The organism is Crossiella sp. NPDC003009, from assembly GCF_053591555.1.
In genome coordinates this window covers 169,643-282,682 of the sequence record NZ_JBSFUA010000005.1, presented here as the reverse complement: position 1 = coordinate 282,682, position 113,040 = coordinate 169,643, and the positions used below count along the sequence as shown (strand labels likewise).

At 71.6% G+C, this 113,040-nt stretch carries 104 protein-coding genes and 2 pseudogenes (2 of these 106 only partly in view); 60 read left to right on the top strand and 46 right to left on the bottom strand.

The features are described 5' to 3' along the window. From ACWDY5_RS08925 to ACWDY5_RS08900, 6 genes are all read left to right on the top strand, one after another. Window positions 1–1,385, top strand: partial view of a nitrate- and nitrite sensing domain-containing protein gene (locus ACWDY5_RS08925; RefSeq protein ID WP_449721688.1) — the 3' portion only. It extends 1,318 nt beyond the left edge of the window; the window shows 1,385 of its 2,703 coding nt (coding positions 1,319–2,703); the start codon falls outside the window, past its left edge; it ends in the stop codon at window positions 1,383–1,385. Between the two features lie 53 nt (window positions 1,386–1,438). After that, window positions 1,439–1,864: a roadblock/LC7 domain-containing protein gene (locus ACWDY5_RS08920; protein WP_252483899.1), complete on the top strand. Its 426-nt coding sequence runs from the start codon at window positions 1,439–1,441 to the stop codon at window positions 1,862–1,864. Between the two features lie 4 nt (window positions 1,865–1,868). Then, window positions 1,869–2,240, top strand: a complete 372-nt coding sequence (locus ACWDY5_RS08915; protein ID WP_449721687.1) for a DUF742 domain-containing protein — start codon at window positions 1,869–1,871, stop codon at window positions 2,238–2,240. After that, window positions 2,221–2,850 (top strand): GTP-binding protein, encoded by a 630-nt coding sequence (locus tag ACWDY5_RS08910; RefSeq protein WP_252483897.1) that lies wholly within the window; start codon window positions 2,221–2,223, stop codon window positions 2,848–2,850. Before ACWDY5_RS08915 ends, ACWDY5_RS08910 begins: the two co-directional genes overlap by 20 nt. A gap of 302 nt (window positions 2,851–3,152) precedes the next feature. Beyond that, complete coding sequence (locus ACWDY5_RS08905; protein WP_449721686.1) at window positions 3,153–4,142, top strand: tryptophan dimethylallyltransferase family protein; 990 nt, start codon at window positions 3,153–3,155, stop codon at window positions 4,140–4,142. A 21-nt stretch (window positions 4,143–4,163) separates the two neighbouring features. Continuing rightward, window positions 4,164–5,531: a tryptophanase gene (locus tag ACWDY5_RS08900; RefSeq protein ID WP_449721685.1), complete on the top strand. Its 1,368-nt coding sequence runs from the start codon at window positions 4,164–4,166 to the stop codon at window positions 5,529–5,531. On the opposite strand, the gene ACWDY5_RS08895 is transcribed toward ACWDY5_RS08900, so the two are convergent. Then, window positions 5,503–7,152 (bottom strand): DUF885 domain-containing protein, encoded by a 1,650-nt coding sequence (locus tag ACWDY5_RS08895; protein WP_449721684.1) that lies wholly within the window; start codon window positions 7,150–7,152, stop codon window positions 5,503–5,505. The genes ACWDY5_RS08900 and ACWDY5_RS08895 overlap by 29 nt on opposite strands. A 308-nt stretch (window positions 7,153–7,460) precedes the next feature. Here ACWDY5_RS08895 and ACWDY5_RS08890 point away from each other — a divergent pair, with 308 nt between their 5' ends. Together ACWDY5_RS08890 and ACWDY5_RS08885 are read left to right on the top strand one after the other, a co-directional pair. Continuing rightward, window positions 7,461–7,691, top strand: coding sequence for a hypothetical protein (locus ACWDY5_RS08890; RefSeq protein WP_449721683.1), 231 nt, complete (start codon window positions 7,461–7,463; stop codon window positions 7,689–7,691). Between the two features lie 110 nt (window positions 7,692–7,801). Next, a complete protein-coding gene (locus ACWDY5_RS08885; RefSeq protein ID WP_449721682.1) occupies window positions 7,802–8,716 on the top strand; it encodes a hypothetical protein in 915 nt (304 codons plus the stop codon). A 16-nt stretch (window positions 8,717–8,732) separates the two neighbouring features. On the opposite strand, the gene ACWDY5_RS08880 is transcribed toward ACWDY5_RS08885, so the two are convergent. Both ACWDY5_RS08880 and ACWDY5_RS08875 read right to left on the bottom strand, forming a co-directional pair. Then, complete coding sequence (locus ACWDY5_RS08880) at window positions 8,733–10,199, bottom strand: SDR family NAD(P)-dependent oxidoreductase (protein ID WP_449721681.1); 1,467 nt, start codon at window positions 10,197–10,199, stop codon at window positions 8,733–8,735. 68 nt (window positions 10,200–10,267) lie between these two features. Further along, a complete protein-coding gene (locus ACWDY5_RS08875) occupies window positions 10,268–11,215 on the bottom strand; it encodes a M28 family metallopeptidase (RefSeq protein WP_449721680.1) in 948 nt (315 codons plus the stop codon). A 148-nt stretch (window positions 11,216–11,363) separates the two neighbouring features. Between ACWDY5_RS08875 and ACWDY5_RS08870 the strand changes: the two genes are divergently transcribed. The 3 genes from ACWDY5_RS08870 (at window position 11,364) to ACWDY5_RS08860 (ending at window position 14,253) form a co-directional block, all read left to right on the top strand. Continuing rightward, a complete protein-coding gene (locus ACWDY5_RS08870) occupies window positions 11,364–12,320 on the top strand; it encodes a M28 family peptidase (protein ID WP_449721679.1) in 957 nt (318 codons plus the stop codon). Between the two features lie 83 nt (window positions 12,321–12,403). Further along, window positions 12,404–13,423, top strand: coding sequence for a helix-turn-helix transcriptional regulator (locus ACWDY5_RS08865; protein WP_252483889.1), 1,020 nt, complete (start codon window positions 12,404–12,406; stop codon window positions 13,421–13,423). Further along, entirely contained in the window at window positions 13,420–14,253 is an 834-nt protein-coding gene (locus tag ACWDY5_RS08860; RefSeq protein WP_449721678.1) for a hypothetical protein, read from the top strand. Before ACWDY5_RS08865 ends, ACWDY5_RS08860 begins: the two co-directional genes overlap by 4 nt. On the opposite strand, the gene ACWDY5_RS08855 is transcribed toward ACWDY5_RS08860, so the two are convergent. Both ACWDY5_RS08855 and ACWDY5_RS08850 read right to left on the bottom strand, forming a co-directional pair. Then, the gene (locus ACWDY5_RS08855; RefSeq protein ID WP_449721677.1) at window positions 14,250–14,567 is read right to left on the bottom strand and encodes a hypothetical protein; all 318 of its coding nucleotides are present in this window, start codon (window positions 14,565–14,567) and stop codon (window positions 14,250–14,252) included. The genes ACWDY5_RS08860 and ACWDY5_RS08855 overlap by 4 nt on opposite strands. Window positions 14,568–14,600: 33 nt before the next feature. After that, on the bottom strand, window positions 14,601–15,464 hold the full coding sequence (locus ACWDY5_RS08850; RefSeq protein WP_449721676.1) for a GNAT family N-acetyltransferase: 864 nt from the start codon (window positions 15,462–15,464) through the stop codon (window positions 14,601–14,603). A 42-nt stretch (window positions 15,465–15,506) separates the two neighbouring features. Here ACWDY5_RS08850 and ACWDY5_RS08845 point away from each other — a divergent pair, with 42 nt between their 5' ends. From ACWDY5_RS08845 to ACWDY5_RS08835, 3 genes are read left to right on the top strand one after another with little or no spacing between them, the layout of a single operon-like run. Continuing rightward, window positions 15,507–17,279 carry an HSP90 family protein gene (locus ACWDY5_RS08845; protein WP_449721675.1) on the top strand — a complete coding sequence of 591 codons (1,773 nt, stop codon included), beginning with the start codon at window positions 15,507–15,509 and terminating at the stop codon, window positions 17,277–17,279. Further along, complete coding sequence (locus ACWDY5_RS08840; protein ID WP_449721674.1) at window positions 17,276–20,035, top strand: hypothetical protein; 2,760 nt, start codon at window positions 17,276–17,278, stop codon at window positions 20,033–20,035. Before ACWDY5_RS08845 ends, ACWDY5_RS08840 begins: the two co-directional genes overlap by 4 nt. Beyond that, the gene (locus ACWDY5_RS08835) at window positions 20,032–21,126 is read left to right on the top strand and encodes a hypothetical protein (protein ID WP_449721673.1); all 1,095 of its coding nucleotides are present in this window, start codon (window positions 20,032–20,034) and stop codon (window positions 21,124–21,126) included. Before ACWDY5_RS08840 ends, ACWDY5_RS08835 begins: the two co-directional genes overlap by 4 nt. On the opposite strand, the gene ACWDY5_RS08830 is transcribed toward ACWDY5_RS08835, so the two are convergent. Further along, window positions 21,116–21,961, bottom strand: coding sequence for an AraC family transcriptional regulator (locus ACWDY5_RS08830; RefSeq protein WP_449721672.1), 846 nt, complete (start codon window positions 21,959–21,961; stop codon window positions 21,116–21,118). The two genes, ACWDY5_RS08835 and ACWDY5_RS08830, sit on opposite strands and share 11 nt — an antisense overlap. Before the next feature lie 19 nt (window positions 21,962–21,980). Between ACWDY5_RS08830 and ACWDY5_RS08825 the strand changes: the two genes are divergently transcribed. Continuing rightward, on the top strand, window positions 21,981–22,454 hold the full coding sequence (locus tag ACWDY5_RS08825) for a VOC family protein (protein WP_449721671.1): 474 nt from the start codon (window positions 21,981–21,983) through the stop codon (window positions 22,452–22,454). A 55-nt stretch (window positions 22,455–22,509) separates the two neighbouring features. Here the strand turns inward: ACWDY5_RS08825 and ACWDY5_RS08820 are convergent, their stop codons facing one another. The 4 genes from ACWDY5_RS08820 to ACWDY5_RS08805 are packed head-to-tail and all read right to left on the bottom strand — an operon-like array spanning window position 22,510 to window position 29,319. Next, complete coding sequence (locus ACWDY5_RS08820) at window positions 22,510–23,670, bottom strand: hypothetical protein (protein WP_449721670.1); 1,161 nt, start codon at window positions 23,668–23,670, stop codon at window positions 22,510–22,512. A 34-nt stretch (window positions 23,671–23,704) separates the two neighbouring features. After that, the gene (locus tag ACWDY5_RS08815; protein WP_449721669.1) at window positions 23,705–26,614 is read right to left on the bottom strand and encodes a DEAD/DEAH box helicase; all 2,910 of its coding nucleotides are present in this window, start codon (window positions 26,612–26,614) and stop codon (window positions 23,705–23,707) included. Window positions 26,615–26,670: 56 nt separating this feature from the next. After that, on the bottom strand, window positions 26,671–28,032 hold the full coding sequence (locus tag ACWDY5_RS08810) for a TIR domain-containing protein (protein WP_449721668.1): 1,362 nt from the start codon (window positions 28,030–28,032) through the stop codon (window positions 26,671–26,673). A gap of 42 nt (window positions 28,033–28,074) precedes the next feature. Further along, window positions 28,075–29,319: a helix-turn-helix domain-containing protein gene (locus ACWDY5_RS08805; RefSeq protein WP_449721667.1), complete on the bottom strand. Its 1,245-nt coding sequence runs from the start codon at window positions 29,317–29,319 to the stop codon at window positions 28,075–28,077. Window positions 29,320–29,512: 193 nt separating this feature from the next. Here ACWDY5_RS08805 and ACWDY5_RS08800 point away from each other — a divergent pair, with 193 nt between their 5' ends. Then, window positions 29,513–29,755 carry a hypothetical protein gene (locus ACWDY5_RS08800; protein ID WP_449721666.1) on the top strand — a complete coding sequence of 81 codons (243 nt, stop codon included), beginning with the start codon at window positions 29,513–29,515 and terminating at the stop codon, window positions 29,753–29,755. Here the strand turns inward: ACWDY5_RS08800 and ACWDY5_RS08795 are convergent. Next, window positions 29,734–30,420: a hypothetical protein gene (locus ACWDY5_RS08795; protein ID WP_449721665.1), complete on the bottom strand. Its 687-nt coding sequence runs from the start codon at window positions 30,418–30,420 to the stop codon at window positions 29,734–29,736. The two genes, ACWDY5_RS08800 and ACWDY5_RS08795, sit on opposite strands and share 22 nt — an antisense overlap. A 1,259-nt stretch (window positions 30,421–31,679) precedes the next feature. On the opposite strand from ACWDY5_RS08795, the gene ACWDY5_RS08790 reads away from it, so the two are divergent. Next, window positions 31,680–33,710 (top strand): glycoside hydrolase family 2 TIM barrel-domain containing protein, encoded by a 2,031-nt coding sequence (locus ACWDY5_RS08790; protein ID WP_449721718.1) that lies wholly within the window; start codon window positions 31,680–31,682, stop codon window positions 33,708–33,710. A 172-nt stretch (window positions 33,711–33,882) separates the two neighbouring features. Continuing rightward, window positions 33,883–37,704: an nSTAND1 domain-containing NTPase gene (locus tag ACWDY5_RS08785; RefSeq protein ID WP_449721664.1), complete on the top strand. Its 3,822-nt coding sequence runs from the start codon at window positions 33,883–33,885 to the stop codon at window positions 37,702–37,704. 53 nt (window positions 37,705–37,757) lie between these two features. Here ACWDY5_RS08785 and ACWDY5_RS08780 read toward each other — a convergent pair whose 3' ends face one another. The 3 genes from ACWDY5_RS08780 to ACWDY5_RS08770 all read right to left on the bottom strand — a co-directional run bounded on the left by ACWDY5_RS08780 (window position 37,758) and on the right by ACWDY5_RS08770 (window position 40,663). Further along, window positions 37,758–38,585 carry an aldo/keto reductase gene (locus tag ACWDY5_RS08780; RefSeq protein ID WP_449721663.1) on the bottom strand — a complete coding sequence of 276 codons (828 nt, stop codon included), beginning with the start codon at window positions 38,583–38,585 and terminating at the stop codon, window positions 37,758–37,760. A 29-nt stretch (window positions 38,586–38,614) separates the two neighbouring features. Then, entirely contained in the window at window positions 38,615–39,400 is a 786-nt protein-coding gene (locus ACWDY5_RS08775) for an SDR family NAD(P)-dependent oxidoreductase (protein WP_449721662.1), read from the bottom strand. Between the two features lie 66 nt (window positions 39,401–39,466). Then, complete coding sequence (locus ACWDY5_RS08770; protein WP_449721661.1) at window positions 39,467–40,663, bottom strand: MFS transporter; 1,197 nt, start codon at window positions 40,661–40,663, stop codon at window positions 39,467–39,469. A 149-nt stretch (window positions 40,664–40,812) separates the two neighbouring features. On the opposite strand from ACWDY5_RS08770, the gene ACWDY5_RS08765 reads away from it, so the two are divergent. The 6 genes from ACWDY5_RS08765 (at window position 40,813) to ACWDY5_RS08740 (ending at window position 46,399) form a co-directional block, all read left to right on the top strand. After that, complete coding sequence (locus ACWDY5_RS08765; RefSeq protein WP_449721717.1) at window positions 40,813–41,259, top strand: MarR family winged helix-turn-helix transcriptional regulator; 447 nt, start codon at window positions 40,813–40,815, stop codon at window positions 41,257–41,259. 125 nt (window positions 41,260–41,384) lie between these two features. Beyond that, window positions 41,385–43,043, top strand: a complete 1,659-nt coding sequence (locus tag ACWDY5_RS08760; protein WP_449721660.1) for an FAD-binding dehydrogenase — start codon at window positions 41,385–41,387, stop codon at window positions 43,041–43,043. Between the two features lie 377 nt (window positions 43,044–43,420). Further along, window positions 43,421–44,119, top strand: coding sequence for a DUF998 domain-containing protein (locus tag ACWDY5_RS08755; protein ID WP_449721659.1), 699 nt, complete (start codon window positions 43,421–43,423; stop codon window positions 44,117–44,119). 117 nt (window positions 44,120–44,236) lie between these two features. Beyond that, window positions 44,237–44,566 (top strand): hypothetical protein, encoded by a 330-nt coding sequence (locus tag ACWDY5_RS08750; protein WP_449721658.1) that lies wholly within the window; start codon window positions 44,237–44,239, stop codon window positions 44,564–44,566. A 23-nt stretch (window positions 44,567–44,589) separates the two neighbouring features. Beyond that, complete coding sequence (locus ACWDY5_RS08745) at window positions 44,590–45,147, top strand: DUF3558 domain-containing protein (RefSeq protein ID WP_449721657.1); 558 nt, start codon at window positions 44,590–44,592, stop codon at window positions 45,145–45,147. A gap of 13 nt (window positions 45,148–45,160) precedes the next feature. Then, window positions 45,161–46,399, top strand: coding sequence for a hypothetical protein (locus tag ACWDY5_RS08740; RefSeq protein WP_449721656.1), 1,239 nt, complete (start codon window positions 45,161–45,163; stop codon window positions 46,397–46,399). Here ACWDY5_RS08740 and ACWDY5_RS08735 read toward each other — a convergent pair. From ACWDY5_RS08735 to ACWDY5_RS08685, 11 genes are all read right to left on the bottom strand, one after another. Continuing rightward, window positions 46,339–47,118, bottom strand: a complete 780-nt coding sequence (locus ACWDY5_RS08735) for a hypothetical protein (protein WP_449721655.1) — start codon at window positions 47,116–47,118, stop codon at window positions 46,339–46,341. The genes ACWDY5_RS08740 and ACWDY5_RS08735 overlap by 61 nt on opposite strands. Before the next feature lie 117 nt (window positions 47,119–47,235). Next, window positions 47,236–48,069 (bottom strand): hypothetical protein, encoded by an 834-nt coding sequence (locus ACWDY5_RS08730; protein ID WP_449721654.1) that lies wholly within the window; start codon window positions 48,067–48,069, stop codon window positions 47,236–47,238. Beyond that, window positions 48,062–50,107, bottom strand: coding sequence for a hypothetical protein (locus tag ACWDY5_RS08725; protein WP_449721653.1), 2,046 nt, complete (start codon window positions 50,105–50,107; stop codon window positions 48,062–48,064). Before ACWDY5_RS08725 ends, ACWDY5_RS08730 begins: the two co-directional genes overlap by 8 nt. Then, window positions 50,104–50,916: a hypothetical protein gene (locus ACWDY5_RS08720; RefSeq protein WP_449721652.1), complete on the bottom strand. Its 813-nt coding sequence runs from the start codon at window positions 50,914–50,916 to the stop codon at window positions 50,104–50,106. Before ACWDY5_RS08720 ends, ACWDY5_RS08725 begins: the two co-directional genes overlap by 4 nt. A gap of 119 nt (window positions 50,917–51,035) precedes the next feature. Further along, window positions 51,036–51,197, bottom strand: a complete 162-nt coding sequence (locus ACWDY5_RS08715; RefSeq protein ID WP_449721716.1) for a hypothetical protein — start codon at window positions 51,195–51,197, stop codon at window positions 51,036–51,038. Next, window positions 51,152–51,451, bottom strand: a complete 300-nt coding sequence (locus tag ACWDY5_RS08710) for a hypothetical protein (RefSeq protein ID WP_449721719.1) — start codon at window positions 51,449–51,451, stop codon at window positions 51,152–51,154. The genes ACWDY5_RS08715 and ACWDY5_RS08710 overlap by 46 nt, the downstream gene beginning before the upstream one ends. Then, window positions 51,448–52,035 carry a hypothetical protein gene (locus ACWDY5_RS08705; protein ID WP_449721651.1) on the bottom strand — a complete coding sequence of 196 codons (588 nt, stop codon included), beginning with the start codon at window positions 52,033–52,035 and terminating at the stop codon, window positions 51,448–51,450. The genes ACWDY5_RS08710 and ACWDY5_RS08705 overlap by 4 nt, the downstream gene beginning before the upstream one ends. A gap of 132 nt (window positions 52,036–52,167) precedes the next feature. Then, on the bottom strand, window positions 52,168–53,328 hold the full coding sequence (locus ACWDY5_RS08700; protein ID WP_449721650.1) for an MAB_1171c family putative transporter: 1,161 nt from the start codon (window positions 53,326–53,328) through the stop codon (window positions 52,168–52,170). 43 nt (window positions 53,329–53,371) lie between these two features. After that, a complete protein-coding gene (locus ACWDY5_RS08695) occupies window positions 53,372–53,941 on the bottom strand; it encodes an ImmA/IrrE family metallo-endopeptidase (protein ID WP_449721649.1) in 570 nt (189 codons plus the stop codon). Further along, window positions 53,938–54,411 carry a helix-turn-helix domain-containing protein gene (locus ACWDY5_RS08690; protein ID WP_252483866.1) on the bottom strand — a complete coding sequence of 158 codons (474 nt, stop codon included), beginning with the start codon at window positions 54,409–54,411 and terminating at the stop codon, window positions 53,938–53,940. Before ACWDY5_RS08690 ends, ACWDY5_RS08695 begins: the two co-directional genes overlap by 4 nt. A 692-nt stretch (window positions 54,412–55,103) precedes the next feature. After that, on the bottom strand, window positions 55,104–56,138 hold the full coding sequence (locus ACWDY5_RS08685) for an LLM class F420-dependent oxidoreductase (protein WP_449721648.1): 1,035 nt from the start codon (window positions 56,136–56,138) through the stop codon (window positions 55,104–55,106). A gap of 36 nt (window positions 56,139–56,174) precedes the next feature. On the opposite strand from ACWDY5_RS08685, the gene ACWDY5_RS08680 reads away from it, so the two are divergent. The 5 genes from ACWDY5_RS08680 to ACWDY5_RS08660 all read left to right on the top strand — a co-directional run bounded on the left by ACWDY5_RS08680 (window position 56,175) and on the right by ACWDY5_RS08660 (window position 60,772). Next, entirely contained in the window at window positions 56,175–56,993 is an 819-nt protein-coding gene (locus ACWDY5_RS08680; RefSeq protein WP_449721647.1) for a helix-turn-helix domain-containing protein, read from the top strand. Window positions 56,994–56,997: 4 nt separating this feature from the next. Further along, window positions 56,998–57,384: a VOC family protein gene (locus ACWDY5_RS08675; protein ID WP_449721646.1), complete on the top strand. Its 387-nt coding sequence runs from the start codon at window positions 56,998–57,000 to the stop codon at window positions 57,382–57,384. 13 nt (window positions 57,385–57,397) lie between these two features. Next, a complete protein-coding gene (locus ACWDY5_RS08670; RefSeq protein WP_449721645.1) occupies window positions 57,398–58,738 on the top strand; it encodes an MFS transporter in 1,341 nt (446 codons plus the stop codon). Between the two features lie 119 nt (window positions 58,739–58,857). Continuing rightward, entirely contained in the window at window positions 58,858–59,649 is a 792-nt protein-coding gene (locus tag ACWDY5_RS08665) for an ion transporter (protein WP_449721644.1), read from the top strand. Then, window positions 59,642–60,772, top strand: a complete 1,131-nt coding sequence (locus tag ACWDY5_RS08660; RefSeq protein WP_449721643.1) for an ABC transporter substrate-binding protein — start codon at window positions 59,642–59,644, stop codon at window positions 60,770–60,772. The genes ACWDY5_RS08665 and ACWDY5_RS08660 overlap by 8 nt, the downstream gene beginning before the upstream one ends. On the opposite strand, the gene ACWDY5_RS08655 is transcribed toward ACWDY5_RS08660, so the two are convergent. The 5 genes from ACWDY5_RS08655 to ACWDY5_RS08635 form a co-directional block, all read right to left on the bottom strand. Continuing rightward, entirely contained in the window at window positions 60,762–61,277 is a 516-nt protein-coding gene (locus ACWDY5_RS08655) for an allene oxide cyclase barrel-like domain-containing protein (RefSeq protein ID WP_449721642.1), read from the bottom strand. The genes ACWDY5_RS08660 and ACWDY5_RS08655 overlap by 11 nt on opposite strands. A 17-nt stretch (window positions 61,278–61,294) precedes the next feature. After that, on the bottom strand, window positions 61,295–62,056 hold the full coding sequence (locus ACWDY5_RS08650; protein ID WP_449721641.1) for a bestrophin-like domain: 762 nt from the start codon (window positions 62,054–62,056) through the stop codon (window positions 61,295–61,297). A gap of 123 nt (window positions 62,057–62,179) precedes the next feature. Continuing rightward, the gene (locus ACWDY5_RS08645; protein ID WP_449721640.1) at window positions 62,180–62,593 is read right to left on the bottom strand and encodes an SsgA family sporulation/cell division regulator; all 414 of its coding nucleotides are present in this window, start codon (window positions 62,591–62,593) and stop codon (window positions 62,180–62,182) included. Window positions 62,594–62,713: 120 nt separating this feature from the next. Beyond that, the gene (locus ACWDY5_RS08640) at window positions 62,714–63,964 is read right to left on the bottom strand and encodes a glycoside hydrolase family 28 protein (RefSeq protein WP_449721639.1); all 1,251 of its coding nucleotides are present in this window, start codon (window positions 63,962–63,964) and stop codon (window positions 62,714–62,716) included. A 567-nt stretch (window positions 63,965–64,531) separates the two neighbouring features. Then, complete coding sequence (locus ACWDY5_RS08635; RefSeq protein WP_449721638.1) at window positions 64,532–65,188, bottom strand: TetR/AcrR family transcriptional regulator; 657 nt, start codon at window positions 65,186–65,188, stop codon at window positions 64,532–64,534. Between the two features lie 102 nt (window positions 65,189–65,290). On the opposite strand from ACWDY5_RS08635, the pseudogene ACWDY5_RS08630 reads away from it, so the two are divergent. From ACWDY5_RS08630 to ACWDY5_RS08620, 3 genes and pseudogenes are all read left to right on the top strand, one after another. Further along, window positions 65,291–65,722, top strand: a pseudogene (locus ACWDY5_RS08630) (hypothetical protein); the annotation flags it as partial. A gap of 67 nt (window positions 65,723–65,789) precedes the next feature. Continuing rightward, a complete protein-coding gene (locus ACWDY5_RS08625; RefSeq protein ID WP_449721637.1) occupies window positions 65,790–66,341 on the top strand; it encodes a hypothetical protein in 552 nt (183 codons plus the stop codon). A 567-nt stretch (window positions 66,342–66,908) separates the two neighbouring features. Further along, window positions 66,909–67,490, top strand: coding sequence for a dihydrofolate reductase family protein (locus ACWDY5_RS08620; protein ID WP_449721636.1), 582 nt, complete (start codon window positions 66,909–66,911; stop codon window positions 67,488–67,490). Between the two features lie 67 nt (window positions 67,491–67,557). Here the strand turns inward: ACWDY5_RS08620 and kstR are convergent, their stop codons facing one another. Continuing rightward, window positions 67,558–68,184, bottom strand: a complete 627-nt coding sequence (gene kstR / locus ACWDY5_RS08615) for a cholesterol catabolism transcriptional regulator KstR (RefSeq protein ID WP_449721635.1) — start codon at window positions 68,182–68,184, stop codon at window positions 67,558–67,560. Between the two features lie 200 nt (window positions 68,185–68,384). Between kstR and ACWDY5_RS08610 the strand changes: the two genes are divergently transcribed. From ACWDY5_RS08610 to ACWDY5_RS08580, 7 genes and pseudogenes are all read left to right on the top strand, one after another. Further along, the gene (locus ACWDY5_RS08610; protein ID WP_449721634.1) at window positions 68,385–70,850 is read left to right on the top strand and encodes an acyl-CoA dehydrogenase family protein; all 2,466 of its coding nucleotides are present in this window, start codon (window positions 68,385–68,387) and stop codon (window positions 70,848–70,850) included. Continuing rightward, a pseudogene (locus ACWDY5_RS08605) lies at window positions 70,751–71,458 on the top strand (acyl-CoA dehydrogenase family protein); the annotation flags it as partial. The gene ACWDY5_RS08610 and the pseudogene ACWDY5_RS08605, both read left to right, overlap by 100 nt. 291 nt (window positions 71,459–71,749) lie before the next feature. Continuing rightward, on the top strand, window positions 71,750–72,160 hold the full coding sequence (locus ACWDY5_RS08600) for an acyl-CoA dehydrogenase family protein (protein ID WP_449721715.1): 411 nt from the start codon (window positions 71,750–71,752) through the stop codon (window positions 72,158–72,160). Then, complete coding sequence (locus tag ACWDY5_RS08595) at window positions 72,150–73,298, top strand: acyl-CoA dehydrogenase family protein (RefSeq protein ID WP_449721633.1); 1,149 nt, start codon at window positions 72,150–72,152, stop codon at window positions 73,296–73,298. Before ACWDY5_RS08600 ends, ACWDY5_RS08595 begins: the two co-directional genes overlap by 11 nt. Window positions 73,299–73,308: 10 nt before the next feature. Beyond that, on the top strand, window positions 73,309–74,202 hold the full coding sequence (locus ACWDY5_RS08590) for a bifunctional MaoC family dehydratase N-terminal/OB-fold nucleic acid binding domain-containing protein (protein ID WP_449721632.1): 894 nt from the start codon (window positions 73,309–73,311) through the stop codon (window positions 74,200–74,202). Further along, a complete protein-coding gene (locus ACWDY5_RS08585; RefSeq protein ID WP_449721631.1) occupies window positions 74,199–74,594 on the top strand; it encodes a MaoC family dehydratase in 396 nt (131 codons plus the stop codon). Before ACWDY5_RS08590 ends, ACWDY5_RS08585 begins: the two co-directional genes overlap by 4 nt. Further along, on the top strand, window positions 74,591–75,760 hold the full coding sequence (locus ACWDY5_RS08580; protein WP_449721630.1) for a lipid-transfer protein: 1,170 nt from the start codon (window positions 74,591–74,593) through the stop codon (window positions 75,758–75,760). The genes ACWDY5_RS08585 and ACWDY5_RS08580 overlap by 4 nt, the downstream gene beginning before the upstream one ends. On the opposite strand, the gene ACWDY5_RS08575 is transcribed toward ACWDY5_RS08580, so the two are convergent. Genes ACWDY5_RS08575 through kstD form a run of 6 tightly spaced genes read right to left on the bottom strand, consistent with a single transcriptional unit; the run spans window position 75,750 to window position 81,458 of the window. After that, window positions 75,750–76,550, bottom strand: coding sequence for a nucleoside-diphosphate sugar epimerase (locus ACWDY5_RS08575; protein ID WP_449721629.1), 801 nt, complete (start codon window positions 76,548–76,550; stop codon window positions 75,750–75,752). The two genes, ACWDY5_RS08580 and ACWDY5_RS08575, sit on opposite strands and share 11 nt — an antisense overlap. 34 nt (window positions 76,551–76,584) lie before the next feature. Then, on the bottom strand, window positions 76,585–77,424 hold the full coding sequence (locus ACWDY5_RS08570; RefSeq protein WP_449721628.1) for a MaoC/PaaZ C-terminal domain-containing protein: 840 nt from the start codon (window positions 77,422–77,424) through the stop codon (window positions 76,585–76,587). A gap of 10 nt (window positions 77,425–77,434) precedes the next feature. Beyond that, window positions 77,435–78,445 carry a 2Fe-2S iron-sulfur cluster-binding protein gene (locus ACWDY5_RS08565; protein ID WP_449721627.1) on the bottom strand — a complete coding sequence of 337 codons (1,011 nt, stop codon included), beginning with the start codon at window positions 78,443–78,445 and terminating at the stop codon, window positions 77,435–77,437. Next, window positions 78,438–78,689 carry a hypothetical protein gene (locus ACWDY5_RS08560; protein WP_449721626.1) on the bottom strand — a complete coding sequence of 84 codons (252 nt, stop codon included), beginning with the start codon at window positions 78,687–78,689 and terminating at the stop codon, window positions 78,438–78,440. The genes ACWDY5_RS08565 and ACWDY5_RS08560 overlap by 8 nt, the downstream gene beginning before the upstream one ends. After that, window positions 78,679–79,815, bottom strand: a complete 1,137-nt coding sequence (locus tag ACWDY5_RS08555; protein ID WP_449721625.1) for a Rieske 2Fe-2S domain-containing protein — start codon at window positions 79,813–79,815, stop codon at window positions 78,679–78,681. The genes ACWDY5_RS08560 and ACWDY5_RS08555 overlap by 11 nt, the downstream gene beginning before the upstream one ends. Continuing rightward, window positions 79,815–81,458 carry a 3-oxosteroid 1-dehydrogenase gene (kstD, locus tag ACWDY5_RS08550; protein WP_449721624.1) on the bottom strand — a complete coding sequence of 548 codons (1,644 nt, stop codon included), beginning with the start codon at window positions 81,456–81,458 and terminating at the stop codon, window positions 79,815–79,817. The genes ACWDY5_RS08555 and kstD overlap by 1 nt, the downstream gene beginning before the upstream one ends. 125 nt (window positions 81,459–81,583) lie before the next feature. On the opposite strand from kstD, the gene ACWDY5_RS08545 reads away from it, so the two are divergent. Genes ACWDY5_RS08545 through hsaB form a run of 8 tightly spaced genes read left to right on the top strand, consistent with a single transcriptional unit; the run spans window position 81,584 to window position 89,345 of the window. Beyond that, complete coding sequence (locus tag ACWDY5_RS08545; RefSeq protein ID WP_449721623.1) at window positions 81,584–83,185, top strand: FAD-binding protein; 1,602 nt, start codon at window positions 81,584–81,586, stop codon at window positions 83,183–83,185. Then, window positions 83,172–83,966, top strand: a complete 795-nt coding sequence (locus ACWDY5_RS08540) for a 2-keto-4-pentenoate hydratase (protein ID WP_449721622.1) — start codon at window positions 83,172–83,174, stop codon at window positions 83,964–83,966. The genes ACWDY5_RS08545 and ACWDY5_RS08540 overlap by 14 nt, the downstream gene beginning before the upstream one ends. After that, on the top strand, window positions 83,963–84,853 hold the full coding sequence (locus ACWDY5_RS08535) for an acetaldehyde dehydrogenase (acetylating) (RefSeq protein WP_449721621.1): 891 nt from the start codon (window positions 83,963–83,965) through the stop codon (window positions 84,851–84,853). The genes ACWDY5_RS08540 and ACWDY5_RS08535 overlap by 4 nt, the downstream gene beginning before the upstream one ends. Then, complete coding sequence (gene dmpG / locus ACWDY5_RS08530) at window positions 84,850–85,869, top strand: 4-hydroxy-2-oxovalerate aldolase (RefSeq protein ID WP_449721620.1); 1,020 nt, start codon at window positions 84,850–84,852, stop codon at window positions 85,867–85,869. Before ACWDY5_RS08535 ends, dmpG begins: the two co-directional genes overlap by 4 nt. After that, the gene (gene hsaA / locus ACWDY5_RS08525; RefSeq protein WP_449721619.1) at window positions 85,866–87,032 is read left to right on the top strand and encodes a 3-hydroxy-9,10-secoandrosta-1,3,5(10)-triene-9,17-dione monooxygenase oxygenase subunit; all 1,167 of its coding nucleotides are present in this window, start codon (window positions 85,866–85,868) and stop codon (window positions 87,030–87,032) included. Before dmpG ends, hsaA begins: the two co-directional genes overlap by 4 nt. Beyond that, window positions 87,032–87,901, top strand: coding sequence for a 4,5:9,10-diseco-3-hydroxy-5,9,17-trioxoandrosta-1(10),2-diene-4-oate hydrolase (gene hsaD, locus ACWDY5_RS08520; RefSeq protein ID WP_449721618.1), 870 nt, complete (start codon window positions 87,032–87,034; stop codon window positions 87,899–87,901). Before hsaA ends, hsaD begins: the two co-directional genes overlap by 1 nt. After that, on the top strand, window positions 87,901–88,806 hold the full coding sequence (hsaC, locus tag ACWDY5_RS08515) for an iron-dependent extradiol dioxygenase HsaC (RefSeq protein ID WP_449721617.1): 906 nt from the start codon (window positions 87,901–87,903) through the stop codon (window positions 88,804–88,806). The genes hsaD and hsaC overlap by 1 nt, the downstream gene beginning before the upstream one ends. After that, entirely contained in the window at window positions 88,803–89,345 is a 543-nt protein-coding gene (gene hsaB, locus ACWDY5_RS08510; protein ID WP_449721616.1) for a 3-hydroxy-9,10-secoandrosta-1,3,5(10)-triene-9,17-dione monooxygenase reductase subunit, read from the top strand. The genes hsaC and hsaB overlap by 4 nt, the downstream gene beginning before the upstream one ends. Here hsaB and ACWDY5_RS08505 read toward each other — a convergent pair. The 5 genes from ACWDY5_RS08505 to ACWDY5_RS08485 are packed head-to-tail and all read right to left on the bottom strand — an operon-like array spanning window position 89,314 to window position 94,651. Beyond that, a complete protein-coding gene (locus ACWDY5_RS08505; protein ID WP_449721615.1) occupies window positions 89,314–90,294 on the bottom strand; it encodes an acyl-CoA dehydrogenase family protein in 981 nt (326 codons plus the stop codon). The two genes, hsaB and ACWDY5_RS08505, sit on opposite strands and share 32 nt — an antisense overlap. Further along, window positions 90,279–91,193, bottom strand: coding sequence for an acyl-CoA dehydrogenase family protein (locus ACWDY5_RS08500; protein ID WP_449721614.1), 915 nt, complete (start codon window positions 91,191–91,193; stop codon window positions 90,279–90,281). The genes ACWDY5_RS08505 and ACWDY5_RS08500 overlap by 16 nt, the downstream gene beginning before the upstream one ends. Beyond that, window positions 91,190–92,317 carry an acyl-CoA dehydrogenase family protein gene (locus tag ACWDY5_RS08495; protein WP_449721613.1) on the bottom strand — a complete coding sequence of 376 codons (1,128 nt, stop codon included), beginning with the start codon at window positions 92,315–92,317 and terminating at the stop codon, window positions 91,190–91,192. Before ACWDY5_RS08495 ends, ACWDY5_RS08500 begins: the two co-directional genes overlap by 4 nt. A 1-nt stretch (window position 92,318) precedes the next feature. After that, window positions 92,319–93,146 (bottom strand): enoyl-CoA hydratase, encoded by an 828-nt coding sequence (locus ACWDY5_RS08490; protein WP_449721612.1) that lies wholly within the window; start codon window positions 93,144–93,146, stop codon window positions 92,319–92,321. After that, on the bottom strand, window positions 93,146–94,651 hold the full coding sequence (locus ACWDY5_RS08485; protein ID WP_449721611.1) for a FadD3 family acyl-CoA ligase: 1,506 nt from the start codon (window positions 94,649–94,651) through the stop codon (window positions 93,146–93,148). The genes ACWDY5_RS08490 and ACWDY5_RS08485 overlap by 1 nt, the downstream gene beginning before the upstream one ends. 74 nt (window positions 94,652–94,725) lie before the next feature. Here ACWDY5_RS08485 and ACWDY5_RS08480 point away from each other — a divergent pair, with 74 nt between their 5' ends. Genes ACWDY5_RS08480 through ACWDY5_RS08465 form a run of 4 tightly spaced genes read left to right on the top strand, consistent with a single transcriptional unit; the run spans window position 94,726 to window position 98,442 of the window. Next, on the top strand, window positions 94,726–95,865 hold the full coding sequence (locus tag ACWDY5_RS08480; RefSeq protein WP_449721610.1) for an acyl-CoA dehydrogenase family protein: 1,140 nt from the start codon (window positions 94,726–94,728) through the stop codon (window positions 95,863–95,865). After that, window positions 95,862–96,632 (top strand): SDR family oxidoreductase, encoded by a 771-nt coding sequence (locus ACWDY5_RS08475; protein ID WP_449721609.1) that lies wholly within the window; start codon window positions 95,862–95,864, stop codon window positions 96,630–96,632. The genes ACWDY5_RS08480 and ACWDY5_RS08475 overlap by 4 nt, the downstream gene beginning before the upstream one ends. A gap of 11 nt (window positions 96,633–96,643) precedes the next feature. Then, window positions 96,644–97,267 (top strand): TetR/AcrR family transcriptional regulator, encoded by a 624-nt coding sequence (locus ACWDY5_RS08470; protein WP_449721608.1) that lies wholly within the window; start codon window positions 96,644–96,646, stop codon window positions 97,265–97,267. 17 nt (window positions 97,268–97,284) lie between these two features. Beyond that, on the top strand, window positions 97,285–98,442 hold the full coding sequence (locus ACWDY5_RS08465) for an acetyl-CoA C-acetyltransferase (protein ID WP_449721607.1): 1,158 nt from the start codon (window positions 97,285–97,287) through the stop codon (window positions 98,440–98,442). A gap of 637 nt (window positions 98,443–99,079) precedes the next feature. On the opposite strand, the gene ACWDY5_RS08460 is transcribed toward ACWDY5_RS08465, so the two are convergent. After that, window positions 99,080–100,048 (bottom strand): phosphotriesterase family protein, encoded by a 969-nt coding sequence (locus tag ACWDY5_RS08460; RefSeq protein WP_449721606.1) that lies wholly within the window; start codon window positions 100,046–100,048, stop codon window positions 99,080–99,082. 62 nt (window positions 100,049–100,110) lie between these two features. On the opposite strand from ACWDY5_RS08460, the gene ACWDY5_RS08455 reads away from it, so the two are divergent. The 8 genes from ACWDY5_RS08455 to ACWDY5_RS08420 all read left to right on the top strand — a co-directional run bounded on the left by ACWDY5_RS08455 (window position 100,111) and on the right by ACWDY5_RS08420 (window position 108,266). Then, the gene (locus tag ACWDY5_RS08455; protein WP_449721605.1) at window positions 100,111–100,665 is read left to right on the top strand and encodes a helix-turn-helix domain-containing protein; all 555 of its coding nucleotides are present in this window, start codon (window positions 100,111–100,113) and stop codon (window positions 100,663–100,665) included. A 72-nt stretch (window positions 100,666–100,737) separates the two neighbouring features. Beyond that, the gene (locus tag ACWDY5_RS08450) at window positions 100,738–101,943 is read left to right on the top strand and encodes an NAD(P)/FAD-dependent oxidoreductase (RefSeq protein WP_449721604.1); all 1,206 of its coding nucleotides are present in this window, start codon (window positions 100,738–100,740) and stop codon (window positions 101,941–101,943) included. Then, window positions 101,940–102,221 carry a (2Fe-2S)-binding protein gene (locus ACWDY5_RS08445; protein WP_449721603.1) on the top strand — a complete coding sequence of 94 codons (282 nt, stop codon included), beginning with the start codon at window positions 101,940–101,942 and terminating at the stop codon, window positions 102,219–102,221. The genes ACWDY5_RS08450 and ACWDY5_RS08445 overlap by 4 nt, the downstream gene beginning before the upstream one ends. Continuing rightward, window positions 102,221–103,540 (top strand): FAD-dependent oxidoreductase, encoded by a 1,320-nt coding sequence (locus ACWDY5_RS08440; protein ID WP_449721602.1) that lies wholly within the window; start codon window positions 102,221–102,223, stop codon window positions 103,538–103,540. The genes ACWDY5_RS08445 and ACWDY5_RS08440 overlap by 1 nt, the downstream gene beginning before the upstream one ends. Further along, window positions 103,537–104,448 (top strand): dihydrodipicolinate synthase family protein, encoded by a 912-nt coding sequence (locus ACWDY5_RS08435; RefSeq protein ID WP_449721601.1) that lies wholly within the window; start codon window positions 103,537–103,539, stop codon window positions 104,446–104,448. Before ACWDY5_RS08440 ends, ACWDY5_RS08435 begins: the two co-directional genes overlap by 4 nt. 1 nt (window position 104,449) lies before the next feature. Continuing rightward, window positions 104,450–105,451, top strand: a complete 1,002-nt coding sequence (locus tag ACWDY5_RS08430) for a proline racemase family protein (protein ID WP_449721600.1) — start codon at window positions 104,450–104,452, stop codon at window positions 105,449–105,451. Beyond that, window positions 105,448–106,809, top strand: coding sequence for an aldehyde dehydrogenase family protein (locus ACWDY5_RS08425; protein WP_449721599.1), 1,362 nt, complete (start codon window positions 105,448–105,450; stop codon window positions 106,807–106,809). Before ACWDY5_RS08430 ends, ACWDY5_RS08425 begins: the two co-directional genes overlap by 4 nt. Window positions 106,810–106,823: 14 nt before the next feature. Further along, entirely contained in the window at window positions 106,824–108,266 is a 1,443-nt protein-coding gene (locus ACWDY5_RS08420; RefSeq protein ID WP_449721598.1) for an aminopeptidase P family protein, read from the top strand. Between the two features lie 36 nt (window positions 108,267–108,302). Here ACWDY5_RS08420 and ACWDY5_RS08415 read toward each other — a convergent pair whose 3' ends face one another. Further along, a complete protein-coding gene (locus ACWDY5_RS08415) occupies window positions 108,303–109,940 on the bottom strand; it encodes an ABC-F family ATP-binding cassette domain-containing protein (RefSeq protein ID WP_449721597.1) in 1,638 nt (545 codons plus the stop codon). A gap of 86 nt (window positions 109,941–110,026) precedes the next feature. Here ACWDY5_RS08415 and ACWDY5_RS08410 point away from each other — a divergent pair, with 86 nt between their 5' ends. Beyond that, a complete protein-coding gene (locus ACWDY5_RS08410) occupies window positions 110,027–110,860 on the top strand; it encodes an NmrA family NAD(P)-binding protein (protein ID WP_449721596.1) in 834 nt (277 codons plus the stop codon). A gap of 77 nt (window positions 110,861–110,937) precedes the next feature. On the opposite strand, the gene ACWDY5_RS08405 is transcribed toward ACWDY5_RS08410, so the two are convergent. Both ACWDY5_RS08405 and ACWDY5_RS08400 read right to left on the bottom strand, forming a co-directional pair. Further along, window positions 110,938–112,647: an acyl-CoA dehydrogenase gene (locus tag ACWDY5_RS08405; RefSeq protein WP_449721714.1), complete on the bottom strand. Its 1,710-nt coding sequence runs from the start codon at window positions 112,645–112,647 to the stop codon at window positions 110,938–110,940. Between the two features lie 66 nt (window positions 112,648–112,713). Then, window positions 112,714–113,040: the end of a HelD family protein gene (locus tag ACWDY5_RS08400; RefSeq protein ID WP_449721713.1), read on the bottom strand. Its footprint extends 1,914 nt past the window's final position; the window shows 327 of its 2,241 coding nt (coding positions 1,915–2,241); its start codon lies beyond the right edge, outside the window — the gene reads right to left on this strand; its stop codon occupies window positions 112,714–112,716.

The following is a 113,040-nucleotide window of genomic DNA, read 5'->3' as shown; positions in this document are numbered from 1 at the left end:
CCCACCGCAACCAGGCCCTGGTGCACCGGCAGCTGAAGATCCTGGACCGGATGGAGCGGCACGAGGAGGACCCCGAGCAGATCGAGGGCCTCTTCCAGCTCGACCACCTGGCCACCCGGGCCCGCCGCAACGCGGAGAACCTGATCATCCTCGGCGGCGAGCAGCCCGGCCGCCGCTGGCGCAAGCCGATCCGGCTGGTCGACGTGCTGCGCGCGGCCATCTCCGAGACCGAGCACTACGCCCGCGTCCGCCTGCAGCGGATCCCGGACGCCGCGGTCATCGGCTCCGCGGTGGCCGACACCATCCACCTGGTCGCCGAGCTGGTGGACAACGCCACCTCCTTCTCCCCGCCGCGCTCCCAGGTGCAGGTGCACGGCTCGATCGCGGCCAAGGGCGTCGTGGTCGAGGTCGAGGACCACGGCCTGGGCATGAGCGAGGAGGACCGGGACCGGGCCAACGCGATGCTGGCCGACCCGCCCGAGTTCGACGCGATGGCGCTCAAGGGCGACTCCCGGCTCGGCCTGTTCGTGGTCGCCCGGCTCGCGCTGCGCCTGGGCGTGCGGGTCGAGCTGCGCGACTCGCCCTACGGCGGCACCAGGGCGGTCATCCTGGTGCCCAACGAGATCCTCGCCTCCGACGTGCGCACCCAGCTCTCCGAGGACACCCTGCGCGAACTGACCAAGCGGGAGCGGGCGACCAGCTCGGGAAAACCCGTTCGCACGCCGCTCGGACCGGTCCACCAGCAGCGCGCGGCAGAAGAAGACCAGGTGGACGACGACGAGCTGGCCGAGGGTGAGCACGACCGCCCCGGCCGGGACCTGCACAGCTTCTGGGCCGACCCGCTCAGCAGCGGCGAGGACACCCCCGGCCGCTCGATCAACCTGCTCGGCGGGGCGACCTTCGCCAGCATCCAGGAGGAGAAGCCCTCGACCCCGGAGGACCGCTACGAGCACGAGGAACTGGCCCCGCCGGAACAACCGGCCGAGCGCACCGGCGGGCTCCCGCTGGAGCAGACCGGGCCGGGCGCGCTGCTCACCCACGCGCCACTGCTCACGCACAACACGCCGACCGGGGAGCAGCCCCAGGTCCGGGGCGGGGTCGACCGCAACGCCACCACGGGGGAGATCCCGGTGGTCAACGCCCGCGCCGCCACCGCCGCGGCGGCCCGCACCGGTGCGCCGGCGGGAGAACGGCCCGCGCTGCCGGTCCGCCGGCCGCAGCAAAACCTGGCGCCGCAGCTGCTCGCCGACTCCGGCGCCACCGACACCGGCGAGAACGAGGTCCCGGCCACCGCGGGACGCTCGCCGGAGCAGGTTCGCGACACCATGGCCGCCTTCCAGCGCGGGACCCGCGAGGGACGCGACGCAGACCCATTCCCAGGATGATCAATGGCCGCCGCCCGCCCGACGTCGGCCTCGACGAAGAAGGTCAGCCCAGCATGAGCGACAAGGCTTCTCGGAACACCGATCTGAACTGGCTGCTGGACGAGCTGGTGCAGCGGACCGTCGGGGTCCGGCACGCGGTCGTGCTCTCCTCCGACGGCCTGCTGATCGGCCGTTCGCAGGACCTGTCCAAGGATGACTCCGAGCACCTCTCCGCGATGGCCTCGGCCTTCCAGAGCCTGGCCCGCGGCACCGGCAGGCACTTCGGCGGTGGCGCCGTGCGCCAGACCATCGTGGAGATGGAGCACGCCTACCTCTTCGTCACCGCGGCCGGACGGGGCGCCTGCCTCGCGCTGCTGGCCGAGGAGACCGCCGACGTCGGCATGATCGCCTACGAGATGAACCTGCTGGTCAAGCAGGTGGGCGTCTACCTCAGCTCAGCCCCACGGGAAACCGCCGCCGCCAACCCCCCGAGGAGCTGAGCGCATGCCCGCAGACGAGGAAGCGCACTGGTTCGACGAGGCGGCCGGTCCGCTGGTGCGGCCGTACGCGATGACCAGGGGCCGGACCAGGCCGGGCAACACCGAACTGGACCTGGCCACCCAGATCGTCAGCGTGCTGACCGACAACGACCTGCAGACCCTGACCCCGGAGCAGTTCTCCATCATCGACCTGTGCCGGCACCCCCTGTCGGTCGCCGAGGTCGCCGCCTATATCGATGTGCCGCTCATCGTGGTCAAGGTCCTGGTCAGCGACCTGATCGAACGCGGCGACGTGGTCACCCGGTACGCCGGGGCCTTGGAACGACCGAGTAGGAACCTATTGGAGGCGGTGCTCGATGGTGTCCGCAGGATCTGACCCGCAAGCCGAGCTGGTGATCCCCACCTCGGTGAAGGTGCTGGTCGCCGGCGGTTTCGGGGCGGGGAAGACCACGCTGGTCAGCTCGGTCAGCGAGATCCCCCCGCTGAGCACCGAGGAGCTGCTGACCGAGGCGGGCGAGGACGTCGACGACCTGGCCGGGGTCGAGGGCAAGACCACCACCACGGTCGCGCTGGACTTCGGCCGGATCAGCATCAACACCGAGATCGTGCTCTACCTCTTCGGCACGCCCGGCCAGAACCGGTTCTGGTTCATGTGGGACGAACTCGCCAATGGCGCGATTGGCGCGATTGTCCTTGTGGACACCCGCCGACTGGACAGCTCGTTTCCCTCGGTCGATTTCTTCGAGCGCCGGAAAATCCCGTTCGTGGTCGCGGTCAACTGTTTCGAGGGCGCGCACAGCTACGAGCCGGAGGAGATCCGCAAGGCGCTGGTGCTCAACCCCGACGTGCCGGTGCTCATGGTCGACGCGCGTCAGCGCGAGTCCAGCAAGGACGCGCTGGTGACCCTGGTCGAGCACGTGCTCGCCCGGTTGGCCGAGTCGGCGGGCGACGACGCGGAGCTGGTCAGTCCGGGCAACGGTGGGTAGTCGTGTGATCTCTGACCTGTGCACGAACGGCGGGCGCGCGGCGTCCGCCGGTCATGCCCGGTCGCACTGAGATGTGCGTTCCGTAACTTGCAGCTGGTTGTCATGGTCACCGGGAGAGCGGTGTCGTCGTGATCTCCGCTCGGCTAAGTTGATCAGCCGTCGGTGTCGTAACGACGATACGGAGTCAGATGGGCAAGGCAACGCTCTCGCTGGCTGACGACATTTCCGGACTAACCAGCGAGCTCTGCCGGGCGGTTGGTCTTTCCCATTCCACAAATGCGGCCGAAGAATATGCCGACCTCGTGCGGGAAATGCTCGGACCCGGTGGCGACCGGTCCATCGGGCAACCGCCCGCCTGGCCCTCCGACGTCGCCGACGACCACACCCCGGTCGAGTTCTCCCTCGCCGTCGACCGGGCCGGCCGCCCCGCGGTGCGCCTGCTGCTGGAAACCCTCGGCGAGGGCACGTCCATCGAAGCAAACGTTTGTGCAGCTCAGGAGCTGTTGCCCCGGCTGGCCCGGCGCTACGGCTTCTCCCTCGCCGCCTTCGAGGCGGTGGCCGAGCTGTTCCTGCCCGAGCACCCGCAGGGCCGCTTCGCCTGGTGGTGGTCGGTGGTGCTGCGCCCCGGCCTGCCGCCGGCGTTCAAGATCTACTTCAACCCGGAGGTCCGCGGCCGTGCCGTCGCGGGCGAACTGGTCGAGGCCGGGCTGGACCGGCTCGGCTTCGGCGGCGCCTACGCCAACCTCCGGCGGCGGCTGCGTCCCGGCGATGAGCTGGACCGCTACTCCTTCTTCTCCATCGACCTGCACACCCAGCCCGACCCCAGGGTCAAGGTCTACCTCTCCCACCACGACGGCGACCTGGCCCAGCTGCTGCGCGCGGCGGGCGCGGCCCGGCAGGTGGAGGAGGAGCAGATCCGCGAGTTCACCGCGATCGCCGGCGGCCACCGGGGCCGCTTCACCGGGCGGCCGCTGATCTCCAGCCTGAGCTTCCTGGCCGGGGACACCGACCGGGCCAGCGGGTTCTCCGTCTACCTCCCGGTGCGCGACTACGCCGCCGACGACGAGGTCGCGCTGGCCAGGGCGCACGCGCTGCTGGCCAAGCACGGCCTGGACCAGGCGCTGCTGGACCGGGCGCTGACCGTGCTGGCCCGCCGCCCGCTCAACGAGGGCGTCGGCCTCATCCCGCACCTGTCCCTGCGCACGGGCCGCCCGCACACCGGGCTCACCGTGTACCTCTCGGCCGAAAGCTACGCGGTCACCCCGCCGCGCCCGGAGTCCCTCGCATCCTGAGAAAGAGCGGAGCCACCCCGTATGCCGCTGATGGAGCCCTACCGGATCAAGGTCGTGGAGCCGATCCCGATCACCACGCCGGAGCAGCGCGAGGCCGCGCTGGTCGAGGCCGGGTACAACCAGTTCAACCTGCCCGCCGACGTGGTCACCATCGACCTGCTCAGCGACTCCGGCACCGGCGCGCTGTCCGCGGCCCAGCAGGCCGCCTCGGCGCTGGGCGATGAGTCCTATGCCGGGGCGCGCTCCTTCTTCCGGTTCAAGGAGGTGGTCGAGGAGCTGACCGGCTACCCGCACCTGTGGCCGGTGCACCAGGGCCGCGCCGCCGAGCGGATCCTGTTCACCGCGCTGCTCAAGCCGGGCCAGGTCAGCGTCAGCAACACGCACTTCGACACCACCAGGGCCAACGTGGAGCTGCTCGGCTGCACCGCGCTGGACCTGCCCGGCCCGGCGGCCAAGGACCTGGACGAGCCTGCCCCGTTCAAGGGCGACATCGACCTGGCAGCCCTGGAGCGGGTGCTCACCGACGGCACCCCGGTCGGCCTGGTGATCATGACCATCACCAACAACGGCGGCGGCGGGCAGCCGGTGTCTATGGCCAACCTCAAGGCCGCCGCGGCGCTGTGCCGCGCGCACGGGGTGCCCTACTTCCTGGACGCGGCCCGCTTCGCCGAGAACGCCTGGCTGGTCACCCAGCGGGAACCCGGCTACCAGCACCGCAGCCCGCGCGAGGTGGCGCGGGAGGCCTTCGCGCTGGCCGACGGGTGCGTGGCCAGCCTGAAGAAGGACGGCATCGTGCACATGGGCGGGCTGCTCGCGGTGCGTGACCCCGAGCTGGCCGGGCGCTGTGAGCTGCTGCTGATCGCCACCGAGGGCTTCCGCACCTACGGCGGCCTGGCCGGGCGGGACCTGGACATGCTGGCCCAGGGTCTGCGCGAGGTGACCGAACCGGACTACCTGCGCGCCCGCGCCGAGCAGTCCCGCCACCTCGGCGAGCTGGCGGTGGCCGGTGGGGTGTCCATCGTGCAGCCGGCCGGGATCCACGCCATCTACCTCAACGCCGGCCGCCTGCTCACCCACCTGCCCCCCAGCTCCTTCCCGGGGCACGCGCTGGCCCTGGAGCTGTACCGGCGCGGCGGCATCCGGGCCGCCGAGCTGGGCTCGCTCTACCTGGGCGAGTTCGACGAGCAGGACGAGCTGACCAAGGCCGCCCCGTATGAGCTGGTGCGGCTGGCCATCCCGCGCCGGGTCTACACCCAGAGCCACCTGGAGTACGTGGGCGAGATCCTGGCCGAGATCGCCAAGGACCCCGAGCGGGTGCCCGGCTACCGGCTCACGCACAACCCGCCGCTGCTGCGGCACTTCAACTGCCGGCTGGCCCCCCGGCCCTGAGCCAGTCGTCCACCACCCGGTCCAGCACGGTCAGCGGCAGCGGGCCGCCGCCGAGCACCAGGTCGTGGAAGCCGCGGATGTCGAAGCCCGCGCCCAGCTCCCGCTCGGCGCGGGCCCGCAGCCGCTGGAACTCCATCCGGCCGACCAGGTAGGACAGGGCCTGGCCAGGGGTCTCGATGTAGCGGTCGGTCTCGGAGGCGATCTCCACCTCGGTCATCGCGGTGTGCTCGCGCAGGAAGGCCACCACCCGGGCGCGCGGCCAGCCGAAGGCGTGCAGCCCGGTGTCCACCACCAGCCGCGCCGCGCGCATGGCCGTGTTGGCCAGCGCGCCCAGCCGCATCAGGTCGCCGGAGTACAGGCCCATCTCCTCGGCCAGGTGCTCGCAGTAGAGCGCCCAGCCCTCCATGTAGGCGTTCACCCAGGCCACCCGGCGCAGCGTGGGCAGGCCGGTCAGCTCGGCGGCCAGGCCCAGCTGGAAGTGGTGGCCGGGCACCGCCTCGTGGAAGGCGTTGGCCTCGGTCACGCAGCGGTCCCGCTCGGTGACCCGGTAGGTGTTGGCGTAGTAGATGCCCGGCCGGGAGCCGTCCAGCGGCGGCGGCAGGTAGGCGGCGGTGGAGGCGGTGGGCGCCTTGTCCGGCGGCGTCTCGCGCAGCTCGCAGCGGTGACCCGGCATCCGGCCGAACCAGCGCGGCGCGGCCGCCTCGGCCCGGTCCATGGCCGCCCGGGACAGCGTGAGCAGCTCGGCCCCGTCCCGCAGCTTCAGCGCCGGGTCGGTGCGCAGCCGCGCCCGCACCTCGGCCCCGGTGCGCACCCCGAACAGCGGCCCGCCCAGCCGCGCGAACTCCGCTTCCAGGTCCGCGAGCAGGCTCAGGCCCTCGGCGTGCAGCTCGGCCGGGGTGCGCTCGGTGGTGGTGTGCATGCGGGCCAGCGCGGTGTAGCTCGCCTCGCCGTCGGGCAGCCAGCACAGGCCCGGCTGTTCGTCGGGGCGGCCGGTGATCTCCTGGAGAATGGCCCGGTAGGCGGCGACCGCGGGGCGGACCTCGTCGGCCAGCAGTCGTTCTCGCCGGGCGGTGCGGTCGCCGGTCAGCGGCGCTTGGGCCAGCGGATCTTGGTCAGGGCGGGCGAGGTAGTTCTCGAGCAGCCCGGTGAGCGTGTGCAGGGAACGGGCCACCGGAGTACGGCCGGAGGCCACGCCCTCGTGGTGCCGGTCGGCGGCCTGGGCGAGGTAGGCCGGGAGTCCGGCGATCCGGGTCAGGAAGAACTCTTCTTGCTCGGCGGTCGCGGGCCGGGCCGAGGGCAGCCGGTTGAGCGCGACCACCGCGGGGGCGTGCATCAGGTCCAGCAGGGTGTGCTCGGCCAGCCGGGTGGCGGACCGGGTCCGGACCGCCTCGGCCTGCTGCACCAGGACGTCCCTGGTGACCGCGTCCGGCCCGGATACCGCCAGTTCCGTTGCGGCGGCGGCAAGATCGGCCGCCGCGGCCGCGGTCCGCGCCTGACCGGCGGCGGAGATCTGCGGGAGCAGTCCCTGGAAACCGGGCTGCCCGTCGAGTAGGTCGTTGAGCGGATCCTCTGTCGCCAGCACCTCGACCAACCGGTCGGCCAGCGCCCCCACCTCTGTCATTCCCCCAGTGTGCCCGTCTGTGGCCGGAGGACGGCGGCCCCTGGCCGTCCCCTGCGGGCCTCGGCGCCGCACTCGCGCCGAGACTGGTGTCAGTGCGTGCCTGAGTTGCCGGTGTCCAGGATCTCGTGCTTCTTCGGGTTCACTGAGTGACCTCCCCACTCTCTCCTCGTACCTCATTCGTGGGATCGGACTCACTCCCACGGGTGTTAGCCATACCCCATCACTGTCCCCCCGTGTCCGGCAAACCGGCGACTCTGTCACGCAGTCGGAACCTGCCTTGCCCGAAAGTCACCGGCCAGGTTTGGGGCATGGGGAGAAACCCGAACCAGACGCCGATCCCAGTCCAGCGCCGGCGCCCCGACACCGAACCCGGCGACGTCCGGCTGGTGATGGAGTGCCCGTACCGCTGCGGGGTCACGGTGCGCAGCCATGTGGCCGAGATCGTGGCGGACGTGATGGGGGTGCACGTGTACCTGTGGCACGAGTGGCAGTTCGCCGACCGCCATCACCGCCTGCCCACGGTCACCCCATTCACCTAGTGAACCCCGCCGCCGACCGGGTTGCGTTCACCGCCCCACCGGGTGGTTCCGCAGGTCAGCGGGCCGGGTCTGCCAGTACCTTCGCGCCAGGCACGGCGAACGGGGAAAGCATGAGCACCGGGACCACTGACGCCACCGCGCTCACCGTCGAGCTCCGGCGGGACGAGCACATCGACCTCAAGCTGGTTCGCGAGATGTTCACCGAGCTCGGTGAGCCGGAGCCGGAGCTCGAAGAGGAGGACCGCGGCCTGCTGGGCGCGGTGGTGGCCCGGCGGGGCGAGACCCTGCTGGGCTGGGCCGAGCTGTTCTGGCCGGAGCTGCCGGAGACCGACGCCGGGTTGCAGTGGGTGCTCCTCGAGCGCGAGGCCCGGCGGGTCGCCGGCGCGGTCGGCGAGGGCTCGGCGGCCGAGGTCGAGGTGCTGGCGGTGCTGGTGCGGGCGGCGGTGGAGCTGGCGCGTGAGGCCGGGTGCACCGGGGTGCGCTGGTGTGACACCGAGGGGCGGCTGGACCGGCTGGCCGCGGCGGCGGTGGACGCGGTGACCGCGGCTGAGCTGGGGCGGGTGTGGCGGCTGGAGCTCGCCGGGTGGCAGCCGCCCGGCGGGCTGCCGGAGGTCGTGGTGCGGGAGCTGCCCGTGGAGCCGACCGAGGCCGAGCTGACCGAGTACGTGCCGCTGTGCGCGGGCGTGCTGGGCGGGGAGTGGACCGTCGACGACGTGGCCGACGCGGTCGGCGCCGACCTGGCCGGATACCTGACCGTGGACCTGCGGGACGTCGACGGCAAGCCCAAGGCCTTCGCCACCGCGGTGCTGGTGGACGACGAGACGGCCGAGGTCGAGCTGGTCGTGCACCGGGACACCACCTCGGCCGAGCTGCTGGTGCTGCTGGTCGCGGTGATCGAGCAGGCGCGGCTGGAGGTCGCCACGCTGGTGGTGCGCGAGCTGGAGGACCCGGTGCTGGCCGAGGCGCTGGCCGGGGCCGGGCTGGTGGTGGCCGACGAGTGGCTCGCTTACCGGCTGCCCTGCTGACACATCGGGCGCGCGGTTACCAGGCCGCTGGCGCGTAGTCCTTCAGGAAGCAGCCGTACAGGTCCTCGCCCGCCTCGCCGCGCACGATCGGGTCGTACACCCTGGCCGCGCCGTCGACCAGGTCGAGCGGGGCGTGGAAGCCCTCCTCGGCCAGGCGCATCTTGGTCGGGTGCGGGCGCTCGTCGGTGATCCAGCCGGTGTCCACCGCGGTCATCAGGATGCCGTCGGTGGTCAGCATCTCCTCCGCGCTGGTGCGGGTGAGCATGTTCAGCGCGGCCTTGGCCATGTTCGTGTGCGGGTGGCCGGGGCCCTTGTACTTGCGGCTGAACTGGCCCTCCATCGCGGAGACGTTCACCACGTACTTGCGCCGCGCCGTCGCCGAGGCCATCGCCGGGCGCAGCCTGCTGATCAGGATGAACGGCGCGGTCTGGTTGCACAGCTGGACTTCCAGCATCTCCAGCGCGTCCACCTCGTGCACCCGCTGGGTCCAGCTGTTCACGTCCTGGAGGTCGGGTACCAGGCCACCGGCGTCGATGGCGATGTCCGCGGCCACCCGGTCCATCGAGGCCGAACCGGCGGTCAGCGCCAGCGCGGTCAGGTTGTGCGCCTGCACGCTGGCCTCGGCCAGTGACCCGGCCAGCGCCTTGGGGTGGGCGTCGCTGGTGTGGCCGAAGGTGATCAGCTCGGGCAGCGGGCCGGGGGGCAGCGGCGCGGACTCGGCGGACTCCAGCAGCGCGTAGGAGCCAGGGGAGCGGCGCACGGTCTGCGCGGCGTTGTTGATCAGGATGTCGAGCGGGCCCTGCTCGGCGACCGAGTCGGCCAGCGCGACCACCTGGGCCGGGTCGCGCAGGTCGATGCCGACCACGCGCAGCCGGTGCAGCCAGTCGCCGCTGTCCTCCATCGCGGCGAAGCGGCGCACCGCGTCGTTGGGGAAGCGGGTGGTGATGGTGGTGTGCGCGCCGTCGCGGAGCAGCCGCAGCGCGATGTACATGCCGATCTTGGCGCGGCCGCCGGTGAGCAGCGCGCGCCGCCCGGTCAGGTCGGTGCGCGCGTCCCGGCGGGAGCGGTTCAGCGCCGCGCACGGCGGGCACAGCTGGTGGTAGAAGGCGTCCACCACGTGGTAGCGCTGTTTGCAGTGGTAGCAGGCCCGGGAGCGGATCAGCGTGCCCGCGGTGGCGCCGGCGGCGTTGGACACCAGCGGGATGCCGCGGGTCTCGTCGTCGATCCGCTCCGGCGAGCCGGTGGCGGTGGCTGCGGTCACCGCGCGGTCGGCCTCGGCCACCGCCTGCCGCTTGGCCTGGCGACGGCGCTTGCGCACGTCCTTGAAGATCGCGGCGGTGGCCCTGCGCACGGCCACCGCGTCCGGGTGCTCGGTCGGCAGCTGTTCGACCTCGGCCAGCACCTGGAGGCAGATCGCCATCCGGTCCGGGTCGATCCCCGGGCCGCCGGTCTGCTCGATCTCCTCGTCGACACTCGCCGTCATCGCCGCTCAATCCGTTCCGCTGCTGGTCTGCCGGTTGACCACTGTACGTGGCAGCGGCGGCGGGCGGGTCAGGTGGCGAGGGTCCACACCGCGTGCGCGACCGCGTCGGTGTTGCGGTCCAGCGCGGTGGCGTCGATGTTGCGGGCGGTGTCGCAGGCCCGGTGGTAGCAGGGGTCGTACGGCGCGCCCGCGGTGCCGCCCCACTTGCGGGCCTGGGCGGCGGTCTTGCGGCCCTCGGCGCCGGTGAACGGGCCGCCGACCGGGATCTGGTATCGGGTGAAGGAGGCGTGGTCGCCGCGCCCGCCCATGTCCAGGTCCTCCACCGGCACGCCGATGCGGGCGTAGTACTCCTTGAGCGCGCGTTCCAGCGCCACCGAGCCCGCCGGGTAGCGGTCGCCGTCGAGCACGAAGTAGGCGGTGTTCACCGAGCCGATCATGTCCACGTTGAGGTAGGCCTTGATCTTGGCCCGTTCGGCGGCTGGCAGGGTGTTCACGTAGTGCGCGGAGCCGATCATCCACAGCTCCTCCGCGCCCCACCAGGCGAACCGCAGGTGCCGCTTGGTGGCCGGCTTCTCCCTGGCCACGGCCAGCGCGACCTCCAGGATGGCGGCCGAGCCGGAGCCGTTGTCGTTGACGCCGGGGGCGGTGGTGACGCTGTCCAGGTGCGCGCCGGTGAGCAGCACGTCGTTCTCGTCGCCGCCCGGCCAGTCCGCGATGAGGTTCCAGCCGGTGGCACCGCGGTAGCTGAAGGGTTGCAGGGTGGTGCGGAAGCCTGCACTGTCCACAATGGACTTCACGTGGTCGATGGAGGCGCGGTAGCCGGGGCGGCCGTGCGCGCGGTTGCCGCCGTTGGCCGCGGCGATGGCGTCGAAGCGGGCGAGGTGGCGCTGCACGGCGGCGACCGGGATGTCGGGGGCCGCGGCGGCGGGGGCTGGGTTGGCGGGGGCCGGGTCGGCGGTGGCGGTGGCGGGGGTCAGCAGTGCGGTGGCCAGCACTGCGGCGAGAAGCGTTCGCATAGCGGGAAGTCTGTTGCGGCGCAACGCCTCGGGGTCCGCCGCGACGTAATTGCGCCAGTGCCGCACCGCATCTGCGCCAGCCCGCCCGTGCGCCGCATCCGGCGACCTAGCGTGCGGCGGTAGATTCCCGGACCCAAGGAGCGTGCTCATGCCCGTGACAAGGACGGCCTCGCGAGCCCTCACCGCGCTGACAACCGTTGCCCTGCTGGGACTTCCGCTGGCCCCCTCGGCGAGCGCGGAGTCCAGTCTCGGCCATATCCGCACCACCAGCATAGTCAACTCGCCGATATATGCCGCGCCGCCGGATATTCCGGCCGAGAATGTGATGGCGCACATGCGGGAGTTCCAGGCGATCGCCGATCGCAACGGCGGCACCAGGGCGCACGGCAGGCCCGGCTACAAGGCCTCGGTGGACTTCGTCAAGGCCAAGCTGGACGCCGCCGGGTTCCGCACCACCCTGCAGTCCTTCACCCACAACGGCGCCACCGGCTGGAACCTCACCGCCGACTGGACCAGCGGCGACGCCAACCAGGTGGTGTTCCTGGGCGCGCACCTGGACTCGGTGACCGCGGGGCCGGGCATGAACGACAACGCCTCCGGCTCGGCCGCGGCGCTGGAGACCGCGCTGGCGGTGTCCAGGGCGAAGCTGGTCACCCAGAAGAAGCTGCGGTTCGGCTGGTGGGGCGCGGAGGAGCTGGGCCTGATCGGCTCCCGCTACTACGTCAACTCACTGCCGGCCGCCGAGCGCACGAAGATCAAGAGCTACCTCAACTTCGACATGGTCGGCGCCCGCAACACCACCACCTGGGGCGTCTACAACGACAACGCGGCCATCGCGCAGATGTTCCAGGCCTACTTCCGCGGCAAGGGCATCCCGACCCGCTCGATGAACATCGGCGGCCGCTCCGACCACGCCAGCTTCTCCCGCGTCGGCATCCCGGTCGGCGGCATCGGCAGCGGCAGCGATCCCTGCTACCACCAGCGCTGCGACACCATCACCAACGTCGCCGCCAACGTCATGGGCGTGGCCACCAACGCCGCCGCCCACGGCGCGTGGACGCTGGCCGGGGCGACCTTCGCCGCTGGGGAACCCGCCGCCGCGTAGGTGGGTGACCCTCCGGGCGGCGGGTAGTGGCCCGCCGCCCGGGGCGGTAGATGTCGAGGTACCCCTGCCTCGGAGTGTGTGGCATGTTGGAGGTGCTCGGCCTCACCGCCGACCAACAGCGCGTCTACGAGATCGTGCTGACCCGCCCGTCCTGGACCACCGGCGAGCTGGCCGCCGCGGCCCGCCTCGACCCCGACCGCACCGCCGCCCTGCTCGGCCTGCTCGACCAGGCCGGGCTGGTGGTCGGCGCGGACGGGCGGTGGGCCCGGGTGCCGCCGGACTCGGCGATCGAGTCCTACATCGTCTCCCACCACCAGCGTCTGCACCGGGTGCGCGCGCTCATCCCGGCGCTGATGACCCTCTACGACCGGGCCAGTGGCGACTCGGAGAGCCACGGGCCGGTGGAGCTGCTGCGCGGGCACGCCGCGATCGGGCGGCGCTGGGCCGGGTTGCAGCGCGCGGCCCGGTTCGAGGTGTGCCAGTTCGAGCGGCCGCCCTACGTGGCGGGCGCGGCCAACGAGGAGGCGCGCAGCGCGCTGGCCGCGGGCGTGGTCTACCGGACCGTCTACGACGCGTCCTATGTGGACTGTGCGCATGTGCTGGACGCCTTGCACCGCAGGCGGTCCCGGGGTGAGCGGATCCGGGTGCTGCCGGGGCTGCCGACGAAGCTGGGGCTGGTGGACCGGCGGTGGGCGATCCTGCCGGTGGCCATCGGGCAGGAGACCGACAGCGCGCTGCTGGTCTCGGCCTCGGCGCTGCTGACCGGGTTGCGCTCGCTGTTCGAGCACAGCTGGCAGCGCGCGGCCCCGCTGCCCGGCCAGCACGCCACCCCCGGCATCGACTGGCGGGTGCTGGAACTGCTCGCCGCCGGGCTCACCGACAAGACCATCGCGCTGCGCCTGGGCGTCAGCCTGCGCACCGCGCAGCGACACGTCCGGGCGCTGATGGACACCCTCGGCGCCACCAGCCGGTTCCAGGCCGGGCTGCGCGCGGCCGCTTTGGGACTGCTGGACCGCGGCATGCTCGACCGCGGGCAACGGAACCGGGTAGTCTCCGATCCGGTTCCGCCGCGCCACCCCTCCGTCCCCCAGGAGCGAGCATGACCCGCGGGAACGTCCTGCGCAGCGCCACCACCACCCTGTTCGTCCTGACCGCCATGGTACTGGGCGCCCTGCCCGCCTCCGCCGACGTCGGCCCGTGGAAGACCCTGGGCTCCGACCACGCCCGGCCGCTGGACGAGAGCCAGGGCCTGGCCACGATCATCCGCAACGGCAACGGATCCATCCGCTACACCGGCATCGGCACCATCCCCCTGGACGTGCGCACCAGGGGCTGGGACCACATCGGCGACCCCGGCTCCCGGCAGGGCGTCTACGTGGAGCCGTACCAGAGCAGCACCTTGCGCGCCAAGATGTTCCGGGTGGAGACCGCCGACGGCAGGCGCGCGGAGTACGTGCACCAGCTGGAGTCCTGGGAAGCCGTCAACAACTCCTTCGCCGCCGTCTCCCCCGACGCCAGGTGGCTGGTGTCGGGGGAGTGGGGGGACATGAACCGCTTCCTGGTCTTCCCCAACCCCGGGGTGGCCGTGACGGATCCGGGGAAGAACCTGCCGTACGCCTTCGCGATCCGGCTGGACCGCACGGTGACCAACATCCAGGGCTGCGAGTTCACCTCGGCCACCCAGCTGCTCTGCGCCTCCGACGGACCGGGCAAGCAGCTGCTCCAGGTCGACCTGGACGCCGCGCTGGGCGGTGCGGACGTCCGGGGGGTGGTCCGGGAGCTGGGCCGGCTGCCGTTGCAGAGCGGGTGTTCCGGGAACTTCGAGGTCGAGGGCGTGGACTACGACTTCCGGGACGGCACGCTGCGGGTGGTCGTGCTCTCGCCGAGCATCTGCATCGCCTTCGACAGCAAGACCTGGCGCTTCCGGCGCTAGTCCCGGCGCAGTCTCGGGTAATAGGACAGGTGGTCCGCGTCCTCCCTGGCGCGGAGCTCGGCCACCGAAGGCATGGTCGGCATCGGCGCGTACCGCGGCACCCGGCTGCGGTGCGCGCCGATCCGGGGGCCGATCGGCGCGCGGCGCTGCGGGGTGAACCGCTCCGCGGCCTGTCTGGCCTTGGCGAGCAGGTCTCTGGGCTGGGGCAGGGGTTTGGGCTCGGCCAGGCCGGGCGCGCTCCACCGCCACAGGATGGCGATCCCGACCAGCGCGGGCAGCATGACGAGGATTCCGGCGATCGACGCGGTGCTCATGTTCCGGCCAACGGCCGCCAGTCGGGGAATGGTTCAGCGCGCCCGGGTGAAGACCACCGTTCGGCCGATCGGCGTCATCCCCAGCCCGGCGTAGAGCCGCGCCGGCATCGGGTAGGCCGCGTCACCGCGGGGCAGCACGGTGACGGTGTCCGCGCCCAGCCCTCGCATCCGCGCCAGCACCGCCAGGCACACCGCCCTGCCCAGCCCGCGCCCCCGGAACTCCGGCGCGGTGCCCACCGGCTCGAACACCCCGGCCCGGCCGCGCGAGTCCAGCCAGCCCAGGCAGTAGGCGGCGGGTGTGCCGTCCGGGGCGTGCGCCACCAGGTCCAGCTCCCGCCGGTACAGCCAGGCCTTGGTCACGTTGGTGTAGCCGGCCAGGGTCACCCGCGAGGGGTGCCAGGCGGCCCGGTGCAGCTCCGTCCTGGCCGCCAGGTCGGTGGCCTCCCGGATGGTGAAACCCCGCGGCAGCACCACTTCGGGTGCCTCGGCCAGTCCGCCGACCATCCGCCGGAAGAACGGACCGTCCGAAGTGGACTCGACATAGCCGTTGGCGCGCAAGCCTTCCACCAGGTGGCGTTCCCGGTCCAGCACCAGCACCGAGAGCGCCTCGGTGGCCACCGGCTCCGCCCAGGCCAGCACCTCGCCGACCAGCTCCGCCCAGTCTGGCCGCACCTGGAGGTAGAGCGTGCCCGGCAGGTCCACCCAGCCCCAGGCCAGCACCGTGGATCCTTGCCGCCACAACCGGGTCGGCCAGTCCGGCTCGCGGCCCAGGTGCTGCAACCGCGCCCAGGCCAGCTCGCCGGGATGCCAGCGGCTGCCCGGCGTCCACACCGCGTCGGCCAGCTCCTGCATGCCGCGCAGCCCGTGCTCGTATTTCCCGGACCTGGTGGCGCTCACCGCTTTAGGATGGCCCCACCGCACTTGGGGGGACGAACTATTTTGGACCGCACCTTCCAGGTCGACCTGCGTGGCGTGGTCGACCTGCTCAGCCATCACCTCTACGCCAGCCCACGGGTCTACCTGCGCGAGCTGCTGCAGAACGCGGTGGACGCGGTGACCGCCCGCCGCGCCACCGATCCGGACGCGCCTGCCGGGATCACCATCGACAGCACCGGCAGCACGCTCACCGTCACCGACACCGGCATCGGGCTCACCGAGGAGCAGGTGCACGAGCTGCTGGCCACCATCGGCCGCAGCTCCAAGCGGGACGAGCTGGGCTTCGCCAGGCACGAGTTCCTCGGCCAGTTCGGCATCGGCCTGCTCTCGGCGTTCCTGGTCGCCGACGAGGTCACCGTGACCACCCGCTCGGCCACCGGCGCGCCCGCGGTGGAGTGGGTCGGCCGCGCCGACGGCACCTACCGGTTCGGCCCCGCCGAGCGCGCCGAACCCGGCACCACGGTCACCCTGTCCGCCCGGCCCGGCGCGGAGTCCTGGCTGGCCGGGCCCACCGTGGTCGAGCTGGCCGCCCGCTACGGCTCGATGCTGCCCTTCCCGGTCACCGCGCTCGGGCAGCGGGTCGCCGGTGACGGACCGCCGTGGCGGCAGGACCGGCGGCCGGCGGGGGAGCGGCTGGCCGACCTGGTCGGCTACGCCCAGGACACCCTCGGCTTCACCCCGTTCGACGTGGTCGAGCTGGACGTGCCGCAGGCCGGGCTCACCGGCGTGGCCTACGTGCTGCCGTTCCAGGCCAACCCGGCCGAACGCGCCGGGCACCGGGTCTACCTCAAGCGGATGCTGCTCACCGAGAGCGCTGACGGCCTGCTGCCCGGCTGGGCCTTCTTCGCCCGCTGCGTCATCGACGCCGCCGAGCTGCGGCCCACCGCCAGCCGCGAGGCCCTCTACGACGACAGCCTCCTGGAAGAGACCCGCGAGGCGCTCGGCGCGCAGCTGCGCGGCTGGCTGGTCGGCCTGGCCGCCACCGACCCGGCCCGGCTGGCCCGCTTCCTCGGCATCCACCACCTCGGCGTGAAAGCCCTCGCCCTGCACGACGACGACATGCTCGCCCTGGTCGACGAGTGGCTGCCCCTGGAGACCAACATGGGGCGGATGACCCTGGGCGAGTTCCGCGCCCGGCACGGCCGCATCCGCTACACCACCACCGCCGAGGACTTCCGCCAGCTCGCCGCGGTCGCCTCCGCCCAGGGCCTGGCCGTGGTCAACGGCGGCTACACCTACGACACCGAGATCATCGGCAGGCTGCCCGCGCTGGAGGCTGACCTGGTGGTGCAGCGCCTGGAACCCAGTGACGTGATGACCCGGCTGTCCCCGGTCGACCCGGCCGAGGAGCTGGCGCTGCGCCCGTTCCTGACCACCGCGCAACGGGCGCTGGACCGGCTCGGCTGCGAGGTGGTGCTGCGCGCCTTCGACCCACCGACGCTGTCCGTGCTCTACCTGCTCGACCGGGACGCCGCCTTCCAGAGCGAGCTGAAGGCCACCAGGGCCAAGGCCGACCAGCTGTGGGCCGGGGTGCTCGCCGCGTTCGAGAAACCCGCCGAGGACCGGCCGCAGCTGGTGCTCAACCACCGCAACCCGCTGGTGCGCCGGGTCTGCGCGCTCACCGACCCGGCCATGGTCGCCCTCGCCGTCGAAGCGCTCTACGGCCAGGCCCTGCTGCTGGGCTACCACCCCATCCGGCCCGCCGACGCGGCACTGCTCAACCGCTCGTTCCTCGGCCTGCTCGACTCGGCCGTGCCCAAGGAGGACACCCCGTGAGCCCCGAGGAGCTGGAAGCCAAGCTGTTCGCCAGCCGGGACCTGCCCTACGGACCGGCCCGCACCGCCGCGGTGGAGGACGTCATCCGGCACGCCGACGCGCTCGGCCTGGCCGACCTCCAGTACACCGCGCGGATCTTCAGCCTGGAGGCCTACCGCTACGGCGCGGAACCGGCGAAGACCTTCGTGCCCTTCGCCTGGTGCCTGGCCGCCTACGACCGCGGCGAGGGTGACCGGCGGCTGGACCACCACCTGTTCTGGAACTTCAAGGGCATCGTCAGCAGCCTCGCCGACTTCCCCGAGGTCCCCCTCGACCAGACCACCGCGGTGCTCGACGACATGGAGCGCCGCTACCGGCAGGCCGGGCACGGAATGAACCCGGTGCACCAGTACCGCGAGTTCCTGGCCAGGCACGTCGGCGACCGGGGCACCGCGGCCGAGCAGTTCCGGCTGTGGCAGGCCAGTCCGCGCGGGGAGCTCTCCGACTGCGCGGGCTGCGAACCCAACGCCAAGATCAACCACCTGGTGTGGCTGGGCCAGGACGAGGAAGCGGTCGCGCTCGCGCTGCCGGTGCTCAGCGGCCAGCTCAGCTGCCGCGAGCAGCCGCACGGCATCCGCACCGACCTGCTGCTGCCGTACCTGCGCACCGGCAGGCTCACCGAGGCCGCCGAGGCGCACCGCAGCGCCTACCGGGCGGTGCGGCACGACCGCGCCGAGCTGGTCCTCATCGCCGAGCACCTCATCTTCTGCGCCCGCACCGGCAACCACCCGCGCGGCCTGGAACTCCTCGAACGCCACCTCGGCTGGCTGGACGAGCCCAGCACCCCGGCCGCCGCGATGCACTTCGCCGCGGCCGCCGCGCTGGTGCTCACCAGGGTCATCGAGGCCGGTCACCCGGACACCCCGGTCCGCCGCCCGGCCCACCGCGACCGGGCCGCCGTGGACTGGCCGGCCGCCGCCCTGCGCGACGAGCTCGCCGATCAGGCCCTGGAGCTGGCCGCCCGGTTCGACGCCCGCAACGGCACTTCCGAGCAGGGCGACCAGATCCGCGCCGTCCTGGTCGCCGAACCGCTGGTGGAGCACCTGCCGCTGTCCGGACCGGCCCGCGCCGCCGCCCGGCTCGCGGTCGCCGCACCGCCACCGGTCACCTTCCCGGAGACGCCGGAAGAGCTGGCCGACGCCGCTGAGAAGGCCGCCGAGCTCCGCGACCACGACCGCCTGGCCGCGCTGTGGGCCCGCTTCGACGAGGTCTGCCCGCAACCGCCGCCGGTGCTGCGCGCCAAGCGGCTCGGCGCGAGGGCCGGGGACCTGTTCGAGGACGATCCGGCCGCCGCCGAACGCGCGCTGCGTGAGGCCGCGGCGATCTTCGCCGAGCACGGCGAGCCGGTGCTGGCCGCCACCGCCCGCAGCCGGGCCGCCCTGGCCTGCTGCTACGACCACCGGGCCGAGCAGGGCCTGCCCGAACTGAACGCCGTGGCCGGGGAACTGGCCGCGCTCGGGGCCGAAGGCCCGCTGCTGCGCGCCCGCTGCCGGATCGTGGACGCGCTCCGGCGCACCGGCGACATCGAGGGCGCGGCCCGGCTCGGGCGGGAGCTGGCCGAAGCCACCGACGGCCACCCGGACCGGCGACTGGCCGCAGACTGCTGGATGGCCCTGATCCAGGTGTGGCTCGACCAGGAGGAGCCGGACCACGAGGCCGCTGTCAGGCCCCTGCTGCGCGCGGCGGAGATCCTGGCCGAGCTACCGCCGACCTCGCTGCTGCACCACACCCAGCTGGTCGCCGCGCACGCCTGCTCCGTGCTCGACGACATCGACACCGCCTACCCGCTCTACGCCGCGGCCGCCGCCGCCGAGGACCCGCAGATCCGGGTGCTCGCCCAGCACCACGCCGGCCGATCCGCACACCACCTGGACCGAGCCGAGGAGGCGTTCGGGCACCTCACCGCCGCGCTCACCGACGCACTGCGGTTCGAGACGGAGCTGGACCTGCTGGAGATCAAGCTCGACCTGGCCGCCGCCGCACTGGCCACCGACCGCCCCGACCAGGCCGCCGACCTCGCCGAGGAGGTGCTCGCCGAGGCCGCCGAGCCCGACCAGCTCGGCCGCGGGCGGTTCCTGCTCAGCCACGCCCACCGCGCGCTCGGTCAGCCCGACGCCGCGCTGACCGTGCTGGACGAGCTCGCCGCCCAGTGCGCCGAGCAGGACAACCGGTACGGCCTGGCCCAGATGCACGGCATCGCCGCCGGCATCCTGGACGAGCTCGACCGCGACGCCGAGGCCGCCCGCCGCCACCAGGCCGCCGCCGAGGCCCTGGCAGGACTCGGGGAACCGTTGCGGGAGCTGGAACACCGTCGCCTGGCCGCGCTGTCCTGGCACTGGGCCAGGGAGAACGTCCACGCCCGCACCGCCCTCGCCGAGGCCGACACCCTCGCCGCCGCCCTGGGCGAGGAACCGCACGAGGTCTTCCAGCGCGCGCTGCTGGACCACGACGCGGCCCGCATCCTCACCCTCGCGCAGGACAAGAATCCCGCGCTGGCCAGGGCGAGCGCCGCCGCCGAGGGCTTCCACCGGCTGCCAGGGGCCGAAGGACCGGCGCTGACCGCGGACGTCTTCCGCGGCCGGCTGCTGGTGGAGCTGGGCCGCGGCGCGGAAGCCGAACCGCTGCTCACCGCCGCACTGGACCGCCTCGAACCGGACGCGCCGCAACGGGAACACGTCGAGGAACTGCTGGCCCAGATCAGGGAAGGTGGCCGATGAGCCCCGAGCAGCTGGAAGCCGAGCTGCGCGCCGCCGACGAGCTGCCCTTCGGCCCGGCCCGCATCGCCGCGGTGGAACAGGTGGTGCGGCAGGCCGACGCGCTCGGCCGGGACGACCTGCGCTACGCCGCCCGGATCCTGAGCCTGGAGACCTACCGCTACGGCGGCGAACCCGCGAAGTCCTTCGTGCCCTTCGCCTGGTGCCTGGCCGCCTACGACCGCGGCGAGGGCGACCCGGACCTGGATCTCGACCTGCTCTGGGACTTCAAGGGGATCGTGGCCAGCCTCGCCGACTTCCCCGAGGTCCCGCTCGGCCAGACCAGGGCCGTGCTCGACGACATGGAGCGCCGCTACCGGCAGGCCGGGCACGGCATGAACCCGGTGCACCAGTACCGGGAACTGCTCGCCCGCCACCTCGGCGACCGGGACACCGCGGCCGAGCAGTTCCGGCTCTGGCAGGCCAGCCCGCGCGGCGAGCTCTCCGACTGCGACGGCTGCGAACCCAACGGCAAGATCAACCACCTGGTCTGGCTCGGCCGCGACGAACAGGCCCTGGCCACCGCGCGGCCCGTGCTCAGCGGGCAGCTCAACTGCTACGAGCAGCCGCAGAGCATCCGCACCAACCTGCTGCTGCCCTACCTGCGCACCGGCAGGCTCACCGAGGCCGCCGACGCGCACCGCGGCGCCTACCCGGCCCTGCGCCACGACCGCGCCAAACTCGGCCTGGTCGCCGAGCACCTGGTCTTCTGCGCGGTCACCGGCAACCATCAGCGCGGCCTGGAGATCCTGACCAGGCACCTCGGCTGGCTGGACGAACCCTGCACCCCGGCCGCGGCCATGCGCTTCGTGGCGGCCGGCGCGCTGGTGCTCACCAGAGCGCCGGAGACCGCCGTCCGCCGCCCCGCCTACCGCGACCGGGACGCCGTGGACTGGCCCTCGGCCGCGCTCCGCGACGAACTGACCGAGCAGGCACTGGAACTGGCCGCCCGCTTCGACGCCCGCAACGGCACCTCGGAGCAGGGCGACCAGATCCGCGCCACCCTGACCGCCGAACCGCTGGTGGACGAGCTGCCGCTGCGGCTCACGCGCTGACCGGGGCCTGCCGCGCCTGGCAGGCCGCCGCGTAGGCGAGGGGGGTCAGCCCGATCGCCTGGGTGAAGTCGCGGATGAAATGCGACTGGTCGAAGTAGCCCAGCTCCACGGCGACCTCGGTCCAGGTGCCCGAGGTGCCCTCGGCCAGCCGCGCCGCCGCCTCGTGCAGCCGGTAGCGGCGCAGCACCCACTTCGGGCTCACCCCGACATGCCGGTGGAACAGCCGTTGCAGCGAGCGCGGGTTGATGCCGAAGCGCTCGCACACGTCCGCGACCCTGGTGATCTCCCGGTCGTGCAGCAGCGCCCGCACGATCCGCCCCACCCGCGCCGTCTCCGGATCCGGCCCCGGCCAGTGCGCGCGCAGATACCGCTCGGCCACCGCCACCAGCGCGTCCAGGTCGGGGGCCGCGCCCAGCTCGGCGGCCATCGCCGCCGCGTCCGCGCCCCACAGCGCCGACAGCGGTCGCACCTGATCGGTCAGCTCCGCCACCGGCGCGCCCAGGAACGGCAGGAACCCGCCCGGCCGGAACTTCACCCCGAACACCTGGCCCGCACCCTCGTAGGTGTAGCTGAACCGCGCGCTGCCCACCCCGCTCACCGCCAGCTGCCCCCGGTCGAAGACCAGGTTCACGCACGGGTGCGGCAGCAACGTCACCGAGGCCCTGCGTCCCGGCGGCAACGCCCACGACACCAGCCAATGCCGCTCCACCAACGGCGACAAATCAGGCGAGACCGGCACCCGCTCCAGCGTGAAGTCGATGTCGCGCACCCCCAGCACGCCGTACTCGCTGGTGGTGGCGAGCTGTCGCGTTTGTCCAAGCCGGTCGGTGGGCACGGTCGCCAGGATGCCTCACATGACCGACAACACCACCGCCACCGGCCCCGCCCCGGCCGGCTACCACCGCCTCAACGTCTTCTTCGCCGCCCCCGACTGCGCCAAGGCCATCGACTTCTACCAGCAGGCCCTGGGCGCGGAGGTGGTCAAGCGGATGGACACCCCCGACGGCCAGGTCATGCACGCCGAGCTCCGCCTGGGCGAGAGCATGTTCCAGCTCAGCGAACCCATGCCGGAGTACGGCATCCTGCCCAGCCCGGCCGAGGGCAACGCGTTCACCATGACTTTCTGGACCGCTGATGTGGACGAGGTTTTCGCGAAAGCCGTAGAATTGGGGGCCACCCCGATCAACCCGGTCGCGGATTCCTTCTCCGGGGACCGCATGGGTGTTTTCCGCTGCCCGGCCGGAGTTCGCTGGTGCATCGCCCGGCACGACCGGGACGTGCCCGATGAGGAGATCGCCGCCGCCGCGCTGGAATGGACGAAGGGCTGATCGACCCGGGGGTGGTGCCGCGAGCGTCACCACCCACGGGAGATCCTGGCCCGGGTCAGCGCAGCGCGTCGATCCGCATGGTCGCCGCGACCAGATCATTGGCCAGTGCGTGTTCCTTCAAGTCGGACACGGTCAGCTGGTCGATCTCCAGTTGCCTGGCCAATCCGTCCAGCCCTCGTTGGAGCTCCTCGAGCTGGTCCAGTCGCGTTTGGAGCAGCCACAGCCCGCGCTCCAGCCCAGCCAGCCTGCGTACGGCTAGTTTGTCGCACCACAGCTGCATGAAGCGGCCCTTGGTGTGCTGGAACCGTCCGATGCGGGTCGGCGAGAGTGGACCCGGATCGAACACGTCCTCCGGCAGGGTGGCTCGCCACACGCCGTTGGGGAGCTGTGACAACACGTCGACCGGCAGTCCTTGCCGGTCCAGCCAGGACGCCAGAACATCCTCCGGATCCCGCGCTGGTTCGCTGTCGAACAGGTTGCGCACCTCGGGCAGCGAGTCGCACAGCCGGGTCAGCAGTTCATCCGGCCCACCGGAGAGCTGGCTGAACGCCAGCAGCGAGGTGCCGCCCCGTTGACTGACGGTCTCAATCAGGTGCACCGGCAGGTAGGTCTGCCACGCCCGTTGCAGTCGCAGGTTCCGCAGTGTCCGCGGCATGTTGTGCAGGTCCCGGTCCGGACGGTTCTCCAGGACCTGCAACGCGGTCGCGTTGAAGGTCGTAGGCCCGCTGAGCACTCCCGTCAGCACCCGGAAGTACTTGACCTCCTTATGGTCCGCGAATATCTCGGGCGGAGACAGGGTGCGGATCTCTTTGGCGTGGTGTGCACGGGTGAGTGGGGAGAGGGTCAAGCCGTCGAAGAGGAGGTTCTGCCGGGTCTCCTTCACCACGTAACGGATCGCGGCCCGTTGAGATCGGCTGCCGAGTTCGGTGAGCCGGTAATGCCCACCTGTCTCCTCGACGTGCCCGATGGTCCGCAGGAACTGCAGCACCCGCCGCACCAGCGGCGGCTCGATGCGGAAGAAGGCAGACAGTCCGTCAACCGTGGTGATCCCCGCCTCGCTGATCGCACGTTCCAAATACTGGTCGAAGACCTGGTACTGCTCGCATTCCTCGACATCAGCGAGGATCTCCGCTTCCCACAGCGGGAAGAACATCGACAGGCACCGGATGGGCTGGATGCCCGGTATCGCCAGGCACTGCTCCAATGCTCGTCCCATCGAGTGCAGTTTCCGTGTCGGGATCCCCTTGTCGTCACTCGTCATCGTGCTCATCCCGTTCGTGGTCCAGCATCCGGAGCAGCGTCGTGGACGACAGGATCTGACCGTGCTGCTGAACATGCGCGGCCATCCGCTTCACCAGGAACTGGAACTCTTCGTCCTTGGCGAGCAGCAGGCCCCGAAGGTCACCGACGACCACCAGTTGCTCCTTGGCTCGGGTGATCGCCACGTTGAACCGGCGCAACTCGCTCAGAAAGCCGATCGCGCCGTGCGGATTACTCCGCGTGCAGCCGTAGACCACCAGGTCGCGCTCCCCGCCCTGGAACGAGTCGACGGTGCCGACATGGTCGTGCACGGCCCGCTGGCTGCCCAGTTCGTCCACCAGCAGGTCGCGGATGAGGCGGACCTGGCCGTTGTAAGGCACGATGACCGCCCATTCGACGCCGCGCCGGGCTGCGTGCGCGATGAGCCGGGTGATGATCGTGGCTTCCAGCCGGTTCACGTAGCCGACCTGCCTGCTGCCCTCGACCTGGGCGAGATCGGTCTCCGCGCGGTCCCGTTGGGGTTGCTCGCTGGTGTCCACGATGGCGAAGGGGTGGGTGAACAGCGGGTAGTGGTGCATCCTGCGCACCGCGGTGCGCAGGATGCCGTGGTAGAACTGGGCGGAGACGAACTCGGCGATGCTCTCTGGCATCCGTCGCTGCTCCCGCAGCATGACGCGGTTCTCCAGCGGCGTGGTGTCGAACATCGCCTCGAACGCGCTGGCCAGCAAGATGCGCAATTCCGGTTTGTCCAGCGTGGGCTCGACGTCCGGAGCGCTCAACAGTTCCACCAGCTCCGGCTCCACCAACGGAGGCAGCTGTTTGTGGTCGCCGACGAGCACCGCGCGCCGGGATCGGACCAGGGGCACCAGGATCGTGGGCAAGGAAATCTGTCCCGCCTCGTCGATGATCGCCACGTCGATGTCCAGCTCGGCCAGCAGCGGTGCGTTGGCGCCAAGACAGGTCGCGGCGACCACATCGGCATAGCGGATCAGCTCGGGGTGCAGGCGCTCGGCTGGCTCGTGCAGTTCGGCGCGCCATTCGTTGAGCAGGGCGGACCTTGTGCGCAGCACCTCCAGTTCACGCCCCCACCAGGCCAGGTTCCGCTCCCAGGAACCCGGATCGTGCCAACTCAGGGCAGGCGGCTGAGACAGCGACGCGGCGGCTCTGCGCAGGCGGGCCAGCGCGCTGTCCGCCTCGGTGAGCGCGTTGCCGTGCGCCGCGTTGGCCGCGGCCAGATCGGCTGCGATCTGCCGCGCCACCGGGTCGGTCGTGCTGACGTCGGCCAGGTGCGCACGAAGGTCGACGAGCTCGGTCTCACTCGCGGACAACTGCCGCGCCGCCTCCTGGAACCGGTGCTCGATGGCGGCCAGCCGCGCTTCCCGACGGCGTAGCAACCAGCGGCGCAACGGCGGCAGCAGGCTGCGCGCGAGCCGTTCGGCAGCGTGGTCCCGGCGGGCGATCGCCTGGTCCCTCAGTGGTCGCAGCTCGTCCAGTTCCGTGGCACAGTTGGCGGCCACCTGGGTGAGTTCACGTTCCCGCGCCCGGAGCGGAGCGTGCAGCCGCTCCATGTGCTGCTGGGCCGCCATCGACAGGTCGTGCGCCTGCCGGGCCGTGGTTTCCGCCTCGCCGACCTGCTCGGCGGCATGCCGCAGCCAGCCCCGGAGCATGGGGATCTCCTCGCCAATGGCCAGCAACCGGCCGGAGTCCCGGTCGATGCGTTCGACCATCGAAGTCTGTAGTGCGGCGGCTTGGGCCTCGACAAGGCGACTGCGGGCGAACGTGGTCAGCTTGTCCTCATCGCCCACCCGCAGCGAGCGCACCTGCTCCGGCAGGGCGGCCAACACGTTGTCCACCGCCTTGTTGGTGAATGAGGTGACCAGCACCCGCTCGCCCCTGGCCGCGCAGGCGCGCACGATCTCTGTGATCGTGCGGGTCTTGCCGGTACCCGGGGGGCCTTGGATGAGTAGCAGGTCCGGCACTGCGCAGGCCCGCGTGAACGCGTCTCGCTGGGCGTCGTCGAGCGGGATCATCGGACGTAGCTCCGGATCGGGCCGATACGGTGCGAACCGGTGCTCCACCAGCAGGGACAACAGGTTCGGGTTGGCGGTCTGCCCATCCCCCAGCGCCGCGAGCGCCCGCTTCTGGGTGTAGTACGTGTTCTCCACTGGCGCGGCTTCCAGCCGTCCGGTCGGTGGGATCAGCCGGTGGTCGACCACACTGTCGAACCGCAGAGTCAGCCGATGCGCTTCGAGGCGGATGATCCGGCCACGAAGCCGCTCGCGGTCCTGGATCCGCAACTGCTGCCCAGGAGGCACCGGGCAGGGGCGTAGCAGGATGAACTCGTACACGCTGTTGGCGGAATGGCGTTCCTCGGTGGTCGTACGGAAAGCTTTGTACGGAATAGGATCGACCCGCTGCGCCTTGTTGATCTCCACTAGTCGCCCGGCCTCCACCAGTCTGTCTACTGAGGACAGATAGCGGTCCTTCCCGTGCGTGATCGGATTCTCGACATGACGGGTTGGGTCCATCTGGGACGGGAGCCGTTCCCACGCGGCGTCCAGTTCTTCCCAGTAGGTGCGGAAATGGCCGGGCGGCAAGCCTCGCCCGCTATCGCTGAGGTGCCAGTCCGGTGCGTGCAGCAGCAAAGCCCCGCAGGCGACCTTCCGGTGTTCCTGGCCGGTCAGTCTGCCGACGTGACCGACCTGGTAAAAGCCGCTGGGCTTGGGGTACAGGCTGAGCGTGTAGTCAGGGCCGTAGAGCAGCAACCTGTGCTCCTTGCCGCGTTCCAGTCGGGCCGGCACCCCGCCATGCCCGCTGCGTGCTCGGAGGTCGGCCTGGATCGCGGAAAGCTGACGCAGACCGGGATGGCTCAGCCGCTCCTGCTCGGCCTTCAGCTGCACCCTGGGGGAGACCACCAGGGCTACCGCTCCCGGGAGTACCACCCGTTCCAACGCGGTCATGACCGCTGGCCGATCCGACGGAACCGCTCAGCGGCCGTGGCGAGCTGGTCGGCGAGTTCGCGCACGGAGCCTTGGCGCTGAGCCGGATCCTTGCGCAGCGCGTACCACAGCGGGCGATCGACGAAGTCGCTCAGCCCAGTGGTCACGTGGCTCACCAGTGGGGGATCCGCATGGATGGGTGGTGGGTGGCCGGTCAGCACGTGGAAAGCGAGCGCACCCAGCTGGTAGACATCGACCCGTCGTTGATCCGCGTCGCCAGAGGGCAGGTAGTACTGCTCGGGTGCTCGGTAGTGCGGGCTCCCCTCCTCAGGGGACCAGGGCAAAGTCGCCCGGCCGACATCACGCAGCAGCACTTGCCGCCCGTCGGGCGGCAGCAAGAACGTCGCCAGGGACAGTGCCCGATGCGCGCAACCGCGGGAGTGCAGCCAACGTAGCGCTTGGGCGCACAGCGCCAGGTGTGTGAGAAATCCAGCCGCCCGCCACGGATCCAACGGTCTGCTCACCGGGTACAAGTCGGCCAGTGTCTGCGAGTGCGGGCGCGCCAGCACGACCGTGACGGTCTCTGGCTCGTGCGTTACGTCGAGCAGCCGCGGCGCCGGACAATGCGGGTCACCGAGCAGGTCTGCCTCCCGGCCGAGGCCGTCTTGCCACCGCCGCGCGTCGGTGCTGCCGCGCCGGACCCGCAGTTGCCGGAGCACGACCGCGGTCAGTTCGGGTTCGACCTGGTCGGCGTCGGCGTCGCGCCATACCCACGATTCGTCTCGGCCGGTCACCTTCCAGAACACCCTGTGCAGGAGGAAGGCGCGCTGGCCGGAAGCGATCTCGGTGCCTGTGGCCCAGGGTTCCTCCGGCGCCGGGCGGCTCGGGAGCGGCTGCGGCGGCACCGAAGCTCTGCCGAGGCTGGGGGCGGCCCGTTCGATGGCGTCGAACAGGGCACGTTTGTCGATGTCCCAAGACGTCGAGCGGATCCGCACCGACTGGAGCCCGGCCAGCCAGTGGAGCTCCGCTGGAAGCTCTGCGGTGTGCAGCCGGTTGTCGCGGTCCAGTACCGGGATGACCGGTATCCGGTGTTCCTGGGCTGTCAGCAGTTCCCGCCGTACCCAGTCCGCCGGATCCTCGAGTCTGCGCCTGCCGAGGCTGTCCGTGGTGGCGGTCCAATTCGGGCCGATCATCGCGAGTACGACCTTCGCCTGGCACAGGTTCTTGATGATGACGGGGTCGAACTCGTCGCCGGGGACGATTGAGCGGGTGGCACGGAAGATCTTCGTCCGGCCGAATCGCTCGGACAGCACCTCGTCGAGGAGCTTGTCCGCCCAAGGCATGTCGGCCTTGCGGTAGTTGATGAAGATGGCGCTCACGTGCTCACCGGTCCGGGTTCGTGCTGTGGGCTGGGCGGCTGATCAGTGTGGTGCGGCGTGGATGACGTGGTTGATGTCCGCGGCCAGTTGCTGTCCGCGCGGGTGGCCTGGCTGCCGGTGCAGCGCTTGCCGGAGGTTGCACAGGTCAACCGTGACTGTGGCCGACGCCAGAGAATCCGCCTCACCCAGTAACCGCTCGGTCAACTCGCAAGCGTGGTCCAGTTCTCCGGCCCTGGCGTGCGCCAGCGCTCGCCGCACGCCGAACCGAACTCGGGAACGCATCGCGCCCGGGGTGATGCGCTCCACCTCACGGTCCAGGATCTCGGCCGCCTCAGCGTGCTTGCCCAGGTCGGTCAGACACCAGCCGGTGACCATCCGGACCGGGCTCGCCAGATTCCGGGGGCCGAGCACCGGGCCGGACGACGGTCGGGTGGCATCGACGGCGAAGAACTGTTCAGCTCGGTCCAGCGCGCGGCGGCAGCTGCCGTAATCCCCGGCCAGGGCGTGCCCCTGGGCTTCCCGTTGCGCGGCGAGCGCGAGGATACGCGGGGGCGTCTCCGGCCGCCGCTGCGCCCGGCGGGCCAGTGTGATGGTCTGCTGACCGCGGCCCGCGTAAAGCTCCACCAGTGCCTGTCGCACGAGCGCGTAGTCGGCCAGATCGTGGTCGCCCGCGGTGGCCGCGGTCTGCACGGCTTCCGCTGTCCATTGCCGGGCCAGGTGGTCAGCCCCGGCCTCCTGGGCCATCCAGCCCGCGTACTCGGTGTAGCGCGCGTCGAGCAGGGCCAGCTCCCGCGGCACTGTCCGTAGCGAATTGGTCAGCTCACGCAGCATCCTGACGTGGGTGCCGACTCGCTCCAGCACCTCTGGGGCGCTGGCCAGCTGACCGTACGTCCGGTCGTGGTCGAACAACCCGGTGAAGTAGCTCAGCGCTGCCTCAGGAGGGCCCGCCGTCCGTCGAGAATCACCGAGCAACGGACTGATCGCGAACAGTTTCAACACCTTCCGACGGTTCACGCTGGGGCCATGACCCTCGTTCTCAATGCAGTTCATGTCACTGGAGTGCTCGTTGTTCGAACTTGTGTTCGTCCGCGGGGTGTTGTTCGTCGAGGCCAGCCGAGTCAGTACACCGCCGGAGTTGAGAATCCCGTCGCAAGATCTGGCCAGCTCGACTCTCAGCTGCTTCTTCCCGTTCTCGATCTTGCTGAGATGGCCTTTTGAGAAGTGCGTCAGCGCGGCGAGCTGTGCCAATGACAGGTTCGCCGCCTTGCGCAGCCGTCGGAGTTCCACACCGACCGCTCCGTCCCCCTGTGTCATCACATCCCCCGGTTTCCGGTTGTCCGCTCGAAGCGACCACGGGAAACCCCTCCCCAGGGGGCCGGCGGTCAAGCACGCTGGTGTTCGGCAACGAAAGGCAGACACGAGATTTCCCATCCTAACCAGACCGGTTCGAAGTGCACGAAAATTCATAAGGACGGACGACATGAGCACCCAGGACAACATGGCCAAGCATGAGAATCGGCAGATGTCTGTGCGGAACCGCACACATCGAGTGCCGACGATCGTTTTCATCACGTTGCAGCTGGTCGCGGTCCTTCAGGTGCTGACCGCCCCGTCGGCGTCGCTCGCCGGACGCCTGGCCCTTGCGATAGTGCTGGCCGGCGCGCTGATGGCCGCGTACGACGCCTGGCAGACGCAGCGGGCTCAGGGCTGGAGCCGGAGGTAGTCCGCGATCCGCTGCTCCGCAGCCCGCCGCCGGTACGCGCACTCCGCCAATGGCAACCGCAGCTGTTCAGCCAGTACCGACAGCCCTTGGCCCTCGATCCGGCTGCGTGCGACCAGTTCCCCCTCCAGCGGTGTGATCACCTCGTCGTTCACCGCCCGGGCCAGTACCAGGTCGGCGTGGCCGGGTATGGAGTGCAAGGGGAGGAGCCGGCTGTGTCGGACACCGAGACCGTCCGGAACCAGCCCGCCGATCGTGGACTCACCGCGCTGGCTGGCCAGCCGCAGTAGATGACCCGCCAATCCGCGCATGGTGGGATCGGCTGCTTGCATCCCCTCGAGAAAGCCCAGCACCAGCTCCGACTCGACCTCGGCTCGCTCCAGTCGTCGGTGATTCATGATCCGGGAGGCTGCCCGGGACAGGCCGGGGAGCATCATGCCCAAGGCGCCCAGCGTCCAGCGCGACCTGTCCTGGCGCGCGCGGGTGACCAACAGAGACCACACGCTGTCTGACAGCTGGCGGTCCGCCCGGCGTTTCAGTAGCAAGAGGCGCAGCTCGTCCAGCGGGACCATTCTTTCCGGGAGGTCATGACCGAGTTCCCAGCCGTCCACTTCCAATGGATCACGTCCGCAGCATGACCTGCGGAACTGTTTCTCCAGTACGACCAAGGGTAGAGACTCTCCGGCGCATGACATGGCTGCCTCCGTGATTCCGTTGATCCGTCGCAACGAGTTTCCAGCAGGCGGAAACCGGTAGGAAGGGGTTTCCTGTTGCCGAAGTCGTCGCACCAGATTGGAAACGGGAAACCCCTGGTGGGCTTCGGGTCGCTGGGGCAGCCTGCACCCCAGGGGCAGGCAGAACGGTGGAACTCTGCGTCCGTTGCTACGCGGTTCCACCGTTGATGCAAGGGAGTCGCGTGCCTGGAACTTTTCTCAACTGCCGCCAGGCGTGACGGAGACCTGTTCTTCGACAGGTTTTCTGCGCCTCTCGGCAATTGAGTCGGGCGACCATTCCGGCAAACGGCTGCTGTCGGCGCCTACCGCGGATGCGGCACGCTGGCTCGAACAGCCGGACGACTGGATGCGCCAGGAGATGGTCACCGCCTCGCGCAGGGTGTCCGGGGAGTTGCCGAGCTGCTCGGCGGGGTGCCTGTCTGTGGTCCCGGCCATAGACAGGTGGGCGGCGGCACGGGCTGCATCGGCCCTCGCACCGGAATTGCGGGATCACAGCCCTGGCCGGGGCGGCCAGTCCGCCGCAGTCGCCTGAAAACTGACGCGATCGCCGGTTCATCTGAATGACCAGATGCTGGAGAGTATTGAGGTGAATAGCATGAAAACGGCCACAATGTCAGACTGAATGGAATAGCTGGCCAGGAAGGAACGGGTCGGTGGCGTCGTCCTGCTGGTCACTCAATTGAAGCAGAGCAGCGACGGCTAGTCGTGACGTTGCCGCGAATCAGGAACTGGGTGCCGGGCTGGCTGTCGCCGGATACGCGGCAGGGCCGTCGTGGGACGGAACGGCCCTGCCGCGCGCGGTCGAGGGAGACCGCTGGCGTTGCACCGTCGCGACCCCCAGTCGCGACGGTGTCCCTGCCGAGTCCAGTTCTATCGCCTTCGGCGTTGTACGGCTTCGGAGCCGACGACGTACAACCAACGACCGCACAACTACAGCGCGCTGAACTGCATCTTTACCACCTCGTGATGATCTCTGAAGGGGCTGTGAACTGCTCCGGACCGGACAGGCGATCCGTCGTTGTTTAGTCGGTCGTGACGACTAATGGCCCTTGCTCCCCGTGACGGGCCGTCGCTAGCTTTCTGGACCGTTCAGCTAGCAGAACGCCGTTCACGCACATGAACAACGAGGTGGTGTTGTGTCCCGGTTCCGCCTGTTCGCTCTGGTCTGCTCATTAGCCTTGGCCGCATCCGGAATGGTGGCGACCGCCCCGGTCGCGGTGGCCTACGAAACTCCGAAAGCACGCCACAATGCCAGCCCGGATTCCGGCTGGCGTTTTCATCGCGCCGATGTGCCCGGCGCGCAGTCGCCTGGATTCGACGATTCCGGCTGGACGGCGGTGTCGGTTCCGCACACCTGGAACGCCCAGGACGGACAGGACGGCGGCAACGACTACCACCGGGGAGTCGGCTGGTACCGCACACACCTGAGCCCCGCCGCCGCACTCGCCGGGAAACGACTCTGGCTCCAGTTCGACGGGGTCAACTCCATTGCCGAGGTCTGGGTCAACGGCACCCGGCTCGGCGAGCACCGCGGTGGCTACGCCGCCTTCCGGTTCGACGCCACCGCCGCGCTGAAACCGGGGCAGGACAACGTGCTCGCGGTGCGGGTGAACAACGCCGCCCACCCCGACGTCGCGCCGCTGACCGCCGACTACACCTTCTTCGGCGGCATCTACCGCTCGGTCGGCCTGATCGCCGTCGACCCCCTCGCGCTGCGCCTGGGCGACTACGGCGGCCCCGGCGTCTACCTGCGCCAGCGCGTCGTCACCGCGACCGCGGCCACCGTCGAGGTGACCAGCAAGGGCTGGAACAACCACACCGGGCCGCGCCGGGTGCGGGTGCGCACCGTGATCACCGACGCGGGCGGCGGCATCGTCGCGGACACCACCTCCGCCCCTCGCGCCGTGGCCGCGGCCGGCGAGTTCAGCACCGTGCAGACCCTGACCGTGCGCAACCCGCGCCGCTGGCAGGGCAAGGCCGACCCCTACCTCTACCGCGCGCACGTGGAGATCCTCGACGCCGCCACCGGCCGGGTCACCGACGCGCTCAGCCAGCCACTGGGCCTGCGCTCGGCCACCGTCGATGCGAACACCGGCTTCTCCCTCAACGGCCAGCGGCTCCAGCTGCGCGGGGTCAACGCGCACCAGGACCGGCTCGGCCACGGCTGGGCGGTCACCCCGGCCCAGCAGAGGCAGGACTTCGACCTGATGGACGAGATGGGCGTCAACGCCTACCGCACCGCGCACTACCAGCAGTCCCAGCACGTGCTGGACCTGGCCGACCGGCGCGGCTACGTGGTGTGGACGGAGATCCCGCTGGTCAACCAGGTCACCGACGCAGCGGGCTTCCGGGCCAACGTGGCGCAGCAGCTGTACGAGCTGATCCGGCAGAACTTCAACCACCCCTCGGTGTTCTTCTGGGGCATCGGCAACGAGCAGGCCGGCGACAACGCGGTCACCAACGGCATCCTGGACGCCCTGGCCAAGCAGGTCGACGCCGAGGACTCCGGGCGGTTGTCCACCTACGCCACACACAAGGGCGACACCGATGGTTTGGCCAGTCACACCAGCGTGATCGGCTACAACAAGTACTACGGCTGGTACGGCCTCAGCGACACCGGCCCCGGCAGGTGGGCCGACCAGCTGCACGCCAAGGACCCGGCCCGGCGGATCAGCATCAGCGAGTACGGCGCGGGCGCCAGCGTGCACCAGCACGAGGAGAACCCGAAACCCCCGGTCACCACCGGCAAATGGCATCCGGAGGAGTACCAGAACCTGTTGCACGAGAACCACTGGAAGCAGCTGGACACCCGCCGCTACCTGTGGGGCAGCTTCATCTGGAACATGTTCGACTTCGCCGTGGACAGCCGCGCCGAGGGCGATACCGACGGCCGCAACGACAAGGGCCTGGTCAGCTACGACCGGCAGGTCCGCAAGGACGCCTTCTACTACTACAAGGCCAACTGGTCGCCGGAGCCCACGGTGTACCTGGCCAGCCGCCGCTGGACCCAGCGCACCGCCGCGGCCACCACGGTCAAGGTCTACGCCAACCTGGACTCGGTCACCCTCACCGTCAACGGCGTCGCCCAAGGCGCGAAGACCTCACCTGACCGCATCCACACCTGGCCGGTCACGCTGCGGCCCGGCGCGAACGTGGTCTCGGTGACCGGGGAGAAGAACGGCCGCCCGCACACCGACACGGTGACCTGGACCCTCGCCGGCTGAGTCGAACGGGAAGGGCCCGTCGCTCCGGTGCCGGAGCGACGGGCCTTCGCCACGCGGCGGCCCCCAGTACCGCGCAGATCCCTCCCCACGAACAGTTTTAGCTGTTCCGTTGTTGTGTGGCTTCGCCACGCGGGCTACACAATCAACGCGCACACAATCCGGGTGGGGGAAGATGCCACGTCCAGAACGTCCACTGGATCCGGACGGGGGACCGGTCCAGCGCTTCGCCGGCGAGCTGCGCGCGCTGCGGCAGCAGGCGGGCAACCCGAGCTACCGGGAGCTCGCCCGGCAGGCGCACTTCTCCATGGCCACCCTCGCCCAGGCCGCGCGCGGCGACCGGCTGCCCAGCCTGGCGGTCACCCTCGCCTACGCCAAGGCCTGCGGCGGCGAGGAAGCGGAGTGGGAGAAGCGGTGGCGGGACGCGGCCGCCGAGCTCGACCCGGTCCAGCCGCGGGAGGCCGACGGCGAACGCCCGCCCTATCCCGGCTTGGCCGCCTTCCAGGCCGAGGACGCCGACCGGTTCTTCGGCCGGGCCGACCTGGTGGACAAGCTCATCGGCCTGCTGACCCGGCGGCGGTTCGTCGCGGTGGTCGGCGCCTCCGGCTCCGGCAAGTCCTCGGTGCTGCGCGCCGGAGTGCTGCCCAAGGCCGGGCCCGCACTCGTGGTCACCCCCGGCGCCCGCCCGCTGGAGGAGTGCGCGGTGGCGCTGGCCGCCCGCCTGCGCACCCCGGCCGGCCGGCTCGCCGCCGACCTCCGGGAACAGCCGCGCAACCTCGGGCTCGCGCTGCGCCAGCTGCTCGACGGCGAGCCCGCGGGCGCGGAGTTCCTGCTTGTGGTGGACCAGTTCGAGGAGCTGTTCACCCTGTGCGCCGACCCGGCTGAGCGCTCGGCGTTCCTGTCCGCGTTGCGCGCGGCCACCGACGACGAGCTGACCAGGGCCAGGGTGGTCATCGGCGTCCGCTCGGACTTCTACACCCACTGCCTGCAACGCCCCGAGCTGGCCGGCATCCTGCAGGACGCGCAGATCGTGGTCGGCCAGCTCGGCACCGACGAGCTGCGCGCCGCCATCGTCGAACCCGCCGTACGCGCCGGCTGCTCGGTGGAGACCGCGCTGGTCACCCGCCTGGTCGCGGACGCCTCCGGCAGGCCGGGCGTGCTGCCGCTGGTCTCACACGCGCTGCTGGAGACCTGGCGGCGCAGGCGCGGCACCACCCTGACCCTCTCCGGTTACGACGCCGTCGGCGGCATCGAGCACGCCGTCGCGCGCACCGCCGAGGAAGTCCACAGTGGACTCACCGGGGCCCAGCGCGCCCTGCTGCGGCGCATCCTGCTGCGCCTGACCGCGCTTGGCGAGGGCACCGAGGACACCAAGCGCCGCATCGACCGCACCGAGCTGGACACCGAAGACGCCGACACCGCACTCGTGCTCGATCGACTCACCGCGGCCAGGCTGCTCACCCGCGACGGCGACAGCGTGGAGATCACCCACGAGGCGCTGATCCGGTCCTGGCCCCGGCTGCGCGGCTGGCTCACCGAGGACCGCGAAGGCCTGCGGGTACACCGCCAGCTCACCGAGGCCGCCGCGGGCTGGGAGGCCGAGGGCCGCGACCAGGGCGCGCTCTACCGCGGCTCCCGGCTGGCCGTGGCCAAGGACTGGGCCGCCCGCAACGAGGACACCCTCTCCGCCGGCGAGCAGCGTTTCCTCGCCGCCAGCCTGGCCGAGCAGACCAGGCAGGACCAGGTGGACCGGCGGCGCACCCGGCGGCTGCGCCAGGCCGTCGCGCTGCTGACCGCGATGCTGGTGCTCAGCGTGGTCGCCACCGGTTTCGCGGTGGACTCCCAGCGGATGGCCGACGAGGAGCGCACCACGACCGTCGCCCAGCGGGTCGCCGACCGGGCGATCTCCTTGCGTGGCGCCAATCCCGGCCTGGCCGCCCGGCTCAGCCTGGCCGCCTACCGGCTGGCCCCGATCCTGGAGACCAGGGGCAGCCTGCTCAGCACCTACGTCACCCACTACGCCAGCCCGCTCACCGAACAGGGCAACACCGTCGGCGCCGCGGTGTACAGCCCGGACGGCCGGAACATGGTGGTGGCCAACCAGAACAGCACCATGAGCCTGTGGGACGTGCGCGACCGCAGGCACCCGCACCGGGTGCGCACCCTGCACGGGCACACCGGCCCGGTCTCCAGCATCGCCTACCGGCCAGGCGGCGACCTGATCGCCTCCGGCGCGGGTGATGCCACCGTGCGGTTCTGGGACGTGGCCGATCCCCAGCGGGGCAAGGAGATCGGCCGCCTGCCGTGGACCGGCGCCTCGATCGCCTCGCTGGCCTTCGACCGCACCGGCGCCCTGCTCGCGGTCGCCGCGGTGGACGGCGTGGTCGAGCTCTGGGACGTCCGCGACCCCAGGGCGGCCACCCGCAAGGCCCGCTTCCAGGACACCATGACCGTGCACGGCATGGCCTTCAGCCCGGACGGCCGCACCTTCGCCATCGTCGGCTCCGGCGAGCCGCCGGTGCGGCTGTGGGACATCAGCGACCCCGGCAACCCCAAGTCCGTCGGCGCCCTGCACGTGGACCGGCAAAGCGCCTTCGGCGCGGCCTTCAACCACGACGGCACCCTGTTCGCCACCGGCGCGCCCGACCGCAGCATCCGCGTCTGGGACATGCGCGACCCGCTGAAACCGGTGGAGCTGCCCCCGCTGACGGGGCACCACGACACCGTGTTCGACCTGTCCTTCCGGCCACGCGAGGACACCCTGGTCTCCGGCGCGCTGGACAACGACATCCGGGTCTGGCACCTGCGGGACCGCCGCAAACCCAGGGCGGGCGCGGTGCTGCGCAAGCACACCGACATCATCCGCTCGGTGGTCTTCCACCCCGACGGCAAGACCCTCGCCTCCGGCAGCCTGGACCAGAGCGTGCGGCTGTGGGACTTCGCCGACCCGGAGCACCCGGCCGAGCTGCCCGAGCTCAGCGCGCACACCGGCCCGGTGCGCACCGCGGTGCTGCACCCCACCCAGAAGGTGCTGGTCACCGGCAGCGCCGACCACACCGTGCGGCTGTGGGACGTGCGCGACCAGCAGCACCCCCGGCTGCTCAAGATCCTGCAAGGCCACGACGACGTGGTCTACGACGTCCGGTTCAGCGCCGACGGCAAGCTGATGGCCACCTCCACCCTGGGCGGCACGGTCCGGCTGTGGTCGGTCGGCGACCTCGACGACATCCGCCCGCGCGGCGAGCTGAAAGGCCACGTGGACGGCGTGCTCTCGATGGCCTTCGCCGACCGCGGCGCCACCCTGATCACCGGCAGCGTGGACAGCACCGTGGCGCTGTGGGACATCCGCGACCCGGACAAGCCGCAGCGCGGCGCGGTGCTCAACAGCCCGGCCAACGCCATCATGTCCGTGGCCTACAACGAGAAGACCAAGGTGCTGGCCGCCGCGGGCGCGGACCGGGTGATCCGGCTGTGGCGGGTGCACGACTCCGGCCAGGCCACGCTGCTGGCCGCGGCCACCGGCCACACCGACATGCTGTACTCGGTGGCGATCAACCCCGAGGGCACCCTGCTCGCCTCCACCAGCGCCGACCACTCGGTGCGGCTGTGGGACATCCGCGACCCCGACCGCCCCCGGCTGGCCGAGACCAAGAAGGAACACGGCAACACCACCTACTCGGTGGCCTTCCGCGGCGACGGGAACATGCTCGCCAGCACCGGAGCCGACCAGACCCTGCGGCTGTGGGAGGTCTCCGGCCAGGGCCGCCTCACCGAGGCCGCGGTGCTGGCCCTGCACAAGGACCGGGTCTACAGCGTCCAGTTCAGCCCGGACGGCAAGACCATGGTCAGCGGCGGCCACGACGGCGTGGTGCTGCTCTGGGACGCCGACCCCGAGCAGGCCGCCGCCCGCGTCTGCGAGCTACCGGACCCAGAACTGAGCCCGCAGGAGTGGGAGCAGTACTTCCCCGATGTCCCGCAACGCCCCAGCTGTCGCTGAACACGGCCTCGCCCCGCCCGGAGGACCCAGGCGGGGCAACAGGTCTGGCCGGATCAGCCGGTGAAGGTGTCCGGGTCGGGGCCGGTGCGGCGGTCGGCGTTGAGCGCGCTGACCGAGGCCAGGTCGTCCTCGGTGAGGTCGAAGCCGAAGACGTCCAGGTTCTGCTTGATCCGGGACGGCGTCACCGACTTCGGGATCACCACGTTGCCCAGCTGGAGGTGCCAGCGCAGCACGACCTGGGCCGGGGTGCGGTCGTACTTGCGGGCCAGCTCCACCAGCACCGCCTCGTCGAGCAGCTCACCCTGGGCCAGCGGGCTCCACGCCTCGGTGACGATGCCCAGCTCCCGGTGGACCTCGCGCAGCCCGGCCTGGACCAGCCGCGGGTGCAGCTCGACCTGGTTCACCGCGGGCACCACGCCGGTGGCGTCGATGACCTGCCGCAGGTGCTCCGGCTGGAAGTTGGACACGCCTGCCGCGCGCACCCGGCCGTCCTCCTGGAGCTTGGTCAGCGCTTTCCAGGAGTCCACGAACTTGCCCTTGGCCGGCACGGGCCAGTGGATCAGGTACAGGTCCAGGTAGTCCAGCTTCAGCTTGTCCAGGCTGGCGTCGAAGGCGCGCAGCGCGCTGTCGTAGCCCTGGTCGGCGTTCCACAGCTTGGTGGTGATGAACAGCTCCTCGCGGGGCAGGCCCGCGGCGGCCAGCGCCGCGCCGACGCCGCCCTCGTTGCCGTAGATGGCCGCGGTGTCGATGCTGCGGTACCCGGCCTCCAGCGCGTGGGTGACGGCGGCCTCGGTCTCGGCGTCCGGGATCTGGAACACCCCGAAGCCCAGCTGCGGCATGGCCACCCCGTTGTTGAGGGTGCGGGACGGAACCTTGCTCATCGATCTTCCTTTCGTGTGCTGCGAAGAACTCAGATGGTCGGGATGAGGCCGCCGTCGACCCGCAGCGCCGCGCCGGTGGTGGCCGAGGCGGCGTCGCTGGCGGTGTAGACGATCAGGTTGGCGATCTCCTCCGGCCGGATCAGCCGCTTGAGCAGCGAGGTCGGCCGGTCCTTGGCCATGAACTCGCGCTCGGCCTGCTCGAAGGGCAGCTCCGGGTACAGCTCGCCGATGAAGGTGCGCACGCCCTCGGTGAGGGTGGAGCCGGGCAGCACGCTGTTGATGGTGACCCCGCTGCCGGCGACCTCCTGGGCCATGCCGCGGGCGACCGAGAGCTGCGCGGTCTTGGTCATCCCGTAGTGCACCATCTCGCTGGGGATCATGGTCGAGGACTCGCTGCTGACGAAGACCACCCTGCCCCAGCCGCGCTCGGCCATCCGTGGGGCGTAGTGCCTGGTCAGCCGCACCCCGGAGAGCACGTTGACCTCGAAGAAGCGCAGCCACTCCGCGTCCGGGATCTCGAAGACCGGCTGCGGCCCGAAGATGCCGGTGTTGTTGATCAGGATGTCCACCTCGGGCAGCTCGGTGAACAGCGAGTCCGCACCCTCGGCGGTGGCGATGTCCGCGGCCACCCCGGTGACCTTGTTCCAACCGGTCTCCGACGTCAGCTTGTCCACCGCCGCCGCGACCCGGTCCGCGCTGCGGCCGTTGAGCACCACCTCGGCGCCCGCGTTCGCGAACCCGGCGGCCACGGCGTAGCCGATCCCGCTGGTCGAGCCGGTGACGAGGGCGGTGCGGCCGGTCAGGTCGATCTTCATCGCTACGAGCTGCCTTTCCCTGGCGAGAATATTCAGTGAGGCGATATATGCAGTCGGCGCGCGTACTCAGCGCGCGAGTGCGGCTTCCGGTGCGGTTCCCTCAATGCCGATCGTGGCCCGCCGCCGACGGTCCAGCCAGCCGGAGAACAGCGCTACCGCGAGCCCGGCCACGGTCAGCGTGCCGCCGATCCAGTTCGGCGCGGTGTAGCCCAGGCCGTGGTCGATGGCCAGCCCGCCCAGCCACGCGCCGCCCGCGTTGCCCAGGTTGAACGCGGCCACGTTGGCCGCCGAGGCCAGCGCGGGCGCTCCCGCCGCTTTGGTCAGTACCCGCATCTGCAGCGGCGCAACCGTGGCGAACCCGGCGATGCCGAACAGGGCGATGGTGAGCACCGAGCCGAGCTGGGAGTGCGCGGTGAAGGTGAAGGTGAACAGCACCGCGGCCAGCACGGCCAGGATCAGGTACAGGCTGGGCATCAGCGCGCGGTCCGCGGCCCGGCCGCCGAGCAGGTTGCCCGCGAACAGGCCGACCCCGAAGAGCACCAGCAGCCAGGTGACCGTGCCGGGGGCGAACCCGGCGACCTGGGTCATCATCGGCGCGATGTAGGTGAAGGAGGCGAACACCCCGCCGAAACCCAGCGCGGTCATCGCCAGCGCGAGCCACACCTGCGGGATCCGGAACACCGCCAGCTCCTGGCGCAGCCCGCCGCCCGGCGCGGCCTTGGTGCGCGGCACCAGCGCGATGACGCCGATCAGGCCGAGCACGCCCAGCGCGGTCACCGCCCAGAACGTCGAGCGCCAGCCCAGCTGCTGGCCCAGCGCGGTGCCCAGCGGCACGCCGAGCACGTTGGCCATGGTCAGACCGGTGAACATCATCGCGATCGCGCTGGCCCGGCGCTCGGGCGCGACCAGGTCCGCGGCCACCACCGAGCCGACGCCGAAGAACGCGCCGTGCGCGAGCGCGGCGACCACCCGGCCGGTCATCAGCAGGCCGTAGGTCTCGGCCAGCGCGGAGACCAGGTTCCCGGCGATGAACAGCACCATCAGGCTGACCAGGATCGTCTTGCGGGGCAGCCGCCCGCCCAGCGCGGTGAGCAGCGGCCCGCCGACCACCACGCCCAGCGCGTAGCCGGAGATCAGCAGGCCGGCGGCCGGGATGGACACCCCGAAGTCGGCGGCCACTTCGGGTAGCAGCCCCATGATCACGAACTCGGTGGTGCCGATGGCGAACGCGCTGATCGCCAGGGCGAGCAGGGCAATGGGCATGGCCAGCACTCCAGGTGGATAGCGTCAACAACTAGCGGCGTCCACAATAACCCGCGTCTGCGATAGTTGCACGCGCTGGTTATTGCACGAGCTGTATGATGCACCTGGACACCGGGCGGCGCAAGCCGAGCAGCTCAGGAGGGGCGCAGATGGGACTGGCCGACGACGCGGTCGAAGCGCGGGCCCAGGGATGGCGCACACTGGCCGCCCTGCACGGCCGGATCGAGGACAAGCTGGAGCGCGCGCTGCAGAAGGGACACGAGCTGTCCGTGCGCGAGTTCAGCGTGCTGTCCATCCTGTCCCGCCAGGACGGCTGGCACATGCGGATGAACCAGCTGGCCAACGCGGTGGTGCTCAGCCAGTCCGCGACCACCCGCCTGGTCACCCGCCTCGAGGAGCGCGGCCTGCTGGAGCGCTACCTGTGCCCGACCGACCGCCGCGGCATCTACACCGAGGTCACCCCCACCGGCCAGCAGCTGGTCGACCAGGCCCGCCCCACCCACGACCAGGCCCTGGCCGAAGCCCTCGCCGAGGCCCAGACCCTCCCCGAACTGGCCCCCCTGGTCGCCGTCCTGGAAAAGTCCTGGACCCCCTGAGGCGCGGGCCGGCCGTCCGGCGCGCTACTCGCGGGTAGAAATCCGCTTCCGGTGCTAGGCCGCGGGCTGGCGAGGCGGCATGATCGGCTGGTCCGCGTCATCCCGCTCCGGGAGAAGGGTCGTCAATGGCTGCCGATGCCGATGTCATCGTGGTGGGCGCTGGGCTCGCCGGTCTGGTCGCCACCGCCGAGCTGGCCGAGGCGGGCAGACGGGTGCTGCTGCTGGACCAGGAGCCCGAGGCGAGCATGGGCGGCCAGGCGTTCTGGTCCTTCGGCGGCCTGTTCCTGGTCGACTCGCCCGAGCAGCGCCGCCTGCGCATCCGCGACTCCTACGAGCTGGCCTGGCAGGACTGGCTGGGCACCGCGGGCTTCGACCGCGAGGAGGACTACTGGCCGCGCAGGTGGGCCGAGGCCTACGTGCAGTTCGCGGCGGGGGAGAAGCGGGCCTGGCTCAAGCAGCAGGGCATCCAGATCTTCCCGGTGGTCGGCTGGGCCGAGCGCGGCGGCTACGACGCCAACGGCCACGGCAACTCGGTGCCGCGCTTCCACATCACCTGGGGCACCGGCCCCGGCGTGATCGCCCCGTTCGTCAAGCGGGTTCGCGCCGCGGTCGAGCGCGGCCTGGTCACGCTGAAGTTCCGGCACCGGGTGGACGAGCTGAGCGTCACCGGCGGCGTGGTCGACGGCGTGCGCGGCCAGGTCCTGGAACCCAGCCCGGTGGCCCGCGGCGAGGGCAGCTCCCGGGTGCCGATCGGCGAGTTCGAACTGCACGCCCAGGCGGTGATCGTCACCTCCGGCGGCATCGGCGGCAACCACGACCTGGTGCGCCGCAACTGGCCCGCGCGGATGGGCACCCCGCCGGCCAAGATGCTCTCCGGCGTGCCCGCGCACGTGGACGGCCGGATGCTGGGCATCACCGAGGCCGCGGGCGCGCGGATCATCAACCCGGACCGCATGTGGCACTACACCGAGGGCATCCAGAACTGGAACCCGATCTGGGCCAGGCACGGCATCCGGATCCTGCCCGGCCCGTCCTCGCTGTGGCTGGACGCGCGCGGGCAGCGCCTGCCGGTGCCGCTGTTCCCCGGCTTCGACACCCTGGGCACCCTGGAGCACATCATGCGCTCCGGGCACGAGCACACCTGGTTCCTCCTCACCCAGAAGATCATCGAGAAGGAGTTCGCGCTCTCCGGCTCCGAGCAGAACCCCGACCTCACCGGCAAGAGCGTCAGACAGGTCATCGGCCGGGCCCGCGCGGGCGCGCCGGGACCGGTAGAAGCCTTCAAGCGCAACGGGGTCGACTTCATCGTGGAGTCCACCCTGCCCGCGCTGGTGCGCCGGATGAACGAGCTCACCGGCGGCGAACCGCTCATCGAACTGTCCGATGTGGAGCGTCAGGTGCTGGCGCGGGACCGGGAGATCGCCAACCCGTTCACCAAGGACCTCCAGGTGACCGCGCTGCGCGGCGCCCGGAACTACTTGGGGGACAAGCTGATCCGGGTGGCCAGCCCGCACCGGCTGCTGGACCCCAAGGCGGGCCCGCTGATCGCGGTGCGACTGTCCATCCTGACCCGCAAGACCTTGGGCGGCTTGGAGACCGACCTGGACGGCCGGGTGCTCCAGGCCGGTGGCGAACCGCTGCCCGGGGTGTACGCGGCCGGTGAAGTGGCGGGCTTCGGCGGCGGCGGCATGCACGGATACCGCTCGCTGGAGGGCACTTTCCTCGGCGGCTGCCTGTTCTCCGGCCGCACGGCGGGCCGGGCCGCGGCGGCCGCGGTCGGCTGAGTCAGCCACCCCTCGACCAGCCGGGAGACCTCGGAGTCGTTGCCGCGCAACGGCCACCAGGCCGGGCTTGACCCGGTCGACCCCGCGGCCGGCGGCGCCGTCGCGACTCCGGGGTGTCCTCGCGCACCGCCAGTCGCCGCCCGGCCGATACTCCGCTGCGGACATCACCGCTGGTAGCGGGCTCGGCCGGGTCACCAGCGCGCCCTCGGTCGCACGGGGGTCCACTGTCTTCAGGTTATCGACAGCCGCGACCGGGAACGATGTCCGGCCGCCGCCGCGTTCTTCAGGCAACCGAGCACAACAACCCGGCGCCGGCGGAGTGCAGACCCCGGCGCCCTGCCGCGGAGGTGCGCGTGCTGTCTCCCGAGGTTCCCCCAGTGCCGACGGAGCCCGAGCGCACCGCCGCCGCGGCGGCGCCCAGACCCCTCCCCGAACGGGTGCTGGGCGCCGCCGCGCCCCTGAGCGCCATCGGCACCGTGCTGGTGCTGGCCGGTATCGCGCTGGTCGGCCTGCTGGACCTGCTGCCTGCCTCCGCGCCGCTGTTCCGCACCATCAGCCACTACGCCCTGACCGACCAGCGCTGGGTCTTCGACTCCGCCCTGCTGATCCTCGCCGCGGGCTCCGCGGTCATCCTGATCGGCTTGGTGCGCAAGGGTTTGACCCGCGCCGCCTCGCCCGCCGCGGTGTTCCTGGCGATGTGGGTCATCGGCCTGGTGATGGTGGTGCTGTTCCCGAAGCACGACTGGTCGGTCGGCCCCAGCCTCAGCGGCGACATCCACCGCGTGGGCAGCGCGCTGGCGTTCCTCGGCCTGCCGATCGCGGCCATGCTGCTGGCGCGGCCGTGGCTGACGGAGGTCGCCTCGCGGAGCTTCGCCAGGACGGTGTGGTGGCTGGGACTGGTGTCGCTGTTGTGGTTCCCGCCGATCGTGGCGGTGATCGCCTATTACGGGCCGCTGGGCGCGCGCTGGTGGGAGTTCTTCCCGCTAGGGCTGTGGGAACGGGGACTGGCCCTGACCGAAGTGCTCGCGGTGGTGGCACTGGGTTGTTGGGCGCATTTTGCCAAACCAAACAAGTAATTGCGGGTAATGCGTCAATTCGGGTGAAGCCCCGGGTTCTGTGCAAATTGTCACGGTCCCCACCCTTTGCCCTCTTTACGGTTACTCATCGTAATCGGGGTAAATCGGGGGGTAGTCGTGGGGAGCGATGACCGGGTACAGGTGAGCCGGGAACAGGTGCTCGCGGCGTTCGCGGTGCTGCACCGCGAAGGGGAGTGGCTCCGGGACCGGCTGGAAGCATTGCGGGACAACCTTCGGCTGCGACCCTGCGGCGGCGACCCGGTCAGCAAGGACACCGCGCAGGTGTACAGCTGGAAACTGGTCCGCGCGCCCGACTCCATCCACTGCCAGTACCTGAAGTACAGCCAAACCCTGCTGGACGCGGCGGTGGAACTCAAGATCGCCGCCGAGGCCTATGGATTCACCGAGACGGAGATCGCCGAATCGCTGAGCCGGTACCGGCCATGATCGCCTTTCGCGCACTGGGAATGGTGGCACTGGTACTGCTCGCGGGATGTTCGGTGCCCGGTTCGCCGATGCCGATGGACGCGGCGGCGGCCAAGGCGGCGGTGTCCGCGCGGCCGAGCGAGATCCGGCTGGACGGGTTCATGGGCGACCAGGTCTGCGCGCTGCTCACCACGGCGCAGCGGAGGGACCTCGGCGTGGACTTCGTGATAGCGGCCGAGGCGGGCGACCGGTTCGACAACAAGGGCTGCCGGTTCTCCCGGTCGGGGGAAAAGCCGCGCTACGCCTACCGGGTCACGCCGGTGCCGCAGGAAGGCGCGGACGCCTGGCTGCGCCCCGGGGCGACCAACCTGGAGGTCCAGCTGGTCGAGGTGGCCGGGTTCCCCGCGGTGCAGAACCGGCTGGTCAGCGACGACCGCGGCTGTTTCGTCGACGTCAGCGTGGCCGACGGGCAGCGGCTGGGCATCCAGTACTCCTACGACACCGAACCGGTGCCGCTGACCACGGCGGAGCTGTGCCAGCGCGCGGTGGCCATGGCGGAGCTGGCCACCCGGAACCTGGTGGAGCTGCGCGGAAAACGATGACAAGGGGGCGGGGATGAGCGAGGAGCCGCGGATACGGCACAACCGGTTCGAGGGCTATCCGCTGGAGGAGAAGTACCGCTGGATGCAGGAGGGGGCGGGCAGCGGCGCGGTGCGCGAGCCCGCGGACGCGCTGCGGGCGATGCACGTGGCGGCCGAGGAGTGCCGGGAGCGGGTGGCGCGGGCGCTGACCGACCTGGGCCTGGACTGGCACGGCGCGGCGGCCACCGCGATGTTCGACGCGGCCCGGCCGTCCCTGCACTGGGCGATGACCGCGCTCAAGGCCGCCGAGACCAACCTGGCCGGCGTCTCCGCGCACGGCGTCGACTTCGCCGAGACCAAGCCGAAGATCGAGTCCGCCGAACAGGTGCGCCAGCCCGGCTTCGCCGACACGGTGTTCAACCCGGTGGCGCTCATCGAGATCCAGCAGGACATGCACGCCCAGCTGGCCGCCAACAAGGCCCGCGACGACGCCGCCAACCGCGCCCTGTACGCCTTCGAGGCCGCCGCGCGAGTCCAGGCGGAGTCGGTGCCCACCCTGCCCGACCCGCCCCGGATCGCGGTCGAGACCACCCCGCTCACCCCACCCCCGCCCGGCGACCGCGACCGCCGCGAACCCCCGCCCGTCGACCCACCCGCCCGCGACCCCGGCCGCACCCGCCCACCGGAAACACCACTGGACCAGCCGGCCAGCCCCGGCCGGCCACCAGGGCCCGCCACCACCGAACCCACCACCACCGAACCCGCCGCCCACCCCGATCCCGCCCACCCCGGTCCCGGCCACTCGACCGGTCCCGAGGACGGCACCCGGGCGCAGGCCGGCCCGACTGGCCTCCGCCCGGACCTGCCGATCCCCGGCAGCCCGGGAACCGGGTTCGGCGGCCTCGGCGGCGGGGGATCCGGCGGCGGGCTGGGCGGCCACGGTCCCGGCGGCGGCCCGGGATCCGGCGGACTCGCCGCCGGATCCGGTGGCACGGCAGGGTTTCTCGGCACGCTGGGCGGTGGTGGCGCATCCCCGCAGCCACCACCGCCCGCGTCCCGCAACCCCGCCTCGACCGGCCGGCGAACCACCCACCCCGCCTCCGGAAAACCAGGCGCCCCAGGCCCTTCGCTGCTCCCGCCGCCGCATCCCGGCCGCAGGCCCGAGGACGACGTCGAGCACACCAGCAAGGTGCGCAGGCTCAGCGACGAGATCTACGGACTGGACGACCTGCCCACCGTGCCGCCACCGGTGATCGGCGAGGAGCCCTCCTGAGCCCTCGGCCCCGGAAGCTGGTGGCGTGGCTCGAAGTCGCGGTACAGCGGGTGCACCTCGGTCTGGTGCACCGCGGAGACCAGCCGGGCCAGCGGACCGACGAGGCGGACGGCCTCCTCGATCTCCTCGGGATGCCGGGCCAGCCACCAGGCCACCGCCGAACCGGGATCACGCAGCACGCTCTCGGTCAGGTACTGCCGCTGGTCGCACTCCCATTCCCGCTCCGCCGCCCAGGCCAGCCGCTTGCGGCGTAATCGTTGCAGCTGGGTGACCAGACTCAGGTCCTCGGCGTCGGCGGACAGGCCGATGTCCTCGGCCCAGGACTGCACCCAGCCGCCAGGATCGGGCTTGGGCGTGCCGAGCTCGGCAGCCAGCTCCGCGTTGACCCGTTCGCCCTCGGTCAGCTCGGCCGCGCCGGAGATGGCCATCGCCCGGTGCAGCACCGCGTTCACCGCCACCCCGGCCGGATTGGGATGCCGGGGCCCGTCCGCGGCGCCCACCAGCCGCCACCGCACGGTGCAGGAGAAGGTGAACGCGAACTCCGCGGTCGCACTCGGCACCCGGCAGGCGGCCACCTCATACCGCGCCACCCTGGCCGGCGTGGCCACCGGCGGCGCCGCCGCCCCCACCTCTTCCTTGCGCAACTGGCGAGAACGCCACCAGGTGCCGACTCCGGCGAATGGCCCCACCGGCCGGCGTGCCTGTGTGGATCCGGTCATGAACGACCCTCCTCGGCAATGGACCCGCCGGAGCAGTCTCGCGTCAGGCACGCCTGGCGAGCGTGACATGTGTCACGCAACGGCCCGCCTAACCCGGATGCCAGCCCCGCGTCCGAGTCACCGTGGCGGAGCGTGGCTGCCGTTGGTCACCTGAGGTGACAACCGGCGCAGTTCGGCGCCTGCGCGCACCCGCCCGTACTGCTCGAGCACGCGGGCCAGGTGGTTGACGAAGAGCTGGCGGCTCGACTCGTCCATGTCCGCGGCCAGCTCGGTGACCGCGGCCGTCAGCGGCGTACCGGCAGGGGCGGGCTCCGGGTCGCCGGGGCCGTTGACCGCGCGCACCCAGTGGCCGAGGTGCTCGACCATGGCGGCGGCCTCGCCGGTGCGGTCCGGGTTGCGGGCCAGCCACCAGGCGGCGGCGGAACTGGTGTCGGGCAGCACCTCCTGCCGGAAGTACCGGGTGCGGTCGCGCTCCAGCTGTGACTCCAGGTCCCAGACCGCCTTGGCCAGCAACAGGTCCTGGTACCGCTGGATCCGTTCCAGCGCGCCGTCGGCCAGGGAGAGGGTCAGGCCTTCCGCGCGGGCCGCGATCCGCCCGGTCGGATCCACCATGGACTCGCCGAGCTCGGTGTTGAGCCGGATCCGCAGTGAGACGTGGTGGGCAGGGTGCCCGGCGGAGGTCACCGACGCCACCCGCTGGTGGATCGCGTGCCGCGCGAGGTTCTCCAGGTCCGGGTGGAAGCTCTTGCCCGCCAGCACCTGCCAGAAGATCTGTCCGGTCAGGTGGAAGTCGACGCCGGGCACCGAACTGGGCAGCTGCCAGTCCCGCACCTCGATGCCCCGCACCGGATGCGGCATGGGCGGCGGCGGTGGCTGACTCGCCCTGCGCAGCCACGAGGTGAACGGGCCCAGGCACCCCTGCGGCAGGTCGGACCGGACTGACTCAACCACCAAGACTCCCCTCGCCGAAGGTCCGCGTCCAGGCGTTGTCCTGCGCGTCCTCGATCTTCTCGTCCACCCAGGCCAGCACCCATTCCCGTTGGCCGGCCGGGACTTGCTCGGTCGCGTCGGCGACCCAGTCCGCGGTGATCCGCCGCAGCACGGCCAGCAGGCGGTAGTCACCGTCGCAGGCATCCACCAGCAACTGCACCAGGGACGGCATCCGATCACCGTCCACAATGGACCCGTCAACCAGGCGCAGCCAGGCCCGCACCGCCTCGACGGTCTCCGCCCGCGGTTCCTGCCCGAACACGGCTCGCCACCCGGTCAGCAGCAGCTCCCGCACCCCCGGCGTGGACCACAGCGGCACCGAGACGCCGTCCGCGGCGAACAGCTCCGGCGGCGCGGTCAGCACGCCGAACACCGAGGTGCCGGCCTCCAGCCCGTCGCCCCTGGCCATCGCCTCGGTCACCCGCCGCAGCACCGCGAACCGCGCGGAGGTCGTCACGGCCATGCCCAGCAGCAGCTCGCGCGCCTCGGCGACCACGGCCGAGTCCTGGTGCGCCAACAGGTTCTGCAGCATGGCCAAGGCGAGGGGGAGGTGCGACTCGTTCAGCACCTCGGCGCAGGCGGTGATGACCACTCTGGCCCGGTTGGGCGAACTGCTGGGCACCCGGGACCACTCGGCGAGCATCTGCCGGAAGTAGCCGCCCGCGGCGCGGTCGAACATGGAGAGCCGGAGCGTGCTCAGCGCCAGCGGCACCACCCTGGGGTTGTTGGAGTCGGCCCAGTGCCGGGTGAGCCAGCGCAGGTCGGTCCGTTCGCCGGAGTGCAGCGCCAGTTCGGTGAACCGGTCGGCCATCCGCCGCCGGTCCGCGGCCGACATCATGGTGCGCGGCGCCGTGGGCAGCCGTTCGACCCAGTGGGTGAGCACCTCGCGCAGCCCCGGCAGCTCCCGCCACACGTGGTGCAGCACCGCGTCCCCGTAGGCCAGCTTGCCGAACCACACCCGGTCTCCCCGCACCACCGCGCCGACCTGGGCCAGTCGCCGCGTCAGCGGCTCGGCGGCCAGCGGGTGCTGCTCGGGAACCGGGTCCCCGGTGCGGGCCAGCAGGATCGAGCAGGCCTGGTGCACCGCCTCGATCCGGGCGCCCTCCAGCAGCGCCGCGGTCACGATCAGCGCCCGCCAGCGCGGATCGGTGTGCTCCCGGAACCGCTCGCCCAGTTCCTCGGCCCAGTTCCGGTAGGCGGCCAGCGCGGTCTCGACGGTGCCGGCGAAGCTCTCGTGCCGGGGCCGCTCCGCGGCCAGCAGCTCGGCCAGCCGGGCCAGCTCCTCGGCGGGGTGCGCCTGGTGCACCGCGACCAGGCGGGGATCGTCGAGATCGGCCGCGCTCACCGCGACCCCGCCGGCGCGCAGGTGACTTTCCAGCAACCGCCTGCGCTGCCCCGGTTCGAGCAGGATCTCGGCGAGCTGGTCGCCGAAGAAGTCGCCTGTCCGCGGGCCTGCCCGCGCAGGCAGGACCACGACCAGCGCGCCGCCGGCCCGGCGGACCTGGCCGGTGAGCACGTCGAGCAGACCGCCGGCCTGAGCGAGCTCCGGTGGTTCCACAGTGGACAGATCGAGCAGCAGTCGTTCCGCGTCAACGACGTCCGGGTCGAACAGCTCGGCCTCGCCCGGCGCCACCGAGATCTCCCGGATGTCGCCGGTGACCGCGGCGCCCGCGAGCAGCATGATCGCCGCGCTCCGTCGCCCCGAGCCCGGGCTGCCGTGCACGAACACGATGCCCGCGCGTGCCAGCCGCGCGGCCGCCTCGGCGAAACCCCTCGGTTCGACGAAACGGCCGCGCAGCCAGCCGACCCGCTCCGGCGACACCCAGCGGTGCCGCTGCGGCCGGTCGTCCAGGCCTTCCCGCAGCTGGTTGTAGGTGACGTGCAGGGTGCCGCCACCGGTCAGCACCGGACCGTCGTTGCCGGTGATCAGCATCCCGCTGACGTCGTGCACATCACCCATGCCGCCCCGGCTGCGGTCCACAGTGGACTGTTCGGTCACCGTCGCCCGCCGGTGCGCACCGAGCCGTCGTTGCCGGCGATGATCGTCCCGCTCACGTTGCGCAGATCGCCCATCCCGCCCCGGCTCCGGTTCCCCTCGGTGGCGGCGGGTGCGGGAGCGACGATCTCCTCGGCCGAGGTTTCGTGCCGGGGCGCGGTGACCAGGCCGTTGGCCAGCACATCGCCGGAGTGGTGTGGCAGGTACAGGTAGGCGGTGCCCCGGTACTGCTTGATCCGCACCTCGGCCGGGGTGAACTCGCTGGGGTCCAGACCGGTGTAGCCGGTGGCCACGGCGTCCTGGAAGACCCGCTCGGACAGGATCGCCGCGACGAAGGTGCGCATCGGGTTGGTCCGCTCCAGCAGCTCCTTCAACGCGGGCGCGTCGACCAGGCGGTGCGCCTCCACCCGGTGCTCGCCCTTGCCGTCGCCCACCACGTTGCGGCCGCTGTCGGTGAGCGGGCCGACGCTGAGGCTGACCCGCATCCGCACCGGCGAGCGGGCCGCCGCGCCGGTGGCCAGCTCGTGCCGGGCGGAGAGCTCCCGTTGCAGGCCGCCCAGGAACGGGTCGATCAGCAGTGGCAGGTGCCGGGGGTCCAGGCCGACGGCGTACCCGTCGCCGGTGCTGTCGTGGAAGCTCTTCTCCGCCCAGACCTCCGGGCGGCCGACCCGGGTGAAGGCGGCGGCCAGGATCTCCGGCACCTGCTCGCTCAGCGACTGGTGCTCGGCCCCTTGGTAACCGCTGTAGTCCTTGATGTCGACCACGAGCACCGCGCGGTACGGCGGCAGGTCACGGGGCGGGGATGCGGACATGCTGATGACTCCAGAGTGTGCTCGCCGATTGGGGGGTGACCGAGACCGGTGCAGGCCCAGCGTCGCCGGGCCCGCCGTCGGAGTTTGTCCACCGCTGGACACAATGGGCGTGACTGGCGTCACAGATCGCGATGATCGGGTCCGGACCGGTCCGCGCACGCGCGCAGCCGGACCGGATCGCTGACCCGCAGCCGAGGGCCCGCGCCGAGCACGCCGCCGGCCCGCAGTCCGGCGATCACCGCGGCGACCTTGCTGCGGGAGAGGCCGAGCTCGGTGGCCAGCTCCTGCTGGGTGAAGGGCAGCCGCGACCGCTCGGGCAGCCGGGACCGCGGATGGCCATCAGCAGCTGCTCGCCGTCCTCGTTGCGGTGCAGCACCTTGATCCGGCCCTCGGCCACCGCGAACAGGAACTCCCCGAAGCCGCCCTGGCGCACCAGTTCCGCGCGCGGCCGGAACCGGTGCGGCGTGCCCAGCGCGAGCAGCTCCGCCCACACGGCCTCGGTGACCATCGCGCGGAAGCCGCGGCGCGGGCTCATTCCCCTTCCCTCGGCAGGTGCAGGTAGCCGGTGCCGTGGTACTGCTTCACCCGCACCTCGGTCCTGGTGAACTCCGCCGGTGAGAGCCGGGTGTAGCCCGCCCGCACCACGTCGTTGAACACCCGCTCGGACAGGATCGCGGCCACGAAGGCCGGTGTGGGGTCGGCGCGGCGGGCCAGGTTGCGCACCGACTGGGCGTTGATCAGGTTGTGCGCCTCCACCCTGGCCGGGGCGCCGGCCGTCGGCAGCGGGCAGACGCCGAGGCTGACCCGCAGGCGGAGCGGATAGCTGCGGGTGTGGCGGCTCCGCGCGGCCAGTTCGCGGCGCAGGGCCTGGAGGTAGGGCTCGACCAGCAGGGGCAGGTAGCGGGTGTCCAGGCCAAGGGTGTGGCCGTGCGCCGAGCTGTCCTGGAAGGCTAACTCCCGCCACAGGCCGGGCTGGCCGATGCGGTCGAAGGTCGCGCGCAGCACCTCGGGCACCGACTCGTCCAGCCGCTGCCCGGTCGGTCCGTCACCGTCGTAGTCCCGGTTGTCCGCGACCAGCACGGCCCGGTAGGGCGGGAGGAACGGCGGCGGCTCGCTCATGCGGAACTCCGGAACAACGGCGTGGTGGTCGGGGCACAGCCTGCTCCTGATGATCACGACATTGTGTCCGGAACCGCACATACGGACCGTGACCGTCCTCACATCACGGAGTGATCGTGGCTGGACCGCCGCTCAGGCGTGTTCCCTGCTGGACCCGGCGAGCACCGCGGCCACCACCGGCGAGCCGCTGAACGCCCTGGACACCTGGCGCAGCCAGGAAAGCTCCTCGGCGAGGTCGCCCCCGCTGTCCCCGGTCAGCGGCGCGGACTGTTCGGGCCGGTGCCCCTCGGCTTGGTCCCGCAGCGCCACCCGCAGCCGCGCCGCCTCCACCGCGACGTCCAGCTCCCGCCCGCTCAGCCCGGCCTCCGCGCCGATCCGCCGCGCGGTCTCCGCGACCTCCGGATCCAGGTACGGCCGCAGCGCGAGCTGCCCGTCCCTGATCTCGATCACCTTGCGGTACAACCGGAACTCCAGGCTCTGCCGCATGCCCGCGCCGAGCGGGTCCACCAGCGCGATGTCCGGGGCGGAGCGGTAGAGGGCCTGCCACAGCGGGGTCAGCTCGCGCAGCGCCCGCCGCCGGTCCCGCGCGCCCAGCGCCACCGACAGCCGGGGCCCCCAGCCGGGAATGGTCCAGCCCACCACCTTCAGCAGCGCGGCCAGCCCGACGCTGACCCGCACCACCGGCTCCCACCACAGGCCGCTGTAGTTCAGCAGTCCGCCCACCACGTCGGCGGCCCGCCCGGCCGAGTACACCAGCCCCAGCGCGGAGGAGGCCGCCGCGATCCGCAGCCCCCGGCGCAGCCACGGCCGCCCGGCGACCTTGGCGTAGCGCCAGCACAGCCGCATCACGTCGACCTGGCCCAGGGTGTACGCGCTCAGGTAGAGGCCCATGTAGACCTGGTAGTACGGCGAGCGGACCAGGGAGAGGGCGAAGTAGTCGTCCTGCACGCTGGTGGTGGCCGCCAGCGTGTACAGCGCCGCCATCGCGGCCAGCACCAGGCCGTAGAGCCACAGCCGGAACCGGATCCGCGGCCAGGCCACCCCTGGCGGGTCGGACCAGCGCAGCACCACGCTCAGCTGCGCCATGGTCAGCAGGATCACCATGCCCTGGTTGATGATCCCGCCGATGTTGGGCACGCCGAGCAGCCGGTCCACCCAGGCCCACACGGCCGGGATGAACAGGGTGTAGGTGACGGTCAGGATGGCGAAGGTGGCGCACAGCGCGAGCAGCCCGGGTTCCCGCCGGTCGCGGCGCAGGTCGCGCAGCTTGTACAGCAGCGCGATCAGGGACACCAGCGCGCACAGTGGCGGCAGGACCAGGCTGACGGCGTCCAGTTCAGTTCACCGATCGCTCTAGGGCGCGCTCGATCCGGCGCACCAGCTCCGCGGCCTCCGGTGGCACCGGCCGCACCGGCTCCGCGGTCCACGCGCTGGTCCGCTGGATGATCATCGAGGCGATGATCTCGGCCTGCTGTTCCTCCACCGCCGAGTAGCAGCCCCGGCCAAGGACCCTGCGCACCATGGCCGGGTCCAGTGAGGGCATCAGCAGCCGGGAGGCGTCCGGGGTCAGCACCGGCGCGGCGTGGTGGTCGCAGAGCAGGTGGCCCAGCTCGTGCAGCACGATGTGCCGCTGGTGCAGCGGCGAGGTGTCGGCCTCGAAGAAGATGTAGTCGGCCGGATCGGTGTTGATCCACAACCCGCACGGCCCACCGGTGGGCAGGCTGATCGGCGCGAGGAAGATCGGCCTGCCGCGTTCGTCGCCCACCCGGTCGCAGAGCACCTGGACATCGAAGGGCTGCGGCAGAGCCAGCCCGTTGACGATGTCCGCGCATTCCCGGTATGTGCGCCGCAACCCCGAGTCGCCTTCCTGCCCGGCGTCCCCGCGACGCCACCTGGCGACCTTCATTCTGTCGGGGACTCATCCGGCCGTCGAGGGCCGTCCGTCTCCTTCAGCCGGCGGGCCTGCTCGACCGCGGCGCCGATCAGGTCCAGCAGCTCGGGCAGCGAGGCCGACTCCATGGTGCCCGGCGAGGTCGAGCGCAACGCCACCTTCTGCGCCCCGGCGTCCTTCAACCGGCTGAGCAGCCCCAGCTCGGCCCTGGTCCGCTCGGCGATCTGCTCGTCCACGAAGTACCCGAGCGGAACCCCGAAGAACGAGGCCAGCGTCGCCATGGTCTCCACGGTGGGATTGGCCTTGGGCGAGAGCAGCGCGTAGATCCCGGACTGCGACAACCCGGTCCCCGCGGCCACCTCGGCCGGCGTGTGCGGCCCGGCGGGATGGTGCTCCAGGAGATAGCGCAGCCGTTCCACGAAGGCGGACCGAGCAGCCGTGACGCCGTCGGACGCCCGCTGTCCTGGCACTTCCCGTTCTGGCACGACCCACCTCCCTTGAGAACACTGAAGTGGAAACTAGCACCATCTTGTTCCACTGTGTTGCAAAAGCGCTCGATTTGACCCTAAGCTGCAACCCGTGAGCCCCGCAGCACCGGGACCCACACCGGACGGGGCGACTCGCCGGCACCAAGCGACTGGGGGTCGCTTGCGTGCCCCGAGCCGCCCCGCCCCCTTTTCGAACAGAAGCTCCAAAACAGTTGCGACACAAGAAGAAGAGAAGAACGAAAGAGCAAAAGAGCTGGGCAGGAAGACAGGCAGCGAGAGGCGCGCGCCCACTGGCGAAACCCCACTCTCAGCGACTCCCAGCCAACGAGCGGGGGTCCGGGGGCAGCGCCCCCGGGTGGGGCCTGGGGGCTTCGCCCCCAGAAAACCCCCTGCCGAGACCCGGCGAAGCGCAAAGCGCGAGCAGGGTCCGGGAGAGCGGCAGGTCGCCGGCCGGGACCTAGGGGGGAGGAAGTCGCGGCCGGCGACCTGGGCGCAGGAAGACGGATAGAACGCCTTCCCCGCATCGACTTGACGCATCCGTCCGCCCGGGGGGATGGAACGGACGATCGCGCAGTCAGGGGCAGGATGGCAAAACTCGGGCCGAAGCACAACTGAGGGCACCCATCAGAGCTAGTCGAGTCGTCGTCTGGTGGCCGCCCGACTGGCTTACAGCGTTGGAAAAACTCCGATCAGCCCAGCACGAACTCGGCCAGCTGCGGCAGGTACTGGGTCTGCAGCGTGTTGATCGAGAACGTAGTGATCACCGTCTCTTTCCAGCGCTGGATCTCCTCCCGCACCTTCGACAGCGGCCCGATGATCGCGAAGTCCTCGACCATGGCGGTGGGCACCGCGGCGATGGCGGCCTGCTTGTCCCCGGCCAGATAGAGGTCTTGGATGCGCTCGCACTCCGCGTGCCACCCGGCCTTGGCGATCACGTTGTGGTGGAAGTTGAGCCCCTTGGCCCCCATCCCCCCGGCGTAGAGCGCGATGACCGGCCGCAACCAGTCCGCCGCCGCCTCCACATCGTCGTTCACGATGATCGAGTAAGGCCCGCCGACCACCTCAAAACTGTCCTTGGTGTGCCGCGCCCCCGGCCGCGCGAACCCCTCCTCCAGCGACACCCGGAACTCGTCACTGGTCTTGGGGGACAAGAACAACGGCAGCCAGCCATCCGCGATCTCCGCCGCCAGCGCGACGTTCTTCGGCCCCTCCGCGGCCAGGAAGATCGGGATGTCCTTGCGGAAGGGGTGCAGCGTCGACTTCAGCGCCTTGCCCATCCCGCTGCCACCGTCCAGGGGCAGCTGGAAGTGCCTGCCCTCATACGTCACCGGCCCCTCCCTGGCGATGACCTTGCGCATGATCTCGATGTACTCCCTGGTCCGCTCCAGCGGCCGCGGGTACGGCACCCCGTACCAGCCCTCGACCACCTGCGGGTTGCTCGCGCCGATGCCGATCACGGCCCGTCCGTTGGACAGGTGGTCCAGGGTCATCGCGGCCATGGCCAGGGTGGTCGGCGGCCGCGCGGACATCTGCGCGATCCCGGTGCCCAGCTTGACCCGGCTGGTCCGCGAGCCCCACCAGGCCAGCGGCGTGAGCACGTCGCTGCCGTAGGCCTCGGCGGTCCACACCGACTCGAAGCCCAGCTCATCGGCGATCCGCACGATCTCCCCGGCGTCGGCGGGCGGACCGGCGCTCCAGTACCCCAATGTCGTGGCAACCTTCATGCGCCCACGTTAGGCGGTTCGCCTTAGGCTGACCGGGTGGAGGAGTTCGAGCAGGTGATCGGGCTGCCGCCGCCCCGGCTGCGCCCGCTGGTCAACCGCTACATCGGCTACCACGTCCGGTCCGCGCCGGGTGTGCACCGCGGCCTGCCCTCCAGCAAGCTCACCTTCATCGCCACCCTCGCCGGCACCGTCGACCTGCGCGACGGGCCCGGCCCGGCCCGCCGCCACCCCGCGCTGGTCGGCGGCCTGCACGAGACCCCGATGACCGTCGAGCACAACGGCGAGCAGTTCGGCGTCGAGGCCGACCTCACCCCGCTGGGCGCCCGCGCCCTGTTCGGCCTGCCCGCCGGCGAGCTCGCCGGACTGGACGTGCCCCTGGCCGACCTGCTCGGCCGACCGGCGCAGGAGCTGCTGGAGCGGTTGCGCGCGGCAGGCACCTGGGCGGACCGGTTCACCTGTTTCACCGACGTGCTGGACCGGGTGGCCCGCCCCGCCGCGATCCCCGCGCCCGAGCTCGGCTGGGCCTGGCGGCGCCTCACCGAAGGCCCGGTCGCGGTGGCCGGGCTGGCCGCCGAGGTCGGCTGGAGCCGCCAGCACCTGCGCGCCCGCTTCACCCGCGAGTTCGGCCTCAGCCCCAAGGTGCTGGCCAGGATCGTCCGCTTCCAGCACGCCCGCGCCCTGCTCACACCCCCGGACCGCCCGGCACTGGCCGAGGTGGCCGCGCTGGCCGGCTACGCCGACCAGGCCCACCTGAGCCGGGACTGGCGGGCCTTCAGCGGCCTGACCCCGACCGCCTGGCTGGCCGCGGAGCTTCCATTCCATCAAGACCCCGGCGAGCTGCCCCCGCCAGGCTGAGCGCATGACGACACCAGCTCCCACCGTGTGGCCGGGCCTGGCCTACGCCGACGCCCCGGCCGCGATCCGCTTCCTCACCACCGCCTTCGGCTTCACCGAGACCCTGGTCGTGCCGGGGGAGGCCGACGGCGAGGTCCAGCACGCCGAGCTCGCCTGGCCCGAAGGCGGCGGCGTGATGCTCGGCACCCGCCGCGACAGCGAGGTCTGCTGGAGCCCGCACGGCTCGGTCTACGTGGTCACCGCCAAGCCCGACGAGGTGCTGGCCCGCGCCACCGCGGCCGGGGCCGAGCTCATCCGCGACATCGACGACAGCGACTACGGCTCCCGCGGCTTCACCGTCCGCGACCCCGAGGGCCACCTGTGGAGCTTCGGCACCTACGCGGGGACCTGAGAGACTGCTCGGCGTGAAAACAGGCGACCAGGTGGTGCAGGAACTGCCGTGGCGATGGGGCACCCAGGGCACGATCTTCCTCATCGGCGGGCTCGGGTTCATGTTCGACGCCTGGGACGTGGCCCTCAACGGCTACCTGATCCCCCTGGTCGGCGCCGAGTGGAACCTCTCCACCGCCGAACGCGGCTGGGTCGGCACCGCCAACCTGATCGGCATGGCCGTCGGGGCCTTCGCCTGGGGCGGCATCGCCGACCTGATCGGCCGCAAGAAGGCCTTCAGCCTCACGCTGCTGATGTTCTCGGTGTTCACCGTGGCCGGGGCGGCCTCCCCGGACTACGTGACCTTCTGCGTGTTCCGGTTCCTGGCCGGGATCGGCCTGGGCGGCTGCATCCCGGTGGACTACGCGCTGGTTGGCGAGTTCACCCCGGCCAAGGTCCGCGGCCGGGTGCTCACCGCGCTGGACATCTGGTGGCCGCTGGGCGCCACCCTGTGCGGGCTGGTCTCCACCGCGCTGCTGCCATTGCGGGACTGGCGGTTGCTGCTGCTGGTGATGGTGCTGCCCGCGCTGCTGGTGTTCTGGGTCCGGCTCTCGGTGCCCGAGTCGCCGATGTACCTGGTGCGCCGCGGCCGCGACGCCGAGGCCCGCGCGGTGATCGACCGCCTGGTCGAACGCACCGGAGCCACGCCGGAACCCTGGACCCTGCCGGAAAAACAGGCCGTGCCCACGCTGTCCATGACCAGCATGCTGAGCCAGCTCCGGGCGCTGTGGACGCACAGCGCCCGGACCACCTCGGCGATGTGGGCGGTCTTCCTCACCGTCTTCGTGCTCTACTACGGCGCGCTCACCTGGTTGCCCAGCATCCTGCGCGCCCAGGGGTACGGGGACTACGCGGCCTTCATGGTCACCACGCTGATGACCGCGGTCGGCGTCCTGGGGGTGCTGATCTCGGCCTGGCTGGTGGAGACCGTGGGCCGCAAGTGGGTCATCGGCGCCAGCGCGCCACTGGCCGCGCTGGCGCTGGTGCTCTTCGCCCTGCAACTGGACCTGCCGGGCTATGCCTACCTGTGGATCGGCGCCTACGGCCTGCTGATCCAGGTGACCATTCCCGCGCTCTACGCATACGTCTCCGAGGTGTACCCCACCGCCTTGCGCGCCAGCGGGTTCGGCTGGGCCTCCACGGTCAGCCGGATCGGCGCCGGGTTCGTGCCGGTGATCTTCGGCTCGCTGCTGTGGCCGCTGCTCGGCCTGCCACTGACCTTCCTGGTGGTGGGCGCCGCGGTGGCGGTGTCCGTGCTGTGGCTGGCCTTCGCCGCCCCGGAGACCCGTGCCCGCGAACTGGACCGCATCGGCTGACTTGAGGGCAGCCGCGCAGGATTCACCGGAAAGTGCGGCAGCGTCAGGGAAAAGCACGCCCGGACCGGGTGACGAGTTAGGCTCCGCCGCAACTCACCCCAGTCCGGGAAGGGATCCGCTTGCGCAGCAGGGTTCGCGGCCTCGTCGACTCGACCAGGTTCCAGCAGCTGATCGTCGCCGTCATCGTGATCAACGCGATCGTGCTCGGGCTGCAGACCGTGCCCGCCATCGAACGCAAGTACGGGTCCATTGTGGACACCGTCGACCAGTGGGCGCTGGGCGTGTTCGTGGTCGAGCTCGCCTTACGCCTCTACGCGCACGGGCGGGAGTTCTTCCGCGACCCGTGGAGCTGCTTCGACCTGCTCATCGTGCTGATCTCCCTGGCCCCCTTCGCGCACGGCTCCTCGGTGCTGCGCGCGCTGCGCATCATCAGGGTGCTGCGCCTGCTCTCCGTGCTGCCCAACCTGCGCCGGGTGGTGGCCGCCCTGCTCAGCGCGGTGCCCGCGGTGCTCTCCATCGTCGCGGTGCTCACCCTGCTGCTCTACGTGGCCGGGGTGATGGCCACCAACCTCTACGGCACCGCGCCCGGCGGCTACTTCAGCGACCTGGGCGCCTCGATGCTCACCCTGTTCCAGATCATCACCGGCGACGCCTGGTCCGACGTCATGCGCGAGGTGATGACCGAGTACCCGCTGGCCTGGATCTTCTTCGTCGGCTTCGTGCTGCTGGGCACCTTCACCGTGCTGAACCTGTTCATCGCCACCATGGTCAGCGCGATGGAGTCCCAGATCGCCGCCGAGCACAAGGCCACCATCCCGGAACCGCGCGCCGGCGAGGACGACCAGGCGGTGCTGCTGGAGCTGCGGGCACTCCGGGCCGAGATCCGCGAGCTGCGCAAGGCCCGTGACTGACCCGCCGCGGATCGGGGTCGCGCTGCCCCGCTCCGGTCGCCTGGCCCCGCTGGGCGACCCGCTCGCCTATGCCACCGACCACTTCCGCGGTCTCGCCCTGACCGCGCACGGCCGCCCGATCGAGTTCCGCACCGCCGACCACGAGTCCACAGTGGACGGTGCACGGCGCGCGATCCGGCAACTGGCCGCGAACGGAGTCCGGCTGGTCACCGCGCTGGGCGGCACCACCGTGCTGCCCGCACTGGCCGCCGCCGCGACCGAGGCGGGCCTGCCATTCCTGTCCACCGCGCTGCCCTGGCAGGTGCACCGCGCCAGCTGTCCTGCGGGCGCGTTCCACTTCTGCTGGGGCCTGGACGACATCGCCCGCGCCTTCACCGACCTGTGGTCCCGCGTCCCCGGCGCCGACCCGGTCGGCCTGCTCTGGAACAACGGCCCGCAAGGCGCCGCGCTCCGCGACCCCGCGATGGGCTTCCTGCCGGTGGCCCGCCAGGCCCGCCCGCTGGTCGACCCCGGCGGCTACCCCGAACCCGCCGCCGAGCACACCGCCGCCATCACCGCCTTCCGCGCCGAGGGCGTGCGCATCGTCAGCAGCGCGGCCACCACCGCCGACCTCGCCGGGTTCAGCGCCGCCGCCGGCCCGCTGGACCTGCGGCTGATCACCTGCTCCCGTTGGCTGGCCTACCCGTTCGGCCTGGAGCACCCCGCGCTGGACCGGGTCGCCACCGTGGTCGCCTGGTCACCCCGGCACCAGTGTGCGTCCAGTGTGGACGGACGATCCGCGGCGGAGCTGGCCGCGGCCTACCGGCGCGACACCGGCCGATCCTGGCTGCCGCCCTTGGGTCTGGCGCACGCGCTGCTGGAGGTGGCCACCCACGCGGTGCGCACCGCGGCCGACCCGGCCGATCCCGCCGCGGTGCGCGAAGCCCTCTCCCGCACCGACATCGACACCATCGCGGGCAGGCTCGACTGGACGCACGGCCCGGCCCCGCGGATCGCCGCGCTGCCGCTGGCCGGCGGGCAGTGGCGGCACGGGGCCGGGGGACCGGAGCTGCGGATCGTGGCCGCCGACCGGGTCGCCGTCGTGACTCCCGACGGCGACCTGGTCGAGGCGCTCAGGCGCTGAGCGTGATGGTGAACTTGTAGGACACCGGCTTCGCCGGGTCCAGCGGATCCCCGCCCTGCTTCACGGTCTTGGCCTCACCGCGGGCGCTCTTGTACGCGCCGGTGCCGCCGGTCACCGCCATCGGCCCGTCCTTGAACGTGGGGCCGGGCAGCAGCGTGTAGGTGCGCAGGCTGGACAGGTGGATCTCGCCCTTCTCCAGCCGGAACGCCGAGGTGCAGTAGGCGGTGAGCTCGGCGGGCAGCGCGATCTTGGCGATCAGGCAGCTGGAGTAGCCCTCGCCGACCTTTTTGCCCGCGGCGTCGAGCAGGTCGCCACCGCCGAGGAACGGCACGCCGACCGCGGGCGTCGCGGGCAGGCTCAGCACCCCGCGCTGGGCGGTCAGCTCGATGGTCTCATCCTGGGGCGCCGGTGCGGGCGCGGCGCTGGCGGCGGCCAGCGGCAGCACCGCGGCCACCGCGGCGATCACGGCGATCCGCAACCAGGGACGGCGGGATTGGGCTGGCATTGCTCCTCCTCGACTTCTCACGGTGGTGTCTGTCCCATCTGGACCAAAGCGATGCGGAAGGCCTCGGGGGTCACCGCGACCTCGCCCCGGAACGGGTGGTCCATCAGGTAGGTGAAGTACAGGGAGGCCGACACCAGCGCGGCCAGCACCGCGATCATCAGCGCGTGCGGCAGGAAACCCGGCGGGCCGAAGAACAACGCGAACCCGATGACCAGCACCCCGCCCACGATCAACCCGGCCCAGAAGAACCGGGGCACCGAGGTGTGCGCCTCGTTGAGTCGTTCCCGGCGCATGGTGTTGATCGTGTTGACCCGCTCGATCATGGCCGAGTACAGGCCTTCCTGGCGCGCGGTCTCCACGTCCATCGACACGATGGCGCGGCGCATCCGCTTGGCCACGTCCTCGACCTTGGCGCTGGCCTGACCCCCGCGCAGCTCCGGCCACTCGTCCACGATCACGGTGCGCGCGTAGCTGACCGCGATGTCCTGGAAGGCGGCCTTGTCCTTGTCGGAGAAGGCGGTCGAGGCGAAGTACAGGCCCGGCAGCGCGTTCGCCTCGACGTAGGTGTTCTTCTTCGCCGCCTCCATGTCCTCCCACACCGCGACCACCACGAAGGCGACCAGGATCGCGTAGAAGGCGCCGACCGCGGCGAAGAAGTGGCCGGAGACGTCGTGGTAGCGGGCCCGCGACTCACGAGAGACGCAGCGGTCCACCACGAAGGCGGCCAGGACGCTGATTCCGATGGCCCCGCCCACGATCAGCAGGCTGTTCCACAGCACCCCGCGCCCTCCCGGCCTCGGCTTCGTCTGTCGAAACCTAAGTGGCCACCGGCAGACCAAGGAGGACGCGACCCGTTGTTCGCTCGAACGAGGCCGTTGTTCACCCCGAGGGGCAACGGACCCTCAGTTCGCGTTGCCCAGGTGGGTGAGCTCGTGCTCGAAGTCGAACCACTCGTGCTCGGTGCCGGGGGCGATGAGCTCGTAGCTGCGGTTGAGGAACTCCGCCAGCTCCTCGGCGTCAGCGGTGAACCGGGCGTGCCCGGCCGGGGTGGTGAACTCGATCACGACCAGCTCCAGCTGATCCGGGATCGGCCACACCTTGACGTCGCCCTCGCCGCTGTCGCTGATCAGCCCGTCGGCCAGCAGGTCCCGAGCGAGGATCCACTCCACGCTCTGGCTGCCACCGGGGTTGAACACCGCGCGCACCGCGTACGGGTCGGTGGTCGAGTAACCCAGTTCGACCTCCACCGGCACCGGCGGCGCCACCAGCAGGTTGAACATCGTGGTGGTCCGGATCTCCGCGTGCTCCTCGCGCATGACTGCTGCCCTTCCGTCTCGCCCGTCGCGTGCGTTGGGGGGACGTCTGAGGCTTCCCAGCTTTACGCGGTTCGGCGCGCATCACACCCAATCGTGCGAACGTTCGGGCAGAATGCCACGTCAGAGGACCGGTTTGCCATTCACCTGCACATTGCGGAACACGGTCCGATCGGCGTGCTTGATCGAGATGCCGGCGTCCTTGACCTCGGTGAACGTGCTGTCGCTGACCCGGACGTCCTGGATGTGGCTTTCCGCGAGGCCGTCCAGGCGCACCGCCCACGGCGTGCCGCGCACGGTGAGCCGGTCCAACGTGACGTTGCGCACGGACGGGTAAGCTACCGGCCCGAACCCAGGCCCGGTCAGGCTGTAGTTCATCGTGATGAACACCGCGCCCCGGTCAATCTTGTCAGCGACAAGTCCGCGCACGTGCAACCCGTCCACGGTGCCACCGCGCCGCTTGTAGTTCGGCCCCGGCCGGATGGTGATGTCCTGCGCGAAGACGTTGCGCACCCCACCGGACATCTCACTGCCCACCGCGATCGCGCCCCACCGCCCCAGGAACGCGCACTTCTCCACCACGATGTTCTCACTGGGCACCCCGACCCGGCGCCCGTCGACGTCCCGCCCCGACTTGATCACCACCCCGTCATCACCGGTGTCGAACGTGCACCCGGTCACATGCACGTCGGAACTGGCCTCCGGATCCACCCCGTCCACCATGCCGCCCCGGCTGTACACGGTGACCCCGCGCACCGTGACATTGCGGCACAGCACCGGATGGATGGTCCACATCGCCGGATTCCGGATGTCGAGCCCCTCCACCAGCACATTCCGGCACCGGTAGAACTGGATCATGTTCGGCTTCAGGAAGTGCCCGCCCCCGAACACCCGCCGCTCCACCGGCACGCCCTCCACCGCCAGCTTCTGCAGTTGCTCCCAGTCCGGCTGCCGCTTCGGGTCGAAGTCGAACCACGGCCCGCTGCCCGCCTGCCCGTCGATGCGCCCAGCGCCGGTCAGCGCCACGTTGGTCGCCTCGTAGGCGTAGATGAAGGGCGAGTAGTTCATGCACTCGATCCCTTGCCACCGGGTCCGCACCACCGGCAGGAACTTCTGCGGATCAGTCGAGAACCTGATTATACCGCCGGACTGTATATGCAGATTGACGTTACTGGTCAGCTGAATGGCCCCGGTCAGGAAGATCCCCGCGGGCACCACCCCCCGCCCGCCCCCGCCCTGCGCACACGCGGCGATGGCGGCCCGGAAGGCAGCGGTGTTGTCCGCCTTGCCGTCCCCCTTGCCGCCGTAGCCGGTGATGGGAAAGTCCCGCGCGGGAAACGACGGCGGCACGATCCGGGCCAGAATCCCAGGCACCGCCTCCCACGGATCAACCGCGGCACGAGCCTGGTCCGCGAGCGCGGCACCGGGCAGCACCAGACCCCAGCCGCCAGCCCGGTCACCTTCAAGAAGTCCCGCCGAGACGACCCCATCGCCAGCTCCCTCCCGGGCTGGCGGCGACCCGACGAATGAATACGTTTTCACCCATCCTCAACGCCACCCCCACCCCGGTCAATTCGCCGATGGCCGCACCCGTGCCCTGCTCACCAGCCGCATCCGGCCCGCCGCCCCCCACGGCCGCTCCGCGCTTCGCCGCGCTACCCGCCATGCCGCTCCGCTCGTCGTGCCCGGCCTGCCCGCGGCGAGACGGCCCCGTGCCTCGCCGCCCGCCGTGCTGCTTCGCCTGCCGTGCCCGGCCGCGTGCCGGTGCCGCCTCACCGGCCCTGCCGTGCCGCCTCACCCGCCCGCTGCGCGCCTCGCCGCTGGCGCCCAGTTGCCCCGCCCCCCGCCCCGCCTCGCTTCGGCCGCCCGTCCCCGCCCTACCTGGCGCGCCGCGCCTGCCCCGGTTTTCTCGGCCAGCCGCCCCCGGCCCTCGCCCCCGCCTCAGCCGGTCTGCCCCACCACCCCGAACCCGGCGAGCACCGGCCGGATCAGCCGCGCGGCCTGCGCGCGCAACTCCGCCACCGGCCGCCCGTGCAACCCCAGCGCCCCGTCGATCCCCGGCTCGAACGGTGCCAGCGCCAGATGTGGCAGCAACAACAGGAACAGCGCGAGCAACGCGTCCAGATCCGCCCCGGCGTGCAGCGTGCCCTGCTCGCGGGCGCGGGCGAAGTGCGGCAGCAGCGCCTCCCGGTAGCGCTGGTGCACCGGCCCGAGCACCACCGCGCGGATCGCCGGATCCACCTCCAGGTTGATCGCCGCGATCATGCCGCAATCGGCGGGATGATCGGCGAAGTGGGCCATCCACGCCTGCGCCGCGTCCAGCACCGTCTCGGCGAACCCGGCCCCGGGGTCGAGCCGGTCCAGCCACGGGTCCAGCGCCACCCGCACCCGCAGCGCGGTGTGCTCGGTGACATGCAGGAAGAAGTCGAACTTGTCCGTGAAGTACTGGAACAGCGAGCCCTTGGCGACCCCGGCCTCCTGCGCGATCACGTTGAGGCTGCCGCCGGAGTAGCCGTGCCTGCCGAACTCCGCGACAGCGGAGGCCAGCACCCGGCCCCGGCGCGGTCCCGGCAGGTTCGTCCAGGTCTGAGTGGGCACTGCGGCCTCCGTTGACGCGGTCTTGGCCTGGCTCCCCGGCGCAGAGGATGCTGCCATGACCACCCGGTCACAGCCTCAGGGGGATGATCATGCAGTGGGTCTGTGTCATCGGCGCGGGTTCGTCAGGGATCGCCGCGGCCAGGTGCTCCAAGCGCGGGCGATCAAGTTCACGTGTTCGAGACTGGCTCCCGGGTGGGCGGGAACTGGCGCTACGACAACGGCATGCCCTCGGCCTACCGGTCGCTGCACATCAACACCTCCCGGCAGGAGATGGAGTACGCGAGCTTCCCGATGCCGGCGACCCTGCCCGACTACCCCAGTCACACCCAGATCGCGGCCTACTTCGACTCCTTCGTCGAACACTTCGCCCTGCACCGCCACATCCGCTTCCAGACCGAGGTGACCAACGTCCGCCCCGAGCCCGGCGGCGGCCACCAGGTCACCACCCGGTCCACAGTGGACGGATCAGAGCAGACCGAGCGCTTCCGTGCTGTCCTGGTCGCCAACGGCCACCACTGGGACCCCCGCTGGGCCCGAACCCGCCTTCCCCGACGCCGACACCTTCACCCTGAGCAGCCCCTTCCTGACCCGAACCCTGCTGATGTTCGCCCGCCGCCTGCTGCTGGGCGCCTTCCTGCGACTGAAGATCGGCAAGATGTCGGACTACGGCCTGCCCGACCCCCAGCACAAACTCTTCGCCGCGCACCCCACCGTCTCCGAAGACCTGCTCAGTCGCCTGGGCCACGGCGACATCCAGATCCGCCCCAACATCGCCAGGTTCGAGGGCGGCACGGTCCACTTCACCGACGGCACCAGCGAACCAGTCGACCTGGTCATCTACTGCACCGGCTACCGGATCACCTTCCCCTTCCTGGACGAGGACATCATCAAGCCCGTCGACAACCACATCGGCCTGTACCGCCGAATCGCCTCGGTAAACCACCCCGGCCTCTGCTTCATCGGCCTCATCCAACCCCTGGGTGCCATCATGCCCCTGGCCGAAGCCCAGGCGTCGTGGATCGCCGAGTACCAACGCGCCCAACGCAAGCGCTACGTTGCTTCCAAACGCCACACCATCCAAGTCGACTTCCACCCCTACCTCCACGAACTGACCCAAGATCGCCGTACCCGTCACCGCGAACCCCACCCCTGACCCAGCCCGCCCGACCGCCGTCCGCACTGACGCCTCCAGTTCGCTGATAGCTGAACGGGCCGCGGAACTTCACCCGCTGATCGTTTCGTTCCGCAGAGAGAAGCGGTGCGCGTGGCGGGGAGACGCACGGTGTTCGGACGCCCGACAGTGAGCCGCCGCCCGACGGCAGGACGCCGCGCGGCCGTGACGTGAGGTGCCGCCCGGCGGTAGGGCGCTGCCCGGCGGTGAGGTGCCGCCCGGGGGAGTGCCCTCCGCACCCCGTGTCCGCCGCAGGTTGCCCGGCATCCGATGTCCGCCGACCGGTGCCGTGGTCTGATGCCTCCGTCCGCGGCACGTCGCAGCCACCCGGCACCTGTCACCGCCCGCTGCTCGCCGCCCGTCTCCGCCCGCTGCCCGTCGCCGCGCGCTGCGGCACCGCCGGTCGGTCGGGGCAACGCCGCAGCTAGCGTTGGTGGGTGGGTGCGCTGGCGGGGCGGTTTGGGTGTTGCAACCACTATGGGCAGAGTACTATGGTTGCAGTGGTTGGGGGTGAGGGTCGCTCCCATGGATGGACTGGGGAGACAATAGATGCGCAAGTTGACTTACTTTGTGGCGGCGACCCTGGATGGCTTCATCGCCGAGGTTGGCGGGGGCGACCCGACGGCCACTGGTCACTTCCTGATGGAGGGCGACCACATGGAGTACCTGTTCCAGAACTACGGGGACACGTTGCCGTACATGGCGCGGGACGCGCTGGGGATCGCGGGTGAGCTGACCCGGTTCGACACCGTGCTGGAGGGGCGCAAGTCCTACGAAAGTGGTGTCGCGCAAGGGGTTCCGGATGCCTACCTGCATCTCAAGCACTACGTGTTCTCCTCCACGCTGACCGAGGCCGCGCCGACGGTGGAGCTGGTTCGTGGGGACGCGCTGGCCAAGGTGAAGGAGCTCAAGCGGCAGGAAGGGCTGGGGATCTACCTGGTCGGCGGGGGTGCGCTCGCCGCGGAGCTGCTGCCGGAGATCGACGAGGTCTTCGTGAAGCAACACCCGACGGTGATGGGCAAGGGGATCCCGATGTTCAATGGTGGGTTCAGTCCGGACCGGTTTGAGCTGGCCGATCTGAAGCGGTTCGACAGTGGGGTGCTTTTCCTCAGCTATCGGCGGCGTGGGTGAGTAGTCGGGGGCAGGGAGTTTTCGCTTCCTGCCCCCGTTTTCGTCGGGGCCGGCCTCGCCGTGGTCGCTAGTCCTTGAGGAGCAGGCGGACCGTGAGTTCCAGGCGGGTCGCCACGTCGGTGGCTGATGCCCGCCGGGTCACCCAGGCGACCAGGTTCGACAGCCAGACGTCGCCGATGACGCGGGCGATCGCCTTGCGTTCGGTGTCCGGTTCGCCGCCCATCGCGGTGACGAACATGCGTTCCATCAGCAGGCCCACCGAGTCGACCTCGGCGGCGGCGCTGGCGTCGGCGAACATGAACGCCCGGGTCATCGCCTCGGTGAACAGCGGGTCTCGTTGCAGGCTGCGGGTGGTGCGGCGCAGTACGAACAGCACGCGGTCGTAGGCGGTGTCGCCGGGGATGGCGGCGCGCTCGATCTTCTGGTTGGCCCGTTCCAGTTCCCTGGCCAGCGCGGTGACCAGCAGGTGCACCTTGGACGGGAAGTAGCGGTAGAGGGTGCCCAGCGCCACGTCGGCGCGGTCGGCCACCGCGCGCATCTGCACCGCGTCGTAACCGCCCTTGGAGGCGAGCGCGATGGTCGCGTCGATGATCCGCCTGCGCCGGTCGCGCTGGGCCGCCGAGCCCAGCTCCTCCTCGGCGAGACCGGTCAGTGCCTCGGCCCCGCCCGCGCGCGCCTTGGGCGTAGTCGTCATGGACTTAGGCTAACATCACGACAAAGGCGAAACTTGTTCCAGTTCTGCGGGTTGAGCCTACCTGTTATTTCGGTGAACTCCCAGTGTGCGCTGGCCCGTTCGGGTCTGGTTGTTGGTGCGTCCGAGTGGAGGGTGGCGTCTCGGGCTGCCTTGCGGCAAAGTGAAACACGTTCTACATCTTCGGTCTGGCTGGAGGTGTCGTGTCGATCGCGGTCACCGCGGAGCAGCAGGCGTTGCGCGAGTCCGTGCTCGCCTACGGCCGGGACGGTCACGCCGTCGCGGCAGTGCGCGCGCAGGAGAACGGCGACCCGGCCTGGCGCCGGCTGTGGCCAGGACTGGTCGACCTGGGACTGTTCGGCATCGCCGTGCCCGAGGAGCTCGGTGGCGCGGGCGGCACGGTTTTGGACCTGGCGGTCGCCTTGGAGGCCGCCGCCGAGGCCCTGATTCCGGGGCCGGTGCTGCCGACCGCGCTGGCCGGGCTGGTGCTCGCCGACCAGCCGAGTGTCCGGGAACTGCTGCCCGCCGTCGCATGTGGACTGTCCGCCGCGGTCGCCCTGACGCCGGGAACACTGACCGCGCAACGGGATTCCGCCGGACGACTGCTGGTCACCGGCGTGACCGGGCCGGTGCTGGGAGCGGTTGAGGACGCCGCACTGCTGTTGCCGGTCGGCGGGGAGACCGGCTGGATCCTGCTGACGCCGGGAGAAGCCGGGGTGCGCCCGTTGCCGGCCACGGACTTCTCGCGGGACCTGGCCGAGGTCGAGGTGGTGGCCGTGATCCCCGCCGACCGGGTGCTGCCGGACCTGACCACGGAGACGGTGCTGGACCGGGCCGCGGTGCTGGCCTCGGCGGAGGCGGCCGGGATAGCTCGGCAGTGCGTATATATCGCAACACGATATGCCCGCGAACGCGTGCAGTTCGGGCGGCCGATCGGGTCGTTCCAGGCGGTGAAGCACCTGTGCGCGGAGATGCTGTGCCGGTCCGAACGGGCGGCGGCGGTGGCCTGGGACGCGGCGCGGGCGGTGGACGAGGCCTCGCCCGCGATGTCGTTGTCGGCGGCGGCCGCTGCGGCGGTCGCGCTGGACGCGGCGGTGGCCAACGCGAAGGACTGCGTGCAGGTGCTCGGCGGGATCGGGTTCACCTGGGAGCACGACGCGCATCTGTACCTTCGGCGGGCGTTTGCCTTGCGGCAGTTGCTGAGTGGGGTGTGGTGGCGGGAGCGGGCCGCGGTGCTGGCGGGGCGGGGCACTCGTCGGCGGTTGCGAGTGGAGTTGGGGGAGGGCGAGGGGTGGCAGCCGGAGGTGGGCGGTGACGGCGGCTCGGCGGGGGCAGGGGCGGCTGGTGCGAACGGGCGGAAGGACTCGGGGGGTGGGGACGGGCAGACGGTGGTCGGTGGGGATGACGGCGATGACGGTGTGGGGGGCGCTGGCGGAGAAGGCCAGGAGGGAGTGGCTGCTGGGAACGGGGCCGGGGCGGCTGCGGATGATGACGGCGTTGGGGGTGCTGGCGACGGCAAAGAGGGGGCCGCTGGAAACGGGGCCGGGGCGGCAGCGGGTGCTGACGGTGTTGGGGCCTCCGTTGGGGCTGTGGGGCTTCGGGAGGGGGTGCGGCGGGAGGTTGAGCGGATCGCCGGGCTAAGAGAGGGGGAGCGGCGGGCGGCGCTGGTGGCGGCGGGGTTGTTCGCGCCGCATTGGCCTCGGCCGTATGGGCGGGGGCTGGGGGCGTTGGGGCAGTTGGTGGTGGAGGAGGAGTTGGCTCGGGCCGGGGTGGCTCGGGCGGATCTGGTGATCGGGGGGTGGGCGGCGCCGACCTTGTTGCGGCACGGGACTGAGGAGCAGCGGCGGCGGTTTGTGTGGGCGACGTTGCGCGGCGAGGTGGTGTGGTGCCAGCTGTTCAGTGAGCCGGGGGCTGGGTCGGATCTTGCCTCGTTGCGGACCCGGGCGATGCGGACCGAGGGTGGGTGGCTGCTGTCCGGGCAGAAGGTGTGGACCTCGTTGGCTGATCGGGCTGATCGGGGGATCTGCTTGGCGCGTACCGATCCTGAGGCGCCGCGGCATCGGGGGTTGACGTACTTCCTGGTGAATATGCAGTCGGACGGTATATCCGTGCGGCCGTTACGTGAGATCACCGGAGATACTCGGTTTGCCGAGGTGTTCCTGGATGAGGTGTTCGTCGCGGACGCCGATGTTGTTGGGGAGCCGGGGGATGGGTGGCGGTTGGCTCGCGGGACCTTGGCCGATGAGCGGGTGGCGATGAGCCGGGGGTCGGCGCTGGGGGAGCCGGTGGAGGAGGTGCTGGCCGCTGCGGGGGAGGCCGGGTTGTTGGCGGATCCGGTGGTGGCGGAACGGGTTGGCGGGTTGGTGGTGGACGGGCTCGCGTTGTCGTTGCTGGATTTGCGGGCTACGCAGCGGGCGGTGGCCGGGGGCGAGGTGGGGGCGGAGTCCGGGGTGCGGAAGTTGGTGGGGGTGCGGCATCGGCAGGACGTGGCGGAGGTGGCGGCCGAGTTGTTGGGGGAGCGGGCTTTGGTGGGGGACTCGGGGGAGGTGCACCGGTTCTTGCTGAGCCGGTGTTTGAGCATTGCCGGGGGGACGACGCAGATTTTGCTGACGTTGGTGGGGGAGCGGGTGCTGGGGTTGCCTCGGGACGGGGAGGGGAAGGGGCGGTGAACTTCGAGCTGGGTGAGGCGCAGGTTGCCGTGGGGGAGCTCGCCGCGAAGCTGGTGGGGGCGGACGGCGGCGCGGGGCGGGCGGGGGCGACGGATGGCGCGGGATTGGTGGGGCTCGGGAACAGCGCGGGGCGAGCGGAGCCGGACGATGGCGCGGCGCGGGCAGGGGCGAAGGACGGCGCGGGGGCGGCGGGGGCGACGGATGGCGCGAGGTCGGCCGGGACGGTGGATGGCGCGGGATTGGTGGGGCTCGGAAACGGCGCCGGGCGAGCGGGATCGAAGGAGGGCGCGGGACGAGCAGGATCGAGGGATCGGGCGGGGCGGGCGGAGCTGGAGGATCGCGCGGGGCCGGCTGGGTCGAGGAATGGCGCGGGGCGGGCGGGGCCGGAGGAGGGCTCGGCGTGGGGCGGGTTGTGGCGGCGGCTGGGGGAGGCCGAGTTGTTGTCGCTGGCGGTGCCGGAGCGGTTGGGTGGGTCTGGGCTTGGGGTGTTGGAGACCGCCGCGTTGCTGACTGAGCTTGGGCGGGCTGGGGTGGTGTCGCCGGGGTTGGCGCACTTGGCGTTGGGGGTGCTGCCGGTGGCTCGGCTGGGGACCGGGGCGCAGCAGGATCAGCTGTTGGCCGGTGGGGGTTTGACGGCGGCGGTCGGGCGGACGGACGTGGTGTGGGGGGCGCGTGGGTTGACCGGGGTGGCGGTGGGGGTGCCGTTCGCGGAGTGGGCTCGGTGGGTGCTTGTTGTTGTCTCCCTTGCGGATGGGGGGAGTGGGGTGGCGGTGCTGGATCCTCGGGGGCCGGGGGTTGAGCTGGTGGCGACGCCGTCTTCGTCGGGGTCACCTGAGTGCACGGTTCGGTTGGCTGGGGCGGAACCTGTTGGGCTGCTGGGGGATGACGGCAGTGGGCGGGTGGCGGAGGAGTTGCGGCAGTGCGCGGTGGTGGGGGCGTGTGCCTTGGGGGAGGGGTTGCTGGCTGGGGCGTTGGGGTTGACGGTGGCGCATGTGGGGCAGCGGCGGCAGTTCGGGCGGGTGCTGGCGGAGTTCCAGGCGGTGGCGATGCAGGTCGCGGATGTGCGGATCGTGGCACGGACGGTGGAGTTGGTGACCAGGGCGGCCTGCTGGAAGCTCGGGGAGGGGCTGGCGGCGCGGGAGGATGTTGCGGTTGCTGGGTACTGGGTGGGGGAGGGGTTGCCTGGGGCGTTGGAGACCTGTCATCACCTGCATGGCGGGCTGGGGCTGGATGTCGGCTATCCGTTGCACCGGTTCTCCGCGCTGGGGCGGGATCTGGTGCGGTTCCTGGGGGCGTTGCGTGCGTATTGAGCTGAGTGCGGCGCAGCGGGCGCTGCGGGATGAGCTGCGGGAGTACTTCGCGGGGCTGGTCACGGCCGCGGAGCGGGAGGTGTTGCGGACCGAGCGGCACGGGCCGGTGTACCGGGACATCGTGCGGCGGCTCGGGCGGGACGGCTGGCTGGGGGTGGGCTGGCCGGTCGAGTACGGGGGGCGCGGGTTTGGGCAGGTGGAGCAGCAGATCTTCGTCAACGAGGCGGCGCGGGCGGATGTGCCGTTGCCGGGGGTGACGTTGCAGACGGTCGGGCCGACGTTGCAGGCGCTGGGGACCGCGGCGCAGAAGGAGTTCTTCCTGCCGCGGATCCTGGCCGGGGAGCTGCACTTCGCCATCGGGTACACCGAGCCGGAGGCCGGGACCGATCTCGCCGCGTTGCGGACCAGCGCGGTGCGGGCCGGGGACGAGTACGTGGTCAACGGGCAGAAGGTGTTCACCACCGGGGCGCACGACGCCGACTACATCTGGCTGGCCTGTCGCACCGATCCCGCCGCACCGCGGCACAAGGGGATCTCGATCCTCATCGTGGGCACCAGGGACCCCGGGTTCAGCTGGACGCCGATCATCACCTGCGACGGGGCGCACCACGTCAACGCCACCTACTACACCGATGTGCGGGTGCCGGTGGGCATGCGGGTCGGGGCGGAGCAGGCCGGGTGGCGGCTGATCACCATGCAGCTCAACCACGAGCGGGTCATGCTCGGCCCGGCCGGGCGGGTGGCCGCGCTGCTGGACCGGTTCGACGAATGGGCCGCGGCGCACGGGCTGTCCGGCAACGCGGATATACAGCGGGACTTGATATCCGCGCGGGCGGGTATGCGGGTCAACGAGCTGTTGAACTGGCAGGTCGCCTCGGCTGAGGGGGCGGTGGACGTGGCGGACGCCTCGATCACCAAGGTGTTCTCCTCCGAACTGGTGCTCAGGGTCGGGCGGACCGTGCTCGACCTGGTCGGGCGGTACGGGGACCCGGCCGAACCGGACACCGCGGAACTGCTGCGCTGGCTGGACCTGCAGGCGAAACGGAACCTGGTGCTGACCTTCGGCGGCGGGGTCAACGAGATCCAGCGGGAGCTGATCGTCACCGCCGGGCTCGGGCTGCCAAGGCCGCCACGGTGAGAGGAGCAGGATGACGTCCACTGTGGACAGTGATGAGGCGGTGCGGGCGGCGGCCGAGCGGATCGCCGCCACCGGGGTGAGCGGGCTGCGCTTTGGCCGGGACCCGGTGAACGAGCCGATGATCCGGAGCTGGACCGAGGCCCTCGGCGACACCGACCCGCGCTACCCCGAACTGGCACCACCGGCGATGGCGCAGGTGTGGACCATGATGGGGCTGCGTGGACAACGGGATCCCGCCGACCCGTTCGGGCAGATCCTGGAGGTGCTGGACGAGGCGGGCTATCCGTCGATCGTGGCCACCAACTGCGAGCAGACCTACCACCGCTACCTGGAACCGGGCGAGACCCTGGCCGTCACCACTCGGCTGGACCAGGTCACCGGGCCGAAGCGGACCGCGCTCGGCGAAGGCTGGTTCGTCACCGTGCACAACACCTGGTACGCCGGGGCCGAAGCGGTCGCCGAGATGTTGTTCCGGGTCTACAAGTACCGGCCCGCACCGCCACTGCCACCGGCCGGGATACCGCCGCTGGTCAGCAAGGACACCGAGTTCTTCTGGGCCGGCACCGCCCTCGGCGAGCTGCGGATCCAGCGGTGCGGGGCCTGCGGTGAGCTGCGGCACCCGCCGGGGCCGATGTGCCCGCGCTGCCGCGAGCTCCGGCCGGAGCACGTGGTGGCGAGCGGGGACGGCACGGTGTACAGCTTCGTCGTGCACCACCACCCCGCGGTCCCCGGGCACACCGGGCCGTTCGTCATCGCACTGGTGGAGCTGGCCGAGGGGCCGCGGATGGTCGGCGAACTGCTGGACGTCGAACCCAGCGAAGTCCACATCGGACAGTCGGTGCGGGTGGAGTTCCAGCGGCGAGGCGAGTTCACCATCCCGGCCTGGCGGGCGGTGGAGGCATGATCGCCACCGGGATGGAGCTGCCCGAGCTGGCCATCGAGGTCACCCCGACGTTCATCATCAGCACCGCGATCGCCACCCGCGACTACCAGGACGTGCACCACGACCGGGACGCGGCGATCCGGCGCGGCTCCCCGGACATCTTCCTCAACATCCTCACCACCACCGGGCTGGTGCAGCGGTTCGTCACCGACTGGGGCGGGCCGGGGGTGTGGGTGCGCGGAGTGAACATCCGGCTGGGCGTGCCCTGCTACGCCTACGACACGCTCACCTTCCGTGGGCGAGTGGAGGAGAGCTTCGGCGACAACGGGTTCGTGGTGTCGGTGGTCGGCAGCTGCCGGCTCGGCGACCACGTCACCGGCACGGTCCGCATCGAGCTGGGAGGCACGCCATGAGCCCGCTGTCCGGGGCCGCGGCCATCGCCGGGATCGGGGCCACCGAGTTCTCCAAGGACTCCGGCCGCAGCGAGCTGCGCCTGGCCGTGGAGTCGATCCAGGTCGCGCTCGCCGACGCGGGGCTGGGAGTGTCCGATGTGGATGGTCTGGTGACCTTCACCATGGACGGCAATGCCGAGATCGCGGTGGCCAGGGAGCTCGGCCTGCCGGAGCTGAAGTTCTTCAGCCGGATCAACTACGGCGGTGGCGCGGCCTGCGCCACCGTGCAGCAGGCCGCGATGGCGGTGGCCACCGGGATCGCCGAGGTCGTGGTGGTGTACCGGGCCTTCAACGAGCGCTCCGGCACCCGGTTCGGGCTGGCGCACGCCGCGGCCGCGCAACAGCCCAACACCAACGGCGTGGACAACAGCTGGCACTACCCGATGGGCCTGGCCACCCCGGCCGCGATGGTCGCCATGTTCGCCCGCCGCTACCTGCACGAGTACGGCGCGAGCACCGAGGACTTCGGCCGGGTCGCGGTCGCCATGCGCAGGCACGCCGCGACCAACCCGAACGCCTGGTTCCACCGGCGGCCGATCACCCTGGCCGACCACCAGGACTCCCGGTGGATCGCCGAACCGTTGCGGCTGCTGGACTGCTGTCAGGAAAGCGACGGTGGCGTGGCACTGGTGGTCACCAGCGCCGAACGGGCGCGGGACCTGCGGCAGCGGCCGGCGGTGATCAGTGCCGCGGCCCAGGGCAGCGGGCCGGACCAGTTCGTGATGACCAGCTACTACCGCGACGGGCTGGCCGGGCTGCCGGAGATGCGGGTGGTCGGCGAACAGCTGTGGCGGCAGGCCGGAATCGGCCCGGCCGATGTCCAGGTCGCGGTGCTCTACGACCACTTCACCCCGTTCGTGCTTCTCCAGCTGGAGGAGCTCGGGTTCTGCGGACCCGGTGAGGCGCGGCACTTCCTCGCCGACGGCGGTATCGAGATCGACGGGCGGCTGCCGGTCAACCCGCACGGCGGACAGCTCGGCGAGGCCTACCTGCACGGCATGAACGGGATCACCGAGGCGGTCCGGCAGCTGCGCGGCACCGCGGCCAACCAGGTGTCCACAGTGGACAACGTGCTGGTCACCGCGGGCACCGGGGTGCCGACCAGCGCGCTGGTGCTCACCGGCTGAACGCCGCGGCGTGCGCGCGGGCCCACTCGGCCAGCGACCGCGCCGGGTGGCCGGTGATCCGCTCCACCACGTCGGTCGGCCGCTCCGGGTCGCTCACCTGGCGCGCCATGTGGTCCAGGACGCCGTCGGCGTGCTCGGGCGACCAGGTGGCGAGCAGCCGTTCGCGGAACTCCGCGCGCGGGACCTCCTGGTAGCGCCAGGACTCGCCGAAGGTTTCGCCGAGGATGCGGGCGCGGTCGGCGTGGGTCAGCGCGACCGGCCCGGTGACGTAGTAGGCGCGGCCGGTGTGCCCGCCGTCCAGCAGCACCCTGGCCGCGACCTCGGCCACGTCGCGCTCGTCGACCAGGGTGCGGGCGGCCTGCGCGTACGGGCCGTGCACCACGCCGGTGGCGCGCAGCTCCTCCGCCCAGGCCAGGGTGATCGAGGCCGGCATGCTCATCCGCAGCGCGGTCCAGTCCGGGGTGGCCGCGCGCAGCAACAGTTCCAGGGTGCCGTGGAAGGAGGTCGGCGGTTCGTCGTCGCGGACCGCGTGTGTGGACAGCAGGACGATCCGGCGGCCCGGCCCGGCCAGCGCGGAGATTACCTCCGCCGCGGTGTCCGCGGCCGGGAACACCGCGTGCACCCGGTCGTACGGCCAGTCGAGGAACACCGCGGTCCGGCCGGCGACCGCCGCGCGCAGCCGGTCAGGGCTGGTCAGCGCCACCCGGCGCACCGGCGCGCCCGCCTCGATGAGCAGCCGCTCGACCAGGCCCGCGATCCCGTCCGCGTTTCCCACCACCAAGAAGCTCATGGCCCGGACGGTAGAAGTTCCAGCATGGTGGAGGTCAAGCGGCCAGCGCGGTGAGCGAACCGGTGAGCACCGGGGCCTCCGCGCGGTCCGGTGCGGTGGTCACGAACACCCAGTCCGCCGGCAACCGCCAGAGCCGGGTGCGCACCGGCTCGCCGGGGTAGAGCACACCGGTGAACCGGGCGCTGAAGCTGACCAGGCGGTCGGGGTCGCCGTCCAGCACACTGTCCACAACGGACTTGGCGACCATGCCGTAGGTGCACAGCCCGTGCAGGATCGGGCTCGGGAAACCGGCTTCGGCGGCGAAGGCCGGGTCGGCGTGCAGCGGGTTGCGGTCGCCGCAGAGCCGGTACAGCAGCGCCTGCTGGGGCAGGGTCGGGGTGTCCAGCACCGCGTCCGGGTCGCCGGAGGGGGCGGTGAAGCGGCTGGACGGGCCGCGGTCACCGCCGAAACCGCCCGCACCTCGGGCGAAGATGCTGGATCGGGTGGTGAACAACGGGTCGTCGTCGATGTCCACTGTGGACTCCTGCACGATCACCGCGGACTCGCCCTTGTCGTAGACCGCGGCGATCCGGGTCACCAGTCGGGCGGTGCCCGCCACCGGGATGGGGCGGCGCAGGCTGATCGACTGCTCACCGTGCAGCACCTGGCCCAGGTCCAGGTCGACGCCGGGGTAGGACACCGTGGGCGGGGCGGTCATCCGCAGCGTGGGGGCGACCACGCCGAAGGTGGGCAGCACCCGCAGGCCGGGTTCGTAGGCGTAGCGGAGCTCGGTCGCGCCGAGGGTCAGGTGGTACAGCAGCACGTCGGACTCGGTCCAGGAGAACTCCGCCGGTGGCAGCTCGGCGCCGATCGCGCGGTCGGGGTCGATGGGCATGGCGCTCCCGTCACTGGTAGCTGATCCGGACCGAGTCGGCGGCGGGCAGGGCCTGGCAGGCCAGGATGATCCCCTCGGCCAGGTCCTCCTCATCCAGCACCTCGTTGTGCGCCAGCGTCACCTTGCCGTCCACCAGTCGGCAGGCGCAGGCGCTGCACGCGCCCTCGCGGCAGGAGTAGGGGGCGGCCAGGCCGTGGTCGAGCAGCACGTCCAGGAGCTTGCGCTGCCGCGGCCAGGGCAGGGTGTGCTGCTCGCCGTCCAGGTCGACCTCGACCACGGCGGCGTCCACGTCCGCCTCGGGCGCCGCGGTAAACGGGTTTCCGGACAGGGACAGGAAGACCTCGCGGTGGATCCGGTCCTCAGGAATATCCACAGTGGACAAGGCCTCGGCGACGGCGGTCATGAACGGGCCCGGTCCGCACAGGAAGACCCGCCTGGCGGACAGCGGAGCGGCGAAGGCGCGTAGTGCGGGAACGGTCGGCAGGCCCTGCACGGACTCCAGCCAGTGCACCACCTGGAGCCGGTCCGGGTGGGCGGCGCACAGTGCGCGCAGCTCGGCGGCGAATATCACCGAGTGCTCGTCCCGGTTGGCGTAGAACAAGCTCAGGCGGCCGGAACCGTTGGCCAGCACGGCCTTGACGATGGCGATGACCGGGGTGATCCCGCTGCCCCCGGCGAACAGCAGCAGGTCGTCGTCGAGTGAGTCCGGGGTGAACACACCGGCCGGCGGAAGCACGTCCAGTTCCATGCCTGCGGATACCCGATCGCAGAGCCAGTTCGAGCCGTAGCCGTCGGCCACCCGCTTCACCGTGACCGTCAGCGGCTCGCCGGGACCGTTGCACAGCGAGTAGCTGCGCGCGATCTCCCCGCGCTCACCGGGAATCCGCAGCGTCAGGAACTGTCCCGGCCGGTGGCGGAACTTCCCGGTGAGCTCCGGTGGCAGCTCGAACACCAGGGACCGGGCGTCCGCGGTCTCCTCGACCACCGCGGCCACCCGCAGCCGGTGGAAGCGGTCAGCCATCGCCCACCGCCAGCCCGCCCTCGGCCACCGCCGCCTCGATCCCGGCCCGCAACCGGGGACAACCGACGACCTGGGCGCTCGGCCGGTCGCGGCCGGTCAGCTCCGGGCAGGCCGTGGTGGCGGTGGTCCACTGCACGCTGGTGTGCTCGGGGCTGTTCTTCTTCACCAGCACCACGGTGGCGCAGCCGGGACAGGTGAACGGGCGCAGCCCGCCGGTGAGGTAGTCCGCGCGGTCACCGCCCATCGCCGTCCCGCCGGGCCAGGTTCTCCTCCACCTCACGCTGCCAGGCGGCCACCGCGCGGCTGGTGTCGACCTCGAACTCGAAGCGCCGCACCATGTCCTCGGTGACCTCCTCGGCGTCCACGTAGAACTGGTCGTACCAGCGGCGCAGCTGGTAGACCGGGCCGTCCTCCTCGCACAGCAGCGGGTTGTCGATGCGCGCCTTGTTCTTCCAGATCTCCACGTCCTGCAGGAAGCCGACGCCGATGCCGCGGGCGAACTTCCCGGCGATCTTGTCCGCGTGCTCGTCGGTCAGGCCGGGCAGCTTCTTCACGATCGCACCCCACTGCAGGACGAAGGAGTTGGCGCTGACCGGGTAGTGGCAGTTGATCAGCACCGTCTCGATCACGGTGCCCTTGTAGTCGTTGGCCAGGTGGTTGATCATGTAGGACGGGCCGTAGTAGGAGGCCTCGGACTTGACCTCGACGTCGCCGGTGTAGTTGGACACCGCGGCCACGTCCGGGCGGCCGCGGGTGGTCAGGTACTGGCTGGCGATGTGGCCCTCGAAGACGTTCTTGAAGTAGGTGGGAAAGGCGAAGTGCACGTAGAAGAAGTGCGCCATGTCCACCACGTTGTCCATGATCTCCCGGCAGTTCGAGCCGTCGATGCGCACCGAGTCCCAGGTCCAGTTGCTCCACTCGCTGCTGAAAGCGCCCTCGATGTGCGGGATCACCACGTGCTCCGGCGGCGGCTTGCCCTGCGGGTCGTGCCAGACGAAGAGCTGCTTGTTCTCCTCAAGGGTCAGCCAGGCCCGCGTTCGCGCGCGCAGCGGAACCCTTTTGGCGTAAGGGATCTCCACGCAGCGGCCGGTGCCGGACCAGCGCCAGTCGTGGAACGGGCAGGCGATGCTCGCGCCCTTCACCGTGCCCTGGCTGAGATCCCCGCCCATGTGCCGGCAGTAGGCGTCCAGCACGTGCAGCCGGTCGTCGCCACCCTGGAAGACCACCAGCTTGGTGCCGAAGGCTTCCACCGCATGCGGTTTGCCGTCGCGGAAGGTCGCGGCCAGGCCGAGGCAGTGCCAGCCGCGGGCGAACCGGGTCGGCGGCGCGCCGGACTCGATCAACCGCACCTCGTCGGATGCATCGGTCATCAGCTTCCTCCTGCCTTGGTCCGTGCCGCGTCCAGCGCGGCCAGGTAGCCGAAGGTCATCGCCGGGCCGATGGTCGCGCCGGCCCCGGCGTAGGTGCGGCCCATCACCGCGGCGCTGGTGTTCCCGGCCGCGTACAGGCCGGGGATCGCCGAGCCGTCGGCGCGCAGCACCCTGGCGTGCTCGTCGGTGCGCAACCCGCCCTTGGTGCCCAGATCGCCTGGCACCACGCGGATGGCGAAGAACGGTCCCTTGTCCACCGGTCCCAGGCACGGGTTGGGGCGTTGCCGGGGATCGCCGTAGTAGCGGTCGTAGGCGGACTCGCCGCGGCAGAACTCCTCGTCCTTGCCGCTGCGGGCGAACCCGTTGAACCTGTCCACAGTGGACTTCAGTGCCTCGGTGGGCACCTCGATCTGGGCGGCGAGGGCTTCGATGCTGTCCGCCTTGCGCACCACGCCGAGCTTGAGCCAGCGCCCCGGGAACGGTTGCCGCGGCGGGAGTCCGGCGAAGAGGTAGCGGTTGCGGTAGCGCTGGTCGCAGATCAGCCAGGCAGGCAGGTTGTCCTGGTACATGGCGTGCACCGCGTCCACGTACGGCGCGGCCTCGTTGACGAAGCGCCGCCCGGCCCCGTTGACCAGCAGGCAGCCGGGCAGGGTGCGCTCGGCGAGGCAGAAGTACGGGCCACCGCCCAACGGGATCGACGGCCCCCACCACGCCTCGTCCATCAGCTCCACCGCCGCGCCCAGCCCGCGGGCGGCCTCGATGCCGTCGCCGGTGTTGCCCTCCGCGCCTACGGTCCACTCCGCGCAGCTGGGCTGCCGGTGGTGCGCCTTGCGCAGCTCGTCGTTGCGCTCGAAACCACCGCAGGCCAACAACACCCCGTGTCGCGCGGAGATGATCTGCTCCCCCTGCTCGCCGTCGACCTTGATCCCGGTGACCCGGTCCTGCTCGATGACGAGGGAGCGCAGCGGCGTGTTCAACCACACCGGCACCCCTGCCTGGACCAGTCCGGAGCGCAGGCAGGCGGCCAGCGCCTGCCCCATGGACAGCACGGGTTCCCGGCGCAGCAGCACATCGCGCAGCTTGCGCGCCCCGACCCTGGCCGCCCGCAGCAGCCCGCGCGGATGCCGCAGCACCAGGTTCAGCCAGCGGTAGTCCTCGGCGGTCACGGTCAGCCCGAACTGCGCGGACAGGTAAGGCGGCTCCAGATCCTCGACCTCACCGCCGAGGGAGTTCGCACTGACCGGGCGCGGTTCCACCGTTCGGCCGCCGGGCATTCCGCCGGGCGCCTCGGGGTAGTAGTCGGAATAGCCGGGCACCCAGGTCAGGCGTAGCGGTGTGTTGGCCAGCACCAGGTCGAGCATGTCCGGGCCGTGCGCCAGCAGCGCCCGCCAGCGGGCCTCGGGCACGGTGTCGCCGAGCAGGTGCGCCAGGTAGGCCGCCGCCGAACCCTCCGGCTCGGCCACCCCGGCCGCACGCAGCACGGAGTTGCCGGGCAGCCAGATCGCGCCACCGGAACGGGCGGTGGAACCGCCGTAGCGCGCGGACTTCTCCACCACCAGCGTGGTCAGCCCGTTCCTGGCCGCGGTCAGCGCGGCGGTCAGGCCCGCGGCCCCGCTGCCCACCACGACGAGGTCGACCTCCATGACCACCTCCCTCGAACATCAGACTGGAACAGGTTATAGTTTTTTCGGGGCAAGACGCTATGGTTGGCCTAGATTGCTGCGATCGAGCGAAGAGAACGTGTTGCACACGGGCTTCGGGAGGATCGGTGTCCACCACATGGGACGCGCGCGCCGAGGTGGTCGTCCTCGGCTTCGGCGCGGCGGGCGCGTGCGCGGCGATCGAGGCCGCCACGGGAGGCGCGGACGTGCTGGTGGTGGACCGGTTCAGTGGCGGCGGCACCACCGCGATCTCCGGCGGCGTGGTCTACGCCGGTGGCGGCACCAAGATCCAGTCCGCGGCCGGGGTGGGCGACTCGGTCGAGGCCATGCACGACTACCTGCGCGAGGAGGTCGGCGACGCGGTCTCCCCGGAGACCCTGCGCCGCTTCTGCGCCACCAGCGCCGACCAGCTGGACTGGCTGCGCCGCCAGGGCGTGCCGTTCGAGGGCAGCCTCTGCCCGTACAAGACCTCCTACCCCGACAACCGCTACTACCTGTACTTCTCCGGCAGCGAGAACTCCGGCGCCTTCCGCCGCTACGCCGTGCCCGCCCCGCGCGGCCACCGCGCCAAGGGACCGGGCACCTCCGGGGCGACGCTGTTCGCCGCACTGGCCGCCTCGGCGCGCAGGCATGGCGCGCGGGTGCTCACCCAGACCACGGCCGAACGGCTGATCGTCGAACGCGGCCGGGTCACCGGGGTGGCCTGCCGGACCCTGGCCCGCGCGCCGCGCCGGATCCGCCTGGCACACCGGCTGTTGAGCCGGTACGCGGCCAAGCCCGGGGTGTACCTGCCCTGGCTGCGGGGGATCCTGCACCGGCAGGCGGAGCGGCTGGAACGACGGCACGGCAGGCAGCTCCGGATCGGCGCGGGCCGGGGCGTGGTGATCGCCGCCGGTGGGTTCGCCGCGAACCGCGCCATGCTCGCCGAGCACGCGCCGGACTACCGCGGCGGCCTCGTCCTGGGCACGCCGGGAGATGACGGGTCCGGCATCCGGCTCGGCGTGGCGGCCGGGGCGGCGACCGGACTGCTGGACCGGGTGTCCGCGTGGCGGTTCCTCAGCCCGCCGAGTGCGTTGCTGTCCGGGCTGCTGGTGGATCGCGCCGGTGCCAGGGTGATCGACGAGTCCCGCTACGGCGCGGCCGTCGGGGAGGCGCTGATCACCCGGCACCAGGGCCGCGGCTGGCTGCTGGTGGACGCGGAGATCCTGGCGCAGGCCCGCCGCCAGCTGCGGCGGCAAGCGCTGTGGTTCCAGCGGATCCAGGGCTACGCGCAGCTCGCCGCGCGGGTCACCGGGCCGACCCTGGAGTCCGTGGCCGCCCGCGCCGGGATCGACCCGGCCGGGCTGCGCGCCACCGTCACCGCCCACCACGACCGGGTGCGCCGCCGCGCCGCCGACCCGACCGGACGGCCGGGGGAGCTGTCCAGGGAGCTCCGGCCGCCGTTCTCGTTGCTGGACATGTCGATCCGCAACCGGCTCAACCCGTGCCCGATGCTGCCACTGGGCGGACTGGTGGTGGACGAGCGGACCGGGGCGGTGCGCAGGCCGGACGGCTCGGCCATCGCCGGGCTGTACGCGGCCGGGCGGTCCGCGGTCGGCATCTGCTCGCGTTCCTATGTCAGCGGCCTTTCCCTGGCCGACTGCGTGTTCTCCGGCCGCCGCGCCGGAGCCCACCTCGCCGCCACCAGGAGGTCCGGTGCTCACCGCTGACCAGCGCGCCGACGCGGCCGAGCGGCTGCGCGCCGCCGAGCTCGACCGAAGACCGATCAGTCCGCTGGTCCGCAGCCACCGCGGCATCGACGTGGTGGACGCCTACGAGATCCAGCTGATCAACATCCGGCGGCGGCTGGCCGAGGGCAGGCGGGTGCTCGGCCACAAGGTCGGCCTGTCCTCGGCGGCCATGCAGCAGATGATGGGCGTCACCGAACCGGACTACGGGCACCTCCTGGACGACATGGCCCTGTCGGAGGACAAACCGGTGGCCGCGGACCGGTTCTGCCGGCCCAGGGTGGAGGTCGAGGTGGCCTTCATCCTCGGCGAGGATCTGCCGCCGGGCTGCACCGAGACCGAGGTGCTGGCCAGGACCGCCGCGCTGGCCCCGGCGATCGAGCTGATCGACAGCCGGATCACCGACTGGCGGATCAGCCTGCCGGACACCGTGGCCGACAACGCCTCCTCGGCCGCGTTCGTGCTCGGCGCGGCCCGCGTGCCACCGTCCCATGTGGACATCCGCGGCATCTGGGCCACGCTGTCCCGCAACGGCGAGGTGCTGGCCAAGGGACGCAGCGACGCCGTGCTGGGCAACCCGGCGACCGCGGTGGCCTGGCTGGCCGGGAAGGTGGCCGGCTTCGGCGTCCGGCTGCGCGCCGGGGACGTGGTGCTGCCCGGCTCCTGCACCCGCGCCTACGACGCCCGCCCCGGCGACACCTTCCGGGCCGAGTTCGCCGGACTCGGCCCGGTGTCCTTGAGCTTCCAGGAGGGTTCGGCATGAGCAAGGCGGCCGCCGCCATCGTCGGCTCCGGCAACATCGGCACCGACCTGCTGTACAAGCTGCTCCGCTCACCGGTGATCAGTCCACAGTGGATGGTAGGCATCGATCCGGACAGCCCAGGGCTGAAACGGGCCGCCGACCTGGGCCTGGCGACCACCACCGACGGCGTGGACTGGCTGCTGGCCCAGCCGGACCGGCCCCAGCTGGTGTTCGAGGCGACCTCGGCCGCGGTGCACCGGGCCAACGCGCCGCGCTACGCCGAGGCCGGGATCACCGCGATCGACCTGACCCCGGCCGCGCTCGGCCCGGCCATCGTGCCGCCGGTCAACCTGGGCCTGCACCGGGACGCGGCCAACGTCAACCTCACCACCTGCGGCGGCCAGGCCACCATTCCCATGGTGCACGCGGTGTCCAGGGTCGTCCCGGTGCGCTACGCCGAGATCGTGGCCAGCGTCGCCTCGGTCTCCGCCGGACCCGGCACCAGGGCCAACATCGACGAGTTCACCCGCACCACCGCCGGCGGCATCGAGCGGATCGGCGGCGCGGAACGCGGCAAGGCGATCATCGTGCTCAACCCGGCCGATCCGCCGGTGGTCATGCGGGACACCGTGTTCTGCGCCATCCCGGAGGACGCGGACCGGGCCGCGATCACCGCCTCGGTGCTGGCGATGGCCGAGGAGATCGCCGGGTACGTGCCCGGCTATCGGCTGCTCAACGAACCCCAGTACGACGATCCGAGCCCGGCGACCGGCGGGATGGCGCGGGTGACGGTGTTCCTGGAAGTGGAGGGCGCGGGGGATTTCCTGCCGCCGTATGCCGGAAATCTCGACATCATGACCGCCGCCGCGACGCGGGTCGGGGAGAAGCTTGTGGAGGTGCGATCGTGATCGACGTCCGGGTGACCGACACCTCGCTGCGCGACGGGTCGCACCACAAGCGGCACCAGTTCACCGGCGAGGAGGTTCGCGCGATCGTGGCCGCGCTGGACCGGGCCGGGGTACCGGTGATCGAGGTGACCCACGGCGACGGGCTCGGTGGCTCCTCGTTTGCCTACGGCTTCAGCCACACCCCCGAACAGGACCTCATCCGCATTGCCGCCGAGACCGCGACCAGCGCGCGGATCGCGTTCCTGATGTTGCCAGGGGTCGGCGTCACCGACGACATCCTGGCGGCCAGGGACAACGGCGCGCGGATATGCAGAATCGCGACACATTGCACGGAAGCGGATATATCGGTTCAGCACTTCGGGCTGGCCCGCGACTGGGGCCTGGAGACCGTCGGGTTCCTGATGATGGCGCACTCCCAGCCGCCGGAGGCCCTCGCCAAGCAGGCGCGGATCATGGCCGACGCCGGATGCCAGTGCGTCTACGTGGTCGACTCGGCAGGCGCACTGGTGCTGGAACAGGTGAGCGACCGGGTGGCCGCGCTCGTCGAGGAGCTCGGCGAGGACGCGCAGGTCGGGTTCCACGGGCACGAGAACCTGGGGCTCGCGGTGGCCAACTCGGTGGCCGCGGTCCGCGCGGGCGCACGGCAGATCGACGGCAGCGCGCGCAGGTTCGGCGCCGGGGCCGGGAACACGCCGACCGAAGCGTTCACCGCGGTCGCCGACAAGCTGGGCTTCCGCACCGGCATCGACTTCTTCGCCATCGCCGACGCCGCCGAGGACGTGGTCCGCCCGGCCATGCCCGAGGAGTGCCTGCTCTCCCGGCTGGCCCTGGTGATGGGCTACACCGGCGTCTACTCCAGCTTCCTCAAGCACGCCGACCAGGTGGCCAGCCGCTACCAGGTCTCCGGCGCGCAGATCCTCCTCCGTGCGGGCCAGCGCAGGCTGGTCGGCGGCCAGGAGGACCAGCTGATCGACATCGCCCTGGAACTCCAGCGAGAGAACGGGATCACGTCATGACCGAGCAGGTGACCGCCGCCGTCCGCGAGCTGCTGCCCGCGCTGCGGGACCGGGCGCAGGAGGCCGAGGACCTGCGCCGGATCCCCGCCGAGTCCATCAAGGCCTTGCAGGAGAACGGGTTCTTCAAGCTGCTGCAACCCACCCGCTACGGCGGGGCGGCGGCCAGCCCGCTGGAGTTCTACCAGGCGGTCGCGCTGATCGCCTCCGCCTGCGGCTCCACCGGCTGGGTGGCCTCGGTGCTCGGCGTGCACCCGTGGCACATCGGCCTGTTCGACGACCGGGCGCAACAGGAGGTGTGGGGCGAGAACCAGGACACCCTGGCCTCCTCCTCCTACGCCCCGGCCGGGCGGGCCACGCCGGTGGACGGCGGGTTCCGGTTCAGCGGCCGGTGGAGCTTCTCCTCCGGCTGCGACCACGCCACCTGGGTGCTGCTCGGCGGACTCGTGCTCGGCCCGGAGGGCACACCGGTGGACTTCCGGACCTTCCTGCTGCCGATCGCCGACTACTCCATTGTGGACGTCTGGGACACGGTCGGGTTGCGCGGCACCGGCAGCAACGACATCCTGGTCGAGGACGTGTTCGTGCCCGAGCACCGCACCCTGAGCTTCAGCCACACCGCGAAGTGCGTGTGCCCCGGCCAGGAGGCCAACCCGGAGCCGATCTACCGGCTGCCCTACGGCACCGTGCACCCCTACGCGATCACCGCGCCGATCATCGGCATGGCCCGCGGCGCCTACCAGGAGCACGTCGGGCACACCAAGGCCCGGCTGCGGGCGGCCTATCTCGGCGAGAAGGCCGCCGAGGACCCGTTCGCGCAGGTGCGCATCGCCGAGGCGGCAGGCGAGATCGACGCCGCCTGGCAGCAGCTGAAGTCCACGGTGGACGAAGAGATGGCGCTGGTCGAGGCCGGTGAGCGGATCCCGGTGACGCTGCGGCTGCGGGCCAGGCGGGACCAGGTGATGGGCACCGGGCGGGCGATCGCCGCGATCGACCGGCTGTTCGAGTCCGCCGGTGGCAAGGCGATCAACAACGGCCTGCCCATCCCGCGCTTCTGGCGGGACGCGCACGCCGCGCGGGCGCACGCGGCCAACGACCTGGAACGCGCGCTGGTGATGTTCGGCAAGCACGAGCTGGGCATCCCGGTGCGGGACGGGATGTTCTGATGACCGCCCAGGTGCACAGCTTCGAGTCGACCAGCGAGTACGCCGAGGCCGGCGGGCTGCGGCTGCACTACCACCAGGCAGGGCCTGCCGACGGCCCGCCGCTGGTGCTGCTGCACGGCGGCGGACCGGGCGCGAGCTCGTGGAGCAACTTCGGCCGCAACCTGCCGGTGTTCGCCCAGCGGCACCGGGTGATCATGCTGGACCAGCCGGGTTTTGGGCACTCGGCGAAACCGGAGATCACCGGGCACTACTTCACCTTCAGCGCGGACGCCCTGCTGGCGCTGCTGGACCACCTGGGCATCGGGCGGGCGGACCTGCTCGGCAACTCCCTCGGTGGCGGCACCGCGGTCCGGTTCGCGTTGCGGCACCCGGCACGGGCCGGGCGGCTGGTGCTGATGGCCCCGGGAGGGTTGGGGCTCAACGTGTTCGCCCCCGACCCGACCGAAGGCGTGCAGAAGCTCGCCAAGTTCGGCGCGCCGCCGGGACCCAGCCGGGAGAAGCTCGCCGACTTCCTGCGCACCCTCGTCTTCGACCCGGCACTGGTCACCGATGAGCTGGTGGAGGAACGGTTCGCGGTGGCGAGCGCGCCGGAGTCGCTGCGCGCCATGGCTTCCATGGGCAAGTCGTTCTCGCAGCCGGACAGCTTCGAGGACGGCATGCTGTGGCGGGAGGCGCATCGGCTGCGGCAGCGGGTGCTGCTGGTGTGGGGCCGGGAGGACCGGGTCAACCCGCTGGACGGGGCGCTGCTGCCGCTCAAGCTGATCCCGCGCGCGCAGCTGCACGTGTTCGGACGGTGCGGGCACTGGGCGCAGCTGGAGAAGTTCGCCGAGTTCAACCGGCTGGCGCTGCACTTCCTCGGGGAGGACTGATGGGCATCCGATCGTTGGCATACCTGCGCATCGAGGCGACCGACGTGCCGAAGTGGCGGGAGTTCGGGCTCAAGGTGCTCGGCATGGTCGAGGGCAAGGGCGCCGACCCGGCCGCGCTGTACCTGCGGATGGACGACTTCCCGGCCAGGCTGGTGATCCTGCCCGGGGAACGGGACCGGCTGGCCGCCGCGGGCTGGGAGGTGGCCAACGAGGCCGAGCTGGCCGAGGTGGCGGCGCGGCTGGACGCCGCCGGTGTGCCGGTGAAGTCGGCGGAGAAGGCCGAGCTGGCCGACCGCAGGGTCACCGGGATGATCAGTTTCGAGGACCCCTCCGGCAACACCCTGGAGGTCTTCCACGGCGCCGCGCTGGAACACCGGCGGGTGGTCAGCCCGTACGGGCACCGGTTCGTCACCGGCGAGCAGGGCCTCGGGCACGTGGTGCTCTCCACCCACGACGACGCGGCCGCGCTGGCCTTCTACCGGGACGTGCTCGGTTTCCGGCTGCGCGACTCGATGCGGCTGCCACCGCAGCTGGTCGGGCGGCCGGCGGACGGGGAACCGGCCTGGCTGCGGTTCTTCGGCTGCAACCCGCGCCACCACAGCCTCGCGTTCCTGCCGATGCCCACCCCGTCCGGGATCGTGCACCTGATGGTGGAGGTGGCGGAGCCCGACGACGTGGGGCTGTGCCTGGACCGGGCGCTGCGGCGCAAGGTGCCGATGTCGGCGACCCTGGGGCGGCACGTGAACGACCTGATGCTGTCCTTCTACATGAAGACCCCCGGCGGGTTCGACGTGGAGTACGGCTGTGAGGGCAGGCAGGTGGAGGACGAGACCTGGATCGCCAGGGAGAGCACCGCGGTCAGCCTGTGGGGCCACGACTTCAGCATCGGCGGGCCACCGTCGTGACCGTGCACAGTGGACTGACCCCGGCCCGGTTCCGCGCGGTGCTCGGCCACTTCTGCACCGGGGTGGTCGTGGTGACCGCGCCGGGACCGGCCGGGTTCGCCTGCCAGTCCTTCGCCGCGCTGTCCCTGGACCCGCCGCTGGTGCTGTTCTGCGCGGGCAAGGAGTCCCGGTCGCTGCCGGTGATCCGGGCGGCCGGGGTGTTCGCGGTGAACGTGCTCGCCGGGGAGCAGCAGGGACTGTCCACTGTGTTCGGTCGCAGCGGGCCGGACAAGTTCGCCGGGGTGGACTGGAGTCCTGCGGAGAGCGGATCACCGTTGCTGGCCGGGGCGCTGACCTGGGTGGACTGTGTGCTGCGGACCGAGCACGAGGCCGGTGACCACGTGATCGTGGTCGGCGAGGTGCGGGCGCTGGGACCGGTCAACGACGGTCGGCCGCTGCTGTTCTACCGGGGGCGGTACGCGGCCACCGAGGGTGGCGGTGAGCCGTCGGGGCCGTTGGAGGAGCTGGTCACCTGGCCTCGGCCGACCGACTGGGTGTGAAGTCCAGGAGTTCGGCGAGCCGGGCGAGGTGCTGCTCCGGGCTGCCGAACAGCTGGGCGCTGCCGTGCGCGCGTTTGAAGAACAGGTGCGCCTCGTGCTCCCAGGTGATCGCGATGCCGCCGTGCAGCTGGATCATCTCACCGGCCACTGTGGACAGTGCCTCCGAGCAGTGCACCTTGGCCAGGGCGGCCTGTTCTGGGCCGGGGTTGAGCAGGGCGTGCAGGGCGGCCGAGCGGGCGGTCTCCACGGTGAGGTGCAGGTCGGCGAGGCGGTGTTTGATCGCCTGGAAGGAGCCGATCGGGCGGCCGAACTGGACCCGGGTCTTGGCGTAGCCGACTGTGCGGGCCAGGGCTTCGGCGGCGATCTCGGCCTGCTCGTAGGCGAGCAGGGTGACCGCCAGGTCGCGGAGCGCGGCGGGGTCGGCCGGGCCGAGGTGCTCGGCCGGGGTGTCGGCGCATTCGACGGTGGCCAGCGGGCGGGTGGGGTCCAGGGCGTTGGAGTCGACGCGGAAACAGGTCTTGGGCAGGAACAGCGCTGGACCGGTGCCGGTTCGGGCCAGGACCAGGGTGAGGTCGCCGTCCAGGACGTAGTGCGCGGTGCCGGTCAGGATGCCGTCGTAGGCGCAGGCCGGGGCGTTCCAGTGTCCTTTGTGGTCGGTCCAGGCCAGGGTCGCCGGTTCGCCGGCCGCGATGCGGGGGAGCAGGCGGGCGCAGGCCTCCTGGTTGCCGGTGGCCAGGATCGCCTGGGCGGCCAGGGTGGAACTGAGCAGGGGGTTGGGGGTGAGCCGGAGCTCGCCCAGCGCGATCGCCACCTCGGCCAGGCCGCCGCCCTGACCGCCGTAAGTGTCCGGAATGGACAGTCCGAGGTCGATCTCCCGGTGGCCACGGGTGAGCGCGGAGCGGATGGCGGCGCGCAGGGCCAGCTGTTCCTCGGTCAGTCCCAGGTCCATGGTTCCTCCGTGAGCGCGGCCAGCACCCGGCCGCGGTGGTGGTCCTGGGTGCCCCAGCTGGTGCGCAGGGCACGGACCAGGGTGAGCCAGCGGCTGAGCGGATACTCCCGGGTGTAGCCGATCGCGCCGTGCAGTTGCAGGGCGGTCCTGGCGGTGCGGTGCGCGGCCTCGGCGGCGGCCACCCTGGCCGCGGAGACGTCGCGGGCGGTCAGGGTGAGGGCGGCGGCGTAGGTGAGGGGGCGGGCCAGTTCGAGGGCCACGTGGGTGTCGGCGAGGCGGTGCTGGACCGCCTGGAACGCGCCGATCGGGCGGCCGAACTGGGTGCGGGACTTGGCGTGCCGGAGGGTGAGCTCCAGCATGGCGCGGGCAGCGCCGAGCAGCTGCGCGGCGGTGACCAGGGTGGCGAGGTTGAAGGCCCGCGCGGCGGCTTCGCGGACGGCGGGACCGGTGGCGAGGGGGTTGGTGGGCGTGATGTGGTGGAGGTGACGGCGGGGGTCGACGGAGGCTTGGGCCGGGCCGGGTTCGCCTGCGGCGAGGGTGTCCCCGTCGAAGTGGAAGTAGCGGTCGGCGACCAGCGCGTGCGGCGCGTGGGGCGGCATGACCAGCGAAGCCCGGGTGCCGGAAACCAGCTCTGCCAACAGCTCCGGGTGCTCGGCGAGCAGCACCGGCAGGGCGGCCAGGGTGTCGGCGAGCGGGCCGGGCACGGCGTGGTGGCCCAGTTCCTCCACCGCCACCACCAGGTCGACCGGCTCCGCGCCCAGCCCGCCGTGCCGCTCCGGGATCAGCAGCGCCGGGACCCCCAGCTCGACCAGGGCAGGCCACGGGTCCACGGCGGCGTCCAGGGCGGTGTGCAGGGACCTGGCGAACTCGGTCTGCTCCGGGGTGAGGGCGAATCTCATCGCGGGCTCCTGGGCAGGCCGAGCAGGCGTTCGGCCACGACCGTGCGCTGGATCTCGTTGGTGCCCGCATAGATCGGCCCGGCCAGCGCGAACAGCCAGCCGCGTAGCCAGTCGCCGTCCAGTTCGGCTTCCGCGCCCAGCAGCTCCAAGGCGGTCTCGTGCAGGTCCAGGTCCAGCTCCGACCAGAACAGCTTGCCCACACTGGACTCCGCGCCCAGCGCACCGCCCTCGGCCAGGCGGGTGACCGTGGCCAGGGTGTGCAGCCGGTAGGACTGCGCCCCGATCCAGGCGTCCACCACCCGGTCCCGCAAGCCGGGGTTCTCCTTGCGCTGCCACAGTTCCACCAGTTTGCGGGCGGTCGCCTGGAATCGGCCGGGGCTGCGCAGGGACAGGCCGCGTTCGTTGGCCGAGGTGCTCATCGCCACCCGCCAGCCGTCCCCTGGCGCGCCAAGGACATCGGCCTCCGGCACGAAGACCTCGTCCAGGAAGATCTCGGCGAAGCCCGGTTCGCCGTCGAGCTGCGGGATCGGGCGGACGGTGACGCCGGGGGCGCGCAGGTCGAACAGGAAGTAGGTCAGGCCGCGGTGGCGCTCGGCGGCCGGGTCGGTGCGGAACAGGCCGAAGGCGCGGTCGGCGAAGGCGGCCCGCGAGCTCCACGTCTTCTGCCCGGACAACAGCCAGCCGCCGTCGGTTCGCCTTGCCCTGCCGCGGATCCCGGCCAGATCGCTGCCCGCCTCGGGCTCGGACCAGGCCTGCGCCCACACCTCCTCCGCACCGGCCATCGGCGGCAGCAGGCGGCGCCGCTGCTCCTCGGTGCCGTGCGTGAACAGGGTGGGGGCCAGCAGGAAGATGCCGTTCTGACTGACCCGGGCCGGAGCGCCCGCGACGTAGTAGGCCTCCTCGAACAGCAGCCAGTGCAACAGCGAGGCGTCCCGGCCGCCGAACTCCTTGGGCCAGCTCACCACCGACCAGCGGTGCCCGGCCAGCGTGCGTTCCCACTCGCGGTGCGCGGCGAACCCCTCGGCGGTGTCCAGCGACGGCAGCCGGCCCGGGGCGTGCGCGGCCAGCCATTCCGTTGCCTCGGCCCGGAAAGCGCGGGACTCGGCGTCCAGGGTCAGGTCCACCTCAGCCGTCCGCGCGCATCGACCGGGCGTCCAGACCCGCCAAGGCGTCCGGGCTGGTCTCCGCGTTGTGCGCGTGTGCCAGGTGGTGCAGGCCGAACACCGAGTCCATGCCGGCGCGCTGGCCCATCAGGTCCTCGCACTGGTTCACCGCGCGCTTGGCCAGCGCCAGCCCGAACTGCGGCATCCGGGCGATCCGCTCGGCCAGCGCGAACGTCGATTCGGCGAGCTCGGTGCGCGGCACCACCCGGCTCACCATGCCCCACTCGTAGGCGCGGGCCGCGCTGAACCGGTCCCCGGTGAACAGCACCTCCTTCGCCGCCCTCGGGCCCAGCGCCCACGGGTGCGCGAAGTACTCCACCCCCGGAATCCCCATGCGCACCACCGGGTCGGCGAAGAACGCGTCCTCGGCGGCCACGATCAGGTCGCACACCCAGGCCAGCATCAGCCCGCCCGCGATGCACGCGCCCTGCACCATCGCGACCATCGGCTTGGGGATCTCCCGCCAGCGGCGGCACATGCCGAGGTAGACCTCCATCTCCCTGGCATACCGGCGATCCCCGCCCGCGCGGTCGGTGTGGTCCCACCACAGCACGGCTTTCCGGTCGAACGCGGTGTCCGCGTCCCGGCCCGGACTGCCGATGTCGTGGCCCGCGGAGAAGTGCTCGCCCGCACCGGCCAGCACGATCACCTTGACCTCGGGATCGTTGACCGCGCGGGCGAACGCCTCGTCCAGGGCGTAGGTCATCGCCGAGTTCTGCGCGTTGCGGTACTCCGGGCGGTTCATCGTGACCACCGCCACCGCGTCCTTGCGGACGTACTCGACCACCATCAGCTCTCCTCGCGCAACCGCTGTTTGAGCACCTTGCCCGCGGCGTTCCTGGGCAGCGAGGCCCGGAACTCCACCGTGCGCGGCACCTTGAAGTTGGCCAGCCTCGCCTTGCAGAACCCGATGACCTCCGAAGTGGACAGTCGAGCGCCGGGACTGGTGACCACGACCGCGTGACCCACCTCGCCCAGGCGCGCATCCGGCACCCCGATCACCGCCGACTCGGCCACCCCGTTCAGCTTGGCCAGTGCCTGCTCGACCTCGGCGGGGTAGACGTTGAAGCCACCGCAGATGAACATGTCCTTGAGCCGGTCGGTGATGGTGAGGTAGCCGCGCTCGTCCAGGCGACCGAGGTCGCCGGTGTGCAGCCAGCCCTCGGAGTCCACCGCGGCGGCCGTCGCGGCCGGACCGTCCAGGTAGCCCAGCATCAGGTTGGGGCCGCGCAACAACACCTCGCCGTTGTCCGCCAGCCGCAGCTCGAACCCGGCCGCCGCCCGGCCGCAGGTGGTGGCCACGGTGACCGGATCGTCCTCGGGGCGGCACATGGTGGCCACCACCGCCTCGGTCAGCCCGTAGGCGGTGAGCACCGTGTCGAAGCCCAGCTCCGCCCGCATCCGCTCCACCAGCCGCACCGGCACCACCGCCGCCCCGGTCACCGCCAGCCGCAACGAGGACAGGTCCGCCGAGTGCGGGTGGTCGAGCAGGGACTGGTAGATGGTGGGCGCGCCGGGCAGCACGGTGATCCGCTCCCGCTCGATCAGCCGCACCGTCTCCGCCGGGCGGAACACCGCCTGCGGCACCAGGGTCGCGCCGGTGAGCAGGCAGGCCAGGATGCCGATCTTGTAGCCGAAGCTGTGGAAGAACGGGTTCACCACCAGATAGCGGTCACCCGCGCGCAGCCCGGCCAGCTCGGCCCAGGCCGCCGCCACCCCCAGCGACTGGCGGTGCGCGCTCATCGCGCCCTTGCTGCGGCCGGTGGTTCCGGAGGTGAACAGGATGTCGCTGACCTCGTTGTCCCGCACCGCTTCCGCCCGCGCCGCCAGCTCAGCCGGCGGCACCGGCGAGCCGGACAACTCGGGGGCGGGCGCACCCGGATCGACCGGGAAGCGCAGCACGGTGCGCAGACCCGTTGGCAGGCCTGTTTTGTGCAGCTCGGCGAGGTGGTCGACGCCGAGGAACTCCTCGGCGACCACCAGCGCCCTGGCGCCGCTGCGCCGGAGCACGTCCTGGGTTTCCGTTGCGGTGAAACGGGTGTTGACCGGCACCAGGGTGCCGCCCGCGTACAGCGCGCCCAGCGCGGCGACCATCCAGTGCGCGGTGTTCGGGCCCAGCACCGCCACCCGCTCGCCGGGAGCCAGGCCCGCGCCGAGGAAAACCCCGGCCGCGGCGCGCACCCGGTCCAGCAGACCGGTGAAGTTCCAGCGCACCTCGCCGTCCACCACGGCCTCGGCCGCGCCGAACCGCTGCGCCGCCGAGTGCAGCGCCGCGGGGATGGTGCTGGGATTCACCGAACACCTCCAAGCAAGTGCTTGGTAGGCTAGCCTACGCAGGTCGGTGCGCCTTGAGAAGCCTGGAGGCCGACATGGATTCGTTCCGGCGCTCGGTCAGGGACTGGCTCACGGCCAACCTGACCGGCGATTTCGCGGCCCTGCGCGGACTTGGCGGTCCCGGCCGCGAGCACGAGGCATTCGAGCAGCGGCTGGCCTGGGACCGCCACCTGGCCGCGGCGGGCTGGACCTGCCTCGGCTGGCCGGTCGAGCACGGCGGACGTGGCCTGCCGGTGGCCCAGCAGGTGATCTTCCACGAGGAGTACGCGCGGGCCGGGGCCCCGGCCAGGGTGAGCCACGTGGGTGAGGAACTGGTGGGGCCCACGCTGATCGCCTTCGGTTCACCCGAACAGCGGCAGCGGTTCCTGCCCGGGATCGCCGCGGTGCGCGAGCTGTGGTGCCAGGGCTACTCCGAACCGGAGGCCGGTTCCGACCTGGCCGCGGTGCGCACCTCGGCCCGCCTGGACGGCGGCGAATGGGTGGTCAACGGGCAGAAGGTGTGGACCTCGCTCGCCCATCTGGCCCAGTGGTGCTTCGCGCTGGTGCGCACCGAACCCGGGTCGCGGCGGCAGGCCGGGCTGTCCTACCTGCTGATCCCGATGGACCAGCCGGGCGTGCGGGTGCGGCCGATCCGGCAGCTCACCGGCACCGCCGAGTTCAACGAGGTCTTCTTCGAAGAAGCCCGCACCCCGGCGGAACTCGTTGTGGGCCAACCGGGTGACGGCTGGCGGGTGGCCATGGGCACCCTCGCCGTGGAGCGGGGCGCGGCGACGCTGGGGCAGCAGGTCGGGTTCCGGAAGGAGCTGACCGCGCTGGTCGAGGTGGCCAGGCAGACCGGCGCGCTGGCCGAGCCCGGCATCCGGGAACGGCTGACCAGGGCCTGGATCGGGCTGGAGGTCATGCGCGCGCAGGCGCTGCGCACGATGTCCGGGCCGGGCGCCGGGTTCGAGGCCTCGGTGGCCAAGTTGTGCTGGTCCCGCTGGCACCGGGGGCTCGGCGAGCTGGCGATGGCGGTGCGCGGCGCGGCCGGGCTGACCGCGCCGGGCGAGCTGGACCGGTGGCAGCGGCTGTTCCTGTTCAGCCGGGCGGACACCATCTACGGCGGGTCGGACGAGATCCAGCGCAACATCATCGCCGAACGGGTTCTGGGACTGCCCAAGGAGGTCCGGCCGTGAAACCACCAGCGGGACACGGGCTGCTGACCGGCAAGGTCGCGGTGGTCACCGCCGCCGCGGGCACCGGCATCGGCTCGGCCACCGCGGAACGCTGCCTGCTGGAGGGCGCGGCGGTGGTGGTCAGCGACTGGCACCAGCGGCGACTGGCCGAGACCGTCGAGCGGCTGGCCGCCGAGCACGGCGAGCAGGTCACCGGCATTCCCTGCGACGTCACCGACGAGAGTCAGGTGCAGGCCCTGTTCACCGGGGCGGCTGTCCACTTCGGACGGATCGACGTGGTGGTGAACAACGCCGGTCTCGGTGGCACCGCCTCGGTGCTGGAGATGACCGACGAGCAGTGGCAGCGGGTCCTCGACGTCACCCTGAACGGGACGTTCCGCTGCACCAGGGCCGCGCTGCGGCTGATGGTCGAGCAGGGCGGCGGGGGCGCGATCGTGAACAACGCCTCGGTGATCGGGTGGCGCGCCCAGGCCGGGCAGGCGCACTACGCTGCGGCCAAGGCTGGCGTGATGGCGTTCACCCGGTGCACCGCGCTGGATGTGGCCCAGCACGGGATCCGGGTCAACGCGGTCGCGCCCAGTCTGGCCGCACACCCCTTCCTGGCCAAGGTGACCAGCGACGAGCTGCTCACCGAACTGGCCGGGCGGGAGGCGTTCGGCCGGGCGGCGCAGCCGTGGGAGGTGGCCGCCGTGATGGTGTTCCTGGCCAGCGACTACGCCACCTACCTCACCGGCGAGGTGCTGTCGGTGAGCAGCCAGCACCCGTGAGAAGGAGAACCGTGACAGCGAAACGTGCCCCCGAAAGCGGATCGCAGCGCCGCGCGGAACTGCTCGCGCTGGCCGCGCGGCTGTTCGCCGACCGCGGCTTCCGGGCGACCACGGTCCGCGACATCGCCGACGCGGCAGGCATCCTCTCCGGCAGCCTGTACCACCACTTCGACTCGAAGGAGTCGATGGCCGATGAGATCCTGCGCAACTTCCTCGACGAGCTCTTCGGCCGCTACCGGGAGATCGAGGCCGGCGGGCTGGGGCCGCGGCAGCGCCTGGAACAGGTGGTGATCACCTCCTTCGAGTGCATCGACGCCCACCACGCCGAGGTGTCGATCTACCAGAACGAGGCCAAGCACCTGGCCCAGCAGGAACGCTTCGCCTACCTCGGCGACCACAACGTGGAGTTCCGCAAGCTGTGGGTCGGCATCCTGGAGGACGGGGTGCGCGCCGGGGTGTTCCGGCCGGACCTGGATGTCGAGCTGGTGTACCGGTTCGTCCGGGACACAGTGTGGGTCGCGGTGCACTGGTACCGGCCCGACGGCGCGCTGTCCGCGGGCGATGTGGCCCGGCAGTACCTCGGCATCCTGCTCGAGGGCATCGCCACCCGGCGACGCCCGGTCCGAAAGCCCTAGTCACAAGGAGGATCCCCGTGCCCGAGGCGTACCTCATCGACGCAGTACGCACTCCGGTCGGTCGCCGGGGCGGCGGACTCAGCACGATCCACCCGGCTGACCTGGGCGCCCACGTGATCACCGCCCTGTTCGAGCGCACCAATGCCGATCCGTCCGAAGTGGACGATGTGATGTTCGGCTGCGTGGACACCATCGGCGCCCAGGCCGGCGACATCGCCCGCACCGCCTGGCTGGTCGCGGGCTACCCGGAGCAGGTGCCGGGCGTGACGGTGGACCGCCAGTGCGGATCCAGCCAGCAGGCCCTGCACTTCGCCGCCCAGGCGGTGATGAGCGGGACGGCGGACCTGGTGGTGGCCGGCGGCGTGCAGAGCATGAGCCGCATCCCGATCGGCTCGGCGATGACCGTCGGCGAACAGTTCGGCGACCCCAGCCCCACCGCCCTCTCACCCGGCTGGGCGCACCGGTACGGCGATGAGGAGCTGTCCCAGTTCCGGGCGGCGGACCACATCGCGGTGCGGTGGGAGATCAGCCGAACGGAGATGGAGGAGTTCGCGCTGGCCAGCCACGAGCGGGCGGTGACGGCGCGGGCGGAGGGCCGGTTCGACTGCGAGATCGTGGACTGCGGCGAGCTGACTGACGACGAGTGTCCCCGACCGGACACCACGCTGGAGCGGATGGCCGGGCTGAAACCGTTGCGGGAGAACGGGAGGATCACCGCGGCCTTGTCGAGCCAGCTGGCGGACGGGGCCAGCGCGGTGCTGGTGGCCTCGGAAGATGCGGTGCGGCGCTTCGGGTTGCGGCCCCGGGCACGGGTGCACCACCTGTCGGCGCGGGGGGCGGATCCGGTGGCGATGCTGACGGCGCCGATCCGGGCCACCCGGCATGCGTTGCGGAAGGCGGGGATGGGGGTGGGGGACATTGATCTGTTCGAGGTCAATGAGGCGTTCGCGAGTGTGGTGCTGGCCTGGGCGCGGGAGTTGGAGGTGCCGTTGGGGAAGGTGAACGTGAGTGGCGGGGGGATCGCGTTGGGGCATCCCATTGGGGCTACTGGGACGAAGTTGACGGCGACTTTGTTGAACGAGCTGGAGCGGAGCGGGGGGCGGTTCGGGTTGCAGACGATGTGTGAAGGTGGGGGGCAGGCGAACGTCACGGTCATCGAGCGGCTGGGGGAGTGACTGGACAGCCGGGGGTGGAAACCCACGAAGAGGGTCTCTCGTCTGCTCCGTACGGCCTGGAGACTGCTGACCACCTCTCATCGAGCGGCCCCTGCAACACAAACCGCCGCCAATGCCGCGCAGCGTGACGGGGGCCGCTCGATGAGAGGTGGTTTGCTGTCGGAAGGTCGTGCGGAGAAGACGAGAGGGACTCGAGCACGCTGGAATCGGCCCCGGCAGCCCTCTTGCACCGCAACCTGCTCGTCCCGGCTTTTGACTTGTCAACCCCTCCGGGGGTCTGCCCGTCCGGCGAGGACATGCTTTTGATCTTCGGGGTTACAGGCGAAGATCAAGTCAAGAGCGTCCTCGCCGGACGGGCAGAGATCAAAGCATGGGGGGGAAAGTCAAAGGCCAAGACGCAGGCGGGTCTTGAGGTTCCCCATGCCCGTCAACCTTCCGAAATCACACCACATCCCAGCGAGCAGCCGCCGTCACGCTGCTTGGCGTTGGCGGCGGTTGCTGTGAGCGTCTGCTCGCTGGGATGCGGTCTGATGTCTCCAGGTTGACGGGCATGGGGAACCTCAAGACTTCGGACAGGTTTCGAAAAGCCAGCCCCTCGCTTGGTTTGCCGGGCTTCGCCCGTGCGGTCGCAGTGGTTCTAGGCTGGGGTGAAGTAGTTTCGGGGGTTGATGATCAGCATCTGGTCGATGTCTGATTGTGGGACGCCCTGGCTCAACAGGGCGGGGATGACCGTGTCGGAGAGGTAGTCGTAGCGCCAGTTCGGCAGGATCTGTTCCTTGAGGCCGGGCGGGAACCAGTCGATGTGGCTGCAGCTGTCCTGGGACAGGACCATGCGTTCGGTGTAACCCGCCTCGCAGAGGGCGCGGACGGTTTCGATGCGTTGGTCGGCGGGGAGCATCAGGTCCAGGCCGAAGCGGTCCATGCCGAGGTAGGAGCCGTTGTCCGCCAGGCGTTTCAGCAGGTCCAGGTCGGCGGTGTCGCCCACGTGGCCGAGGATCACGCGGGAGAGGTCGACGCCTTCGGACTTGAGCAGGGCCTGGACTTCTTGTGGGGTGTCGTTGGTGGTGCTGGTGTGCACGGTGATGGGGGCGCCGGTCTGGTGGTGGGCGGCGATCACCGCGTGCAGGACCCTGGTGACGTCCGGGGTGAGGCCGTGCACGTCGGCGGCGCACTTGAGGAAGGCGGCGCGGACGCCGGTGCCGGCGATGCCTTCGGTGAGGTCGTGGATGAACAGCGGGATCAGCGGGTCGTCGCCGCCGAGGATGGTGCCGGGGCCCCGGTGGTGCAGGGTCAGGGGGACGTCGCGGTAGGTGTACAGGCCGGTGGCGACGATGATGTTGAGGTCGGGGACCCGCGCCGAGACCCGGAGCAGGCGGGGCAGGTCGCGGCCGAGGCCGAGGACGGTGGGGTCGGCGATGGTGGTGATGCCGGTGGCGTGCAGGGCGCGCAGGCGGGTGGCGGCGGCCTCGATCTCGGCTTCCTCGTCCCACAGGTGCGGGTAGTTGGCCATCAGCTCGGTGTCCTGGACGAACACGTGCTCGTGCATCAGGGTCCGGCCGAGCTGGTCGAGGTCCTTGCTGCCGCTGACGGTGGGCACGGTGGGCATGTCCTTCTGCATACCAGTCGGGCGGGTGTGGTGCGATGGGCCGGCACGGTCGAGGAGGCGGTATGACGAGTCAGCGGGCGGGGCAGGTGCTCGGCGCGAACCTGCGGGAGCGGCGGGAGGCGCTGGGCATATCGCTGTCGGAGCTGGCCCGCCGGTCCGGGATCGCCAAGGGCACGCTGTCCCAGCTGGAGTCCGGGTCGGGCAATCCGACCATCGAGACAGTGTTCAGTTTGTCGAACGCTTTGGATGTGCCGGTCTCGGACCTGCTGACCGAGGCGGTCGATCCGGACGTGGTGGTGGTGCGCTCGGCCGACCTGGAGGTGCTCAGCGGGGAGGCGGTCGAGTTGCGGCTGCTGCGCCGGATCGAGCACGGCGGGGCGGTGGTGGAGGTCTACGACCAGCGGGTGCGGCCGGGAGTGGTGCAGGAATCCGCAGGTCACCCGGGCTTTGAGCACACCGCCGTGGTGACCGGGACGCTGCGGGTGACAGTGCACGGGCGGGCGCACGAGATCGGACCGGGGGACTATGTGAGCTTCCGGGCCGGGACGCCGCACCAGTACGCCGCGGTGGACGACGAGGTGCGGTCGGTGCTGCTGCTGGAGCATCCGGCGCAGTAGTCGCCGTTGACGGCGGCGGGTGCGGCACCTAGCCTCAGGATCGTTCATTTTACTGAACGGTGGGAGGTGGGTGTGCGGCCGGACGTCGTGGTGGTCGGGGCGGGGATGGTCGGGGCGGCGTGCGCCTACGCGCTGCGGCGGGCCGGGTTGCGGGTCGAGGTGCTGGACCGGGGCGCGCCCGCTTCGGGGACCACGGCGGCGGGGGAAGGGAATGTGCTGGTCTCGGACAAGGAGCCGGGGCCGGAGCTGGAGCTGGCGGTGGAGTCGCGGCGGCGGTGGCCGGAGCTGCTGGCGGAGCTGGGGCGGGCGGCGGCCGGGGCGGGTGCGGTGGCCGGGCCGGGCGGTGGGGCGGCTGGAAGCGGCGGCTCGCTGGCTGGGCCAGCTGGTGACGTGGCGCTGGCCGAACTGGCCGAGGTCGAGTGGGAGGCCAAGGGCGGGCTGACCGTGGCCACCGGCGACCCGGGGCCGCTGTACGACTTCGCGGCGGCGCAGCGGGAGGCCGGGGTCGACGCCAGGGTGGTGGACGATCCGTGGGCGCTGGAGCCGCACCTGACTCGGCGGGTCACCGGGGCCGTGCACTACCCGGAGGACGCCCAGGTCCAGCCGGTGCTGGCGGCGATGGCGTTGTTGCGGGGGATTCCGGTGCGGACCGGGGTGACGGCGCTGGGGCTGGTGTCCGGTGGGGTGCTGACCAGTGCTGGGTTCATCCGGTGTGGGGTGGTGGTGAACGCCTGTGGGCCGTGGGCCGGGGAGTTCGCGGCGCGGGCCGGGGCGCCGATCAGGGTGTTGCCGCGGCGGGGCATGGTGCTGGTGACCGGGCCGTTGCCGGATGTGGTGGCGCACAAGGTCTATGACGGCGACTACGTCGGGGCGGTGGCCAGCGGGGATGCCGCGTTGCAGACCTCGGCGGTGGTGGAGGCCACTCGGGCGGGGACGGTGTTGATCGGGTCCAGCCGGGAGCGGGCCGGGTTCGACGACACCGTGCGGGTGCGGGTGTTGCGGGAGCTGGCGGTCAAGGCGATGGCGTTGTTCCCGGTGCTGGGCGGGGTGCCGGTGATGCGGGCCTACGGCGGGTTCCGGCCTTATGCGCCGGATCATCTGCCGATCATCGGGGCGGATCCGCGGGTGCCCGGGTTGTGGCATGCGACCGGGCATGAGGGGGCCGGGATCGGGCTGGCGCCCGCTACCGGGGAGCTGTTGGCGGACTTGGTGCTGGGGCGGGAGCCGCGGGTGGATCCGCGGCCGTTCCGGGTGGATCGGGCGGCGGTGCTGGGATGAGCGGGCGAAGCCGGACTGTTCGGGTCGTCGTGGATGGGGTGGCGGTTGAGGCGGTGGCGGGGCAGAGCGTGGCGGGGTTGTTGATCGGGATGGGGCGGGCGTCCTGGCGGAGCACCCGGCGGGACGGGCGGCCGCGCGGGGTGTTCTGCGGGATCGGGGTGTGTTTCGACTGCCTGGTCGTGGTGAACGGGGTGCCGGATGTGCGGGCCTGCCAACGGGTTCTCGCCGACGGCGACGTGGTGCGGGTGCAGGACGGCGCGGAGATCGGGGAGGTGTGATGGACCGGGTGGTGGTGGTCGGCGCGGGGCCCGCGGGGCTGGCGGCGGCGTGGGCGGCGGCTTCGGCCGGGGCGCCGGTGTTGCTGGTGGACAGCGGGACCGCGGTGGGCGGGCAGTACCGGCGGCAGTCCGGGGTGCGGGCGGCGCTGGTGCCCGCGCATCCGTTGGTCGAGTGGTGGCCGGAGACCTCGGTGTGGGCGGTGGAGCCGGTGCCGGGTGGGCACCGGCTGCGGTTGCAGACCGGGGCCGCGGACGCGCCTGGCCGAGCCATGTCCACTGTGGACACTCAGGCGCTGGTGGTGGCCACGGGAGCTTATGACCGCGTGTTGCCGTTTCCTGGCTGGGATCTGCCGGGGGTGTACACGGCCGGGGCGGCGCAGGCGCTGGCCAAGGGGCAGGGCGTCGCGGTCGGGCGGCGGGTGCTGGTGGGTGGGACCGGGCCCTTTCTGTTGCCGGTGGCGGGATCGCTGCTCGAGGTGGGTTCCCGGGTGGTCGGGTTGGTGGAGGCCAACGGGGTTTCCAGCGCGGTGGGGTGGGCGCGGGATCCGTTGGGGGCCTTGGGGAAGGTGGGCGAGCTGGCCGGGTACGGGGCGGTGCTGGCGCGGGGGCGGGTGCCGGTGCGGTTCGGGGCCGCGGTGGTGGCCGCGCACGGGGAGTCGCGGGTGCAGGCGGTGACGGTGGCCCGGCTGGATGCCGGGTGGCGGGTGGTGGCCGGGAGCGAGCGGGTTGTTGAGCTTGACGCGGTGTGCCTGGGGTTCGGGTTCACCGCGCAGCTTGAACTGGCCGTCTCGGCCGGGTGCCGGATCGAGGACGGGGCCGTGCTGGTCGACTCCGCGCAGCGGACCTCCGTGCCGGGGGTGTTCGCCGCGGGCGAGGTGACCGGGATCGCCGGGGCCGGGCCCGCCTCGGCCGAGGGCACGGTGGCCGGGTGTGCCGCCGCGGCACGGCTGGGTCGGACGGTCGCGGCCCCGGTGGCGGCGCTGCGGCTGGTGCGGGACGGGCGGCGGTTCGGGCGGGCCTTGGCGGCCGCTTATCCGGTGCGAAAGGGTTGGCGCACTTGGCTTTCCGCGGACACCGTGGTGTGCCGGTGCGAGGAGGTCCGGATGTCCGACTTGTGTGCCGCGGTGGCACAGGGTGCGCTGGGCATGCGGGCGGTGAAGCTCGTCAGCCGGGCCGGGCTCGGACTGTGTCAGGGCAGGGTCTGCGGACGCAACGTCGGGGAGCTCACCGGCACCCCGTTCACGCAGAACCGGCCGATCGCCGTACCGGTGCGCCTGAGTGACCTGGCCGCCGTCGAGGACGAGGAGGAGCTGAGTTGAGCACGGAGAAGCTGGACGGCGTGATCGTGGCGACCGCGTTGCCCTACGCCGAGGACCCCGCCGCGCCCGCCGGACTGCGGCCCGACCTGGACCGCTACGCCGAGCACTGCCGCTGGCTGGTGGCCAACGGCTGCCGCGGCGTCGGACCCAACGGCTCGCTCGGCGAGTACTCCTCGCTCACCGACGCCGAACGCCGCGCGGTGGCCCGCACCGCCATCGAGGCGGTGGGGGACAACGGGATCGTCGTGGTCGGCGTGCACGGCGCGGGCGCGCACCAGGCCCGGCACTGGGCCGAGCTGGCGGCCGAGGACGGGGCGCACGGGGTGCTGTGCCTGCCGCCGACGATGTACCGGGCCAACCCCGGCGAGGTGCTGCACCACTTCGCCGAGGTGGCCAAGGCCGGGCTGCCGGTCATGGTCTACAACAACCCGATCGACACCAAGGTCGACCTCACCCCCGCGCTGCTCGCCGAGATCGCCCAGATCGAGAACGTGGTGGCGGTCAAGGAGTTCTCCGGCGACGTGCGGCGGGTGCTGGAGATCAGGGAACAGGCGCCGGAGCTGACCGTGGTGGCCGGGGCCGACGACGTGGTGCTGGAAAGCCTGCTGATGGGCGCCTCCGGCTGGTTCGCCGGGTTTCCCAACGTCTTCCCCGCCGAGTCCGCCCGGCTCTACCAGCTTGCCACGCAAGGGGAACTCGCTGAGGCCAGGGCGCTGTACGAGCCGCTGGTGGCCGCGTTCCGCTGGGACTCGCGCACCGAGTTCGTGCAAGCCATCAAGTACGGCATGGACCACGTCGGCCGCTACGGCGGACCCTGCCGCCCGCCCCGGGGACCGCTCGCCCCCGCCCAGCTGGACCGGCTGCACGCGGACATGGTCCGGGCCGTCGACTCGCTGCGGGCAGGCTGAGGTGCGCGCGGCCCGGTACTTCAGCGCGGTCGACTCCCACACCGAGGGCATGCCCACCAGGGTGATCACCGGCGGCGTCGGCGTCATCCCCGGCGAGACCATGGCCGCGCGCCGCGAGCACTTCGTCGAACACCTCGACCACATCCGCGAACTGCTGGTCAACGAACCCCGCGGCCACGCGTCGATGAGCGGCGCCATCCTGCAGCCGCCCACCATCGACGGGGCCGACTGGGGGGTGCTCTACATCGAGGCCTCCGGCTGCCTGCCCATGTGCGGGCACGGCACCATCGGCGTGGCCACCGTGCTGGTGGAGACCGGCATGGTCGAGGTCACCGAACCCGTGACCAGGGTCCGCCTGGACACCCCGGTCGGGCTGGTGGTCGCCGAGGTCGAGGTGCGTGCCGGGCGGGCCCGGCACGTCACCATCCAGAACGTGCCCGCCTACACCGACCGCCTGGACGCCACCGTCGAGGTCCCCGGCTACGGCAAGGTCCGCTACGACCTGGGCTATGGCGGCAACTTCTACGCCATCCTGCCCCTGGCACAGCTGGGCATCCCGTTCGAGCGCAACGAGAAGGACCGCATCCTGGCCGCCGGACTGTCCATCATGGACGCCATCAACGCCACCGCCCGCCCCGTGCATCTGCTGGATGAGAACATCAACGGCTGCAAGCACGTCCAGTTCACCGCGCCCGGCCGCGGCGGCGGGCACGCCCGCAACGCGATGGCCATCCACCCCGGCTGGTTCGACCGATCCCCCTGCGGCACCGGAACATGCGCGCGGATGGCGGTGTTGCACAGCAGGGGAGAGCTCGAGGTCGGCGCGGACTTCGTCAACGAGTCCTTCATCGGCACCCGCTTCACCGGGCGGATCGTCGAGGAGACCACCGTGGCCGACCGGCCCGCGATCATTCCCGCCGTCACCGGACGGGCGTGGATCACCGGCATGGGCCAGTACCTGCTCGACCCGACCGATCCGTTCCCGAGGGGGTTCGTGCTGTGAGCACCATCGTCTCCACCAGTCCGCAACGGCCCGGCGACATCGTGCTGGAGACCGCGGCCCTGGACCGCGCTGCCGTCGAGGCCACCGTGGCCAAGTCCCGCCAGGCCGGGCGCGACTGGGAGGACGCCGGTCCCGCCGCCCGCTCGGCCGCGCTGACCGCGGCCGTCGCCGAGTTCGAGCGGGCGGCCGAGGCGCTGGCCGCGCTGATCGTGCGCGAGGTCGGCAAACCGAAGCAGGAAGCCCTCGCCGAGGTCGCCAGGTCCATCGCGATCCTGCGCTACTACGCCCAGCAGGCCTACGACCCGGCAGGCGAGACCTACCCAACCGGCGGCGGCCTGGCCTTCACCACCCGCCGCGCCCGCGGCGTCGCAGGGCTGGTCACCCCGTGGAACTTCCCCCTGGCCATCCCGGTGTGGAAGCTCGCCCCCGCGCTGGCCGCGGGCAACGGGGTGGTGGTCAAGCCCGCGCCGGAGGCCACCGCGGTCGCCCAGCGCATCGCCACCTTGCTCGGCCGGGTGCTGCCTGCCGGGCTGTTCGCCGTCACTCCCGGCGGCGCGGAGACCGGGTCGGCGCTGCTGGAGTCGGTGGACGTGGTGTCCTTCACCGGTTCCACCACGGTCGGCCGGATCATCGCCGCGGCCGCCACCCAGCGCGGCATCCCGGTGCAGGCCGAGATGGGCGGGCTGTCCGCGACCATCGTGCTGCCGGATGCCGACCTCGACCGCGCCGCGGCCGAGGTGGCCCGCGCCGCCATGGGCTACGCCGGGCAGAAGTGCACCGCCACCAAACGGATCTTCGTCGTCGGCGACCCCGGCCCGTTCACCGAACGCCTGGCAGCCGCGGTCACCGGGCTGAGCCTGGCCGACCCCGCCGACAGCCCCGACCTCGGGCCGGTGATCACCGAGGGCGCGCGCAAGCAGGTGCTCACCGCCGCCGCGGCCGCCGAAGCGGCTGGGGGACGGCTGCTCACCACGCCCTACCTGGATGCCGCCGACGGCTGGTACGTGCGCCCGGTGGTGGTGGACCGGCTCGCCCCGGACGCGCCGCTGTTCCACGAGGAGGTCTTCGGCCCGATCGCCGCACTGGCGGGCGTGGCGAGCCTCGACGAGGCGTTCGAGCGGGCCAACGGCACCCAGTTCGGCCTGGTCACCTCGGTCTACACCGCCGACCTCGGCGCGGCGCTGACCGCGGTGCGGCGCAGCGAGTCCGGCATGGTCAAGGTCAACCTGCCCACCAACGGCGTGGACTTCCACCTGCCCTTCGGCGGGGAGAAGCACTCCGGCTACGGCGAGAAGGAGCAGGGCAAGGCGGCCGTCCGGTTCTACACCAGGGAACGTACTGTGCAGGTACAGGCGTGAACACAGGAGGAGCAGTGGCGAGCCAGAACGAGGCGGCCGAACCCGCCAAGAGCGAACCCATCCGGCCCATCGACGCGGCCGGGTTCCGCTCGGTCATCGGCGGCGGCTGGGGACCCGCGGACCGCGCGGTCCGGGTGCCCGACGGACTGGCCAAGGCCGCCGCCGCGCACCGCGCCCGCCTGTCGGCCGCGTTGCCGGGCAAGCGGATCGCGGTGGCCGCCGGTCGCGCGCCGGTGCGCGCCAACGACACCGACTACGACTTCCGCGCCGACAGCGACTTCGTCTGGCTCACCGGCTGCCAGGCCGAGGGCGCGGTGCTGGTGATGACCCCGGCCGGGGACGGCCACGACGCCGTGCTGCACCTGCGCCAGCCCGCCCGCAGCGAGGAGACCGACTTCTTCGCCAGCGCCCGCGACGGCGAGCTCTGGATCGGCCCCATCCCCGGCCTGGCGGAGTGGTCGGAGGCGCTGGAGATCCCGGTCAAGCCGATCGAGGACCTGCCCTACGCGCTGCGCGGCAGCATCCCGGCCGTGCTCACCACCGCCGGCGTGGAGCCGCTGCTGGACGCGCTGGCCCCCGGCAGCCCCAGTCTGACCCAGACCCTGCGCCGCACCCTGTCCGAGCTGCGCCGGATCAAGGACGAGTGGGAGATCGGCCAGCTCCAGCAGGCCATCGACGCCACCGTGCTCGGTTTCCAGGACGTGGCCCGCGAGCTGCCCTACGCGATCAGCCGCGGCGGCGAGCGCTGGCTGCAGGGCACCTTCGACCGGCGCGGCCGCACCGAGGGCAACGGCGTCGGCTACGCCTCCATCCTGGCCGCCGGCTCGCACGCCCCGGTGCTGCACTGGGTGCGCTGCGACGGCCCGGTCCCGGAGGACTGCGCGCTGCTGATGGACGCCGGGGTCGAGGTGCGCACCCTCTACACCGCCGACGTCACCCGCACCTTCCCGGTGTCGGGGACCTTCAGCGAACCGCAGCGGCGGGTCTACGACCTGGTGCACAAGTCCCATGTGGCGGCGATGGCCGAGGTGAAGCCGGGCGCGCCGTACAAGGCCTTCCACGACAAGGCGCTGGAGGTGCTGGCCACCGGGCTGCACGAGTGGGGCCTGCTGAAGGTCTCGGTGGATGAGGCCATGGCGGAGAACGGCCAGCACCACCGCCGCTACGTCATCCACGGCATCGGCCACTACCTCGGCCTGGACGTGCACGACTGCGCCTCCGCCAGCCCCAAGGCCTACCACCGGGGCGACCTGGAGGCCGGCATGACCCTGACCGTGGAGCCCGGCCTGTACTTCCACCCCAACGACGAGACCGTGCCGCCGGAGCTGCGCGGCATCGGCGTGCGCATCGAGGACGACCTGCTGGTCACCGAGACCGGCAACCAGGTGCTGTCCCAGGCGCTGCCGATCACCGCCGACGGCATCGAGCAGTGGGTCCAGTCGCACCTGCCGCGCTGAGCCCGCCGGGTCGCGTCGCCCGGCGGCGCGACCCGGTCAGCGGTCGGTGACCTTGCCGTTCTCCACGTGCAGCCGCCGGGTGGTGGCCACCGTGTCCAGCATCCGGCGGTCGTGCGTGACCAGCAGCAACGTGCCCGGGTAGGTGGCCAGGGCCTGTTCCAGCTGTTCGATCGCGGGCAGGTCCAAGTGGTTGGTCGGCTCGTCCAGCACCAGCAGGTTCACCCCTCGGGCCTGCAACAGGGCGAGCGCGGCCCTGGTGCGTTCACCGGGGGAGAGGGTCGCGGCCGGGCGCATCACGTGCACCGCGGTCAGCCCGAACTTGGCCAGCAGCGTGCGCACCTCGGCCGGCGCCTGGTCCGGGACCGCCGCCTGGAAGGCCTCCACCAGTGGCTGGTCGCCGAGGAACAGGCCGCGGGCCTGGTCGACCTCGCCGATCACCACACCCGGCCCGAGCGCGGCCTGACCCGAGGCCAGTTCGGCGCGGCCCAGCAGCGCGGCTAGCAGGGTGGACTTCCCGGCCCCGTTCGCGCCGGTGATCGCCACCCGGTCCGCCCAGTCGATCTGCAGGTCCACCGGCCCCAGCGTGAACCCGCCGCGCTGGACCACCGCGGCCCGCAGGGTGGCCACCACCGCACCGGCCCGGGGCGCGGCGGCGATCTCCATCCGCAGCTCCCACTCCTTGCGCGGCTCCTCCACCACGTCCAGCCGTTCGATCAGCCGCTCGGTCTGCCGCGCCTTGGAGGCCTGCTTCTCGGTGGACTCGCTGCGGAACTTGCGGCCCTGCTTGTCGTTGTCCCCGGCCTTGCGGCGCGCGTTCTTGACGCCCTTCTCCATCCAGGACCGCTGGGTGCGGGCGCGGGCCTCCAGCGCGGAGCGGGTGTCGGCGTAGTCCTCGTACTGCTCGCGGGCGTGCCGCCGGGCCACCTCGCGCTCGGCCAGGTAGGCGGTGTAGCCGCCGCCGTAGGAGCGGATCTGCTGCTGAACCAGGTCCAGCTCGACCACCCGGTTGACCGTGCGGGCCAGGAACTCACGGTCGTGGCTGACCAGCACCGTGCCGGCGCGCAGCCCGGTGACGAAGGCCTCCAGGCGGTCCAGGCCGTCCAGGTCCAGGTCGTTGGTGGGCTCGTCGAGCAGGAAGATGTCGTAGCGGCTCAGCAGCAGCGAGGCCAGCCCGACCCTGGCCGCCTGCCCGCCGGACAGGCCGGTCATCGGCGCGTCCAGGCGCACGGTCAGCCCCAGGTCGGCGACCACCTCGCCCATCCGCTCGTCCAGGTCCGCGCCGCCCAGGGACAGCCACCGCTCCAGGCTGTCGGCGTAGGCGTCGTCAGAACCCTCGGTTCCCGCGGTCAGCGCCTCGGTGGCGGCGTCCATGGCCGCCTGCGCCGCGGCGACCCCGGTGCGGCGGGCCAGGAAGTCCCGCACCGACTCCCCGGCACGGCGTTCCGGCTCCTGCGGCAGGTGACCGACCACCGCCGAGGGCGGGTTGAGCCGGATCGAGCCCTCCTCGGCGGTGAGCAGGCCGCCGAGGGTGCGCAGCAGGGTCGACTTGCCCGCCCCGTTCACCCCGACCAGCCCGACCACGTCACCCGGTGCGACCACCAGGTCCAGCCCGGAGAACAGAACACGGTCCCCATGCCCTGCGGCGAGACCCTTGGCGACGAGTGTGGCGCTCATATCGAGGTGAATCCTAGGCGGCCGCTCCAGGTCGGCCGACAGCGCGGGTTGACCTCCAGCTAACTGGAGGAAATAGCCTGCCAAACATGATCAATGACAACGGAATCGTGGTAGTGGCCGGGGCGACCGGGAACATCGGCGGCAAGGTGCTCGCCGAGCTGCTCCGCCGCGGCCACCGGGTGCGCGGCCTGACCAGGAACCCGGAACGGGCCAGGCTGCCGGCCGGGGCGGAGGTGGCCGTCGGCGACCTGGCCGACCCGGCCAGCCTTCGCCCCGCGCTGGCCGGGGCGAGCGCGCTGTTCCTGCTCACCTTCGACGCGGCCACCGGCGCCCCGCTGCGCAGCGGCCCCGAACTGGCCAAGGTGGCCGCCGACGCCGGGGTGCGCCGGGTGACCACGCTGTGGGGCGGCGAGACCGGGCCGGTGGAACAGGCGATCACCGACGCCGGACTGGCCCAGACCACGCTGCAGGCGATGGAGTTCATGTCCAACACGCTGACCTGGGCCGAGTCGGTCCGCACCGAGGGCGTGGTGCGCGAGGCGTTCCCCGAGATGCGCAGCGCGCTGATCCACGAGGCCGACATCGCCGAGGTGGCGGCGCGCACGCTCACCGAGGACGGGCACGCCGGCCGCGACTACGTGCTCACCGGATCCGAGGTGTTCACCTACGCGGACCGGGTCCGGGTGCTCAGCGCCGGCCTCGGCCGGGACGTCCGGTTCATCGAGCTGACCGAGGAGCAGGCCAGGGAGCGGATGCGGCAGGCGGGCTACTCGCCCGAGGCCGTCGACCACGTCATCGGCTGGCACGCCGACCCACCGCCCGAGGGCTACACGGTGGACCCGACCGTCGAGCGGCTGCTCGGGCGGCCGGCGCGCACCTTCGCGCAGTGGGTCGCCGAGCACGCGGACGCCTTCCGCTGATCAGCCCGGCCCGGTCAGCTCCGGCGCGGTCGCCGCCCACCCGGCGGCGGCCGCGCCGGAGCTGGGGTCCGGCCGTCTCAGGGGCGCATCTCGTAGCGGCCGGACAGCGCGGCCACCTCGGTCCACACCCGCTCGAACCGGTCGGCGTCCACCACCGGGCCGCGCACCGAGCCCAGTGCCCACGCCCGCTGCGCCTCGGTCGCGGAAGCCTTGCCGTGCAAGGCGACCGCGTAGGCGGAGAAGTCGCGGACCAGCACGTCGAAGACCTGATCCAGCAGGTCCGGGGTGGCCCCGGTCAGCTCGGCCTGTTCCAGGATCAGCTGGCCGTAGACGACCAGGGTGAACAGCTGGCCCAGGTTGAGCAGGAAGTCCAGGTCCCGCTGCTGCGCCTCATCGGGCGCGGCGGTGCTCAGCAGGGTCTTGAGGCCGTCGGCCTGCTCCAGGAAGCGGGTCACGTTGGGGACCTGGGCGAAGCGCTCGTACACCGCGCGCCAGTCCGGGAACCGGATCTTGCCCAGGCCGCGGGCCGGGCCCTGACGGAAGAAGAACTCGTCGTCGGAGGCGTCGTGCCGGGTGGGCACCGCCTCGAACTCGGCCGGGTTGAACAGGTAGTTCGGCATGAACTTCAGCACCAGGGCCAGGTTGACGTGCACCGTGCCCTCCAGCTTGGGCAGGGCGCGGATGTGCGCGGTGGCCTGGTTGAAGTAGGTGTTCTTCTCAAAACCCTTGGCCGCGATGACATCCCACAGCAGGTCGATCACCTGCTCGCCCTCGGAGGTCACCTTCATCTTGGTGATCGGGTTGAACAGCAGGTAGCGCCGGTCCTCAGCGGTGGCGGAGCGGAAGTAGTCCACCGAACGGTCGGCGAACAGCTTCATCGCGGCCAGCCGGGCGTAGGCGTCCACGAAGTTCTGCCGCACGTGCGGGAACTCGGTGACCCGCTTGCCGTAGAGGATCCGGTTGTGCGCGTGCGTGATCGCCTCGTAGAAGGAGTGCTCGGCGATGCCGATCGAGGCCGTGCACAGGTTGAACTTGCCGACGTTGACCGTGTTCAGCGCCGCGGAGAAAGCGTCCGGTCCGGTGTGCAGGATGTCCTGCTCCCGCACCGGATAGTCCTGAAGGCGGAACTCCGAGACGAACATCTGCGAGTCGACCACGTTCTGCACCAACGAGAACCGCTCGTGCTGGGAGTCCACGGCGAAGAAGACGTAGCCCTCCGGACCGTCCACATCGCAGCGCCGGCCGAACACCGAGACGATCCCGGCCACGTTGCCGTTGCCGATGTAGTACTTGTCCCCGGTCGCGGTGAACCCGCCGTCGCCGGCCGGGGTGAGCACCATGTCGGTGGAGTAGACGTCCGCGCCGTGTTCCTTCTCCGACAGGCCGAAGGCGAACACCGCGCCGCGCTCCAGCAGTTCGGCCGCCCGCCGCCGCGCCTGCGCGTTCTCGCTCATCCAGATCGGGCCCAGGCCGAGCACGCTGACCTGCCAGGTGTACCAGTAGGGCAGGCCGTAGAAGCCGAGGATCTCGCTCAGCGCGGCGTTGCGGGCGGCGTCCCAGCGCTTGTCCGGGTCGCCGCCCGCCTCGGCCGCGGGGGTGTTGAAGGTCGCGAACAGCTTCTCCCGCTGCACGAAGTCCAGGAACTCCGCGTACCAGACCCGGTCCAGCGCGTCGGCGAGCAACCGGCGCTTGCCGCGGGACTCGAACCACTCGATCGTGGCCCGCAGCAGGCGCCGGGACTCGGCGTCCAGGTGCGTCGGGTCGTAGCTGTCGGGGTTGAACAGCACCTCGTTGCCCACCGTTGCGGTCCCTTCGTCCTGGAGAAGATCCCCGGTAGGCTACCAGTCGGTAACTTAGCTCGCGGTGACCTGTGTCAGGCCCCTCAGCGCGGGCGGCAGCTCCCCGGTGTGCACCACGCCGAGCCGCTGGGTCGCCCTGGTCAGCGCCACGTACAGGTCGTTGGCGCCGCGCGGGGACTCGGCCAGGATCTCCGCCGGGTCCACCACCAGCACCGCGTCGAACTCCAGCCCCTTGGCCTGCCGGGTGCTCATCAGCACCACCTGGTTCTCCAGCTCGGGGCTCTCCCCGACCGCGGCGGTGGGCACCGCCTCCAGGACCGCCTCGCCCAGCTCGGCGACCTCGGCGGCGGGCACGATCACCCCGATCCGGCCCTCGCCGAC

Coding starts and splice junctions, on each gene's coding strand:
- ACWDY5_RS08920 (WP_252483899.1), top strand. CDS start 1,439: ATGAGCGACAAGGCTTCTCGGAACACCGATCTGAACTGGCTGCTGGAC.
- ACWDY5_RS08915 (WP_449721687.1), top strand. CDS start 1,869: ATGCCCGCAGACGAGGAAGCGCACTGGTTCGACGAGGCGGCCGGTCCG.
- ACWDY5_RS08910 (WP_252483897.1), top strand. CDS start 2,221: ATGGTGTCCGCAGGATCTGACCCGCAAGCCGAGCTGGTGATCCCCACC.
- ACWDY5_RS08900 (WP_449721685.1), top strand. CDS start 4,164: ATGCCGCTGATGGAGCCCTACCGGATCAAGGTCGTGGAGCCGATCCCG.
- ACWDY5_RS08895 (WP_449721684.1), bottom strand. CDS start 7,152: ATGACAGAGGTGGGGGCGCTGGCCGACCGGTTGGTCGAGGTGCTGGCG.
- ACWDY5_RS08890 (WP_449721683.1), top strand. CDS start 7,461: ATGGGGAGAAACCCGAACCAGACGCCGATCCCAGTCCAGCGCCGGCGC.
- ACWDY5_RS08885 (WP_449721682.1), top strand. CDS start 7,802: ATGAGCACCGGGACCACTGACGCCACCGCGCTCACCGTCGAGCTCCGG.
- ACWDY5_RS08880 (WP_449721681.1), bottom strand. CDS start 10,199: ATGACGGCGAGTGTCGACGAGGAGATCGAGCAGACCGGCGGCCCGGGG.
- ACWDY5_RS08875 (WP_449721680.1), bottom strand. CDS start 11,215: ATGCGAACGCTTCTCGCCGCAGTGCTGGCCACCGCACTGCTGACCCCC.
- ACWDY5_RS08870 (WP_449721679.1), top strand. CDS start 11,364: ATGCCCGTGACAAGGACGGCCTCGCGAGCCCTCACCGCGCTGACAACC.
- ACWDY5_RS08865 (WP_252483889.1), top strand. CDS start 12,404: ATGTTGGAGGTGCTCGGCCTCACCGCCGACCAACAGCGCGTCTACGAG.
- ACWDY5_RS08860 (WP_449721678.1), top strand. CDS start 13,420: ATGACCCGCGGGAACGTCCTGCGCAGCGCCACCACCACCCTGTTCGTC.
- ACWDY5_RS08855 (WP_449721677.1), bottom strand. CDS start 14,567: ATGAGCACCGCGTCGATCGCCGGAATCCTCGTCATGCTGCCCGCGCTG.
- ACWDY5_RS08835 (WP_449721673.1), top strand. CDS start 20,032: ATGAGCCCCGAGCAGCTGGAAGCCGAGCTGCGCGCCGCCGACGAGCTG.
- ACWDY5_RS08825 (WP_449721671.1), top strand. CDS start 21,981: ATGACCGACAACACCACCGCCACCGGCCCCGCCCCGGCCGGCTACCAC.
- ACWDY5_RS08820 (WP_449721670.1), bottom strand. CDS start 23,670: ATGGGACGAGCATTGGAGCAGTGCCTGGCGATACCGGGCATCCAGCCC.
- ACWDY5_RS08800 (WP_449721666.1), top strand. CDS start 29,513: ATGAGCACCCAGGACAACATGGCCAAGCATGAGAATCGGCAGATGTCT.
- ACWDY5_RS08790 (WP_449721718.1), top strand. CDS start 31,680: ATGGTGGCGACCGCCCCGGTCGCGGTGGCCTACGAAACTCCGAAAGCA.
- ACWDY5_RS08785 (WP_449721664.1), top strand. CDS start 33,883: ATGCCACGTCCAGAACGTCCACTGGATCCGGACGGGGGACCGGTCCAG.
- ACWDY5_RS08780 (WP_449721663.1), bottom strand. CDS start 38,585: ATGAGCAAGGTTCCGTCCCGCACCCTCAACAACGGGGTGGCCATGCCG.
- ACWDY5_RS08775 (WP_449721662.1), bottom strand. CDS start 39,400: ATGAAGATCGACCTGACCGGCCGCACCGCCCTCGTCACCGGCTCGACC.
- ACWDY5_RS08770 (WP_449721661.1), bottom strand. CDS start 40,663: ATGCCCATTGCCCTGCTCGCCCTGGCGATCAGCGCGTTCGCCATCGGC.
- ACWDY5_RS08765 (WP_449721717.1), top strand. CDS start 40,813: ATGGGACTGGCCGACGACGCGGTCGAAGCGCGGGCCCAGGGATGGCGC.
- ACWDY5_RS08760 (WP_449721660.1), top strand. CDS start 41,385: ATGGCTGCCGATGCCGATGTCATCGTGGTGGGCGCTGGGCTCGCCGGT.
- ACWDY5_RS08740 (WP_449721656.1), top strand. CDS start 45,161: ATGAGCGAGGAGCCGCGGATACGGCACAACCGGTTCGAGGGCTATCCG.
- ACWDY5_RS08735 (WP_449721655.1), bottom strand. CDS start 47,118: ATGACCGGATCCACACAGGCACGCCGGCCGGTGGGGCCATTCGCCGGA.
- ACWDY5_RS08720 (WP_449721652.1), bottom strand. CDS start 50,916: ATGTCCGCATCCCCGCCCCGTGACCTGCCGCCGTACCGCGCGGTGCTC.
- ACWDY5_RS08710 (WP_449721719.1), bottom strand. CDS start 51,451: ATGAGCCCGCGCCGCGGCTTCCGCGCGATGGTCACCGAGGCCGTGTGG.
- ACWDY5_RS08705 (WP_449721651.1), bottom strand. CDS start 52,035: ATGAGCGAGCCGCCGCCGTTCCTCCCGCCCTACCGGGCCGTGCTGGTC.
- ACWDY5_RS08695 (WP_449721649.1), bottom strand. CDS start 53,941: ATGAAGGTCGCCAGGTGGCGTCGCGGGGACGCCGGGCAGGAAGGCGAC.
- ACWDY5_RS08685 (WP_449721648.1), bottom strand. CDS start 56,138: ATGAAGGTTGCCACGACATTGGGGTACTGGAGCGCCGGTCCGCCCGCC.
- ACWDY5_RS08675 (WP_449721646.1), top strand. CDS start 56,998: ATGACGACACCAGCTCCCACCGTGTGGCCGGGCCTGGCCTACGCCGAC.
- ACWDY5_RS08655 (WP_449721642.1), bottom strand. CDS start 61,277: ATGCCAGCCCAATCCCGCCGTCCCTGGTTGCGGATCGCCGTGATCGCC.
- ACWDY5_RS08645 (WP_449721640.1), bottom strand. CDS start 62,593: ATGCGCGAGGAGCACGCGGAGATCCGGACCACCACGATGTTCAACCTG.
- ACWDY5_RS08625 (WP_449721637.1), top strand. CDS start 65,790: ATGTTCGCCCGCCGCCTGCTGCTGGGCGCCTTCCTGCGACTGAAGATC.
- ACWDY5_RS08620 (WP_449721636.1), top strand. CDS start 66,909: ATGCGCAAGTTGACTTACTTTGTGGCGGCGACCCTGGATGGCTTCATC.
- kstR (WP_449721635.1), bottom strand. CDS start 68,184: ATGACGACTACGCCCAAGGCGCGCGCGGGCGGGGCCGAGGCACTGACC.
- ACWDY5_RS08590 (WP_449721632.1), top strand. CDS start 73,309: ATGACGTCCACTGTGGACAGTGATGAGGCGGTGCGGGCGGCGGCCGAG.
- ACWDY5_RS08585 (WP_449721631.1), top strand. CDS start 74,199: ATGATCGCCACCGGGATGGAGCTGCCCGAGCTGGCCATCGAGGTCACC.
- ACWDY5_RS08580 (WP_449721630.1), top strand. CDS start 74,591: ATGAGCCCGCTGTCCGGGGCCGCGGCCATCGCCGGGATCGGGGCCACC.
- ACWDY5_RS08575 (WP_449721629.1), bottom strand. CDS start 76,550: ATGAGCTTCTTGGTGGTGGGAAACGCGGACGGGATCGCGGGCCTGGTC.
- ACWDY5_RS08570 (WP_449721628.1), bottom strand. CDS start 77,424: ATGCCCATCGACCCCGACCGCGCGATCGGCGCCGAGCTGCCACCGGCG.
- ACWDY5_RS08565 (WP_449721627.1), bottom strand. CDS start 78,445: ATGGCTGACCGCTTCCACCGGCTGCGGGTGGCCGCGGTGGTCGAGGAG.
- ACWDY5_RS08560 (WP_449721626.1), bottom strand. CDS start 78,689: ATGGGCGGTGACCGCGCGGACTACCTCACCGGCGGGCTGCGCCCGTTC.
- ACWDY5_RS08555 (WP_449721625.1), bottom strand. CDS start 79,815: ATGACCGATGCATCCGACGAGGTGCGGTTGATCGAGTCCGGCGCGCCG.
- kstD (WP_449721624.1), bottom strand. CDS start 81,458: ATGGAGGTCGACCTCGTCGTGGTGGGCAGCGGGGCCGCGGGCCTGACC.
- ACWDY5_RS08535 (WP_449721621.1), top strand. CDS start 83,963: ATGAGCAAGGCGGCCGCCGCCATCGTCGGCTCCGGCAACATCGGCACC.
- hsaA (WP_449721619.1), top strand. CDS start 85,866: ATGACCGAGCAGGTGACCGCCGCCGTCCGCGAGCTGCTGCCCGCGCTG.
- hsaD (WP_449721618.1), top strand. CDS start 87,032: ATGACCGCCCAGGTGCACAGCTTCGAGTCGACCAGCGAGTACGCCGAG.
- hsaC (WP_449721617.1), top strand. CDS start 87,901: ATGGGCATCCGATCGTTGGCATACCTGCGCATCGAGGCGACCGACGTG.
- ACWDY5_RS08505 (WP_449721615.1), bottom strand. CDS start 90,294: ATGGACCTGGGACTGACCGAGGAACAGCTGGCCCTGCGCGCCGCCATC.
- ACWDY5_RS08500 (WP_449721614.1), bottom strand. CDS start 91,193: ATGAGATTCGCCCTCACCCCGGAGCAGACCGAGTTCGCCAGGTCCCTG.
- ACWDY5_RS08490 (WP_449721612.1), bottom strand. CDS start 93,146: ATGGTGGTCGAGTACGTCCGCAAGGACGCGGTGGCGGTGGTCACGATG.
- ACWDY5_RS08480 (WP_449721610.1), top strand. CDS start 94,726: ATGGATTCGTTCCGGCGCTCGGTCAGGGACTGGCTCACGGCCAACCTG.
- ACWDY5_RS08460 (WP_449721606.1), bottom strand. CDS start 100,048: ATGCCCACCGTGCCCACCGTCAGCGGCAGCAAGGACCTCGACCAGCTC.
- ACWDY5_RS08455 (WP_449721605.1), top strand. CDS start 100,111: ATGACGAGTCAGCGGGCGGGGCAGGTGCTCGGCGCGAACCTGCGGGAG.
- ACWDY5_RS08445 (WP_449721603.1), top strand. CDS start 101,940: ATGAGCGGGCGAAGCCGGACTGTTCGGGTCGTCGTGGATGGGGTGGCG.
- ACWDY5_RS08440 (WP_449721602.1), top strand. CDS start 102,221: ATGGACCGGGTGGTGGTGGTCGGCGCGGGGCCCGCGGGGCTGGCGGCG.
- ACWDY5_RS08415 (WP_449721597.1), bottom strand. CDS start 109,940: ATGAGCGCCACACTCGTCGCCAAGGGTCTCGCCGCAGGGCATGGGGAC.
- ACWDY5_RS08410 (WP_449721596.1), top strand. CDS start 110,027: ATGATCAATGACAACGGAATCGTGGTAGTGGCCGGGGCGACCGGGAAC.